Origin of the sequence: Kineococcus rhizosphaerae (assembly GCF_003002055.1) — a bacterium.
In the GTDB taxonomy this organism is placed as follows: domain Bacteria; phylum Actinomycetota; class Actinomycetes; order Actinomycetales; family Kineococcaceae; genus Kineococcus; species Kineococcus rhizosphaerae.
The window spans coordinates 170,684-284,312 of the sequence record NZ_PVZF01000006.1 but is presented as its reverse complement, the minus strand read 5'-3'; the positions used below and the strand labels follow the sequence as shown (position 1 = coordinate 284,312).

At 74.5% G+C, this 113,629-nt stretch carries 114 protein-coding genes and 2 tRNA genes (2 of these 116 cut by a window edge); 64 read left to right on the top strand and 52 right to left on the bottom strand.

The genetic code is table 11. The features are described 5' to 3' along the window. The 6 genes from murI to CLV37_RS13850 form a co-directional block, all read left to right on the top strand. Window positions 1-586 carry the 3' portion of a glutamate racemase gene (gene murI, locus CLV37_RS13875; protein WP_106211264.1) on the top strand. It extends 260 nt beyond the left edge of the window, so 586 of the gene's 846 nt are visible here — the last part of the coding sequence; its start codon lies beyond the left edge, outside the window; the stop codon is at window positions 584-586. A gap of 4 nt (window positions 587-590) precedes the next feature. Next, window positions 591-1,319 carry a ribonuclease PH gene (gene rph, locus CLV37_RS13870; protein ID WP_106211262.1) on the top strand — a complete coding sequence of 243 codons (729 nt, stop codon included), beginning with the start codon at window positions 591-593 and terminating at the stop codon, window positions 1,317-1,319. Further along, window positions 1,316-1,933 (top strand): RdgB/HAM1 family non-canonical purine NTP pyrophosphatase, encoded by a 618-nt coding sequence (rdgB, locus tag CLV37_RS13865; protein ID WP_106211260.1) that lies wholly within the window; start codon window positions 1,316-1,318, stop codon window positions 1,931-1,933. The genes rph and rdgB overlap by 4 nt, the downstream gene beginning before the upstream one ends. Before the next feature lie 67 nt (window positions 1,934-2,000). Next, window positions 2,001-3,566, top strand: coding sequence for a molybdopterin-dependent oxidoreductase (locus CLV37_RS13860; protein ID WP_245885402.1), 1,566 nt, complete (start codon window positions 2,001-2,003; stop codon window positions 3,564-3,566). A gap of 225 nt (window positions 3,567-3,791) precedes the next feature. After that, the gene (sigK, locus tag CLV37_RS13855; RefSeq protein WP_106211429.1) at window positions 3,792-4,340 is read left to right on the top strand and encodes an ECF RNA polymerase sigma factor SigK; all 549 of its coding nucleotides are present in this window, start codon (window positions 3,792-3,794) and stop codon (window positions 4,338-4,340) included. Further along, window positions 4,337-5,113, top strand: a complete 777-nt coding sequence (locus CLV37_RS13850) for an anti-sigma factor (protein WP_106211256.1) — start codon at window positions 4,337-4,339, stop codon at window positions 5,111-5,113. Before sigK ends, CLV37_RS13850 begins: the two co-directional genes overlap by 4 nt. Window positions 5,114-5,128: 15 nt before the next feature. On the opposite strand, the gene CLV37_RS13845 is transcribed toward CLV37_RS13850, so the two are convergent. From CLV37_RS13845 to bcp, 3 genes are all read right to left on the bottom strand, one after another. Beyond that, window positions 5,129-5,767, bottom strand: coding sequence for a hypothetical protein (locus CLV37_RS13845; RefSeq protein ID WP_106211255.1), 639 nt, complete (start codon window positions 5,765-5,767; stop codon window positions 5,129-5,131). Window positions 5,768-5,785: 18 nt separating this feature from the next. Next, window positions 5,786-5,867: transfer RNA gene (locus tag CLV37_RS13840), tRNA-Leu, on the bottom strand. 12 nt (window positions 5,868-5,879) lie between these two features. Continuing rightward, on the bottom strand, window positions 5,880-6,359 hold the full coding sequence (gene bcp, locus CLV37_RS13835; protein ID WP_106211253.1) for a thioredoxin-dependent thiol peroxidase: 480 nt from the start codon (window positions 6,357-6,359) through the stop codon (window positions 5,880-5,882). Between the two features lie 151 nt (window positions 6,360-6,510). On the opposite strand from bcp, the gene CLV37_RS13830 reads away from it, so the two are divergent. The 5 genes from CLV37_RS13830 to CLV37_RS13810 all read left to right on the top strand — a co-directional run bounded on the left by CLV37_RS13830 (window position 6,511) and on the right by CLV37_RS13810 (window position 10,391). Next, a complete protein-coding gene (locus tag CLV37_RS13830) occupies window positions 6,511-6,801 on the top strand; it encodes a DUF3618 domain-containing protein (protein ID WP_170127256.1) in 291 nt (96 codons plus the stop codon). A gap of 32 nt (window positions 6,802-6,833) precedes the next feature. Continuing rightward, the gene (locus CLV37_RS13825; RefSeq protein ID WP_106211427.1) at window positions 6,834-7,127 is read left to right on the top strand and encodes a co-chaperone GroES; all 294 of its coding nucleotides are present in this window, start codon (window positions 6,834-6,836) and stop codon (window positions 7,125-7,127) included. Next, the gene (locus CLV37_RS13820; protein WP_146149404.1) at window positions 7,102-8,466 is read left to right on the top strand and encodes a cytochrome P450; all 1,365 of its coding nucleotides are present in this window, start codon (window positions 7,102-7,104) and stop codon (window positions 8,464-8,466) included. Before CLV37_RS13825 ends, CLV37_RS13820 begins: the two co-directional genes overlap by 26 nt. Before the next feature lie 66 nt (window positions 8,467-8,532). Further along, complete coding sequence (locus CLV37_RS13815) at window positions 8,533-9,942, top strand: GGDEF domain-containing protein (RefSeq protein ID WP_106211247.1); 1,410 nt, start codon at window positions 8,533-8,535, stop codon at window positions 9,940-9,942. Between the two features lie 92 nt (window positions 9,943-10,034). Next, window positions 10,035-10,391 carry a hypothetical protein gene (locus CLV37_RS13810; RefSeq protein WP_106211245.1) on the top strand — a complete coding sequence of 119 codons (357 nt, stop codon included), beginning with the start codon at window positions 10,035-10,037 and terminating at the stop codon, window positions 10,389-10,391. A gap of 17 nt (window positions 10,392-10,408) precedes the next feature. On the opposite strand, the gene CLV37_RS13805 is transcribed toward CLV37_RS13810, so the two are convergent. Then, window positions 10,409-10,867: a hypothetical protein gene (locus CLV37_RS13805; RefSeq protein ID WP_106211243.1), complete on the bottom strand. Its 459-nt coding sequence runs from the start codon at window positions 10,865-10,867 to the stop codon at window positions 10,409-10,411. Between the two features lie 38 nt (window positions 10,868-10,905). Here CLV37_RS13805 and CLV37_RS13800 point away from each other — a divergent pair, with 38 nt between their 5' ends. Next, window positions 10,906-11,829 carry a LysR family transcriptional regulator gene (locus CLV37_RS13800; protein ID WP_106211425.1) on the top strand — a complete coding sequence of 308 codons (924 nt, stop codon included), beginning with the start codon at window positions 10,906-10,908 and terminating at the stop codon, window positions 11,827-11,829. Here CLV37_RS13800 and CLV37_RS13795 read toward each other — a convergent pair. Further along, window positions 11,819-12,667 carry a metal ABC transporter substrate-binding protein gene (locus CLV37_RS13795; protein ID WP_106211241.1) on the bottom strand — a complete coding sequence of 283 codons (849 nt, stop codon included), beginning with the start codon at window positions 12,665-12,667 and terminating at the stop codon, window positions 11,819-11,821. The two genes, CLV37_RS13800 and CLV37_RS13795, sit on opposite strands and share 11 nt — an antisense overlap. Further along, window positions 12,664-13,938, bottom strand: a complete 1,275-nt coding sequence (gene aztD, locus CLV37_RS13790; RefSeq protein ID WP_245885400.1) for a zinc metallochaperone AztD — start codon at window positions 13,936-13,938, stop codon at window positions 12,664-12,666. Before aztD ends, CLV37_RS13795 begins: the two co-directional genes overlap by 4 nt. An 89-nt stretch (window positions 13,939-14,027) precedes the next feature. Here aztD and treS point away from each other — a divergent pair, with 89 nt between their 5' ends. Next, window positions 14,028-16,361 (top strand): maltose alpha-D-glucosyltransferase, encoded by a 2,334-nt coding sequence (treS, locus tag CLV37_RS13785; protein WP_425433619.1) that lies wholly within the window; start codon window positions 14,028-14,030, stop codon window positions 16,359-16,361. Here treS and CLV37_RS13780 read toward each other — a convergent pair. Continuing rightward, window positions 16,339-17,373, bottom strand: coding sequence for a LacI family DNA-binding transcriptional regulator (locus tag CLV37_RS13780; RefSeq protein WP_106211421.1), 1,035 nt, complete (start codon window positions 17,371-17,373; stop codon window positions 16,339-16,341). The genes treS and CLV37_RS13780 overlap by 23 nt on opposite strands. A gap of 203 nt (window positions 17,374-17,576) precedes the next feature. On the opposite strand from CLV37_RS13780, the gene CLV37_RS13775 reads away from it, so the two are divergent. After that, window positions 17,577-18,032 (top strand): MarR family winged helix-turn-helix transcriptional regulator, encoded by a 456-nt coding sequence (locus CLV37_RS13775; protein ID WP_106211237.1) that lies wholly within the window; start codon window positions 17,577-17,579, stop codon window positions 18,030-18,032. On the opposite strand, the gene CLV37_RS13770 is transcribed toward CLV37_RS13775, so the two are convergent. Continuing rightward, window positions 17,998-19,095, bottom strand: a complete 1,098-nt coding sequence (locus CLV37_RS13770; protein ID WP_106211235.1) for a saccharopine dehydrogenase NADP-binding domain-containing protein — start codon at window positions 19,093-19,095, stop codon at window positions 17,998-18,000. The genes CLV37_RS13775 and CLV37_RS13770 overlap by 35 nt on opposite strands. Window positions 19,096-19,158: 63 nt before the next feature. Between CLV37_RS13770 and CLV37_RS13765 the strand changes: the two genes are divergently transcribed. After that, a complete protein-coding gene (locus CLV37_RS13765) occupies window positions 19,159-19,719 on the top strand; it encodes a TetR/AcrR family transcriptional regulator (RefSeq protein ID WP_106211233.1) in 561 nt (186 codons plus the stop codon). Here CLV37_RS13765 and CLV37_RS13760 read toward each other — a convergent pair. Together CLV37_RS13760 and CLV37_RS13755 are read right to left on the bottom strand one after the other, a co-directional pair. Further along, window positions 19,703-21,004, bottom strand: a complete 1,302-nt coding sequence (locus CLV37_RS13760; RefSeq protein ID WP_106211230.1) for a glycoside hydrolase family 125 protein — start codon at window positions 21,002-21,004, stop codon at window positions 19,703-19,705. The genes CLV37_RS13765 and CLV37_RS13760 overlap by 17 nt on opposite strands. Window positions 21,005-21,191: 187 nt before the next feature. Then, window positions 21,192-21,587, bottom strand: a complete 396-nt coding sequence (locus CLV37_RS13755; protein ID WP_106211228.1) for a MerR family transcriptional regulator — start codon at window positions 21,585-21,587, stop codon at window positions 21,192-21,194. A 48-nt stretch (window positions 21,588-21,635) separates the two neighbouring features. Between CLV37_RS13755 and CLV37_RS13750 the strand changes: the two genes are divergently transcribed. The 5 genes from CLV37_RS13750 to CLV37_RS13730 all read left to right on the top strand — a co-directional run bounded on the left by CLV37_RS13750 (window position 21,636) and on the right by CLV37_RS13730 (window position 25,642). Beyond that, on the top strand, window positions 21,636-22,079 hold the full coding sequence (locus tag CLV37_RS13750) for a VOC family protein (protein ID WP_106211226.1): 444 nt from the start codon (window positions 21,636-21,638) through the stop codon (window positions 22,077-22,079). A gap of 10 nt (window positions 22,080-22,089) precedes the next feature. After that, a complete protein-coding gene (locus tag CLV37_RS13745; protein ID WP_106211224.1) occupies window positions 22,090-22,803 on the top strand; it encodes an SDR family oxidoreductase in 714 nt (237 codons plus the stop codon). 84 nt (window positions 22,804-22,887) lie between these two features. After that, entirely contained in the window at window positions 22,888-23,784 is an 897-nt protein-coding gene (locus tag CLV37_RS13740; RefSeq protein WP_211298637.1) for a CPBP family intramembrane glutamic endopeptidase, read from the top strand. Further along, window positions 23,784-24,980 (top strand): sensor histidine kinase, encoded by a 1,197-nt coding sequence (locus CLV37_RS13735; protein WP_106211220.1) that lies wholly within the window; start codon window positions 23,784-23,786, stop codon window positions 24,978-24,980. Before CLV37_RS13740 ends, CLV37_RS13735 begins: the two co-directional genes overlap by 1 nt. Next, window positions 24,977-25,642 carry a response regulator gene (locus CLV37_RS13730; protein ID WP_106211218.1) on the top strand — a complete coding sequence of 222 codons (666 nt, stop codon included), beginning with the start codon at window positions 24,977-24,979 and terminating at the stop codon, window positions 25,640-25,642. Before CLV37_RS13735 ends, CLV37_RS13730 begins: the two co-directional genes overlap by 4 nt. Here the strand turns inward: CLV37_RS13730 and CLV37_RS13725 are convergent. From CLV37_RS13725 to CLV37_RS13705, 5 genes are read right to left on the bottom strand one after another with little or no spacing between them, the layout of a single operon-like run. After that, window positions 25,626-26,582: an ROK family protein gene (locus CLV37_RS13725; RefSeq protein WP_245885398.1), complete on the bottom strand. Its 957-nt coding sequence runs from the start codon at window positions 26,580-26,582 to the stop codon at window positions 25,626-25,628. The two genes, CLV37_RS13730 and CLV37_RS13725, sit on opposite strands and share 17 nt — an antisense overlap. 9 nt (window positions 26,583-26,591) lie before the next feature. Continuing rightward, window positions 26,592-28,385, bottom strand: coding sequence for a family 20 glycosylhydrolase (locus tag CLV37_RS13720; protein ID WP_106211215.1), 1,794 nt, complete (start codon window positions 28,383-28,385; stop codon window positions 26,592-26,594). A 34-nt stretch (window positions 28,386-28,419) separates the two neighbouring features. Then, window positions 28,420-29,328, bottom strand: a complete 909-nt coding sequence (locus CLV37_RS13715; protein WP_106211213.1) for a carbohydrate ABC transporter permease — start codon at window positions 29,326-29,328, stop codon at window positions 28,420-28,422. Next, window positions 29,328-30,311, bottom strand: a complete 984-nt coding sequence (locus CLV37_RS13710) for a carbohydrate ABC transporter permease (protein ID WP_245885397.1) — start codon at window positions 30,309-30,311, stop codon at window positions 29,328-29,330. Before CLV37_RS13710 ends, CLV37_RS13715 begins: the two co-directional genes overlap by 1 nt. Before the next feature lie 47 nt (window positions 30,312-30,358). Next, window positions 30,359-31,657, bottom strand: a complete 1,299-nt coding sequence (locus tag CLV37_RS13705) for an extracellular solute-binding protein (RefSeq protein WP_106211209.1) — start codon at window positions 31,655-31,657, stop codon at window positions 30,359-30,361. 217 nt (window positions 31,658-31,874) lie between these two features. On the opposite strand from CLV37_RS13705, the gene CLV37_RS13700 reads away from it, so the two are divergent. Next, window positions 31,875-33,047 (top strand): ROK family protein, encoded by a 1,173-nt coding sequence (locus tag CLV37_RS13700; RefSeq protein WP_106211207.1) that lies wholly within the window; start codon window positions 31,875-31,877, stop codon window positions 33,045-33,047. Window positions 33,048-33,164: 117 nt separating this feature from the next. On the opposite strand, the gene CLV37_RS13695 is transcribed toward CLV37_RS13700, so the two are convergent. The 3 genes from CLV37_RS13695 to CLV37_RS13685 are packed head-to-tail and all read right to left on the bottom strand — an operon-like array spanning window position 33,165 to window position 35,928. Beyond that, complete coding sequence (locus tag CLV37_RS13695; protein WP_245885396.1) at window positions 33,165-34,169, bottom strand: LLM class flavin-dependent oxidoreductase; 1,005 nt, start codon at window positions 34,167-34,169, stop codon at window positions 33,165-33,167. Between the two features lie 5 nt (window positions 34,170-34,174). After that, complete coding sequence (locus CLV37_RS13690) at window positions 34,175-35,458, bottom strand: MFS transporter (RefSeq protein ID WP_342762275.1); 1,284 nt, start codon at window positions 35,456-35,458, stop codon at window positions 34,175-34,177. Continuing rightward, window positions 35,374-35,928 carry a TetR/AcrR family transcriptional regulator gene (locus CLV37_RS13685; protein WP_106211205.1) on the bottom strand — a complete coding sequence of 185 codons (555 nt, stop codon included), beginning with the start codon at window positions 35,926-35,928 and terminating at the stop codon, window positions 35,374-35,376. Before CLV37_RS13685 ends, CLV37_RS13690 begins: the two co-directional genes overlap by 85 nt. An 80-nt stretch (window positions 35,929-36,008) precedes the next feature. Here CLV37_RS13685 and CLV37_RS13680 point away from each other — a divergent pair, with 80 nt between their 5' ends. Beyond that, complete coding sequence (locus CLV37_RS13680) at window positions 36,009-36,818, top strand: SDR family oxidoreductase (RefSeq protein WP_106211203.1); 810 nt, start codon at window positions 36,009-36,011, stop codon at window positions 36,816-36,818. Between the two features lie 88 nt (window positions 36,819-36,906). Here CLV37_RS13680 and CLV37_RS27060 read toward each other — a convergent pair whose 3' ends face one another. Then, window positions 36,907-37,503: a helix-turn-helix domain-containing protein gene (locus tag CLV37_RS27060; RefSeq protein ID WP_146149403.1), complete on the bottom strand. Its 597-nt coding sequence runs from the start codon at window positions 37,501-37,503 to the stop codon at window positions 36,907-36,909. A gap of 123 nt (window positions 37,504-37,626) precedes the next feature. On the opposite strand from CLV37_RS27060, the gene CLV37_RS13670 reads away from it, so the two are divergent. Further along, complete coding sequence (locus CLV37_RS13670) at window positions 37,627-38,988, top strand: NtaA/DmoA family FMN-dependent monooxygenase (RefSeq protein ID WP_170127255.1); 1,362 nt, start codon at window positions 37,627-37,629, stop codon at window positions 38,986-38,988. 56 nt (window positions 38,989-39,044) lie between these two features. Continuing rightward, window positions 39,045-39,653, top strand: coding sequence for a nucleoside deaminase (locus tag CLV37_RS13665; RefSeq protein ID WP_106211199.1), 609 nt, complete (start codon window positions 39,045-39,047; stop codon window positions 39,651-39,653). A 21-nt stretch (window positions 39,654-39,674) separates the two neighbouring features. Here the strand turns inward: CLV37_RS13665 and CLV37_RS13660 are convergent, their stop codons facing one another. Then, a complete protein-coding gene (locus CLV37_RS13660; protein WP_106211197.1) occupies window positions 39,675-40,715 on the bottom strand; it encodes an alcohol dehydrogenase catalytic domain-containing protein in 1,041 nt (346 codons plus the stop codon). A 112-nt stretch (window positions 40,716-40,827) separates the two neighbouring features. Here CLV37_RS13660 and CLV37_RS13655 point away from each other — a divergent pair, with 112 nt between their 5' ends. From CLV37_RS13655 to CLV37_RS13645, 3 genes are read left to right on the top strand one after another with little or no spacing between them, the layout of a single operon-like run. After that, complete coding sequence (locus CLV37_RS13655; protein ID WP_106211195.1) at window positions 40,828-41,430, top strand: biotin transporter BioY; 603 nt, start codon at window positions 40,828-40,830, stop codon at window positions 41,428-41,430. A 16-nt stretch (window positions 41,431-41,446) separates the two neighbouring features. Then, window positions 41,447-42,121 carry an energy-coupling factor ABC transporter ATP-binding protein gene (locus tag CLV37_RS13650; RefSeq protein WP_106211193.1) on the top strand — a complete coding sequence of 225 codons (675 nt, stop codon included), beginning with the start codon at window positions 41,447-41,449 and terminating at the stop codon, window positions 42,119-42,121. Then, a complete protein-coding gene (locus tag CLV37_RS13645; RefSeq protein ID WP_211298636.1) occupies window positions 42,118-42,762 on the top strand; it encodes an energy-coupling factor transporter transmembrane component T in 645 nt (214 codons plus the stop codon). The genes CLV37_RS13650 and CLV37_RS13645 overlap by 4 nt, the downstream gene beginning before the upstream one ends. 16 nt (window positions 42,763-42,778) lie before the next feature. On the opposite strand, the gene CLV37_RS13640 is transcribed toward CLV37_RS13645, so the two are convergent. After that, window positions 42,779-44,587, bottom strand: a complete 1,809-nt coding sequence (locus tag CLV37_RS13640) for a putative bifunctional diguanylate cyclase/phosphodiesterase (protein WP_146149402.1) — start codon at window positions 44,585-44,587, stop codon at window positions 42,779-42,781. A gap of 211 nt (window positions 44,588-44,798) precedes the next feature. Here CLV37_RS13640 and CLV37_RS13635 point away from each other — a divergent pair, with 211 nt between their 5' ends. From CLV37_RS13635 to CLV37_RS13625, 3 genes are all read left to right on the top strand, one after another. Continuing rightward, window positions 44,799-45,539 carry a sugar phosphate isomerase/epimerase family protein gene (locus CLV37_RS13635; RefSeq protein WP_106211189.1) on the top strand — a complete coding sequence of 247 codons (741 nt, stop codon included), beginning with the start codon at window positions 44,799-44,801 and terminating at the stop codon, window positions 45,537-45,539. Beyond that, window positions 45,536-46,633: a Gfo/Idh/MocA family protein gene (locus CLV37_RS13630; protein WP_106211187.1), complete on the top strand. Its 1,098-nt coding sequence runs from the start codon at window positions 45,536-45,538 to the stop codon at window positions 46,631-46,633. Before CLV37_RS13635 ends, CLV37_RS13630 begins: the two co-directional genes overlap by 4 nt. Before the next feature lie 165 nt (window positions 46,634-46,798). After that, entirely contained in the window at window positions 46,799-47,782 is a 984-nt protein-coding gene (locus tag CLV37_RS13625; RefSeq protein WP_106211185.1) for a LacI family DNA-binding transcriptional regulator, read from the top strand. On the opposite strand, the gene CLV37_RS13620 is transcribed toward CLV37_RS13625, so the two are convergent. Then, window positions 47,771-48,373 carry a TetR/AcrR family transcriptional regulator gene (locus CLV37_RS13620; protein WP_106211183.1) on the bottom strand — a complete coding sequence of 201 codons (603 nt, stop codon included), beginning with the start codon at window positions 48,371-48,373 and terminating at the stop codon, window positions 47,771-47,773. The genes CLV37_RS13625 and CLV37_RS13620 overlap by 12 nt on opposite strands. Before the next feature lie 22 nt (window positions 48,374-48,395). Here CLV37_RS13620 and CLV37_RS13615 point away from each other — a divergent pair, with 22 nt between their 5' ends. Next, window positions 48,396-49,190 (top strand): NAD-dependent epimerase/dehydratase family protein, encoded by a 795-nt coding sequence (locus CLV37_RS13615; protein WP_106211181.1) that lies wholly within the window; start codon window positions 48,396-48,398, stop codon window positions 49,188-49,190. Between the two features lie 8 nt (window positions 49,191-49,198). Here the strand turns inward: CLV37_RS13615 and CLV37_RS13610 are convergent, their stop codons facing one another. The 4 genes from CLV37_RS13610 to CLV37_RS13595 all read right to left on the bottom strand — a co-directional run bounded on the left by CLV37_RS13610 (window position 49,199) and on the right by CLV37_RS13595 (window position 50,903). Continuing rightward, window positions 49,199-49,423 (bottom strand): DUF4287 domain-containing protein, encoded by a 225-nt coding sequence (locus CLV37_RS13610; RefSeq protein ID WP_106211179.1) that lies wholly within the window; start codon window positions 49,421-49,423, stop codon window positions 49,199-49,201. A gap of 64 nt (window positions 49,424-49,487) precedes the next feature. Beyond that, a complete protein-coding gene (locus tag CLV37_RS13605) occupies window positions 49,488-50,030 on the bottom strand; it encodes an SET domain-containing protein (protein ID WP_106211177.1) in 543 nt (180 codons plus the stop codon). Next, window positions 50,027-50,221 carry a hypothetical protein gene (locus CLV37_RS13600; protein WP_106211175.1) on the bottom strand — a complete coding sequence of 65 codons (195 nt, stop codon included), beginning with the start codon at window positions 50,219-50,221 and terminating at the stop codon, window positions 50,027-50,029. Before CLV37_RS13600 ends, CLV37_RS13605 begins: the two co-directional genes overlap by 4 nt. Before the next feature lie 70 nt (window positions 50,222-50,291). Then, complete coding sequence (locus tag CLV37_RS13595) at window positions 50,292-50,903, bottom strand: LysE family translocator (protein WP_106211173.1); 612 nt, start codon at window positions 50,901-50,903, stop codon at window positions 50,292-50,294. Between the two features lie 172 nt (window positions 50,904-51,075). Here CLV37_RS13595 and CLV37_RS13590 point away from each other — a divergent pair, with 172 nt between their 5' ends. Further along, window positions 51,076-52,446: an NtaA/DmoA family FMN-dependent monooxygenase gene (locus tag CLV37_RS13590; protein WP_281260539.1), complete on the top strand. Its 1,371-nt coding sequence runs from the start codon at window positions 51,076-51,078 to the stop codon at window positions 52,444-52,446. Between the two features lie 17 nt (window positions 52,447-52,463). On the opposite strand, the gene CLV37_RS13585 is transcribed toward CLV37_RS13590, so the two are convergent. After that, window positions 52,464-53,129, bottom strand: a complete 666-nt coding sequence (locus CLV37_RS13585) for an HNH endonuclease family protein (RefSeq protein WP_211298634.1) — start codon at window positions 53,127-53,129, stop codon at window positions 52,464-52,466. 149 nt (window positions 53,130-53,278) lie between these two features. Here CLV37_RS13585 and CLV37_RS13580 point away from each other — a divergent pair, with 149 nt between their 5' ends. Beyond that, window positions 53,279-55,876: a SpoIIE family protein phosphatase gene (locus tag CLV37_RS13580; RefSeq protein ID WP_106211166.1), complete on the top strand. Its 2,598-nt coding sequence runs from the start codon at window positions 53,279-53,281 to the stop codon at window positions 55,874-55,876. 17 nt (window positions 55,877-55,893) lie between these two features. Here CLV37_RS13580 and CLV37_RS13575 read toward each other — a convergent pair whose 3' ends face one another. From CLV37_RS13575 to CLV37_RS13560, 4 genes are read right to left on the bottom strand one after another with little or no spacing between them, the layout of a single operon-like run. Continuing rightward, window positions 55,894-56,514: a TetR/AcrR family transcriptional regulator C-terminal domain-containing protein gene (locus CLV37_RS13575; RefSeq protein ID WP_106211164.1), complete on the bottom strand. Its 621-nt coding sequence runs from the start codon at window positions 56,512-56,514 to the stop codon at window positions 55,894-55,896. A 16-nt stretch (window positions 56,515-56,530) separates the two neighbouring features. Beyond that, a complete protein-coding gene (locus CLV37_RS13570; RefSeq protein ID WP_106211410.1) occupies window positions 56,531-57,535 on the bottom strand; it encodes an agmatine deiminase family protein in 1,005 nt (334 codons plus the stop codon). Window positions 57,536-57,563: 28 nt separating this feature from the next. Next, window positions 57,564-59,156 carry an amidohydrolase gene (locus tag CLV37_RS13565; protein ID WP_106211162.1) on the bottom strand — a complete coding sequence of 531 codons (1,593 nt, stop codon included), beginning with the start codon at window positions 59,154-59,156 and terminating at the stop codon, window positions 57,564-57,566. Then, entirely contained in the window at window positions 59,153-60,625 is a 1,473-nt protein-coding gene (locus CLV37_RS13560) for an APC family permease (RefSeq protein ID WP_211298632.1), read from the bottom strand. Before CLV37_RS13560 ends, CLV37_RS13565 begins: the two co-directional genes overlap by 4 nt. 129 nt (window positions 60,626-60,754) lie before the next feature. Between CLV37_RS13560 and ureA the strand changes: the two genes are divergently transcribed. The 3 genes from ureA (at window position 60,755) to CLV37_RS13545 (ending at window position 63,547) form a co-directional block, all read left to right on the top strand. Further along, a complete protein-coding gene (gene ureA / locus CLV37_RS13555; protein WP_106211160.1) occupies window positions 60,755-61,471 on the top strand; it encodes an urease subunit gamma in 717 nt (238 codons plus the stop codon). Then, a complete protein-coding gene (locus tag CLV37_RS13550; protein ID WP_106211158.1) occupies window positions 61,468-63,144 on the top strand; it encodes an urease subunit alpha in 1,677 nt (558 codons plus the stop codon). Before ureA ends, CLV37_RS13550 begins: the two co-directional genes overlap by 4 nt. 76 nt (window positions 63,145-63,220) lie before the next feature. Further along, window positions 63,221-63,547: a putative quinol monooxygenase gene (locus CLV37_RS13545; RefSeq protein ID WP_106211156.1), complete on the top strand. Its 327-nt coding sequence runs from the start codon at window positions 63,221-63,223 to the stop codon at window positions 63,545-63,547. Between the two features lie 21 nt (window positions 63,548-63,568). Here CLV37_RS13545 and CLV37_RS13540 read toward each other — a convergent pair whose 3' ends face one another. The 3 genes from CLV37_RS13540 to CLV37_RS13530 form a co-directional block, all read right to left on the bottom strand. Beyond that, the gene (locus CLV37_RS13540) at window positions 63,569-63,958 is read right to left on the bottom strand and encodes a phage holin family protein (protein WP_106211154.1); all 390 of its coding nucleotides are present in this window, start codon (window positions 63,956-63,958) and stop codon (window positions 63,569-63,571) included. Window positions 63,959-64,063: 105 nt separating this feature from the next. Next, a complete protein-coding gene (locus tag CLV37_RS13535) occupies window positions 64,064-65,230 on the bottom strand; it encodes a fumarylacetoacetate hydrolase family protein (RefSeq protein WP_106211152.1) in 1,167 nt (388 codons plus the stop codon). Between the two features lie 64 nt (window positions 65,231-65,294). Continuing rightward, the gene (locus tag CLV37_RS13530) at window positions 65,295-66,257 is read right to left on the bottom strand and encodes an alpha/beta hydrolase (protein ID WP_106211150.1); all 963 of its coding nucleotides are present in this window, start codon (window positions 66,255-66,257) and stop codon (window positions 65,295-65,297) included. Between the two features lie 127 nt (window positions 66,258-66,384). Between CLV37_RS13530 and CLV37_RS13525 the strand changes: the two genes are divergently transcribed. From CLV37_RS13525 to CLV37_RS13495, 7 genes are all read left to right on the top strand, one after another. Further along, window positions 66,385-66,894: an MmyB family transcriptional regulator gene (locus tag CLV37_RS13525; protein WP_106211148.1), complete on the top strand. Its 510-nt coding sequence runs from the start codon at window positions 66,385-66,387 to the stop codon at window positions 66,892-66,894. A 10-nt stretch (window positions 66,895-66,904) separates the two neighbouring features. Further along, on the top strand, window positions 66,905-67,654 hold the full coding sequence (locus CLV37_RS13520; protein ID WP_106211146.1) for an alpha/beta fold hydrolase: 750 nt from the start codon (window positions 66,905-66,907) through the stop codon (window positions 67,652-67,654). Then, window positions 67,654-68,493, top strand: a complete 840-nt coding sequence (locus tag CLV37_RS13515) for an NmrA/HSCARG family protein (protein ID WP_106211144.1) — start codon at window positions 67,654-67,656, stop codon at window positions 68,491-68,493. Before CLV37_RS13520 ends, CLV37_RS13515 begins: the two co-directional genes overlap by 1 nt. Window positions 68,494-68,554: 61 nt before the next feature. Continuing rightward, the gene (locus CLV37_RS13510; RefSeq protein WP_170127253.1) at window positions 68,555-69,433 is read left to right on the top strand and encodes a helix-turn-helix transcriptional regulator; all 879 of its coding nucleotides are present in this window, start codon (window positions 68,555-68,557) and stop codon (window positions 69,431-69,433) included. A gap of 80 nt (window positions 69,434-69,513) precedes the next feature. Then, window positions 69,514-72,222, top strand: a complete 2,709-nt coding sequence (locus CLV37_RS28860) for a helix-turn-helix transcriptional regulator (protein WP_106211140.1) — start codon at window positions 69,514-69,516, stop codon at window positions 72,220-72,222. Next, window positions 72,219-74,606 (top strand): helix-turn-helix transcriptional regulator, encoded by a 2,388-nt coding sequence (locus CLV37_RS13500; RefSeq protein ID WP_106211138.1) that lies wholly within the window; start codon window positions 72,219-72,221, stop codon window positions 74,604-74,606. Before CLV37_RS28860 ends, CLV37_RS13500 begins: the two co-directional genes overlap by 4 nt. Before the next feature lie 200 nt (window positions 74,607-74,806). Beyond that, a complete protein-coding gene (locus CLV37_RS13495) occupies window positions 74,807-76,312 on the top strand; it encodes a glyceraldehyde-3-phosphate dehydrogenase (protein WP_245885394.1) in 1,506 nt (501 codons plus the stop codon). Window positions 76,313-76,376: 64 nt separating this feature from the next. On the opposite strand, the gene CLV37_RS13490 is transcribed toward CLV37_RS13495, so the two are convergent. Further along, window positions 76,377-76,964, bottom strand: a complete 588-nt coding sequence (locus CLV37_RS13490) for a DJ-1/PfpI family protein (protein ID WP_425433621.1) — start codon at window positions 76,962-76,964, stop codon at window positions 76,377-76,379. Between the two features lie 97 nt (window positions 76,965-77,061). On the opposite strand from CLV37_RS13490, the gene CLV37_RS13485 reads away from it, so the two are divergent. From CLV37_RS13485 to CLV37_RS13460, 7 genes are all read left to right on the top strand, one after another. Then, on the top strand, window positions 77,062-77,976 hold the full coding sequence (locus tag CLV37_RS13485) for a pirin family protein (protein ID WP_211298630.1): 915 nt from the start codon (window positions 77,062-77,064) through the stop codon (window positions 77,974-77,976). A gap of 136 nt (window positions 77,977-78,112) precedes the next feature. Next, on the top strand, window positions 78,113-78,778 hold the full coding sequence (locus CLV37_RS28125) for a GntR family transcriptional regulator (protein WP_211298629.1): 666 nt from the start codon (window positions 78,113-78,115) through the stop codon (window positions 78,776-78,778). 46 nt (window positions 78,779-78,824) lie between these two features. Continuing rightward, on the top strand, window positions 78,825-80,375 hold the full coding sequence (locus CLV37_RS13480; protein WP_211298628.1) for an amidase: 1,551 nt from the start codon (window positions 78,825-78,827) through the stop codon (window positions 80,373-80,375). Beyond that, window positions 80,372-81,199 carry a 5-oxoprolinase subunit PxpA gene (locus CLV37_RS13475; RefSeq protein ID WP_106211133.1) on the top strand — a complete coding sequence of 276 codons (828 nt, stop codon included), beginning with the start codon at window positions 80,372-80,374 and terminating at the stop codon, window positions 81,197-81,199. The genes CLV37_RS13480 and CLV37_RS13475 overlap by 4 nt, the downstream gene beginning before the upstream one ends. A 32-nt stretch (window positions 81,200-81,231) precedes the next feature. After that, window positions 81,232-82,614 (top strand): cytosine permease, encoded by a 1,383-nt coding sequence (locus CLV37_RS13470; RefSeq protein ID WP_106211131.1) that lies wholly within the window; start codon window positions 81,232-81,234, stop codon window positions 82,612-82,614. Next, entirely contained in the window at window positions 82,611-84,089 is a 1,479-nt protein-coding gene (locus tag CLV37_RS13465; RefSeq protein ID WP_211298627.1) for an amidase, read from the top strand. Before CLV37_RS13470 ends, CLV37_RS13465 begins: the two co-directional genes overlap by 4 nt. After that, a complete protein-coding gene (locus CLV37_RS13460) occupies window positions 84,086-85,138 on the top strand; it encodes a formamidase (RefSeq protein WP_106211129.1) in 1,053 nt (350 codons plus the stop codon). Before CLV37_RS13465 ends, CLV37_RS13460 begins: the two co-directional genes overlap by 4 nt. 31 nt (window positions 85,139-85,169) lie before the next feature. On the opposite strand, the gene pcaC is transcribed toward CLV37_RS13460, so the two are convergent. The 6 genes from pcaC to CLV37_RS13430 form a co-directional block, all read right to left on the bottom strand. Continuing rightward, on the bottom strand, window positions 85,170-85,526 hold the full coding sequence (gene pcaC, locus CLV37_RS13455; RefSeq protein ID WP_106211397.1) for a 4-carboxymuconolactone decarboxylase: 357 nt from the start codon (window positions 85,524-85,526) through the stop codon (window positions 85,170-85,172). Between the two features lie 41 nt (window positions 85,527-85,567). After that, on the bottom strand, window positions 85,568-86,290 hold the full coding sequence (locus CLV37_RS13450; protein WP_170127252.1) for an alpha/beta fold hydrolase: 723 nt from the start codon (window positions 86,288-86,290) through the stop codon (window positions 85,568-85,570). Beyond that, a complete protein-coding gene (locus CLV37_RS13445; RefSeq protein ID WP_106211127.1) occupies window positions 86,287-87,270 on the bottom strand; it encodes a lyase family protein in 984 nt (327 codons plus the stop codon). Before CLV37_RS13445 ends, CLV37_RS13450 begins: the two co-directional genes overlap by 4 nt. Before the next feature lie 115 nt (window positions 87,271-87,385). Continuing rightward, window positions 87,386-87,937: a protocatechuate 3,4-dioxygenase subunit alpha gene (gene pcaG / locus CLV37_RS13440; RefSeq protein ID WP_106211125.1), complete on the bottom strand. Its 552-nt coding sequence runs from the start codon at window positions 87,935-87,937 to the stop codon at window positions 87,386-87,388. Next, entirely contained in the window at window positions 87,934-88,734 is an 801-nt protein-coding gene (gene pcaH, locus CLV37_RS13435; RefSeq protein ID WP_211298625.1) for a protocatechuate 3,4-dioxygenase subunit beta, read from the bottom strand. Before pcaH ends, pcaG begins: the two co-directional genes overlap by 4 nt. After that, on the bottom strand, window positions 88,719-89,909 hold the full coding sequence (locus tag CLV37_RS13430; RefSeq protein WP_211298624.1) for a 4-hydroxybenzoate 3-monooxygenase: 1,191 nt from the start codon (window positions 89,907-89,909) through the stop codon (window positions 88,719-88,721). Before CLV37_RS13430 ends, pcaH begins: the two co-directional genes overlap by 16 nt. A gap of 71 nt (window positions 89,910-89,980) precedes the next feature. Here CLV37_RS13430 and CLV37_RS13425 point away from each other — a divergent pair, with 71 nt between their 5' ends. After that, window positions 89,981-90,730: an IclR family transcriptional regulator gene (locus CLV37_RS13425; RefSeq protein ID WP_106211121.1), complete on the top strand. Its 750-nt coding sequence runs from the start codon at window positions 89,981-89,983 to the stop codon at window positions 90,728-90,730. 25 nt (window positions 90,731-90,755) lie between these two features. Here the strand turns inward: CLV37_RS13425 and CLV37_RS13420 are convergent, their stop codons facing one another. Both CLV37_RS13420 and CLV37_RS13415 read right to left on the bottom strand, forming a co-directional pair. Further along, the gene (locus CLV37_RS13420) at window positions 90,756-91,301 is read right to left on the bottom strand and encodes a cysteine hydrolase family protein (protein ID WP_106211119.1); all 546 of its coding nucleotides are present in this window, start codon (window positions 91,299-91,301) and stop codon (window positions 90,756-90,758) included. Between the two features lie 71 nt (window positions 91,302-91,372). Next, window positions 91,373-92,218, bottom strand: coding sequence for a shikimate dehydrogenase (locus tag CLV37_RS13415; protein WP_106211117.1), 846 nt, complete (start codon window positions 92,216-92,218; stop codon window positions 91,373-91,375). Between the two features lie 117 nt (window positions 92,219-92,335). On the opposite strand from CLV37_RS13415, the gene CLV37_RS13410 reads away from it, so the two are divergent. The 3 genes from CLV37_RS13410 to CLV37_RS13400 all read left to right on the top strand — a co-directional run bounded on the left by CLV37_RS13410 (window position 92,336) and on the right by CLV37_RS13400 (window position 95,236). Next, window positions 92,336-92,962, top strand: coding sequence for a TetR/AcrR family transcriptional regulator (locus CLV37_RS13410; RefSeq protein WP_106211115.1), 627 nt, complete (start codon window positions 92,336-92,338; stop codon window positions 92,960-92,962). Window positions 92,963-93,107: 145 nt separating this feature from the next. Further along, window positions 93,108-94,427 (top strand): MFS transporter, encoded by a 1,320-nt coding sequence (locus CLV37_RS13405; protein WP_106211113.1) that lies wholly within the window; start codon window positions 93,108-93,110, stop codon window positions 94,425-94,427. Then, entirely contained in the window at window positions 94,424-95,236 is an 813-nt protein-coding gene (locus tag CLV37_RS13400; protein WP_211298623.1) for an N-acyl homoserine lactonase family protein, read from the top strand. Before CLV37_RS13405 ends, CLV37_RS13400 begins: the two co-directional genes overlap by 4 nt. A 9-nt stretch (window positions 95,237-95,245) precedes the next feature. On the opposite strand, the gene CLV37_RS13395 is transcribed toward CLV37_RS13400, so the two are convergent. Both CLV37_RS13395 and CLV37_RS13390 read right to left on the bottom strand, forming a co-directional pair. Next, window positions 95,246-95,878: a helix-turn-helix domain-containing protein gene (locus tag CLV37_RS13395; protein WP_245885393.1), complete on the bottom strand. Its 633-nt coding sequence runs from the start codon at window positions 95,876-95,878 to the stop codon at window positions 95,246-95,248. Next, on the bottom strand, window positions 95,875-96,285 hold the full coding sequence (locus CLV37_RS13390; RefSeq protein ID WP_106211111.1) for a nuclear transport factor 2 family protein: 411 nt from the start codon (window positions 96,283-96,285) through the stop codon (window positions 95,875-95,877). The genes CLV37_RS13395 and CLV37_RS13390 overlap by 4 nt, the downstream gene beginning before the upstream one ends. Window positions 96,286-96,452: 167 nt before the next feature. Here CLV37_RS13390 and CLV37_RS13385 point away from each other — a divergent pair, with 167 nt between their 5' ends. Both CLV37_RS13385 and CLV37_RS13380 read left to right on the top strand, forming a co-directional pair. Then, window positions 96,453-97,883, top strand: coding sequence for a purine-cytosine permease family protein (locus CLV37_RS13385; RefSeq protein ID WP_106211109.1), 1,431 nt, complete (start codon window positions 96,453-96,455; stop codon window positions 97,881-97,883). Beyond that, on the top strand, window positions 97,880-98,986 hold the full coding sequence (locus tag CLV37_RS13380) for a zinc-binding dehydrogenase (RefSeq protein WP_106211107.1): 1,107 nt from the start codon (window positions 97,880-97,882) through the stop codon (window positions 98,984-98,986). Before CLV37_RS13385 ends, CLV37_RS13380 begins: the two co-directional genes overlap by 4 nt. Window positions 98,987-99,010: 24 nt before the next feature. Here CLV37_RS13380 and CLV37_RS13375 read toward each other — a convergent pair. Both CLV37_RS13375 and CLV37_RS13370 read right to left on the bottom strand, forming a co-directional pair. Next, window positions 99,011-99,083, bottom strand: a tRNA-Thr gene (locus CLV37_RS13375). 119 nt (window positions 99,084-99,202) lie between these two features. Further along, window positions 99,203-100,450 (bottom strand): ATP-binding protein, encoded by a 1,248-nt coding sequence (locus tag CLV37_RS13370; RefSeq protein ID WP_106211105.1) that lies wholly within the window; start codon window positions 100,448-100,450, stop codon window positions 99,203-99,205. A 185-nt stretch (window positions 100,451-100,635) separates the two neighbouring features. Between CLV37_RS13370 and CLV37_RS13365 the strand changes: the two genes are divergently transcribed. Both CLV37_RS13365 and CLV37_RS13360 read left to right on the top strand, forming a co-directional pair. Further along, entirely contained in the window at window positions 100,636-102,336 is a 1,701-nt protein-coding gene (locus tag CLV37_RS13365) for an alpha-keto acid decarboxylase family protein (RefSeq protein WP_170127251.1), read from the top strand. Window positions 102,337-102,582: 246 nt separating this feature from the next. Then, window positions 102,583-103,242: a hypothetical protein gene (locus CLV37_RS13360; RefSeq protein ID WP_146149399.1), complete on the top strand. Its 660-nt coding sequence runs from the start codon at window positions 102,583-102,585 to the stop codon at window positions 103,240-103,242. A gap of 227 nt (window positions 103,243-103,469) precedes the next feature. On the opposite strand, the gene CLV37_RS13355 is transcribed toward CLV37_RS13360, so the two are convergent. Beyond that, window positions 103,470-105,065 carry a GMC family oxidoreductase gene (locus CLV37_RS13355; protein ID WP_106211099.1) on the bottom strand — a complete coding sequence of 532 codons (1,596 nt, stop codon included), beginning with the start codon at window positions 105,063-105,065 and terminating at the stop codon, window positions 103,470-103,472. Then, window positions 105,062-106,510, bottom strand: coding sequence for an alpha/beta fold hydrolase (locus CLV37_RS13350; protein ID WP_170127250.1), 1,449 nt, complete (start codon window positions 106,508-106,510; stop codon window positions 105,062-105,064). The genes CLV37_RS13355 and CLV37_RS13350 overlap by 4 nt, the downstream gene beginning before the upstream one ends. Window positions 106,511-107,141: 631 nt before the next feature. On the opposite strand from CLV37_RS13350, the gene CLV37_RS27635 reads away from it, so the two are divergent. From CLV37_RS27635 to CLV37_RS28115, 3 genes are all read left to right on the top strand, one after another. Then, the gene (locus CLV37_RS27635; protein WP_170127249.1) at window positions 107,142-107,372 is read left to right on the top strand and encodes a hypothetical protein; all 231 of its coding nucleotides are present in this window, start codon (window positions 107,142-107,144) and stop codon (window positions 107,370-107,372) included. A 1-nt stretch (window position 107,373) separates the two neighbouring features. Further along, a complete protein-coding gene (locus CLV37_RS28120) occupies window positions 107,374-108,606 on the top strand; it encodes a cupin domain-containing protein (RefSeq protein ID WP_211298622.1) in 1,233 nt (410 codons plus the stop codon). Between the two features lie 212 nt (window positions 108,607-108,818). Continuing rightward, entirely contained in the window at window positions 108,819-109,493 is a 675-nt protein-coding gene (locus CLV37_RS28115; protein WP_211298621.1) for a sucrase ferredoxin, read from the top strand. Window positions 109,494-109,656: 163 nt separating this feature from the next. Here CLV37_RS28115 and CLV37_RS27630 read toward each other — a convergent pair whose 3' ends face one another. From CLV37_RS27630 to CLV37_RS13325, 3 genes are all read right to left on the bottom strand, one after another. Then, the gene (locus tag CLV37_RS27630; RefSeq protein WP_170127248.1) at window positions 109,657-109,821 is read right to left on the bottom strand and encodes a hypothetical protein; all 165 of its coding nucleotides are present in this window, start codon (window positions 109,819-109,821) and stop codon (window positions 109,657-109,659) included. Window positions 109,822-110,011: 190 nt separating this feature from the next. Next, window positions 110,012-110,260, bottom strand: a complete 249-nt coding sequence (locus tag CLV37_RS13330; RefSeq protein ID WP_106211089.1) for a hypothetical protein — start codon at window positions 110,258-110,260, stop codon at window positions 110,012-110,014. Window positions 110,261-110,402: 142 nt separating this feature from the next. After that, the gene (locus tag CLV37_RS13325; RefSeq protein WP_106211087.1) at window positions 110,403-110,714 is read right to left on the bottom strand and encodes a DUF4193 domain-containing protein; all 312 of its coding nucleotides are present in this window, start codon (window positions 110,712-110,714) and stop codon (window positions 110,403-110,405) included. Between the two features lie 456 nt (window positions 110,715-111,170). On the opposite strand from CLV37_RS13325, the gene CLV37_RS13320 reads away from it, so the two are divergent. The 3 genes in view from CLV37_RS13320 to CLV37_RS13310 are tightly spaced (at most 14 nt apart) and all read left to right on the top strand, a layout consistent with a single transcriptional unit that may run on beyond the window. Continuing rightward, complete coding sequence (locus CLV37_RS13320; protein ID WP_342762272.1) at window positions 111,171-112,376, top strand: sarcosine oxidase subunit beta family protein; 1,206 nt, start codon at window positions 111,171-111,173, stop codon at window positions 112,374-112,376. Between the two features lie 14 nt (window positions 112,377-112,390). Continuing rightward, complete coding sequence (locus CLV37_RS13315) at window positions 112,391-112,681, top strand: sarcosine oxidase subunit delta (RefSeq protein WP_106211083.1); 291 nt, start codon at window positions 112,391-112,393, stop codon at window positions 112,679-112,681. Further along, on the top strand, window positions 112,678-113,629 hold the start of the coding sequence (locus CLV37_RS13310) for a 2Fe-2S iron-sulfur cluster-binding protein (RefSeq protein ID WP_106211081.1). It continues 1,910 nt past the right edge of the window; 952 of the gene's 2,862 nt are visible here — the first part of the coding sequence; it begins with the start codon at window positions 112,678-112,680; the stop codon falls past the right edge of the window. The genes CLV37_RS13315 and CLV37_RS13310 overlap by 4 nt, the downstream gene beginning before the upstream one ends.

Sequence of the window (113,629 nt, the reverse complement as noted above, 5' to 3'; positions counted from 1 at the left end):
CGACGCCCGCGAGCGCTACGACGTGCCCGTCGTCGAGGTCATCCAGCCCGCCGTGCGCCGCGCCGTGCGGGCCACCCGCAACGGCCGGGTCGGGGTCATCGGGACGCGCGCCACGATCTCCTCGCGCGCCTACGAGGACGCCTTCGCCGCCGCCCCCCACCTGGCCCTGACGACGGCCGCGTGCCCGGCGTTCGTCGAGTTCGTCGAGCGCGGGGTGACCAGCGGGCCGGAGCTGCTGACCGCGGCCCGGGAGTACCTGGCCCCCGCGATCGCCGCGGACGTGGACACCCTCGTGCTCGGCTGCACCCACTACCCCCTGCTGATGGCCGTGCTGCGCAGCGTCGTGGGCGACGACGTCACGCTCGTCTCCAGCGCCGAGGAGACCGCCTTCGACGTCTACCGCGAGCTCGCCGCGCGCGAGCTGCTGCGCCCCGACGACCTGCCGCAGCCGCGCCACCGCTTCACCTCGACCGGCGACGAGCGGACCTTCCGCGCCCTGGCCCAACGGTTCCTGGGGCCGCAGTTCGGGCCGCAGCTGGTCGACGTCGACGAGACCGGGCCGTTGTACCTGGGCGCCCTAGGGTGAGGCCGTGACTGAACGAGCTGACGGCCGCGCCGCCGACGAGCTGCGCCCCGTGACCATCACCCGCAACTGGCTCGACCACGCCGAGGGCAGCGTCCTGGTGGAGTTCGGCCGCACCCGCGTCCTGTGCGCCGCCTCCTTCACCGAGGGCGTGCCGCGCTGGCGCAAGGGCTCGGGTCAGGGCTGGGTCACCGCCGAGTACGCCATGCTGCCGCGCTCGACGAACACCCGCAGCGACCGCGAGTCGGTCAAGGGCAAGATCGGCGGGCGCACCCACGAGATCTCCCGCCTCATCGGCCGCAGCCTGCGCGCCGTCGTGGACACCGCCCAGCTCGGCGAGAACACGATCGTGCTCGACTGCGACGTCCTGCAGGCCGACGGCGGCACCCGCACCGCCGCGATCACCGGCGCCTACGTGGCGCTCGCCGACGCGATCTCCTGGGCGCGCGGCAAGGGCATCGTCAAGGCGTCGAAGCAGCCGCTGACCGGCAGCGTCAGCGCCATCAGCGTCGGGGTCGTCGGGGGTGTGCCGGTGCTGGACCTGCCCTACGTCGAGGACGTCGCCGCCGAGACGGACATGAACGTCGTCGTCACCGGCGACGGGAGGTTCGTGGAGGTCCAGGGCACCGCCGAGGGCGCGCCGTTCGACCGCGCCGAGCTCGACGCCCTGCTCGACCTGGCCCTGGGCGGCACGGCGACGCTCGCCGCCCTGCAGGCGGAGGCGCTGGCCCGGTGAGGATCGTCCTGGCCACCCGCAACGCGCACAAGGTCGGTGAGCTGCAGGCCGTCCTGGAGCCCCTGCTGCCCGGCGTGGAGGTGCTGACCGTCGACGCGTTCGAGGGGGTCCCCGAGGTCGCCGAGACCGAGGTGACGTTCGCGGGCAACGCGCTGCTGAAGGCGCACGCCGTCGCCCGCGCCACGGGCGTGCCGGCCGTCGCCGACGACTCCGGCATCGCCGTCGACGTCCTCGGCGGCTCGCCCGGTGTCTTCTCGGCCCGCTGGGCCGGCCGGCACGGTGACGACGTCGCCAACCTGGAGCTGCTGCTGGCCCAGATCGCCGACGTCCCCGCCGAGCACCGCGGGGGCGCCTTCGTGTGCGCCGCCGCGATCGCGCTGCCCGACGGCACGAGCGCGGTGCGCCTGGGTGAGCTGCGCGGGACGGTCACGACGGCGCCCACCGGCGGTGGCGGGTTCGGCTACGACCCGGTCTTCGTGCCCGTCGGGGCCGACCGGACCCTGGCCGAGCACACGGCGCAGGAGAAGAACGCGATCAGCCACCGCGGGGCGGCGTTCCGGGCCCTGGCGCCCGTCGTCGTCGACGCGCTCGCCGGCCGACCCATCCACGACTGACCCGGCTCCGAACCCGGGGGATGTGAGGACGACCACGGACACGAGGACGAGCGGGGGTGCCGGCGCTGTGGAGGGGAACCGCCGGTGGCACGCGCTCGCGGGTCTGCTGGCCGCGGCGCTGACGCTGGGCGTGGGGCAACTGGTCGCGGGGATCGTCTCCCCGTCGAGCGCGCCCCTCGTCGTCGTCGGTGACGCGGTGGTGGACCGGGTCCCCGCGTGGTTGAAGGACACCGCGATCCGTGCCTTCGGGTCGCACGACAAGACCGTGCTGCTCACGACGATCGCGGTCGTCGTCGCGCTCCTCGCCGTCCTGGCGGGGGTCCTGGCGCGCCGGCGTCTCGCGCTCGGCGTCGGGGTGGTCGGTGTCCTCGGCGCGGTGGGTGTCGCGGCTGCAGCCAGCCGGCCCGACGCCACCACGTTCTCGCCCCTGCCGTCGGCCCTCGGGGCGGCGGCGGGGACGTACGCGCTGGTGGTGCTCACCCGCCGCCTCACCCGCCGGCCGTCGCGAGGACCGGGGGATCCTTCCCCGGGTCGAGGCGCGGCCGGCGGCCCACCCACCGGCCCGCCCCGGCGCGGGGTGCTGCTCGGGAGCACCGCGGCGGCGGCCCTGGTCAGCGGGGGAGCGGGCCAGTTCCTCGTCAGCACCCGCAGCGCGGAGGAGTCGCGCGCCCGCGTGGTGCTGCCCGAGCCCGCCGACCCGGCGCCCGCGCTGCCGGCCGGGCTGGACCCCGCCGACGCCGTCGCGAGCGGGCTCACCACCTACGCGACGGGGAGCGCGGACTTCTACCGCGTCGACACCGCCCTCGTCGTGCCCGACGTCACGGCCGAGCGGTGGTCGCTGCGGATCCACGGCCGCGTCGAGCGCGAGCTCACGCTCGACTTCGCCACCCTGCTGGCCAAACCCCTGCGCGAGCGCTGGATCACCCTGACGTGCGTGAGCAACGAGGTCGGCGGGTCTTACGTCGGCAACGCCCGCTGGCTCGGGTACCCGTTGCAGGACCTGCTCGCCGAGGTCGGGGTCACCGACGGCGCGGACATGCTGTTCGCCACCAGCACCGACGGGTTCACCCTGTCCGCCCCGCTGGCCGAGGCCACCGACGGCCGCGACGCGATGCTGGTCGTCGGGATGGACGGCCGGCCCCTGCCCCGCGAGCACGGGTTCCCCGTCCGCATGGTGATCCCCGGCCTGTACGGGTACGTCTCGGCGTGCAAGTGGGTCACCGACCTCGAGGTCACGACGTTCGCGGAGAAGACCGCGTACTGGACCGACCGCGGGTGGGCGGCGAAGGGCCCGGTCAAGACCGCGTCCCGCGTCGACGTCCCGAGGTCGTTCGCGAAGGTCCGCGCCGGGCGGGTCCCCGTCGCGGGGGTCGCGTGGGCCCAGCACCGGGGGGTTTCCCGGGTCGAGGTCCGGGTCGACGAAGGGGAGTGGGACGAGGCGCTGGTCCTGCCGTCGGTCTCGGCCGACACGTGGTGCCAGTGGGTCTACGACTGGGACGCGAGCGAACCCGGGACCCACTCGATCCAGGTCCGTGCCACCGACGGCACGGGGACCCCGCAGACCGACGTGGTCGTCGGGCCCGTCCCCGACGGGGCCACCGGCTACGACTCGATCACGGTCACGGTCGTCTGAAGAAGCCTGCCCCGCAGACCAATCCGAGCGGGTCGCGGTGCCGAACCCCTGACGTGAGACGCACCGGGACCCTCGTCGCCGTCACCGCCACCGGGTCCGGTGCGGCCCGGTCCGCACAGTTGGCGCCACGGCCGGCGCCACGGCCCGCCCCGCGGGTCCCGTCCCGGTGTCCGCGAGGTGGTGCCGGGTGTGCCGGGTGTGTCGTGGGGTGACACAGTGACCGTGATGACGTTCACCGCCGAGGAGTCCCTGGTCGCCGCCGCGCGCGGTGACCAGAGCGCCTTCGCGGGCTTCTACGACGCGACCGCGGCGGCCGTGCACGGCACCGTCCTGCGCGTGCTGCGCGACCCGGCGCAGTCCGAGGAGGTCGTCCAGGAGGTCTTCCTGGAGGCGTGGCGGACCGCGGCGCGCTTCGACCCCGAGCGGGGCAGCGCGAAGGGCTGGGTCGTCACCATGGCCCACCGGCGCGCCGTGGACCGCGTGCGCGCGGCGCAGGCCAGCAGCCTGCGCGAGGAGAAGGTGGGGTACCAGGAGGTGCCCCCGTACGACACCGTCAGCGAGGAGGTGCAGGTGATGCTCGAGACCGACGAGGTGCGCCGGGCGTTGTCCGCGCTGACCCCGCTGCAGCGCGAGGCCATCGACCTCGCCTACTTCGGCGGCCGCACCCACCGCCAGATCTCCGACGACCTCCAGGTGCCGCTGGGCACCGTCAAGACGCGTCTGCGCGACGGCCTGATCCGGCTGCGCGACGTCATGGGGGTGATGGCCCCGTGACCGCACCGCAGGAGGACCCCTTGCTCGCCGCTGCCTGGGCGCTGGACGCGCTCGACGACGACGAACGCGCCGCGTACGAGGAGCGTCTGGCCGCCCACCCGGAAGAACGCGCGGACGCTGAGGCGTTGCGCGAGACCGCGTCCCGGCTCGCCGTCGGCGTCGAACCGCCCGCGCGGCTGCGTGCCTCGATCCTCGACGCGATCGCGGCGACCCCCCAGGACCAGCCGCAGGACCAGCCGCAGGGGCACCGCGCGCCGGGACCGCCCGTCGTCGACCTCACCGCCGCGCGCGAGCGCCGCGCGCCGCGCCGCGGGCCCTCCCGCTGGAGCGTGCTGGTCGCCGCGGCCGGGATCCTGGTCGCCGCTGCGGGGGTGGGGTTCGGGCTGGCCGCCCAGCCGGACGAGGCGCCGGCCCCGAGCGCGCAGCAGCTCGCGCGCCAGCAGGTCGGCGACCTCCTCACCGCGCCGGGGGCGACGGTCTCGACGGTCGCGGTGACCGGCGGGGGCACCGCCACGCTCGTGCGGGCCGAGGGCCGGATCGGTGTCCTCACGTCGGACCTGCCCGTGGCCGGGACCGGTCGCGGCTACCAGCTGTGGCTGGCGACGGGGGACACGCTGACCTCGGCGGGCATGCTGACCGTCTCCGCCGCAGGCGGTTCCGCCACGGTCGTCGACGCGGGACGGGCGACGGGCGTGGGGATCTCGGTGGAACCGGCGGGGGGTTCCCAGCAGCCCACGACGACCCCGGTGGTGTTCACGCCGCTCGCGGTGTGAGGCTCGCCGGGCCGGCTACGGCCGGTCGACGTTCGGGTTGATCCACTTCCGTTCCCCGCGCAGGTCCCCGACGGGGTTGGTCCGCGGGACGGTCCGCGCGCGCCGGCGGGTGCGTAGCTCCTCGCGCAGCGCGCGCACCTCCTCCGGCACCGGGACGGCGTCGCGGCGTTCGATCTCGTCCATGGTCCGGCGCAGCGCCCGGCGCTCGGCGGACTCCTCCTTCTCCCGCAGCACGCGGGCGACGTACTCGCCGTGCGGGCCGTCCAGCCCCTTCCACGGGGCCAGCCGGCGGGTCAGGCGCAGTTCGGCGCTGCTGGAACCGGCCAGCCACGTCTGCTCGGAGCCGTCCGGCAGCCGTTCCAGGGCCCACATCACGTCCCGGACCGTCCAGCCCTCGAAGGGCAGCAGCGCCTCGGCGACGGTGACGGTCGCGATGTCGCGCAGCCCCAGCGTCCGCTGCTGGACGTCGTAGGCGATCTCCCAGACGTCGCCGTGGCGGGGGCCGTCCGAACGCCAGGTCCGGTCGCGCTGGCGGGCCGCGGCGCGGTCGCGCTCGGCGGCCTCGGCCAGCCGGGCGGCGTGCGCGGCGCGGACGCGTTCGCGCGACTCCAACCACCGGCGCCGGATCTCGATCAGTTCGTTGAGCGAGGCCACGCCCCGATTGAAGCAGAGTGCGGGAGAAGGGACTCGAACCCTCACGCCCGGAGGCACAGGAACCTAAATCCTGCGTGGCTGCCAGTTACACCACTCCCGCTCAGGCGCCAGCCTACTGGTCCAGGCCGAGATCCTTGCGGAGCTTGGCGACGTGCCCCTTGGCCCGCACGTTGTACTGCGCGAGCTCCACGACGCCCTGGGGGTCGACGACGACGGTGGAGCGGACGACCCCCACGGACGTGCGGCCGTAGTTGGTCTTCTCGCCCCACGCCCCGTACGCCTCCAGGACGGCGTGGTCGGGGTCGGACAGCAGGGGGAAGGTGAGGCCGTCGCGCTCGGCGAACGCCGCGAGCTTGTCGACGGGGTCCTTGGAGATCCCGACGACCGTGTAGCCGGAGGCGTTCAGGGCGTCGAGGGAGTCGCGGAAGTCGCAGGCCTGGGTCGTGCAGCCGGGGGTCATGGCCGCGGGGTAGAAGTACACGACGACGTGCTCGCCGGAGTCGGCCAGCAATTCCTTCAGCGTGACCGTGGAGCCGTCGTGGGCGGTCAGCGTGAAGTCGGGGGCGAGGTCGCCGGGCACCAGTCGCGTCATGGGCGCCGACGATAGACCTCGCCGGGACACCGCGAGACCCCGCCGGGACACCGCGAAGACCCGGTGAGGACCCGGCGAAGACCCCGCCAGGAGACGGGGCCTCCTCTCCGGTACGGTTCCGGGGACGTCGAGCAGAACACAGGAGGTGGCCGTGGCGGCCAGCGACGGCAAGGCCGAGATCACGATCAGCGACCCCCGTGCCCTCGAGCGCGAGGTGGAGGCGCGCCGCGCCCAGCTCGCGGGCACCATCGACGAGCTGACGTCCCGGCTGGCCCCGGCCTCGATCGCCCAGCGGTCCCTCGCGGACGCGCGCGGCAAGGTGAACGACTTCGCCTTCGACCACCGCGGCGGCCTGCGGGTCGAACGCGTCGCCGCCGTCGGTGTCGCCGTCCTGGGGATCACCGCGTTCCTCGTGGTCCGCGCCGTCCGCAAGCGCCGCTGACCGTGGCCGACCCCGAGCAGCTGCCCGTGCGGATGCTGCACGACCGCGTCCTGGTCCTCCCGGACGACGCGGCCGAGCGCAAGTCCTCGGCGGGCATCCTCATCCCGGCCACCGCGGCCGTCGGCAAGCGGCTCAGCTGGGCCGCCGTCGTGGCCGTCGGGCCGCACGTCCGGCAGGTCGCCACGGGCGACAAGGTCCTGTTCGACCCCGAGGACAAGGCCGAGGTCGAGCTGCACGGCAAGGGGTACACGCTGCTGCGCGAACGCGACCTGCACGCCGTGGCCGCCCCGGGCGACTCCGGTGGCGGCACCGGGCTCTACCTCTGAGCACGCTCTGAGGAACAAGTACTCCCCGCTGCAGGTCGCGGGCCCGCTGCCCGGGGACATGGTCCGCTCGATCCCGGCGATCGTGCGGGCTCCGCACCTGTTCCTCACCGACGTCACCACCCGGCACGGGCCGGCGGCGGCGATCCCGATGCCCCGCACCCCCGTCCTGGTCCTCGCCGACCCCGACGGGGTCCGGCGGGTGCTCGTCGACAACGCCCGCGACTACGGCAAGGCGACGATCCAGTACTCCGCGCTGGCCACCGTGACCGGACCGGGGCTGCTCGCCGGGGACGGGACGCGGTGGCGGACCCACCGCCGCGTCGTCCAGCCCGCCTTCCACCACTCCGGCCTGCGCGACGTCGCCGTCCACGCCGTCCACGCCGGGCAGCGGCTGGCCGTCGAGGCCGACGCGGCCGGCGGTGCCCCGATCGACGTCCTGGACGCCACCTCCCGCGCCGGGCTGGAGGTCGTGGGCCACACCCTGGCCGCCGCGGACCTCAGCGGCGACGCTCCCGCCCTGGTCGGTGCCGTCGGCCGCGCCCTCGAACTCGTCGTGCGGCGCGCCGCGAGCCCGGTCCCGGCCTCCTGGCCCACCCCCTCCCGGCGCCGTCTCGCCCGCGAGGTCGCCACCGTCGACGACCTGTGCGCGCGCATCCTCGCCGACCGCGCGGCCCGGCCCCTGGACGACCCGCACGACCTGGTCGGGCTCATGCTCGCCGCCGGCATGGACGACCGGCAGATCCGCGACGAGCTCGTCACCTTCGTCGTCGCCGGCCACGAGACCGTGGCCAGCTCCCTGACGTGGACGCTGGACCTGCTGTCGCGCAACCCGTCCGCGCTCGCGGCCGTCCACGCCGAGCTCGACGGCCTGCCCGCCGACCCCACCTGGGACGACGTCCCGCAGCTGCCGTACCTGCGGGCCTGCGTCGACGAGGCGCTGCGGTTGTACCCGCCCGCGTGGGTGATCACCCGCAAGGCCCTGGCCCCCGACCGCCTCGACGTCGCCGGGACCGTCGTCGACGTGCCCGCCGGGACGCTCGTCATCGTCTGCACCTGGGCCCTGCACCGCGACCCCGGCCGCTGGGAGGAGCCCGGGCTCTTCCGGCCGGAGCGCTTCCTGGACGCCGCCGAGCGCCGGCGCGACGACTACGTCCCCTTCGGGGCCGGTCCCCGCCTGTGCATCGGGCGCGACCTCGCCCTCGTCGAGGAGGTCCTCGTCCTGGCCACCCTGCTGCGCACCCGCACCCTGCGGCCCGTGCCCGGCCCGCCGCCGCGCGTGGACGCCCTCGTGACCCTGCGCCCCCGCGGCGGTCTGCGTCTGCACGTCGAGCGCCGGTAGCGGCCGGTCCCGTCCGGGACCCGGGCAGGGATCAAGGACCCTCGCGCCCGTGCCGATGGGCAGCGGGTGAGGTCACGTCGAGCACCGGCGGCCGGCGGGCTCGCCGCCGTCGCGGCCCTCGCCGTCCTCGTCCTCGTCGACGGCGTCGGCGGGCCCGTCCTGCAGGCCGCCGCCGCCACCGTCCCCGGGATCGTCGCCACCCTCGTCGCCGTCGTCCGGTTGCGCACCCGGCCTGCCGCGCGTCGCCGGGCCTGGGCCGTGCAGGCCGCGGGGCTCCTGGTGACCACCGCCGGCTACCCCCTGTTCCACCTCGGGCTGCTGGCCGGTCTGCCTCCCGGCTACCCCCTCCCGGCCGACGTCTTCTTCCTCACCGGCGGGGCCCTCGTCGTGGCCGCCGGTGTCCTGCTCAACCGCGGGGTGCGGGACCGCGGCGCCACGGCCGACGCCGCGATCGCCGTCACCGGCCTCTGGGTCGCCGTCACCGCCCTGCTCGTGCGGCCGGCGCTCGCGGACCAGCCGGGCGTGCTCGCGGTCGTGCTCACGGCGGCCTACCCGGCGCTGGACCTGGCGAACCTGGCCCTGGTCCTGCGGTTGTGGCTGGCCCGCCGGGTGCCGTCCGGACCGGCGGCCCTCTTCGCCGGCGCGTTCGGGTGCGTGCTCTTCGGGGACTCCGCCGTCGGCGCCCTCGTCGAGGTGGCGCCGGTGGACCTGCGGCCCTGGTTCGGGCTGCCCTTCCAAGTCGCGCTGCTCCTGGTGGCCGCGGCCGTCGCCCACCCGCGGTCCGGCGAGGTCGGCCTGGGCCCGGGGCGCACGCGCGCCTGGTCGACCGCGCACTGGGTCGTCGTCGGGGGCGCCTCGTGCGTGCCCTCGGTCGTGCTGCTCGTCCAGGGCGCCGCCGGCGGGGCCGTCGACTGGCTCGTCACCGGGGCCGGGGCCCTGGTCATGTCGCTGCTGGGCGTCGGCCGGGTCCACCACGCCCTCGTCCGCGTCCAGCGCACCGCCGACGACCTCGCCGGTCAGGCCCGCACCGACGAGCTGACCCGGCTGCCCAACCGGCGCAGCTGGGACGCCGAACTGCACCGGGCGCTCGCCAGCGACCAGGACGTCGCCGTCGCCCTGCTCGACCTCGACCACTTCAAGCGCCTCAACGACACCCACGGCCACGCCGAGGGCGACCGCGTCCTGCGGACCGCCGCCGCGAACTGGCGCGCTGCGCTGCCCGAGGGGGCGTTCCTGGCCCGGCACGGCGGCGAGGAGTTCGCCCTGCTCCTGGGCGGCGACCTCGTCGCCCGCGCCGGTGTCGTCGCCGAACGGCTCCTGCGGGCCTGCCCCGCACCGCAGACCGTCTCGATCGGCCTGGCCCGCCGCCTGCCCGGGGAGGACACCGCGCAGCTGCTGGCGCGCGCCGACGCCGAGCTCTACCGGGCCAAGGCGGCCGGGCGCGACCGCGTGTGCGTCGCTGCTCCGACCGGGTGAACCGCGCCGCGAGGGCTCAGGTCCCGGCCCGCGGGTGCCGACGGACCACCAGGGTCCACCGGGACCCGCGTCCGGTCTTCGAGGAGGAAGCCGTGAAGCCGCTGCACCAGGTCCTGCGCGACCTCGAGCTCGCCGCCCACCGGGGGACGCTCACCCCGTCGTTCCTGGACTCCTACGCCCGCCGAAACGGCGAGGGGGTCCTGTCGCTCTACGGCCTGGCCGCGCGCCACGGGCTGCCCGTCGCCGCCGAGGAGGGGCGCAACGACCAGCTCGGCGAGCACCGCGAGTGGCACGCGCACGTCGACGCGAGCGCCGTCGAACGCGACCTCGACGCCCGCAGCGCCGCGGTCGTGCGCGCGGCCCACGCCGCCGTGGAGGACGACGGGCGTCCGGCCGTGCTGCGCAAACCGACCCGCAACTCCTTCTACCCGGTCAAGCGCGCCGGCTGAACCGGCGGCGCTGCGGCTCAGGGCATCTCCATCGTCTCGGCCCGGCGCACCTCGCCCAGCGCGGCCTCCAGCGCCCGGCGCAGGGGGCGCCCCGGCCCGGTCGCCACGTCGTGCACCAGCAGCAGGGAGTGCTGCAGCACGAGCTCGTGACCGAGCCGGGGGATCTCCTCGGGGTCGGGGTGCTCACCCAGGGCCGCCACGAGCACCACCACGAGGATCCGCGGGTCCAGGGCCTCGAACCAGGCCGCCGCCCGCGCCGTCGCCGCGACCGCGTCCCGCACGTCGTCGGCGTCCAGGCCGTCCGGGTGGCGTTCCTCCAGCGCCTGCCGCAGCACCCAGCCCAGCACCACCCGCGCCTGTTCGGCGTCGAACCGGGCCAGGTCGGCGCTCGCCGCCGCGAAGGCCGGCGCGTCGCCCACCGCCTCCACGGCGCGCGTGACGAGACGGACCAGCGTCGTGGGGTCGGCGGAGCTCACCGGCCCATCATCGCCCGTGCGTGGCTAGCCTCCTGCGGGTGTCCCTCGAGCGCGTCCCCGACCTCACCTCGCTGCGCCTGCTCGTCGCGGTCGTCGAGGCCGGGTCCATCGGCCGCGCCGCCCGGACCGTCGGTCTGACCCAGCAGGCCGCCTCGGACCGCCTGCGCGCCATGGAGTCCCAGGTCGGCGTCACCCTCCTGCACCGCACCCGGCAGGGCTCGACCCCGACCGAGGCCGGCACCGTCCTGGCCGGCTGGGCCACCCGCCTGCTCGAGGTCGCCGCCGAGGTCGCCGAGGGCATCGCCACCCTGCGCGCCGACCGCACCGCCCGTCTGCGCGTCGCGTCGAGCATGACCATCGCCGAGCACCTCGTTCCGCGGTGGCTGCTCGTCCTGCGCCAGCGCGCCGAGGCCTCCGGGACACCACCACCGGCCGTCGAGCTCCTGGCCACCAACAGCGTCCGCGTCCTGGCCGCGGTCGAGGACGGGGACGTCGACCTCGGGTTCGTCGAGGGCACCGACGTCCCGGGGACCGTCCGCAGCCGCGAACTGCTGGCCGACCACCTCGTGGTCGTCGTGGCCCCCGGCCACCCCTGGACCCGGCGGCGCCGGCCCGTCGACGCCGCCGAGCTCGCCGCCACCCCCCTGGTGGCCCGCGAGGTCGGCTCCGGCACCCGCGACGTCCTCGAACGGGCGCTCGCCGTCCTGGGTCTGCGCCCCGTCGCGCCCGCCGTCGAGCTCAGCACCGCCACGAGCGTGCGCGAGGCCGTGCGCGCCGGGACCGGGGTCGCCGTCCTGTCCCGCCTCGCGGTGGCCGACGACGTCGACGCGGGACGGCTGCGGGTCGTCGCGGTGCGGGGTCTGGACCTGAGCCGGACCCTGCGAGCGGTGTGGACCGGTGCGGCGCGGATGCCCCCGGGTCCGGCGCGCGAACTGCTGGAGGTCGCCTCCGTCAGCAGGTGAGCCCGTCCCGCAGGGCCGCCAGGTTCTGCCGCATGAGGCCCAGGTAGTCCTCGCCCTCGTCCACCCGCTCGACGGGGTGCAGCACGGCGGTCCGCACGCCCAGCTCGGTGGCCAGTTTCTCGGCCACGGCCGGGTTGGCGCTCGCCTCGAAGTAGATGGTCTGCACGGAGTTCTCCCGGGCCACGGCCAGGACGTCGCGGACGCGGGCCGGGGAGGGTTCGACGGAAGGGTCGATCCCGGCGATCCCGACCTGGCGCAGGCCGTAGCGGTCCGCGAGGTACCCGAACGCCTCGTGCGAGGTGACCAGGGCGGCCCCGCGGCACGGGGCCAGGGCGTCGGCGTAGTCGGCGTCGAGGTCCGTCATCCGCTGCCGCAGGGCCGCCGCGCCGGCCCGGTAGTCCTGCTCGCCGGCGGGGTCGACCTCGGTGACCTCGTCGGCGACGTCGTCGCCGAGGTCGGCCATCAGCGTCGGGTCGAGCCAGAAGTGCGGGTCCCGGTCGAGGTCGGCGTAGGCCGCGGCGTCGACGAGGTGCTCGGGGGGCCGGGAGGACAGGGCGGCGTCGACGGCGGGCTGCATCGAGGACAGGTGCACCACCACGTCGGCGTCCACGAGGTCGGCCAGCTGCCGGGTCGAGAGGTCGGCGTCGTGGCTGTCGGCGCCGGGGGTGACGGTGTTGGCGACGTCCGCGCGCCCGCCCGCCACGGCGGCCGCGACGAACTCCAGCGGGTGCGAGGTCGTCACGACCGACAGCCGCCCGTCCTGCTCGCCGGTCGCGGGGGCACCGCAGCCGGCGAGCAGGACGAGGGCGGCGCCGGCCACCGGGAGGGCGAACCTCACTCGGTGACCTCACCGGGGACGGCGGTGAGCTCGTTCGGGGTCACCGTCAGCGTGCCGCTGGCGTAGACCTCGCCGGTCTCGATGTCGACCGCGTGGATCTCCTTCGTGGCGGGTTCGGTGACGTACGCGGTGCCGTCCAGGGTGAACACCTGCGGCTGCGGGGCCTGCCAGTCCTCCTGGACCTCCCACGGGTCGACGACCGGGGTGGACCGGGTGACGGTGCCGGCGGCGGTGTCGACGAGGTGCAGCTGCCCGTCGGTACCGAGCACGACGCCCTCGCCGTTCTCGCCGCGCCCGAGGGAGCGGTACCAGTAGGAGGTCCCGCCGGGCAGTTCCACGAGGCGCAGGGTCGCGGTGGTGGTGTCGATGAGCGAGACGCGCGTGGTGAGGTCGATCTCGGCGTCGGGGTTCGACTTGTAGTCGCCGAGCACGATCGGGGACTCGTCGGTGCCCCACTGGTTGCCGATGCGGCCGTAGGCGTCGGGGCTCTGGACCTTGGTGATCTGGTCGCCCTCGACGACGAGGACGCCGTCGCTGCAGCCGATGACGACGGTCTCGTCCGCGGCGACGGTCTCGCCGTGGGTGTTCGGGCACTGGTCGTTCGCGGCGATCTCGGCGTTGTCCGCGTCGAGGACGCGGATGCCCGTCCGGGCCTCCTCGGTGCCCTCGGTGACGACCAGCGTCCCGTCGCTGCGTTCGACGGCGACCCCGTGGTGGGCCGAGGGGGTCGTGTACTCGCGGACCTCGCCCTCCTGCACGGCGTCGTGGCCGACGTGCTCGGATCCGAAGGACACGATGTGGCCGGTGCCGTCGTCGAAGAGGGTCGTCCTCCCGGCGTGGCGCACGACGTGACCGGGTTTGTCGGCCTCGTGCACGACGCCGGTGTCGTGCGGCTCACCCGTGTAGTAGTGCGAGTGGTCGCCGTGCGGTTCGCTCCACGCGCCGGCGTCGACGACGTGGAAGCCGCCGGCCGCGGAGACCATCACGTGCCGGCCGTCGCCGGCGGGGTTGAGACGGGTGAAGCCGTCGAACGGCAGGTCGGCCAGCACCTCGAAGGTGGCGGCGTCGAGGACCTGGACGCCGCCGTCGTAGGTCACGGCGACGCGGGCCTTGGCGGCGCCGACCTCGGTGGCCGCGGTCCTGGCGCTGTGGCCGTCCCCGGAGGTGGCGGTCGGGGCAGCAGGGGTCTCGGCGGAGCTGCCGCCGCAGGCGGCGAGCAGGGTCAGGGAGAGGGGCAGGGCGGTCAGGACGAGCAGGGGGCTGCGGCGCACGGGGAGGTCCAACCTGGTCGGGAGCTGTGAACGGCAGGACCGTAGCACGAGTGAGAATCGTTATCGGAAAACCTGTGCGCGATCTCCGGATGAGAAGCGGGCCGGACTGTGGTGGGGTGAGGTCCGTGGACGAGACCGACGTGACCGACGTGACCGCCGAGCTGGTCGAGCTGGTCGAGCACGAGCCGAGTGAGATCACCTACGACGAGCAGCGCTACCCGGCCAGGCCTCGATCCCTGCGCCGCCCCCGCCCGCAGGCGCGACTGCGCGGCACCGACGCGCCCCCGCGCCCGGCGGCCGGGGAGGGGGCCGCGGACGGGTCCAACCCCGAGTACGTCCGGTGGCTGCTGGCGCAGTCCATGCTCGCCGACGCCCAGAAGATCAGCCGGCAGTTCTCCGGCAAGTCGAGCATGTGGCAGAACCCCTACGCCAAGCCCGACCCCCGGCGCGCCGTCGACACCGCCGCCGTCTGGTTCACCGCGTACCCCATCTCGCTCGTCACCCGGCAGGGCCGCTCGTTCCTCGGCTCGCTCGGCGACCCCGAGCTGTGGCAGGCGTTCCAGCGCATCGGCATCGACGCCGTCCACACCGGCCCGGTCAAGTCCGCCGGCGGGCTCGACGGCTGGCGGCAGACCCCGAGCGTCGACGGCCACTTCGACCGCATCTCCACCGAGATCGACCCCATGTTCGGCACCGAGGGCGAGTTCCGGCACCTGTGCGAGGTCGCGGCCGAGCACGACGGCAGCGTCATCGACGACATCGTCCCCGGGCACACCGGCAAGGGGGCGGACTTCCGCCTCGCCGAGATGGCCTTCCAGGACTACCCCGGCATCTACCACATGGTCGAGATCCCCCCGGAGTGCTGGGAACTGCTGCCCGACGTCCCGCCCGGGCACGACGCGGCGAACCTCGACGCCGCGGCCGAGGCCGCCCTGTCCGAACGCGGTTTCATCATCGGCCAGCTCCAGCGCGTCATCTTCTACGCCCCCGGCATCAAGGAGACGAACTGGTCGGCCACCCGCGAGGTCGAGGGCGTCGACGGCGTCGTCCGGCGCTGGGTGTACCTGCACTACTTCAAGCAGGGGCAGCCGTCGGTGAACTGGCTCGACCCGTCCTTCGCCGGGATGAAACTCGTCATCGGCGACGCCCTGCACTCCCTCGGCGACCTGGGGACGAGCGCACTGCGCCTGGACGCCAACGGGTTCCTCGGCGTCGAGAAGACCGTCGAGGGTCCCGCGTGGTCCGAGGGGCACCCGCTGTCGGAGGCGGCGAACCACCTCATCGCAGGCATGGTGCGCAAGGTCGGCGGGTTCACCTTCCAGGAGCTGAACCTCACCATCGAGGACATCCGCGACACCTCCGAGGTCGGCGCGGACCTTTCCTACGACTTCATCACCCGGCCCGGGGTCCAGCACGCCGTCGCCACCGGGGACACCGAGTTCCTGCGGTTGTGCCTGCGGCAGGCGCTGGCGCTCGGCGTCGACCCGGCCTCGCTGGTCCATGCCCTGCAGAACCACGACGAGCTCACCTACGAACTCGTCCACTGGGCCACCCGGCACGCCGAGGACGAGTACGAGTTCCGCGGCTCGACCACCACCGGCGCAGCTCTCGCCGAGACCATCCGGGCCGACCTCGTCGAGCGCCTCACGGGGGACAACGGCCCCTACAACCTCGTCTTCACGACGAACGGGATCGCCTGCACGAGCGCGAGCGTCATTGCCGCCAGCCGCGGGCACCGCGTCCTGGACGACCTGACCCAGGAGGACGTCGAGCAGATCAAGCGCGCCCACCTGCTGATGGCGATGTTCAACGCCTGGCAGCCCGGCGTCTTCGCGCTCTCCGGCTGGGACCTGCTGGGGATGCTGCCGCTGCCGGTGGAGGCCGTGAAACCCCTGCTCAGCTCCGGCGACACCCGCTGGATCGAACGCGCCGCGCACGACCTCATGGGCGTCGCACCCGAGGCCACGATGTCGGCGTCCGGGATCCCGGTGGGACGGTCCCTGTACGGCAACGTGCCGCAGCAGCTCGAGGACGAGAACTCGTTCGCGAACAAGCTGCGGGAGGTCCTGCAGGTGCGCCGGGACAACCGCATCGCCACGGCCCGACAGATCGACATCCCGGCCGTCGCGCACCCGAGCATGCTGGTGATGGTGCACGAGCTCGACCCCGCCGCCCACGACGGCCGCGCCACCCTGCAGGTCACGGTGCTGAACTTCGGCGCCGAGACGATCGAGGGGTCGGTGCGCTCGGAGTTCTTCACCCCCCGGGTCCCCGTCGTCGACCTGTCGAACGGCGGGGAGATCGGCTGGGTCGACGACCTCAAGAGCTTCGGCGTGTGGCTCGCGCCCTACGCCGGGATGTCGTTGCTGCTGAAGGCGAACGAGCCCGAGGACGAGGACGTCAGGCGCCCGGAGGCACGTTGAACGGCGTGAGGATCTGGATCGGGGAGGCCGTGCCGGGCAGCTCGGAACGGGTGTAGGGGGCCTGCAGCAGCATCCGGCACGCCTGCCGGCAGTCGCTGCGCAGGTCGTGGTGCAGCACGACGGACAGGTCGCCGTGCCGCAGCAGGTCGGCGTTCTCCCCGTCCAGGTCGTGCGCGACGAACGCGACGGGGCGGGTGCCGGCCCGTTCGAAGGCCCGGACCACGGCCGCGTTGCCGCCGGCCCCCGCGCACATCGAGTACACCGCCCGCAGCGTCGGCCGCCCGGCGAGGGCGGCCACGACGGCCTCCTCCAGGACCGCGGGGTCCTGGTCGTCGTCGACGACGCCGAGCACCGGGCGCACCGACCCTTCCAACTGGGCCAGCGCCGCCTCGAAACCCTTGCGGCGGCTGCGTTCGGAGTCCTGCGGCTGACGGCTGCCCACGACCAGGACGGTCTCGGCGGGGTCGGGGACCCACTGCGTCAGCAGGTACGCCGCGGTGGCGCCGGCCCCGCGGTTGTCGGCGCCCACGTACCCGCGCCGGCGGCTGCCCGGCAGGTCGCTGGCCAGGGTGACGACGGGGACCTGCGCGTCGGCCAGCCGCTGGACCGCGGCCCGCACCTCGGGCAGGTCGGGGGACTGCAGCACCACGCCGTTGGACCCGGTGCGCAGCACCCGGTCCAGCTCGGCGGCCACCCAGGCGCCGCCGGCGCCGGAGGACGTGTGGAACCGGGCGCGGACCGTCGCGGGGTGCAGCGCCGGCAGCTCGACCTCCAGCGCCGCGCGGACGGCGTCGGCGAACCGGCGGGGCGCGGCCATCACCACGTCGAACATCACCGTCCGGCCGCTGAGCCGCACCTGCGACTGCTGGCGTTCGAGGTCCTCGACGGCCCGGCGCACCTGTTCCACGGTGGCGGCCCGGACCCCGGGCCGTTCGTGCAGCACCCGGTCGACCGTCGCCTCCGACAACCCCGCCTGCACCGCGATGTCGCGGACGCTGAACTTGCGGCGCACGCTCACCCCGCCACCACCGGCAGCGGGTCGGCCGGGTCCCACCGGTCCAGGTCGTCGATCTCCACCACGCCCCGAATCTAAGCGGTGCCCGGGGCGGCCCCGGGCCCGGCGCGGTGGACGGCGCGGTGGACGGCGCGGTGGACGGCGCGCTCGCCGACGATGGCGCGCTAACGGTTAATGCGTTAACCGGTAACCTGGCGTCCATGACGACCACGGAGACGACCGACCCGCTCGCCCTGGAGCGTCAGGTCTGCTTCGCGCTCGTCGTGGCCGCCCGCACGGTCCTGTCGGTCTACCGGCCCGTCCTGGAGCCCCTCGGCCTCACCCACCCGCAGTACCTCGTGATGCTCGCGCTGTGGGGGCGCGAGCCGATGTCCGTCAAGGAGCTCAGCGAGGCGCTGCAGCTCGACCCGCCCACCCTGTCCCCGCTGCTCAAGCGCCTCGAGGCGAACGGCCTGCTCGAGCGCAAGCGCCTGCCCGAGGACCAGCGCAGCCTCGCCGTCACGCTCACCGACGCGGGGTGGGCGTTGCGCGAGCGGGCGCTGGAGGTCCCCGGGCAGATCGTGACCCGGCTCGGCATGGACCTCGCCGAGCTCGAACGGCTGCGGGACGGGCTGTCCCACGTCATCGACGCGGCGGTGCGGGCTCAGCAGGACTGAGCCTCGCCCCCGCCTCCTCGGCCACGTCCGGGCCGCAGGCGCCCGCCGGGGTGTGGACCCCGGGGTCCGTGCGACCGTCGGCGACCCGGCGGGTGACGGCGAGCAGGACCTCGCCGGTGAACTCCATCGCGTCGCCGGCCCGCAGCCAGCCCTCGCGCCGGGACCCGTCGGGCCAGACGACCACGGCGCGACCCCACGAGTGCGGGCGGGGCCGGGCCGCGGCCTGCGTCCTGGTCCGCGCGAGCCGGGAGACCGCCGCCCGGCGCAGGGCGGGGATCGACAGCGCGCGACCGGCGAGCGGCAGCAGGGCCCGCACGACCCGTTGCGCCGGAACGAGTCCGGAGGTGGCTACGACGTCCGGTGCCCCGCTGGCCAGGTGCGCCGCGAGCAGTTCGGCCGACGGCGCCGAGGCGGACGCGACGGTCGTGCCGTCGGGCAGGGTGAACCGTTCGGCGCGGGCCGCCAGCCGGGTGCGGACGAGCTCGCCGCCGCGGAACTCCCGTCCGCCCGTCGTGAGGACGTCGACGACGCTGGCGGCGAAGGCCTCACCGGTCTCGCCGTCCTGCGTGGCGGAGGACCCCAGGGCGTCGACCTGGACGGACGCGGGCGTGGGCAGTCCCCGGGTCAGCCGCACGACGAGCGCCTCGGTGGCGAGCACGCCGAAACCCGCGCCCGTCACGAGGGTGCTGCCCGCCGCCCGGGCGTCGGCGTCGAGGGTGCGCAGCTCCTCCAGCACCCGGAGGTCGTTGGCGAGGTCCACGTAGTGCCCGCCGGGCAGCGTCGCCCGGGCCAGCGGGACCGTCGAGCCCCGGTAGTCGCCGGCCAGGTTCACGAGGACGAGCGGCCGCCCGTGGCGCACGGCCTCGGCCGCGGCGGCCAGGTCGGGGTGCACCGCGGTCCGCACGGGGCGGGGCAGGTCCGCGCTCGCGCGCTCCAGGCGGCCGGCGTCGCGGCCGAGCAGGGTGATCTCGTGGTCGGTGGTCTCCAGCAGGCGGCGGGTGAGGGCCCGGCCGGTGCGGCCGGTGGCGCCGGCGATCCAGATGCCCGTGCGGGGGAGGGGCACGACGTTCTCCGTCCAGGTGGCAGCACCTTGATGGCACTGAGTGTCGTCACGGTACCCTGGGCCGTGCCACGTTGGGAACCGGGCAGCGCGGACCGCCTGCGGGTCGCGGCCCTGGAGCTGTTCGCCGAGCACGGCTACGACGCCGTGACGGTGAACGCCATCACCGACCGCGCCGGCCTGGGGCGGCGCACGTTCTTCCGCCACTTCAAGGACAAGCGCGAGGTCCTGTTCGCCGGTTCCGAACGCCTGCCCGTCGCGCTCGAGGAACGCGTCGCGGCCGCCGACGCTGCGGTCCCGGCGCCCGAGGCCGTCCTCGCGGCGCTGGCCGAGGTGGGCGAGGAACTGCTGCGCGTCACGACGCACCAGGCCGTCCGCGCCGCGGTCATCGCCGGCAGCGAGGAACTGCGCGAACGCGAGCGCACCAAGGCCGCGGAGATCACCGACGCCCTCGCCCGCGCCCTGGGCGGGCGGGGGGTCCCGCCCGCCGACGCCCGCCTGCTGGCCGGTGTGTCGGCCGCGGTGTTCGACTCCGCCCTGCAGCGCGCGGTGAGCGGCGGGACGGGGTTCACCGCGGCCCTGCGGGAGGCGGCCGCGGTGCTGGCCGGGTTCAGTCGAGGTCGGTGACCCGCTCGCCGAGCAGCGACAGCGCGAGTTCGCAGAACGTGGAGTCCGCCCACGAGAACCACTCCCGCGTCCAGCACGACGGGTCGTCGACGTCGAAGCCCTCGTGGACGTGCAGCGTGCCGTCGTCGGTGTCGGCGACGAGCCGCAGCGTCCGGACGGCCTCGTCCTCGTCGCCCGACGTCAGGGCCTGCACGCACAGGGCGATGGGCCACACGTAGCGGTCGGGGGTGTGCGGGCTGCCGATGCCGGTCGCCGCCTTCCCGCGGTGGAACCACGGGTTGGTCTCCGACAGCACCAGCCGGCGGGTCGCGACGTACAGCGGGTCGTCCGCGGCGCAGGCCCCCAGCAGCGGCAGGGACAGCAGGCTCGGCACGTTCGCGTCGTCGGCCAGCAGGACGCCGCCGAGGCCGTCGACCTCGTAGGCCCAGACCCGGCCGTGCTCGGGGTGGTCCACGACGCCGTGGGCGGCGACGGCCGCGCGCAGTTCCGCGGCCAGCGACCCGGCGTCGGCGGCCAGTCCCGCGTCGTCGAACAGGTCGCGGGCGAAGGTGGCGACGTGGTCCAGGGCGCGGGCGGCGAACAGGTTCGCCGGGACGTTGTAGCCGTACTCGCACGCGTCGTCGCTGGGCCGGAAACCCGACCACGTCATGCCGGTGCGGGCCACGGGCGTGCCGAGGCCGTCGCGGTCGAGGGTCTCGCTGCGCAGGTCGGTGGGCCGCACGAAGCGGTAGGGGGAGCGTTCCTCGTGGTCCTGCTCCAGGCGCCACAGGTCCACGACCCGGCGCATCGCCGGGTGCGCGTCGGGACCGAGCAGCCCGGGCAGCTCCGCGTCGCGGTCGATCGCGCGCCGCAGCCGGTGGGCCAGCAGCACCGGGAACGCCAGGGAGTCGACCTCGTACTTGCGCTCCCACAGCCACGGGTCGTCGCTGTTGTCGCCCGGTTCGTGGCAGCGGCCCGTGGGGCCGTCGTTGAACGCGTTCGCGTAGGCGTCGTGCCGGATCGAGGCGAACTGGGTGCGCAGGACGCCCGCGACGACGCCCGTGAGCGCGGGGGCGCGCTCGAGCAGCAGCAGGTACGTCTGCCACTGCGCCGTGGAGTCGCGCAGCCACATCGCGGGGATGTCGCCCGTGACGACGAACACCGACCCGTCGGGGCGGACCGTGGGGGTGCGTTCGACCGTCTCCCGCAGGGCGCGCGCGAAGATCGCCCCCACCCGGTCACCGGCCCGCCGGGTCACCTGTTCCGTGAGGTCGTCCACCAGCGTCGTCGGCAGCAGCTCGTCCATCCGGCACACTGTAGGGGCATCCTGGGAACGATCTCAGGACAATCGCGGAACGCGGCGGACCGGAGCGCTCGCGCGTCGTCCAGCCGACTCCCGCGCCGCCGTGGCCTCCCGCGGTCGGGGTCCGCCCGGCACCGCCGACCCGGGCGTGGACGGGAGTTCCGCCGCGCCGGGGAACCCGGTCGGCCCCTCACCCGGCGGCGACCCGCGCCTCCAGCGCGCACTGCTCCGGTGCCCGGCCCGCCGCCGCCTGCGCGGCGATCTCCCGCAGGTCCGCCAACCGGTCCCGGGCGGCGGTGAGCTCGTCGATCCGGGCCTGCAGTCGGGCGTGCTCGTCGTCGAGGTGCCCGCGCATCCGTGGGGTCGCGACGCCCGTGTCGAGGAACGGCAGGATCTGCACGACGGTCCGGCTGGGCAACCCCGCGGAGAACAGCAGCTGGACGAACCTGACCCGCGGGACGTCGGACTCGGCGTACTCGCGGTGCCCACCGCTCGTCCGGTCCGCCGGGACGAGCCCCTGCTGCTCGTAGTACCGCAGCGACCGGACGCTGACCCCGGCCCGCCGTGCGAGCTCACCGATGCGCACCTGCGCAGCCTAACGATGAGTTCTCGCCCGCGGTCGGGTCCACCGGGCATGACTGCGACCAGCACGCCCCAGCGCCCGTTCTTCGTGACCGTCCCCGTCGTGGACGTCCAGAGGAGCAAGGCCTTCTTCACCCGTCTCGGCTTCCCCTTCGACCCGGCGATGGACGGCGACGGTTCCGCCTGCCTGAGCGTCGGGGACGGCACCCACGTCATGATCCTCAGCCGGGAGCGCTTCGCCGAGTTCTCCCACGTGCCGGTGGGTGATCCCCGGACCCACGCCCTGGCCCTGTTCTCCTTCAGCGTCGCCACCCGCGAGGAGGTCGACTCCGTCGCCGCGCAGGCCGTGGCCGCGGGTGGTCGCGAGGCGGACGGGCTCGAGGACCTCGGGTTCATGGTGACGCGCAGCTTCTTCGACCTCGACGGCCACGGCTGGCAGGTCGTGTGGATGAACCCGTCGTCCCGACTTGAACCTGACACGAGTGTCAGGTCCTAGCGTCCCCGGCATGCAGATCAACGGAGCCACCGCCCTCGTCACCGGCACCAACCGCGGCATCGGCCGTCACCTCGCCGCCCAGCTCGTCGAGCGCGGCGCGACGGTGTGGGCCACCGCCCGCCGTCCCGAGCTCATCGACCTCGACGGCGTGCGGACCCTCGCGCTCGACATCACCGACCCCGCGTCCGTCGCGCACGCCGCCGCGGTGGCGACCGACGTGGACCTCCTCGTCAACAACGCCGGCATCGCCACGGGCGCCACGCTGCTGGGCGAGGACCTGGGCGCGGCCCACGCCGAGATGGACACCAACCTCTGGGGGACGCTGGCCGTCGTGCGCGCGTTCGCCCCCGTGCTGGCCCGCAACGGCGGCGGGACGGTCGTGAACGTCGCCTCCAGCGCCTCGTGGCTGGCCGTTCCCGGGGCGACCGCCTACGCCGTGACCAAGGCCGCGGTGTGGAACCTGAGCAACGCGCTGCGGCACGAGCTCGCCGCCCAGGGAACCTCGGTCGTCTCGGTCCACCTCGGTGTCGCCGACACCGACATGGGCGCGGGTTTCGCGTTCGACAAGACCGACCCGGCCGACGTGGCCCGCGCGACCCTCGACGGGGTCGAGCGCGACGCCTACGAGGTCATCGCCGACGAGCAGACCGTCCTGGTGAAGAAGATGCTCGCCGGGGACCCGGAGGAGTTGTACGCCCTCATCGCCCAGCTGCTCGCCGCCTGACGGCTTGCACCCTTCGATGCAAGCGGAGGAGTTCCTCCGCCCGCACGGCGCGACGGGAGGGGCCTGCTCCCTAGCGTCGTGGACGTGACTCAACTCATCGAGAAGGAAGCACCGCGAGGCGCCGCCCGGGCCCTCGTGATCCGCCACCCGCTCGTCGCGTTCTTCGTGTTCGCCCTCGGGGCGAGCTGGCTGGCCTGGACGCCGTACGTGCTGTCCGACAACGGCCTGGGGCTGTGGCACGTCCGCTTCCCCGAGCTGCTCGGCACGGCGCAGTTCTCCGGGATCCTGCCCGGTGCCCTCCTGGGACCGCTCGGGGGTGGTTTCCTCGTCACCGCCCTCGCCGACGGGCGGCCGGGGTTGCGCCGGTGGGTGGGACGGCTGTGGCGCTGGCGCGTCCCGGGCCGGTGGTACGCCCTGGCCCTGCTGGGGGTCCCGGCGTTCGTCGTGGCCTCCGGTCTGCCGTTCTCCGGCGGCCTCGTCCACGCCCCCTCGGCGCTGGTCCTGGCCGCCCTCGTGCCGGGTCTGGTCGTGCAGGTGTTCACGACGGGCCTGGCCGAGGAACCCGGCTGGCGCGACTTCGCCCTGCCCCGCCTGCAGGCGCGCTTCGGTCCCGCCGGTGCCGTCGCGGTCCTCGGGCCGCTGTGGGCCCTGTGGCACCTGCCGCTGTTCCTCACCGACTGGGGCGGCTGGCCCGACGTGACGTGGACGCAGGTGGCGTGGTTCGCCGGTTTCGCCGCGACGTTCAACGTCGTCATCGCCTGGGTCTTCAACCGGACGGGCGAGAGCCTGCCCGTGGCGACCCTCGTGCACGTCGGCGTGAACAACACCGTGTCGGTGCTGTGGACCGACATGTACCCGCAGATCCCCGCCGACCGCCTGATGGTGGGGCTGTGCGTCGTGTCGGCCGTCGCCGCCACCGCGCTGCTCGTCGTGACCCGCGGCCGCCTGGGGTACCGCGGCCCGGACCGTACACTGCGCTGATGGTCGCCCGCGGGGTTCGTCCCGCCCGCCGTGACGTCCTCGTCGCGGCGGGCACCGCGGCCGTGACCCTCTCCCTCCTGCTGCTCGTGCCGTTCCTCCTGGCGGGCGAGGAACCCGCTGCGGCCCGGACGGTGCCGCCGGTCCTGTCCGGGCGGTGGTCGCTCCTGGCGGTCCTGTTCCTCGTGCAGGCCGCGGCCCTGCTGGCGGTGCGCCCCGCGCCCCGCGCCACGGTCCTCGCCGTGGCGGTGCTGGCTGCCGCCACGACCGCCCTGGGCCCGCAGAGCCTGCACGGCCTGGGCGGCCCGGCCGTCGTCGTCGCCGTGGCGGTCGCGGTCACCCGCTCCTCGTCCTCCTCCTCGTCCCGCGCGGTGTGGCGGGACTGGCCGGTGCTCGTCCTGGCCGTCCTCGCGATCGCCGGCGGCGAACTCGCCGCCGGCACGCCCGCGCCCGCGGCGCTCGTGCAGGGCGTGGCGCTCGTGGGCCTGCCGGCGCTCGGCGGGCTCGTCGTCCGTTCCCGCCGCGACGTCCACCGGGCCGTGCTGGGCGAACGGGACGCGCTCGTGGCCGCGGCCGTGTCCCGGGAGCGCACGGCGATGGCCCGCGAACTGCACGACATCGCCGCGCACCACCTGTCCGGCATCGCCCTCATGGCCGCCGTGGTGGACCGGCAGATCGACACCGACCCCGCCCGCGCGCACGAGGGGGCCCGGCAGATCCGGGCCCAGAGCACGAGCGTCCTCGACGACCTGCGGCGCCTCGTGGGGTTGCTGCGCGAGGACGTGGAGGCCGAGCGGTCCGTGGAATCCGTCGCGACCATCGCCGACCTCGTCGCCCGCAGCCCCCGCCCGGTGGCCCTGCGCACGCAGCGGCGGGAGGGTTTCGACCTCGCGCACGGGGTCGGTCCGCTCGCGCAGCTCGCCGTGCACCGGGCCGTGCAGGAGGCGTTGTCGAACGCCGCGCTGCACGCCCCCGGGGCCGACTGCTGCGTGGAGGTCGACGACCGCGACCCGGCCCGGCTCGTCGTGCGGGTCCGCAACGGCGCCCCGGCGGTCCGCCCCGAGCGGTCCTCGGGGGGTTTCGGGTTGCGCGGCATGCAGGAACGCGCCGACCTCGTCGGCGCCTCGTTGCGGTACGGGCCCACGCCGGACGGTGGGTGGCAGGTCGAACTCGGCCTCGAACGGCAGGAGCTCACGTGATCAGGGTCCTCGTCGCGGACGACCAGCCCCTCGTGCGGGCCGGCATCTCCGCGCTGCTGGAGGCCGAACCGGACATCACCGTCGTCGGGGTCGCCGTCGACGGCGGGCAGGCGCTGGACCTGGCGCGCCAGACCGCGCCCGACGTCGCGTGCCTCGACATCCGGATGCCCGTGCGCGACGGGATCGACGTCGCCCGGCAGTTGTGCGGACCCGACGCCGACCCCGCGGTCCCCGTCCTGGTGCTGACGACGTTCGACCTCGACGACTACGTGTTCGGCGCCCTGGAGGCCGGGGCGTCGGGTTTCCTGCTCAAGGACGCCGACCCGGACACCATCGTGGAAGCGGTCCGGCAGGTCGCGGCCGGCGGCGGGACCATCGACCAGGCCCTGACCCGGCGCGTGCTGCGCGAGTTCGTCTCCCGCCGCCGCCTGCAGCCGGTCCGGGTCACCGACGGCGGCGATCTCCTGACCGCCCGCGAGCGCGACGTCCTCGCGCTGCTCGCCCAGGGGATGTCGAACGAGGAGATCGCCGCCGAACTCGTCGTCGAGGTCTCGACCGTGAAGTCGCACCTGGCCCGGATGCTGCCCAAGCTCGGGGTGCGGTCGCGGTTGCAGGCCGTGGTGTGGGCCTACCAGAACCGCATCGTCACCGTCCCGGAGTGAACGCCCCGGGGTGGGTTCGGGCCGCCGTCGCGGCGGCCCCGATCGCCGCCACGGGCCGGTCGGTCGGCAGCAGGGCCAACCGCTCGTCGAGGGCCAGGCCCGTCAGGAACGCCGATCCCCGCGCCTGCCGGCGCAGTGCCTGGGACACGCTGCGGTGCAGCGGTTCGCCGACACCGGCGACGCCGCCGGCCAGGACGATCACCGACGGGTCGCACGTCAGGCCGAGGGTGCGGACGGCGAGGGCGACCCCCGCCAACCACCGCTCGAGCACCGCCCCGGCGCGGGGGTCGCCCGCGTCCGCGGCGGCGAAGAGGTGGTCGGCCGAGCGTCCCTCGTCCCCGTGCGGCCAGTCGCGCTGCAGGGCCGACCCCGCCGCGAGGGTCTCCAGGCAGCCGCGCTGCCCGCAGTTGCAGACGTGCCCGCGCGGGTCGAGGGCCAGGTGGCCGATCTCGCCGGCCGCCGACCCCGCCCCCCGCAGGAGCTCGCCGTTCACGACGAGCCCGGCGGCCAGGCCCGTCCCGAGGGAGAGCAGGGCGAGGTCGCCGGGGGGCGCCAGCAGCGTGTACGCCCCCCAGGTCGTGGCCTTGACGTCGTTCTCGACCACGACGGGGACCCCGCCGACCGCCGTGCTCAGCAGGTCGGCCAGGTCCACCGGGTCCGGGCCCAGACCCAGGTTCACGGCGTTGCGGACGGTCCCGTCGACGGGGTCCACCAGGCCCGGGATCCCGATGCCGATCCCGTCGAGGTGGACCGGGCCGCCCAGCCCGCCGACGAGACCGGTGACGACCGCGGAGGCGGTGGAGACCACGTCGAGGACCCCGGTGGGGGTGGGGCGCCGGTCGGTGGCCAGCACCTCGCCCCCCGCGCCCAGGGCCACGGCGTCGATCTTCGTGCCGCCGATGTCCAGACCGATGCGCACGGTCCGGGTGGACGTCAGCACGGCCACTGCTCAGCTCGCGGCGCGCACGAGCGCGTGCCGCAACCGGCCGAACTCCGCGACGCTGTCGGCCAGACCGCCCGGGCGCGACCGCAGCAGCCAGCAGGCCCGCTGCTCCTCCAGCAGGTCGTCGAGCTCGGCGAGCAGGCGCGGGGCCGCGTCGGCGGCGAAGGAACCGTCCTGCGCCCGCGCCTGCAGGGCGCGCACGGCGAGGTCGCTCAACCGCAGCGCCTGCGTGAGCTCGCGGACGACGGCGTCGCCGTCGGCCGCGGCCGGGTCGGCGCCGCGCAGGTCGGCGAGGCAGGAGAGGAGTTCGTCGTGCACCGCGGCCAGGGCCTCAGGCGCCGGGACGGCCCAGGGCTTGAGCTGGTCGGGTTCGCGCAGCACCAGGCACAGCGGCGAGGCGTTCAGCAGCGGTGCCCCGAGGCGCTGGCACACCTTCCCGGCCCGGACCAGGACGTCGCCGACGACCCCGGTCGGGTCCAGCAGCAGCGCGTCGTTCAGGACGGCCGCGACGTCGACGTCGCGGTTGTCCTCCAGCGACCACGAGACCGCCCCGCCGAACAGGACGGGCCCGAAGGCGACCGACGGGGGGTCCCAGTGGCCGTGGTCGCCCCAGGAGGTGTTCAGGTAGCCCTGGGCGGAGTTCTCCAGGCCCACCTCGGCGGCGTCGACCATGTTCGCGACGGCGTTGTCCCAACGGCCCAGCAGCGAGTTCCAGTTGCTGGCCCCCGGCGCCACCCAGAACGGGATGCCCGCGTCCAGCAGCAGCTTCGCCCGGTCGCGGAAGCCGTCGCGCAGCGCCGTGACGTCGACGCCGAGGGAACGCCACTCCTGCACCTGACCGGGGGAGGCGGAGTCGACGACCTCGGCCAGCAGGGCGGGGGAGTCGTACTGCCAGACCACCGGGACCGCCCCGGCCGGCACCTTGTCCATGAGCTCGGGGTGGTCGCCGAAGACGTCGGCCCAGAACTCCACGGTGTACCCGCGGTCCAGCCACGGCTGCATGACCTGCGTGACGTACTCGAAGTAGACCGTGCCCAGGCCCACCTCCTCGGCGCGCTGGGCGCTCTTGCCGGTGCCGAGCTCCCAGGGTTCGTCGGCGCCGATGTTGAGGCGCTTGGTCCGGAAGTTCGGGACGACGTCCTCGAGCAGACCCTGCACGAACTCGGCGTTCTCCCGGCTCGGCTCGACCGTGCTGGGCGGGCGGTGCTGCCCGCGAATGGTGAACCCGTCCTCGTTCTCGGCGCGCTTGGCGTGGTCGGGGTGCTTGAGGAAGCGTTCCATGTGACCGAGGGTGTTCTGGTTGCAGACCAGGTCGATGCCCCGCGAGGCGCACAGCGCGTCGAGCCACTGCAGGTCGGCGGGGGTCAGCGGCGAGGCGTCCTGCCAGACGGCCTGCTCGCCGCGGAAGGCGAAGGTGTGCTCGGTGTAGAGCTCGAGGGAGTTGATGCGGGCCAGCTCCAGGACCTCGACCCAGCGGGCCAGGGTGCGCCGGGTGGGGACGCGGTCGCGGCTGATGTCGAGCATGAACCCGCGGACGCCGAAGTCGGGGTGGTCGCTGACGTCGTAGCTGGTGGTGGCGAAGTCCCGGTCGGCGCGCAGCTGGTCGAGCGTGGCCAGGGCGTAGCGCAGCCCGGCGGCGTCGGCGTGGGTGACGGTGATGCCCTCCGGCGACGTCTGCAGGCGGAAACCCTGGGCCGGGGTGGCCGGGTCCAACACGACGCGCACGGGCGCGTCGGGGGCGGGGCCGCTGCCGGTCGTGCTGGCGATCGACTTCGGGCGGGGGAACGGCGTGACAGGCACGGGGGTGACTCCAGGTTCGGTGCGGGGGGAGGTCTCAGCCCTTGACGGCGCCGGCGACCATGCCCTTGGCCATGGTGTTCTGGACGAGGATGAAGACGACGAGGACGGGGACGGCGACGAGGGTGGACCCGGCCATGACGCCGGCCCAGTCGGTCTCCTGCAGGTTGGAGGAGAACGTCCGCAGCCACACGGGCAGGGTGAGGCGGTCACCGGAGGCGAGGACGACGAAGGCGAGGGTGAACTCGTTCCACGCCACGAGGAAGCCGAAGACGCCGGTGGCGACGAGCCCGGGGCCCAGCAGGGGCACGGTGACGCGGAAGAACGCCCCGAACCGCGAGCAGCCGTCCATCATGGCGGCCTCCTCAAGCTCGACGGGCACGCCGTCGACGAACCCCTTCAGCATCCACACGGTGAAGGGGACGATGAGCCCGACGTACAGCAGCGACAGCCCGGGGACGGTGCCCAGCAGGCCCCACCCGTCGAGCATGCGGTACTGGGAGATGAACAGCGCCTCGGCGGGGATCATCTGGACGACGAGCACGGCCACGAGGACGGCGCGCCGGCCGAGGAAGGCGAAGCGGCTGAGGGCGACCGCGCCCAGCACGGCGGACAGCAGGGAGACCGCGACGGCCAGGGACGTGACGGCCGCGCTGAACCCGAGCGAGCGCCAGAACAGCGCGTCGTGGAAGATCTGGCCGAACGCGTGCGTGCTCGGGTGGATCGGTGCCAGCAGGGGAGGGGTCGAGCGCAGCCGGTCGGCCGGCATGAGGGACGAGTTGATCATCCAGTAGATGGGGAACGCCCACAGCGCGGCGAGGACGATCGCCACGACGTTCCACACCTTGCGGTGCCGGTTGCGCGGGGAGCGGGTCGTGTCGAACAGCCCACCGGTGCCCTTCGTGGTTCCCCCGGCGGTCCCCGACGTCGCGGTGGTGGTGGCCATCAGAGGTCTCCCTGCTTCATGAGGGTCCGCATGTACCGGAAGGTCAGGACGAGGACGAGCAGCAGCATGACGGTGGCCAGCGCCGAGGCGACGCCGTAGTTCCCGCCGCCGATGCCCGTCTCGTAGACGTACGTCCCCAGCAGGTTCGTGGCCTCGTTGTTCCCGGCGCTGGACTGCAGCACCTTGATCTGGGTGAAGACCTTCAGGTCCCAGATGATCTCGAGCATGAACAGCAGCAGGATCACGGGCTGGATGATCGGCAGGACGACGGTCCGCAGTCGCGTCCAGCCGCCGGCGCCGTCGAGCTGGGCCGCCTCCAGGATCGCGTCGTCGACCTGGTTCAGCGCGGCGTACGACGACAGGGTGACCAGCGGGACCGACGTCCAGATGACGGTGAGGGCGGCGATCGCGAAGAACGTCCACTGGCTGCCGGCCAGCCAGGAGTAGGCCCGGAACTGCTCGAAGCCCACGCTCGTGAGGATCCAGTTCACCAGCCCGTAGCGGGGTTCGACGAGCCAGGTGTAGACCGTGAGGGCCGCCAGCGGCGGCATCGCCCACGCCAGCACGAGCGCGACCTGCAGCAGGACGCGCGGGACGACCGACAGCTGCTGCAGCAGGACGGCCAGGGCGACGCCGACGACCATGGTCAGCACGGCGCTGACGGCGCAGAACGCCACCGACCGGGCGACGACGACCCAGAAGTAGGAGTCGGTGAGGACCGTGGTGTAGTTCTTCAGGCCGATCCACTCCGGGGGGCGCCCGAACTGCTGGGCGAGCCCGAACTCCTGGAACGACATGATGAACTGCTTGACCATCGGGTAGCCCAGCGACACGCACACCAGGCCCACCGGCAGCACCAGCAGGAGGTAGGGGACGAGGAGCGATCGCCGGCTGCGGCGGTTCCCGGTGCGCGTCCGCGGTGGGGCCGCCCCCGCGGTGAGTGCGGGAGCGCCGCCCACTCCGGCGCTGAGCTGGTCGGACACCACGTTCTCCTCCTGCTGGGTCGTCGTGCTGACGGGGCGGATCCGGGTCAGCCCTTGTTGAGGGCGTCGGCGATGGTCTTGTCCACGTCGGCGGCGACGGTCTTCACGTCCTCGCCCTTGGCGATGCGGACCCAGAAGTCGCGGGGGACGTTGTTCCCGTCGAGGACGCCCCACTGCGGGGAGTTCGGGGTGAGGACCGAGTTCTCGATGACCTTCTGCGCGATGGACCCGGCGGGGCCGGTGAGGGCCGACGCGAAGGACGTCCGGCCGGGGATCCAGCCGCCGACCTTGGCCATGTCGGTCATGAAGTCGTCGCCGTAGAGGAGTTCCATGAGCTTCTTCGACAGGTCGAGGTTGTGGTTGTTCGCGGAGATGCCCAGGCTCGAACCGCCCGAGAACGTGTGCCCGACGCTGCCCGGCGTCAGGCCCGGCAGGGCCAGGACGCCGACCTTGCCGGCGTCCCACATGGCCTGGTCGATCTTGCCGGAGGCGACGTTGAGGGCGCTGTACATCCCGATCTTGCCGTCGTTGAAGAGCTGGTAGGCGGCCTGGACGTTCTCGTTGGAGTCCAGCGCGTACTTGGTGGCGTGCAGCATGAGGTCCTGCACCTGGGCGAGGGCGGCCTGCGACTCGGTGCTGGACAGCTTGCCCGCCCAGGTCTTGCCGGACTGCTCGGCGTACTGCCCGCCGTGGGTGAACAGCCACCCCTCGTTGGTGTGCGGGTCGGCGCCCGGGAAGTAGATGCCGGAGAAGTTCGGGTTCTTCTCGGGGTTGGCCGCGTCGAGCTTCTTGGCCGCGGCCACGAGCTCGTCGAGGCTGGTGGGCTCGGCGATGCCGGCCGCGGCGAACAGGTCCTTGCGGTAGTAGTACACGCGGGCCCCGGCGTACATCGGGGTGGCGTAGAGCTTGCTCTCCCAGGTTCCCGCGTCGATGAAGCTCTGGATGAGGTCACTGCCGCCGAGCGCGTCCTCCATGTCGGAGATGTCCAGGAGGGCGCCGACGGAGGAGAACAGGGCGACCTGGGTGTTGCCGAACTCGACCACGTCGGGGCTCTGGTCCTTGCTGGCCAGGCTGGTCTGCAGCTTGGAGACGATGCCGTCCCACTGCTGGACCTGGATGTCGAGGGTGGCACCGGCGTTCTGCTCCTCGAAGGTCTTCTTGAGGTTCGCCTGGGTCGAGTCCGGCACCGAGTCCTGCATGAACCAGACGGTGATCTTCTTCGAGCCACCACCGCCGCTGCCTCCGCTGCCCGAGGAGGAGGACGTGTCGTTCCCGCAGGCGCCCAGGCCGCCGAGGACGGCGGCACCGGAGGCGCTGGCGAGGAGGGATCGGCGGGTGAGGTTCATGACTGACAGCCTTTCGGTCCGGTGCGACGGTGCTGGGGGACGAGCTGTGGTGCGGTGCCCTGCGGGTGCTGGAGCGGGGGGACTCGGCGATGAGTCTTCGCACTGCCAGCGACGTGTGACAAGGGTCAGGACGTCTGCTTAACAGGAATGTAACCCTTCCTTCCCATCTCCGGAAGGGGTCTTGCCGACGATTCGTAGGTGAGGGAAACTAATCCGTGTGACCAGCCCGACCGCCCCCGCCGCCCGGCCCCACCCCACGCCGTGGCGCACCTCCACGCGGGGACTGCGGCCCAGCGCCAAGGTGCTGCCGACGCAGGCCCGGGCCCACAACCGGGCCGTCGTCCTCGGGCTGCTCTTCCACTCCGGCCCCGTCTCGCGCGCCGACCTGGCGCGGGCGACGGGCCTGACCCGGGTGACCGTCTCGGAGATCGTGGGGGAGCTGCTCGCCGACGGCCTCGTCGCCGAGCTCGGGCTGCGCCCGGAGGGGCGCGTCGGCAAGCCCGCGATGATGGTCGGTCTGCGTTCGACCGAGCACCACATCGTCGCCGTCGACCTGCAGCGGCTGCCCGTGGCGCGCGTCGCCGTCCTCGACCTCGCGGGCGCCGTCGTCAGCGAGCGCACCGAGGACTTCTCCGGGGTGCGGGGTCAGGAGGCGGTCGACGCGGTCGAGCGCGTCTGCCGCGAGGCGATCGGGGCAGCGGTGCAACGGGTCGTCGGGGTCGGCGTCGGGACGCCGGGCATCGTGGACGCCGCGGGCGGGATCGTGGAGTCCGTGCGGCTCGGCTGGAAGGACCTGCCGCTGGCCGAGACCCTGACCACCCGGCTGGGGGTCGGGGTCCACGTCGCCAACGACGCCGACGCGGCGGCGCTGGCCGAGTTCACGTACGCCGGGGCGTCCGCGTCGGGGTTCATGGCCGTCGTCGTCGGCCAGGGCGTCGGGGCCGGGATCGTGCTCGACGGCCACCTCGTGCGCGGGCACCGGCTCGCGGCGGGCGAGATCGGACACCTGACGGTGGATCCGCGGGGTGAGCCCTGCGAGTGCGGCCGGCGCGGGTGCCTGGAGACGATCGTCGCCCCCACGTACCTGGCGCGGACGCTCGAGGGGCGCACCCCGGCGCGGCGCCGCGTCGCCCTGCGCGACGCCGGCCGGCGGCTGGGGGCCGTGCTGGCCCCCGTCGTCGCCGCCCTCGACCTCGAGGAGGTGCTCCTCGTGGGCCCCGGCGACCTCCTCGACGGCCCGCTGCTCGACGCCGCCACCTCCACGGTCGAGGGGACGCTCCTGCCGACGACCGGCCCGTCCGTGCGCCTGCGCCTGGGCCGCCTGGGGGAGAACGGCGTCCTGCAGGGGGCCGCCGCCCTCGTCCTGGCCGGCGAGTTCGGCTTCAGCTGACCCCCGCGATCAAGGACCGCGCCCCCGCGATCAAGGACTGCATCCCCGCGATCAAGGAACTCGAGCCTTCGCGGTCCTTGATCGCGGCCGGGTGGTCCTCGGTCGCGGTGGGTGAGGTCAGGCGGGCAGCACGCGGGCCAGCGACTCCAGCGCGCCGAGCCGGTCGTCACCGACGGGGAACAGGACGACCTCGTCCAGCCCCGCCGCGCGCAGCTCGGCGATCCGGGCGCGCACCGCGTCGGGCGTCCCCGTCAGGGTCAGGTCGTCGACCCACGCGTCCGGCATCCGCCGGGTGAACTCCAGGGCGTCGGGGACCTGCTCGCGCAGTTCCTGCAGCTCGCGCGCGTAGGGGGAGCTCGCCGTGTGCGCGGCGGCGTCCGGCGTGCCGACCCACACCAGGCCCTCGCGCACCTGCTCGCGGGCCTGCGCGGGGTCGTCGGAGACGACCGCGAGCTCGTAGCCGATGAGCGCGTGCCCGGCGCCGGTCTGCTCGCGCGCGGTGCGCGCGTAGTCGGCTGGGACGGGTTCGGCGAGCAGGGTCCCGTCGACGAGCCGTCCGGACAGGGCCAGGGACTTCGGCCCGCGCACGCCGGCCACGACGCGCGGCGGCTGCGCGGGCGGGTTCTCGAGGCGGATGCCGTCGAGGTGGACGTACTGGCCCTGCAGCGTCACGGTCTCGCCGTGCAGCAGGCGGCGCACCGCCTCGAGGTGCTCGGACAGCGAGGTCAGCGGGCTGCGGCCCCAGGACCCGACCTGCCGCATCCAGCCGGGGACCCCGTGGCCGAGGCCGAGGGTGAACCGGCCCGGGAACTGCTCGGCCAGCGTCGCGGCCTCCATCGCGGTGAAGGCGGGGTTGCGACCGGCGGCCGGGGCGATCCCCAGGCCGACGTGGACCTGTCCGGTCACGGCCAGGGCGGCGGCGGCCTGGGCGAACCCGCCGCGGAACCCGAGGTCCTCGATGACCCACAGGCTCGCGAACCCGAGCTCGTCGGCCCGGCGGGCGAAGGGGAGGACGTCGGCGGCGGGCAGGTCGCGGGGCAGGACCACCCCGACGCCGCTGCCGCCGCTGCTGGTGGGGTGGTCCACGGGTTCGGTCTCGGGTCCGGTCTCGGGTTCGGTCACGGGTCTCACACTGCCTCTCGGGTCGGTTGCGGGGAGGGTTTGGCGACGGCCCGGGAGAAGGAGCCCGAGACGGTCACGACGACGAGGACGAGCAGGATGGCGCCGCGCAGGCCGACGTGCTCGCCGACGAACCCCAGGACGGGCGGGCCGACGAGGAACGCGAGGTAGCCCATCGTCGCGACGGCGCTGACCCGCCGCGCGGCGCCGACGGGGTCGTCGCCCGCGGCGGACAGCGCGACGGGGAACCCGAGCGCGGCGCCCAGACCCCACAGCAGGACGCCGACGACGGCGAGCGCGATGCCGGGGGCGAAGGAGACGAGGGCGATGCCGACGACCGCCGCCCCGGCCGACGTCAGCAGCACCGGTGCGCGGCCGTACCGGTCGAGGAGGGGCCCGCCCGCGAAGCGCCCCGTCGCCATGGCGGCGCCGAAGAACGCGTAGACGAGGGAACCCGTCGTGGCGGTCAGGCCGAACCCGTCGACGACGATGAGCGGCAGCCAGTCGCCCGCCGAACCCTCGGCCAGCGCCATGCCCAGGACGACGACGCCGATCGCCAGGGTCCGCCTCTCGCGCCACACCGACAGGAAACCCGTGACGGTCTCGCGCAGCGGTACGCGCGTGCGGCGCTGCTGCTCCCGGCCGGTGCCGGTGGCGAGGTTGCGGACCAGCCAGCCCGTGGCGCCCGCGGTGAGGCCCGCGACGGCGAGCAGGTGGACCGGGACGGGCAGGTGCGTCGCGTTCGCGGCCAGACCCAGCAGCGCCCCGGCGCACAACCCCGCGCTGTAGGCACCGTGCAGGCTCGGGACCACGGTGCGTCCCACGACCGACTCCAGCGCAACGCCTTCGACGTTCAGGGCGATCTCCCCCGAACCCATCCCGAACCCCAGGAACGCCAGGCCCAGGGCCACCAGCGGGGCGTGCCCCAGGCCGGCGCCGGCCGCGACGACGACCGACCCGAGGGCGATGGCGAGCATCCCGGTGCGCACGACCGAGCGCGCGCCGGTGCGGGCGACGTACGTCCCGCCGACCGCGATGCCGACCATGGAACCGGCCGACAGCCCGGCGATCACCAGCCCCATCTGCGCGGTGCTGGAGTGGGTGAGGTCGCGGATGGCGGGGGTCCGCGAGACCCACGTCGCCATCGTCAGTCCGGTGCAGGCGAACGCCGTCGTCAGCGCGGCGCGCACGCGGAACGGGGTGGGGGTCACGCGAAACCTTCCAGGGGGCCGGTGAGCCGCCGGACGGCGGCGCGGACGCGGTCGAGGTCGAAACCCTCGACGGAGATCCAGCTGTGCAGGATCAACCCTTCGAGCAGGGCGTCGATCATGGGGGCGAGGTCGGGGGGGAAGTACCGCGACAGGGAGGTCCGCGAGCGGTGCATCCACTGCTGGACGAGTTCGCGGTAGCGCTCGTCGCGGACGGCCAGGGCCCACAGCTCCGTCTGCAGCACCATGTCCCGCCGGTGCTCGATGCCTTCCCCCGCGATGATCTGCACGACGCCCTCGCGGGGGTCGGAGCCGGGGGGCAGTTCGGCCAGGACGCGCTCGAACCGCGCGTGCATGGTGTCGGCCAGCCGGGTGAACGCCGCGAGCAGCATGCCGTCGCGGGTGGGGAAGTGGTAGGTCATCGACCCCAGGGGGACGTCGGCGGCCTCGGCGACGGTGCGGTACGTCGCCCCCGCGGTGCCCTTCTCGGCGATGACGTCCAGGACGGTCTCGACGATGCGGTCCCGGCGGTCGGGGTCGGTGCGGCGGGCCACGACCGGAAGCTATCAGAACGTCCGTACGAGAGGGAAGGGCCGAGTGTGCGCCCGCTCCCGGCCGTCACCAGGATGGGGACATGACCACCGCCCCCCAGGAGTCCCGTCCGCCCGCCCCGGACCCCGCGCGGCTGTTCGACGTCACCGGGCGCGTCGCCCTCGTCACCGGCTCCACCCGCGGGATCGGTCACGCGCTGGCCTCCGGGCTGGTGCGGGCCGGGGCGACCGTGGTCGTCAACGGCCGCGACCCGCAGGTCGCCGAGCAGGTCGCGGCCGGGCTCGCCGCGCTCGGGCCGGGCCGCACCGTCGCCCGCGCGTTCGACGTCACCGACCCCGCCGCGGTCGAGCAGGCCGTCGCGGGCCTGGAGGCGGACGGGTACCCCGTGGAGATCCTCGTCAACAACACCGGGATGCAGCAGCGGGCCCCGTTCACCGAGTTCTCCGACGCGGACTGGGCGCGCATGCTCGACGTGAACCTGTCCAGCGCGTTCTACGTCGCCCGGTCCGTCGCGCGCCGGATGCGGGACCGCGGCCACGGCAAGATCGTCAACGTCCTGTCCGTGCAGAGCGAGGTGGTGCGCCCGGGGATCGCCCCGTACTCGGCGACCAAGGGCGGGCTGAAGATGCTCACGAAGGGGATGTGCGCCGACCTCGCCGGCTCGGGGATCCAGGTCAACGCCCTCGGGCCGGGGTACTTCGCCACCGAGCTCACCGCGGCCCTCGTCGCCGACGCCGAGTTCAGCCGCTGGGTCGAGGGCCGCACGCCCGCCGGGCGGTGGGGTCAGGTCGAGGACCTCGTCGGCGCGCTGCTCTTCTTCGCCTCCGACGCCTCGGCGTTCGTCAACGGCCAGGTGCTCCACGTCGACGGCGGGATGCTCTCGGTCCTCTGACCCCCGTTCCCCGCGCGAGGCACACTTCGAGCCCTGAAGGATCGATCCTGCAGGGCTCGAAGTGTGCCTCGCGCGGGGAACGGGGTCCTCAGGTGGTGGCCGAGTGGGCCGGGGTGCGGTCGTCGCAGACCAGCAGGAGCCGGGCGGGGACCTCGCCGCGGTTGCGCCAGCGGTGGGGGAGGGCCGGGTCGATCTCCAGGCAGTCCCCGGGGCCGGCCGCGGCGGCGTCCCGGACCCGCCCGGTGCCGCGGCGGCGCTCGCAGTGCACCGTCCCCTCCAGGACGACCGCCACCTCCTCGCCGGGGTGGGTGAACCAGTGCTCGTCACCGCCCGCGGGGGGCAGGGTCAGTTCGTAGACGTGCAGCGACCGGTCGGGTCCGCCGGCCAGCAACCTGGTCGCGGGGCCGGTGGGGGGTGAGGGCATCGACACGCCCGGGGTGGCCCCGGCGCCCCGGTGGGTGGTGGGCAGCAGCGCGGACGGCGGCACGTCGAGGGCGGTCGCGAGGGCGTACAGGGTGGGGATGCTCGGCAGCTGGTCGCCGCGTTCGAGCTTGGTGATGAAGGGCTGCGAGACACCGGCCCGCCGGGCCAGTTCCCGCATGGACCAGCCGCGCGCGGCGCGGTGCGCGCGCACGCGGGCCCCGACCTGGTGCGACGGGGGGTCCCGCGGGTCTGCCGTTCCCATCACCCCTCCACGCAACACGTTCGTAATAACCAGCAGTTATCTTCTTGCCGGTCGCCCACGGTACCCCGGCGGGCGCCACCTCGTGCCCGACCTCGTGCCCGACCTCGACCGGTGAAGGTGACCGTGCCCCAGCAGATCGTCCTCGGCGCGTTCGAGGAGTTCACCCCCAACTTCATCAGCAACGCCTGGAGCCACCCCCTCAGCGACACCGCGGGGTTCGCGACGCTGCCGTACTGGCAGGACATGGCCCGCCAGCTCGAGGCCGGCGGTTTCGACTTCCTGTTCCTGGCCGAGGCGATCGGCTACCCCATGAAGGACGACGGCTCGGTGCCCGACGCCGTCCTGCGCGAAGCCGTGCAGGTACCCGTCCACGACCCGATGACGCTCGTCAGCGGACTGGCCGCCACCGTCGAACGGCTCGGCTTCGCCGTCACCGCCTCCACCACGGCGCAGCACCCCAACCTCAACGCCCGGGCGTTCACGAGCCTGGACCACCTCACCGACGGCCGCATCGCGTGGAACGTCGTCACCTCGGACAACCAGCAGGCCCTCACGCGCCTGCTGGGCCACACGAGCATCACCCCCCACGAGCAGCGCTACCAGCGGGCCACCGAGTTCCTCGAACTCTCCTTCAAGCTCTGGGAGGGGTGCTGGGAGGACGGAGCCGTCCTGCACGACAAGGCGACCCGGACCTTCGCCGACCCCGCCCGCGTCCACCGCGTCACCCACCACGGCGAGCACTTCGACCTCGACGGCTACTTCACCGCGATCCCCTCCCCCCAGCGCACGCCCTTCCTCCTGCAGGCCGGCACCTCACCCGCCGGCCGGGCCTTCGCCGGCCGGTTCGCCGAGTGCGTCTTCATCCAGGACCGCGACCCCGCCGTCCAGGCCGCCAACGTCGCCGACCTGCGGGCCCGCGCCGCCCGGCACGGACGGGACCCGCACGACCTCAAGGTCGTCGTGTCCGCCTCCGTCGTCGTCGGTTCCACCGAGGAGGAGGCCACCCGGCTGCGGGCCGACCTCGACGCGACCCCCAGCCGGGAGTCCGCCGCCGCCCTGTTCCTCGGCTGGAGCGGGGTGGACCTCGCCGGTTTCGGGATGGACACGACCCTGGCGGACGTGCAGACCGAGGTCGGCAAGTCGATGCTCGCCCGCTTCCAGGACGGGAACCCGACCGTCGGGCAGATCCTCGACCGGATCGCGACTTCGATCACAGGCATGCGCATCACGGGAACCCCCGAATCCTGCGCGGACCAGATCGAGCGCACCGTCACCACGACCGGCCTGGACGGGTTCCTCGTCGAGTACACCTACGGCGGGATGGCCAGCTACCGCGGTTTCATCGACCACGTCGTGCCGATCCTGCGCCGGCGCGGCCTGCTGCCGGCCGAACCCCGCACCGGATCCATGCGCCGGCGGATGCTGGGCCACGACAGCGACCGCCTCCCCGAGAACCACCCCGGCGTCGCGTTCCGGCAGTGGTGAACCACGCACCCGACCCGACCGACGTCCCCGACCCGTGCACTAGGAGAGACCAGACGATGCCCGCACCCCGAGACCTCGCGCACTCCTTCACGATCGCCCTCCCCTCCTGGGTGGACGAGGAACTGTCCGACGCACCCGCCGTCCTGGCGACCCGTGAGGACCGCATGGCCCTGGTCCACCGCCTCGCCGGGCGGAACTTCCTGGAGGGCAACGGCGGGCCGTTCGCCGCCGTGGTCGTCGACACCGACAGCGGGGAGCTGCTGTCCGTGGGGGTCAACGTCGTCCTGTCCACGGGGATCTCCTCGGGCCACGCCGAGGTCACCGCCCTGGGGCTGGCCCAGGTCGGCACCGGGTCCTGGGACCTCGGCGCCGGCGGGGCCCGCCGCGAACTCGTCGTGAACTGGCGCCCGTGCGCCCAGTGCTACGGCGCGACGCTGTGGTCCGGGGTGCGCACCCTCGTGGTGGCCGGCTCCGGACCGGAACTCGAGGAGATCACCGGGTTCGACGAGGGCCCGGTCCGCGACGACTGGGCCGAGCAGTTCGAGGCCCGCGGGATCTCGGTCGTCACCGACGTCCTGCGCGAGCAGGCGCTGGACGTCTACCGCGCCTACGCGGCGCACGTCGCCGCCACCGGTGCGGTCGTCTACAACGCCCGCACCGACTGACGGTCCGGCCCGTCGCCCGCGTCAGGAGGCGTCGGGGTCGGGGGAGACCCGGACCACGGTCTTGGACGACCTCGCCGAGTCCGCCGCGCGCGCGAACGCGGCGGCGGCGTCCTCGATCCCGAACACGTCGGTGACGACGGCGGCCAGCGTCTCGTCGGCGGCCAGGACCTCCACCGCCCGGTCCAGTTCGGTGTCGAAGCGCTGGGTCCCGAACAGCGCCACCTCCCGGGAGACGACGTCGGCGATCGGGATCGGCAGGTCCCCCGCGGGCAGGATCCCCAGCTGCAGGATCGCCCCACCCGGGCGGACGGCGCGGATCGCGGTCCGCAGCGAGGCGAGCACCCCGGCGGCCTCGACGACGACGTCGAACGCCTCGTCGGGCACCCGCCCGCCCTCGGAGAGGTTCACGAGGGCGTCGGCGCCCACCCGGCCCGCGACCTGCAGCGGCAGGGCCTGCAGGTCGGCGGCGGTGACGTGCGCGGCCCCGGCGTGCTGGAGGGCGGCCACCGCCAGCGCCCCGATCGGCCCGGACCCGCTGACCAGCACCCGGGCCCCCGCCACCCGGTCACCGAGCCGCCCGACGCCGTGCAGCGCGACGGCCAGCGGTTCGGCCAGCACGGCCCGGCGCAGCGGCAGCCCGTCCGGCAGCGGGCGCAGCTGCCCGGCGGCGACCGCGAGCAGTTCCGTGAGCCCGCCCTGGGTGTGCGGCTGCGTCGACGCGCTGCCCAGGTAGGCCCCGCCCCTGCGCAGGTGCAGCCCCGTGGGCTCGGTGCGGCCCGCCGCGGCGGCCGGGGTGGCGGGGTGGATCGCGACCCGGGTGCCGACGCCGGGCCCGGTGACCCCCGCCCCGAGGCGTTCGACGACGCCGACGACCTCGTGGCCCAGGGTCAGCGGCTCGGTCACGGCGTAGGGACCGTTGCGGGCGTCCTTCGCGTAGTGCAGGTCCGACCCGCAGATCCCCCCGTAGACGACGCGGACCAGCACCCCGCCGGCGGGTGCGGACGGTTCGGGGACCTCCTCGACCCGCAGGTCACCGGGGGCGTGGACGACGACGGCCTTCACGGCGGGACTCCTTCGACGGGGGCACCCAGGCTCGCAGGTCCCGGGGCCGGGGCCCGTCCCGGCCCACCTCAACGGCACCGGGACCCGCCCGGGGGTCGGCTAGATTCCCCGGGTGACCCCCTCCACGCGCCCGGCGGCCCGTCCCGCGCCCGGTGTCCGCCGGCCCGCCGACCGCTCCCGCGACCTGGCGCTCGTCGCGGTGTTCGCCGCCCTGGTCTGCGCCCTCGCGCTGACCCCGGGCATCCCCGTGGGCGTCCTGGCCATCCCGATCACGCTGCAGACGCTCGGGATCATGCTGTGCGGAGCCGTCCTCGGACCGTGGCGGGGCGCGGCGGCCGCGGCGCTGTACCTGCTCGTCGGGGCCGTCGGGGTCCCCGTGTTCGCGGGCGGCGCCGCCGGGGTCGGGGTCTTCGCCTCCACCGGCGCCGGGTTCCTGCTGTCCTACCCGTTCGCCGCGCTCGTCGTCGGCCTGCTGACGCGCGCCGGGATCCGCCGGGGCCGGACCGTGCCGGGCATCGCCGTCGGTGCGGTCCTCGGCGGGATCGGCGTCGTCTACCTCGGGGGCGTCCCCGGGATGGCGCTCGCGGGCCACCTCACGCTCGCGAAGGCGGCCGCCCTGTGCGTGCTCTACCTCCCCGGTGACGCGGTCAAGGTCGTCCTGACCGTCCTGGTCGCCGCCCCGGTCCACCGCGCGTTCCCCCGCCTCACCCGCTGACCCCGGACCACCCCCGGTGATCCGCCTCGACGGCGTGCGGGTCGACGCCGAGGACCGCGTCGTCCTGCACCCGCTGGACCTCGAGCTCACCGACCCCTTCACCGTCCTGGTCGGCCCCAACGGCTCCGGCAAGTCCACGCTGCTGCGCCTGCTCGACGGGCTCGTGCTGCCCTCGGCCGGTCGCGTGCTGGTCGACGGGATCGACCCCGAGCAGCGGCTGAAGGACCTGCGCCGTCACGTCGGGTTCGTCTTCACCGACCCCGACGCCCAGCTCGTCATGCCGACGGCCGTGGAGGACGTCGCGCTGTCGTTGCGCCGCACCGGGGTCCGTGACCGGCAGGCCGCCGCCCGCGCCCTGCTGGCCGCCGCCGGGCTCGGGGAGCTGGCCGAGCGCTCCGTGCGCGACATCTCCTCCGGGCAGCGCCAGCTGCTCGCGCTGACCACCGTGCTCGCCACCGAGCCGGCCGTCCTTCTCGCCGACGAGCCCACGACCCTGCTGGACCTGCGCACGGCCCGCCGGGTCGCCGACGTCCTGCGGGACCCGCCCGCGCACGTGCGGCAGGTCGTCGTCGCCACCCACGACCTCGACCTCGCCGCCCGCGCCGACCGCGCGCTGTGGATCGAGGACGGCCGCGTCCACGCCGACGGCACCGCCGCCGAGGTGCTGACGGCCTACCGGGGGTCGGCGTGAGGAAGGGCCTCGGCGGCCCGCCCCCGCTGCTCGGGCTGGCCGAACCGGGCGACTCGGTGCTGCACCGCGCCCGCGCCGGGGCCAAGCTCCTCGGGCTCGTCGGCGTCGGGACGGCCGTCGGCGTCGTGCGCGGTGTCTGGCCCGGACCCGTCGCGGCCGTGGGCCTGGCGCTGCTCCTGCTCGCCCTCGCCGGCCTCGCGCGCGGTTGCCGGCTGCGGCGCGGGCTGCTGCGCGCGCAGGTCCGCCGGACCTGGTGGGTCCTGCTCGCCCTCGCCGCCGTGCAGTGGTGGTCCGCAGGCCCCTGGCTGGCCGCGACCGTCGTCGCCGGGCTCCTGGGCTGCCTGTGGGCCGCGACCCTCGTCACGGCCACGACCCCGGTGCCCGCACTGCTCGACACGGTCGTGCGGGCCCTGCGACCCCTGCGGCGGTTCGGGGTCGATCCCGAGCGGGTGGGTTTCGCGTTCACCCTCACGCTGACGAGCATCCCCGTCGTCAGCCGGCTGCTCGCCGAGTCGCGCGAGGCCGCGGCCGCGCGCGGGCTGTCCGGCGACCCCCGGGCCCTGCTCGTGCCCACCGTCGTGCGGGCCGTCGCCCACGCCGAGCAGCTCGGCGAGGCGCTCGCCGCCCGCGGCCTGGACTGAGGCCTGGACTGACGGCTCACCCGGCCCAGTGCCGGACGACGGTCTCGGCCGGTTCGGGTGCACCGCAGTGGAAGCCCTGCAGGTAGTGGCACCCGGCCGCGAGCACGGCCTTGGCCTGGTCCGCCGTCTCGATGCCCTCGGCGATGACCTGGACGTCGAGGCCGGCGGCCACCGTCACCACCGCGTCGAGCAAGGCCCGCCGGCGCAGGTCGTGGGCGACGCCGGCGACGAGCGACTTGTCGACCTTGACCATCGCGACGGGCAGCTCGACCAGACGGGACAGCGAGGAGTACCCCGTGCCGAAGTCGTCGACGGACAGCGGGTGCCCGTCGAGGTGCCGGGCGTGCAGGCCCGGCAGGACGCGGGAGTCGGCGAAGCCGCTCTCGAGGATCTCCAGCCCGACGTCGGCCGGCTCCAGGCCGTTCTCCTCCAGGGCCGCGCCCAGGACGGTGCCGAGGTCGGGGTCGACCAGTTCTGCTGGGCTGAGGTTGATCCAGACCGTCCGCGGTGCCGCCGCGCCGTGCGCGCGCCGCCAGCGCCCCAGGTGCGCGCAGGCCTGGTCGACCACCCAGTGCCCGAGGTCCACGATCAGGCCGGTGCTCTCGGCCAGGTCGACGAACTCCGCGGCGGGCAGCAGCCCCCGGGTGGGGTGCTCCCACCGCAGCAGGGCCTCCACCGTCCGCACGGTGCCCTCCTCGTCGGTGATCGGCTGGTAGTGCAGCCGCAGCCGCCGTTCCGGCAGGGCGCGGGCCAGCTGCGCCTCGAGGGTCGGCAGGACGGTGCCGGGGCGCGCCGCGGTGGGCGGGCGGTGCTTCTCCAGGTACATCGCGTGGTCGGCCTCGGCGACGAGCGCGTCGGCGTCGCAGGTGCCGTCGTCGTGGGCCACCCCGATGCTCGCCGTCACGACGAGGTCCACGTCGCCGATCCGCAGCGGGCGGGCCAGCGCCCGGCGCAGGCGCTCGCGCAGGGTGTCGGCGTGGGTGCGGACCCCGGTGCCGTCCGGCGGGTCGGGCAGGTCGTCGCAGACGACGACGAACTCGTCGCCCGCCAGCCGGGCCAGGGTGTCCTCGTCCCGCAGCTCCGCGCTCATGCGCGAGGCGACCGCCACCAGCACCTCGTCGCCCGCGGCGTGCCCCAGCGTGTCGTTGACGGCCTTGAAGCGGTCGAGGTCGATGAACAGGACCGCGACGGCACGGCCGTGGCGGCGGGCCGCGCTCAGGGAGTGCTCGAGCCGGTCGAAGAGCAGCACCCGGTTGGGCAGCCCCGTCAGGGCGTCGTGGGTGCTGGCGTGCTCGAGCGCCTGCTGGGCCCGCTGCGCGCGGTCGCGGTCGGTCGCGATGCTCAGGTAGGACGCGGCCAGGTGCGCCACGACCCGGGCCCAGTGCAGCTCCTGCTCGCGCCACGTCCCGGGCTGCCGGCGGTAGAGGTCGAGCACGCCCCAGACGCGGCCGTGGTTGGCCAGGGGGACCGCGACGACGGACCGGAGCCCGACGCCGAGCGCGAGGTCCACGAACTCGGGCCACGCCGTCTGCGCGGGATCGGTGAGGTCGTCCACGACCACCTCGGCGCCGGAGAGCGCCGCGTCCTGGCACGGGCCGGATTGCAGGACGTCCTGCACCGTCTCGGGCTCATCGACCCCGGCCCCGCTGACGTGCACGAGCCGCAGGGCGGCCCCGTCGGCGACCACGACGCCCACGCCGTCGACCCCGTCGAGGTGCTCGGCGACGACGTCCACCAGCCGGCGCAGGAGGTCGTCGGGACCGACGCCCCGGGCGGCCTCCTCGGCGAGGGCCGCCACGGCGGCCAGCAGCGACGCGTCGCTCACGTCGTCGTCCTCGGGTCCACGCGGGCTCCAGGGGGAGGCATCCGGCCGCCCGGCTTGGACGCGGGGGCAACCATACGCGGAACGGCCGGTCCCGTGGCCGGATCGGATCCCCCCGGGCCGGCGGCGACGGGCCCCGCGCAATACTTTCCATTGGAAGGTTCCGGTAGGCTGGGTGGCAGCACCACCCGTCCCGGAACGAAGGAGTCTCGAGGTGTCCCGGAAACCCTCCGTGCAGCTGTACTCGGTGCGCGACGCGGTCCAGCAGGACCTGTCCGCCGCCGTCGCCCGCCTGGCCGAGATCGGCCTGACCCAGGTGGAGCCCTACGCCTTCCACACCCGCACGGCCGAGTTCAAGGCCGCGTTCGCCGCCGCCGGGGTCAGCGCCCCGTCCGGGCACGCCGCCGTCATCGACGCCGAGAACCCGCGGGAGGTCTTCGAGGCCGCCAACGAGCTCGGGATCACCACGGTCATCGACCCGTTCGTCCCCGCCGACCGCTGGCGGACCGCCGACGACGCGGCGAAGATCGCCGACCGCGTCAACGAGCTCAGCGTCCTGGCGCACGAGTACGTCCTCGACTTCGGCTACCACAACCACCACTGGGAGCTGGAGAACACCGTCGACGGCCGTCCCGTCCTGGAGCTGTTCGTCGAGCGCCTGGCCCCCGGGGTCGTCCTGGAGATCGACACGTTCTGGGCCACCGTCGGCGGCGCCGACACCCCGGCGCTGCTGGAGAGCCTGGGGGAGCGCGTGAAGTTCCTCCACGTCAAGGACGGGGCCAAGAGCACCGACACCTCGCTGCAGCAGCCCGCCGGGCAGGGCCAGATCGACGTCCCCGCCATCCTCGCCGCCGCCCCGCAGGCGCTGCGCGTCATCGAGTTCGACGCGTACTCCGGCGACGTCTTCGACGGCATCGCCGCCTCCCTGGCGTGGCTGCAGGAGAACGACGCGTGAGCCGCGTCGGAGTGGGGATCATCGGGGCCGGGAACATCTCGACCCAGTACCTCGAGAACCTGACCAAGTTCCCCGACGTCGAGGTCCGGTTCATCGCCGACATCGCCCTGGACCGCGCGCAGGCGCAGGCCGAGGCGTTCGGCGTGCAGGCGTCCGGGACCGTCGAGGAACTGCTCGCCCGCGACGACGTCGAGATCGTCGTCAACCTGACGATCCCCGCCGCGCACGCCGAGGTCGGCCGTCAGGTCCTGGCCGCCGGCAAGCACGTGTGGAGCGAGAAACCCCTCGCGCTGGACGCCGAGTCCGGCCTGGCGCTGCTGGCCGACGCCGAGCGGCTGGGGCTGCGCGTGGCGTGCGCCCCCGACACCGTCCTCGGGGCCGGCATCCAGACCGCGCTGCGCGCCATCGCCCGCGGCGACATCGGCCAGCCCCTGTCGGCCACGACGATGTTCCACGTCCCCGGCCCGGAGGCCTGGCACCCCAACCCGGACTTCCTGTTCGCCCACGGCGCGGGCCCGCTGTTCGACATGGGGCCGTACTACGTGACGACCCTGGTCCACGCCTTCGGGTCGGCCGGCCGCGTGCAGGCGGTGTCGTCGAAGTCCGTCGAGCGCCGCACGATCGCGTCGGGCCCGCGGGCGGGGCAGACCTTCCCGGTCGAGGTCCCGACCCACCACGCCGCCCTCATCGAGTTCGACGGCGGGCAGTCGGCGCAGTCGACGTTCTCGTTCCAGCACGCCCTGCCGCGCAACGGGTTCGTCGAGATCAACGGCACCGAGGGCACCATCGTCCTGCCGGACCCGAACACCTTCGAGGGTGACTCGACGCTGTGGCGGTTCGGCCAGGAGGAGCCGACGACGATCGCGGCCGTCGGGTCCACCTTCGGCCGCGGGTCCGGGGTCCTGGACCTGGCCCGCGCGATCCGCACCGGCGGCACCGAACGCGCCTCGGGCGTCGTGGCCGCGCACGTCCTCGACGTGCTGCTCGCCGTCCGCGACGCCGCCGCCACCCGCACGGCCGTGGACGTCACCTCGACCGTCGCCCCGGTCGCGCCGCTGCCGGAGGACTGGGACCCGTCGGCCGCCACCCTCTGACCCGCGCGGAGCGACCCCCTCGTCACGCCGCTGTGCGACGAGGGGGTCGACCCCGGGGAAGGCTCCGGCGCTCCTGCCGTCGTCGGCGGCGTCGCCCGGTCCGTGGTCGACGCGACCCCGGCGCCGGCGACCCCGCCTCGCGGTCCGAGCTCCTAGGATCGGGGCGTGAGCGTCACCAGGGCCGACGTCGCCCGGTACGCGGGCGTGAGCTCCGCGGTCGTCAGCTACGTCGTCAACGACGGCCCGCGCCCGGTCGCCGCGGCGACCGCGGCGCGGGTCCGCGAGGCCATCGAGGTGCTGGGGTACCGACCGAACCCGAGCGCGCAGGCGTTGCGGCGCGGGTCGTCCCGGTTGCTGGGGCACGTGGTGCCCGACCTGGGGAACCCGTTGTGGGCGCAGTTCGCCCTGGCCGTCGAGGAGGTCGCCGCCGGGCGCGGGTACGACGTGCTCCTGGCCAGCACCGAGGGGGGTGCCGAGGCCGAGCACCGGCGCATCGAGACCCTCGTGGCCCGCGGCGTCGACGCGCTCATCGTGACCAGCGTCATGGCCCGCCCGGACCTCGTGACCCGCGCCGGGCTCGGGGTCCCGCTGGTCCTGCTGAACACCTTCTTCGAGGTCCCCGGGTTCCCCAGCCTCGGGTTCGACGCCCTCGGCGGCGCGCGGACGGGGACGGCGCACCTGCTCGGGCACGGGCGCGGTCCGGTGGGGCTGGTCATCGGCGGGGAGACCGGGGAGCTGCGCGAACAGGGCTGGCGGGCCGCCGCCCGCGAGGCCGGGACCCCCGAGGGGCCCATCGCACGCGGTGAGTTCTCCCGCCACGGCGGCTACGGGGCGGGGTTGCGCCTGTTCGGGTCGCCGGACCGGCCCCGGTCGGTGTTCGTCTCCTCCGACCTGCAGGCCGTCGGGGTCCTGCGGGCGCTGTTCGAACTCGGGCTGCGGGTACCCGAGGACGTGGCGGTCGTGAGCTTCGACGGGACCGTCGAGACGGAGTTCACCAACCCCCAGCTGACGACGGTGCGCCAGCCCGTCGAGGCCATGGCCCGGGCCGCGGTCGCCCGCGCGCTCGACGGGGACACGAGCACCGACCGGCAGGTGCTGCCCGCCGAACTGGTCGTCCGTGGTTCGTGCGGGTGCGGCTCAGCCGGCTGACCCGCTGGGCAGGAAGCGTTCCAGGAGTTCCAGGGACCGCCGCACGTCGACGGTCCCCGGGTCCAGCAACCACTGGACCTGCAGGCCGTCGGAGGCGGCGGCGACCAGGGCGGCTGCGTCCCGCGGGTCGATGTCGGCGGCGATCCGCCCCGCGCGCTGACCCTCGGCGATCTTCTCGGCGAGCTCGTCGCGCACGCGGGAGAACCGTGCGCGGATGAACTCCCGGGTCAGGGGGTGCTGCTCCTGCAGGGCGTCGGAGGTCAGCGTCGAGTACAGCTGCACCAGGCCCGGGATGCCGCGGTTGCGGTCCGCGGACTGCGCCATCGACTCCACCGCCCCCTCGGTGGCGGGCAGGGTCTCGGGTTGCACGCGCCGTTCGTGCTCGCGGTAGGCCTCGACGAGGAGTTCGTCGCGGGAGCTGAAGTAGTGCCGCAGCGCGGCGTGCGAAACCCCGATGGCGTCCCCGACCGACCGCAGCGACGCACCGTCGACCCCGCGCTCGGCGAACTGGTCGATCGCGTGGTCGAGGATCTGCTGACGACGCTCGATCCCCTTGCGGTAGGAGCGGCGCTGCTCGGTTCCCTCTGGCACGTGGTCATGCTATGACCTCAGGGTGAGCGAACTCCCGCACCTCCTCGTCACCGGATCCGCCGGCGGTCTCGGCCGCGAACTGGTCCCGCGCCTTCGCGCCGCCGGGTACCGCGTGCGGTCCCTGGACCTGGCCCACCCCGACGGGGCCGAGGGGGACCTCGTCACGGGCTCGGTCACCGACGCCGCGGTGGTCGAGGGTGCGCTGGAGGGCGTCGACGCCGTCGTGCACCTGGCCGGGCAGAGCCGGGAGGCTCCGTGGGCGCAGGTGCTGGAGGCCAACGTCCAGGGCCTGTGGACGCTGTTCGACGCGTGCGTGCGGCGGGGGGTCGCCAAGGTCGTGTACGCCTCCAGCAACCACGCCACGGGGATGACGGCGCGCGCCGAGGGCGCGGAACTGCCCGCCGACGCGGAACTGCGCCCCGACACCTACTACGGCTGGAGCAAGGCGGCCGGGGAGTCGCTGGCCCGGTTGTTCGTCGAGCGCGCCGGCCTCGACGTCGTCTCGGTCCGCATCGGCACCTGCTTCGCCCGTCCCGCGAACGTGCGGGGGCTGTCCACGTGGATGTCCTACGACGACTGCACCCGGCTGCTGGCGGCCGCCCTCGACCCGCGGGTCCGCGGCTGGCACAGCGTGTGGGGCATCTCCCGGAACACCCGGCGCTGGTGGTCGCTGGCCGAGGGCGAGGCCATCGGCTACCACCCGCAGGACGACGCCGAGGAGTTCGCCGCGGAGGTGCTCGCCGGGGCCGACCCCGACGAGGTCGTGGACCTCGTCGGGGGCGGTTTCACCACGACGCCCCTGGGGCAGCCCAACTGACGGACGGGTCAGTCGTGGTCGTCCTCGGCCCGGGTCGCGGCCACCAGGGCGTTGGCGTGCCCGTGGCCCAGGCCGTGCTCTTCCTTCAGCCACGTCACCTGCTGCAGGTGCTTCACGCCGGGGTTCGCGGCGCGGTGCTCGCGCAGCAGCTGCTGCCAGTGCGCGACGGGCTGGCCGTACTTCGCCTCGATGGCGGGGAAGTACGACGCGGGTCCCTTGGTGGTCTCGGACATGGAGCCCTCCTACCGCCGTTCGTGAGTGGTCGTCAACGGTGCAGACCGCTGCGGGGCACCGGGCTCAGCGCTGCAACCCGGTACGGGAACCGGTGATCCGCTGCCGCAGGACCGGCACCCAGTGGTCCCCGTACGCCGCCTGCAGCCCGGGCAGCCGCCAGTCCGCCCCCGTGACCCGGCCGCGGCAGGACGCCGCGCGGCACGCGCACGGCATCGTGAAACCGGGGTCGTCCGTGATCGTCGCGTAGTCCAGGGTGAGCTCCTCACCGCGCTCGACGTCGCGCCGCGCGACGACGGTGAAGGGGTCGGCCCACCAGGTGTTCGGGTCGCAGCCGTGGTTGCCCGTGTGGTTCGGCACGTCCGGGGGCAGGACCAGGTTCACGTCCCGTCCGACGGACATCGTGTCCACGTAGGTGCCGGTGCGCGCGGCCTCGGCGAACAGCCGGCCCAGCTCGGCGTCGCTCACGAGCCGACCCCCGAAGCGGGCGACCGCGGTGCCCCGGGGGAGGGGAGCGGCGGCGAACAGGCCCTCGCCCTCGATCGGGGACCGGCCGACGCGGACGAGGGGGTTGAGCCAGCAGTCGGGTCCGGGCGAGCCCGGCGTCACCGGTGAACGACCGGTGCTGGGGGGCGGACGGCTCCGGCGAGGTCGGCGACCGGGACGCCCTCCCGCGGGCCGGTCACGCCGAGGTCGACCTCGGGGGTGGTGGCGACCGGAGTGCCCTGGTCGGTGGTCTCGCCGCCGGCGGCGTCCCGCAGGACGCGGCCGTGCTCGTCACGCACGGGGATCGCTTCCACACCTCGACGCTACGCGCTCGCACGCGGGGGGCGGCGGGCGCTCGTCGGCGCCCGGTTCCACCTCCCGACCTCACCGGGCGCTGACGAGCGTCCCCACCCCGAACGCCGTCAGCACCGCGGCGCTCGCGCGCTCCAGGGTCCGCGTCACCCGGGGCCGCCGCAGCCACTCCACGGCCCGGGCGGCGACCTGGGACAGCACGCTCAGGTAGGTCAGCGCCACCCCCGCCTCCAGCACCCCCAGCAGCAACGTCGTCCCCACCCCGGCCCCGGCCGGCACGAACTGCGGGACGACCGCCACGAAGAACAGCCCCACCTTCGGGTTCAGGACGCACGAGACGAGCCCGGCGCGGAACGCCGCCGGCAGCGAGGAGGCGGACCCCGCCGGCGTGGACGCCGGGCCCCGGTGGGCCAGCAACGTGCGGACCCCGAGGTGGACGAGGTACAGCCCGCCGGCGACCTTCAGCACCTGGTACGCCTGCGCCGAGCGTTCCAGCAGCGCCGCCAGCCCCACGGCCACGGCCGCGGCCCACACCACCGCCCCCACGGCCGACCCCAGCGCCGTGACCACCCCCGTCCGGGCCCCCTGCAGGCTGTGGCGCAGCACGAGGAACGTGTTCGGGCCGGGGGTGAGCTCCAGCAGCAGGCACAGCGCGCAGAACGCGAGGACGGCGTCGAGGGTCACCCGTCGAGGCTAGACCCGGGCACCTCGCCCGGACGGGGATCCTCGACCGGCCTCGGCCGGGTGTGGTTCACTCGCAGCGCTCCACCTCACGACCCGCCGACCGGCGGGTGCACGGCCTGCGCGACGCAGGTGAGACGCCCGTCCCGGAAAGCGCAGCCGTGCCGTGAAGCAGATGCACCTCGGAGTCTTCGAAGTCCTCGGTCCCCAGGTCGGCGGGACGCTCAGCTGGCCCCACCACCGTTCCGCGAGCGTGGACTTCACCTCGCTCGAGCACTGGGTGCACCTCGCCCGGGTCATCGACGAGGCCGGTTTCACGTTCCTGTTCCTGGCCGACACCTTCGGCTACCCCACCGTCGACGGGGAACTGTCCGGGACGGCCGCGGCCCGGGGCATCAACTTCCCGACGCTGGACCCCTCCGTGGTCGTCACGGCGCTGGCCCGCGAGACCGCGCGCCTCGGTTTCGTCGTCACCTCGCCGACCGGTCTGGACCACCCCGTGCAGAGCGCGCGGCGCTTCGCCACGCTCGACCACTTCACCGGCGGCCGCATCGGGTGGAACATCGTCACGGGTTCAGCGCAGGACGTCGTCGCCGAACTGTTCGGGCACCGGGAGATGGTCCTGCACGACGAGCGGTACGCGATGGCCGACGAGTACGTCGACGCCGCCGTGAACCTCTGGGAGCGCAGCTGGGAGGACGACGCCCTCGTCGTGGACCGCGAGGCGGGCCTGTACGCCGACCCCGCCAAGATCCACCGGGTGTCGTTCGAGGGGCGCTACGTCCGGTCCTCCGGGTACTTCGCCTCCCCGCCCTCGCCCCAGCGGACCCCCGTGCTGTTCCAGGCGGGGACCTCCGCGCGCGGGCGGGCGTTCGCGGCCCGCAACGCCGAAGCGGTCTTCGTGCAGGCCACCACGCTGGAGCAGACCGCGGCGGCCGTCGCGGACATCCGGGCCGGGGCCGCCGCCCACGGCCGGGACCCGCGCTCGGTCACGACGATCGTCGGGGTGACCGTCGTGGTCGCGCCCACCCACGACGAGGCCGTCGCCCGCCGCGAGGAGTTCGACCGGCTGCAGTCGGACGAGGTCGTCGCGGCCCTGTACTCGCACAACACCGGCATCGACCTGCTGGCGCTCGACCCGGACGGCACGCTCGAGCAGGTGCTCGGCCGGGGAGCGGCGGGCCAGACGGGGCAGACCAACGTCACCCGGTTCCTGGGCGGTGACGGCAGACCGGCGCTGAGCGTGCGCGAGGTGCTCGACGAGCTGCGCGGTCGCGGGACGCGCGGGTTCGCGATCACGGGCGACCCCGTCGAGGTCGCCGACGAGCTCGAACGCGTCCTGGACGCCACCGACCTGGACGGGTTCATGCTCGAACCGGTCTTCGCGCCGGCCGACGTCGAGGACTTCGCCGACCTCGTGGTCCCGGTCCTGCGCGCACGCGGCCGGCTGCCCGAGGTCCCCGCGACGGGCACCCTGCGCGAGCAGCTGAACGGCCCGGGTTCGTCCCGGCTCGCCGCCGACCACCCGGGACGGTCGTCGAGCTGACGAGCGGCGGGACCGGGTCAGTCCGCCGCGGGCTGACCCGGGCACGTCGCGAGCACGCGCTCGATCGCGTCCCGCTCCGCGGGCGTCACCCACAACCCGTACTCCGCCTTCACCGCCACCTGCCGTGCGACGTACGTGCAGCGGAACGCGGTGTTCGGCGGCAGCCACGTCGCCGCGTCCCCGTCACCCTTGGAGGAGTTCAGCGGTCCGTCGACCGCGAGCAGTTCGAGCCGGTCGTTCGCGAACTCGGTGCGCTCGGCCGCGTCCCACCGCTGCGCACCCGTCTGCCAGGCGTTCGACAGCGCGACCACGTGGTCGATCTGGACGTCGTCGCTCGTGCCCTGACCCCGGCGGAACCTGATCGTGCCCCCGCCGTACGGGTCGGTGAGCGAACCGCTCGCCACGACGCAGTCCCCGCCGCCCTTGAACCTCACGTCCCGCAGGTCGCGCCCCAGGACGTCGTTGCGGGTGTCGCAGCCGTTGTGGTCGGTGTCGACCCACCCGTCCCCGAACTGCGCGCGCGAGTACCCCGTCTTCGGGGCGCGGCCCTTCACCGGCAGGGTCTGCAGCTGGGCCAGCGCCGTCCCCGCACCGGCCGACCCGTCGGCGTCCCCCGCCGGGGTCGTGCACCCGCCCAGCAGCAGGCCCGCCACGACCAGCGCCAGCGCCCTCCCAGCCCGCAACCGCCCACCCTCCCCGCTCAGGCCGCCATCCTGCCCCACCCGCGTCCCCCCGCGCTCCCGGCGCGCGCCGGTCCGGCGTGCGACACTCGGACGTCGCTGAGGAAGCCCGGCGTTGCTCGCTCGCCCCACCCGCCAGGAGATCCGTACCCATGGACAGCGAACGCCCCGGTGCACCGCCCGCGTTCGCCGACGACGCCGGCCGCGTCCGGTCGGCCCGCCGACTCACCTCCTCGGCACCCCACCCCGCCCTCGACCGGCTCGCCGAGCTCGCCGCCCGGCTCCTGGGCACCGACGCCGCCCAGGTCTCGCTTCTGTCCAACGTCCTGACCATCTCCGCCGCCACCGGAGCGGCCGCCGCACCCGCCCCCGGCGAGCGCGTCACCGCCCACCCGCTCGCCGAGGCCCTGTGCACCGTCACCGCGACCTCCGGTGCGCCCCTCGTGGTCCCCGACGCCGCCACCGACGACCGCGTCCGCGACCTGCCCGCCGTCGCCTCCGGGGCCGTCGGCAGCTACCTCGGCGTCCCCCTGCGCGACCAGGACGGCCACGTCATCGGGGCCCTGTGCGTCTTCGGGCCCGGCACCCGCGCCTGGACCGGGGCCGACGTCTCCCTCCTGACCGACCTCGCCGGTTCCGCCGTCACCGAACTGGAACTGTCGGCGCTCGCCGTCGACCTCGAAGCCACCCGCGTCCGCTGGCAGCTCGCCGTCGGCGCCGGTGGCGTCGGCACCTTCGACTGGGACCTGCTCACCGGCGTCCTGGAGTGGGACGAGAACCTCCTGCGGATGTTCGGCTACGCCGCCGACGACTTCAGCCGCAGCATCGAGGCGTTCGACGCCCGCCTGCACCCCGACGACCGCCCCCGGGTCGGCCGCGCCCTGCAGGACTCGATCGACACCGTCGGCCCGTTCGAGGCCGAGTACCGCGTCGTGCGCCCCGACGGCACCACCCGCTGGGTGCGGGCGCGCGGTCAGGCGCTCGCCGACGAGACGGGACGCAGCGTGCGGCTGCTCGGGGCGGCCTTCGACACGACCGCCACCCGCGCCGAGGACGCGCGCGTTGCCCGGATCCTGGAGTCGATGTCCTCCGCGTTCTTCTCGCTGGGCCGGGACTGGCGGTTCAGCTACGTGAACTCCGAGGCCGAACGGGTCCTGGGCCGCCCCCGCGCCGAACTGCTCGGCGGCGACGTCTGGGAGCTGTTCCCCGACGCGGTGGCCTCCGACTTCGAGACGCACTACCGCGAGGTGGCCGCGACGGGCCTCCCGGCGACCTTCGAGGCGTACTACCCGGCGCCCCTGGACGCGTGGTTCGAGGTGCGGGCCTGGCCCGACCCCGACGGGGTGTCGGTGTACTTCCTGGACATCACCGAACGCCGCCGCGCCCAGCACGCCCTGGAGGCGGCGCACGCCGCGGCCGCGGCCGCCGCCGAGCGGCTGCGGCTGATCGTCCGGGTCAGCGAGGACCTGTCGTCCACCCTGGACGTCGAGGAGGCGTACGCCCGGCTGGCCCAGCACCTCGTCCCGGCGCTGGGCGACTGGTGCCTGGTGACGCTGGTCGACGAGGAGGGGCAGTTGCGCGACCTCGGCTGCCAGCACGCCGACCCCGCCGCGCAGGACCTCGTGCGGGCCTACCGGGAGGCCCGGATGACGGCGCTGACCCCGGACTCCTACCTGTTCCGGGTCTGGCGCACCGGCCGGCCGGTGACCGTTCCCGAGGACGCCACCGCGGCCCTCGTGGCGCAGCTGGCCGCCGGCAGCACCGCGCGCGAGCTCATCACCCGCCTCGCGCCGGGGGCGCTGGAGTGCCTGCCGGTCCGCGCGCGGGGCCGCACCGTCGGGCTCATCACCCTCTTCCACGACGACGCCGCGGACCGCCTGTCGCCCGAGGACCTGCTGCTGGCCACGGAGGTCGGGGACCGCGCGGGCCTGGCCCTGGACAACGCACGGCTGTACTCCGCGCAGCACCGGGTCGCGGAGGGGTTGCAGCGCAGCCTGCTCACCGCGCCCGTCCAGCCGGACCACGTCCAGGTGGCCGTCCGCTACCGTCCCGCGGCCCGCGCCGCGCGCGTCGGCGGCGACTGGTACGACGCGTTCCTCACCCCCGACGGGGCCACGGTCCTCGTCATCGGCGACGTCATGGGGCACGACATCGACGCCGCCGCCGCGATGAGCCAGATCCGGTCGTTGCTGCGGGGGATCGCCTACACCACCGGCCACAGCCCCGCGAAGGTTCTCCTGGGGTTGGACGCCGCGATGCAGGGCCTGGACGTCGCCACGACCGCGACGGCCGTCGTGGCCCGGCTGGAGGACACCGGGGACCGGACCCGCCTGCGCTGGTCGAACGCGGGTCACCTGAACCCCGTCGTCATCGGGCCGGACGGGACCGTGCGGACGCTGGGCACCGGGTCGGCCGAGCTGCTGCTGGGCATCGACCCGGGCGCGCGCCGGTCCGACGCGGTGGTGGACCTGGAACGCGGCTCGACGGTGCTGGCGTTCACCGACGGGCTCATCGAGCGGCGCGACGTCTCCCTCGAGGAGCGGTTGCAGCTGCTGGGTTCCGTCGTCACCGAGCTCGCCGCCCAGCCCCTGGAGGACCTCGTCGACGGCGTCCTGCGGCTCATGGTGCCGGGCGAGCACGAGGACGACGTGGCGCTGCTGGCGTTCCGGCTGCACCCGCGGGAGGGGGAGCGGCCCGCCGAGGCCGGGCCGGAGCGGGTTCCGCACGTCGTGGCGCCGCCGGCGCCCTGACCCGGGGGGCTGTTCCCTCAGGCCCGGTCCCGCAACCGTTCCAGCCCCACGAGCAGGCTGTCCAGCCCCAGCAGGAACGCCCGTTCGGACCGGTCGCCCGGCTGGGCCCTGGTCGCGCGGATCGCCTGCGACAACCGCGACCCCTCCCGGCCGGAGTCGGCCCAGACCTCCACGGGCGCCCCGGCGTCGAGGGCGGAACCGAGGACGAAGCAGTCGAGCACGGTGACGGCGTGCAGGAGTTCCTCGTCGTCGAACCCGGCGTCGTGCAGGACGTCGGCGAGGGCCTCGTAGGAGGCCATGGTCGCGGGGTGGCTGACGGTCTGCGCCGTCAGCAGGGGCACCGCGGCCGGGTGGGCGGCGAACGCCGCCCGGTACTGCCGGGCCCAGCGCCGGGTGAACTCCCGCCAGTCCTCACCCGGCACCACCTCGGTGGGCATCCCGTCGGCCGACAGCACCCCCCGGATGCCCTCGATCACCTCCTCGCGACCCCCCTTGACGTGGTGGTACAGCGAGGAGGTGCTGACCCCCAGGTCCCGGGCCAGGGCCGGCAGGCCGAGTTCCCCGGTGCGGTCGAGCAGGTCCAGCGCGGCGCGCAGGATCTGCTCGCGGGACAGCAGCGGGGTGGTGGGGCGGGCCATGCGGGGTTCTCCAGGGTCAGTCCGGTTGCTGCTGGGTGATGCAGTGGATCCCGCCGCCGAACGCGAACACGTCGCGCGCGTCGACGGTGACCACCGTACGCCCGGGGTAGGCGGCCTCGAGGACGGCCTTCGCCTCGCCGTCGCGGGGGTCGTCGAACGCGCACGCGACGACGACGGAGTTCGCGACGTAGTGGTTGACGTAGGAGAAGTCCACGAGTTCGCCGTCGACCTCCGACGTCCGCGGAGCAGGGATCTCGGCGACCCGCAGGCGCTCGCCCCGCGCGTCGGTGGCCGAGCGCAGCAGGTCCAGGACCTCGGTGCTGACGGCGTGGTCCGGGTGGCCGGGGTCCGGCTGGGTGTGCACGAGGACCTGCCCGGAGGAGGTGAACGCCGCGACGATGTCGACGTGGCCGCGGGTGCCGAACTCGCCGTAGTCGGCGGTCAGCCCGCGCGGCAACCAGATCGCCGTCGAGGTGCCGAGCTGGCCGTGGACCTCGGCCTCGACGCGTTCGCGCGTCCAGCCGGGGTTGCGGTGCGGGTCGAGCTGGACGGTCTCGGTGAGCAGGACCGTCCCGCGACCGTCCACGTGGAACCCGCCGCCCTCCTGGGTGAGTTCGGAACCGCTCACGGGAGTTCCGGTGAGCCCGGCGACCGCGCGGGCCGCGAGGGCGTCGTGGTCCCAGCGCGCCCACGACTGGGCGCCCCAGCCGTTGAAGACCCAGTCGACCGCGACGGGGGAGTTCCCCCGCCGGGCGAACGTCGGGCCGGAGTCGCGCAACCAGGCGTCGTCGACGGCGACGTCGGCGATCTCGACGCGCGGGTCGAGCAGTTCGCGGGCCTGCGCGCGGTCGCCGGGGTTCACCAGGACCGTGACGGGTTCGTACCCGACGATCGTGGTGGCGACGGCGCTCCACGCGCGGCGGGCCCGGGCGAGGTCGGGCCCGCCGTCCTCGCCGAACGTCGGGTTCGGGGTGGGGAAGGCCATCCAGGTGCGCTGGTGGGGTTCCCACTCGGCGGGCATGCGCTGTTCGGACACGGTTCCTCCGGGTCTAGTCGCGGTGGACGACGGAACCGTCGACGACGGTCAGCCGGACGGGGGACTGGGCGAACTCGTCGGGGTCGACGGTGAGGGGGTCGAGGGTGAACGCCGACAGGTCGGCGCGGTTCCCGGGCCGCAGGCCACCGGCGACGGCGGCGAGCCCGGCTGCGCGGGCGGCCTCGATCGTGTACCCCTCCAGCGCCATCCGCGCGGTCAGCGCCTGGCCGGGTAGCACGGGTTCTTCGGCGTGGTTCCCCGCGGTGCGCCGCAGCTGCGCGTCGGCGATGATCGCCCGCGGGTCGTAGGGGGCGATGGGCCAGTCCGACCCCAGGGCGAGCCGGGCCCCGGCGTCGCGAAGGTCGCGCGTGCGGAAACCCCGGTCGGCGCGGACCTTGCCGAGGCGCTGCGACCAGTTGTCGCTGTGGTCGGCCTTCGTGTAGTGCGTGCAGTGGGTGGGCTGCATGCTCGCGGTGACGTCGAGCCGGGCGAACTCCCCCACGAGGTCGTCGGGGAGGGTCTCGACGTGCTCGACGCGGTGCGGGACCCGGGGGTTTCCCGGCAGTCCGGCGACGGTGCGCAGGACGTGCCGGATCCCGGCGTCACCGATGGCGTGCGTCACGGTGGGGACGTCGTGCGCGGCCAGGAACGCGAGCGCCTCGTCGTACTCGGCGGGGTCGGGCCAGAACGGGGCGGTGGACTCGCCGTGGGTGTCGGCCTCCTCCAGCCACGCGGTGCCGCCGTCGATCGTCCCGTCGATCATGAACTTGGCGCCGTCGACGGACCACCGGGCCCCCTGCGCGCGCTGCAGGTCGACGACGTGGTCGAGGTAGGTGCGGCCGTGGACGGGCATGACGAAGGGGGCGAACCGCAGCCGGATCGGCAGGTCGTGCTCCACGGCCCGCACGAGGTCGTGGGAGTCGCCCTCGAAGTCCATGGCGTTGGCGGCGGTCAGACCGCAGGCGGCCATGTCGCGCAGGAGCGCGAGGAACCGGGCGCGCCGGTCGGCGGGGTCCTCGGCGGGCAGGTGCGCGGTGACGAGGTCCATCGCCTCCATCTCCAGCAGGTGCCCGGTGGGGGTGCCGTCGGCCACGACCACCTGGGCGCCGGAGCGGAACTCCCGGGCTCCGTCGACGCCGGCCAGTTCCAGGGCGCGCGGGGAGGCGATGGCCGAGTGCGCGTCGAACAGCACGACGTAGGCGGGGACGTCCGGGCCGAGGGCCTCGACGAGCGGGGCGGAGGTGACGGGCCGGCCCTCGAAGGCGTTCGGGTCCAGCCCCCAGCCGCGGACCCACTCGCCGCGGGCGACGTCGAGGGTGCGCAGGGCCGCCACCAGGTCGGCCACGGAGCGCACCCCGGTGAGGTCCAGGCCGTTCGTGAGGTTCAGGCCCATGACGGGGTGGACGTGCCCGTCGACGAGACCGGGGACGAGGGTCGCCGCCCCGAGGTCGACGACCTCGGTGCCCTGCCCCTGCCAGCCGGCGACGTCGGCGCGGTCGCCGACGGCGGTGATCGTCCCGCCGGTGACGGCGACGGCCTGCGCGTGCGGGCGGTCCGGGTCGAGGGTGTGGATCGTGTCGGCGAGGACGATCAGGGACGGGTTCACGGGTTCCCTCCGATGCGGGCGTAGAGGTCGGGACGGCGGCGGCGCAGCACGCGGGCGAGCAGGACGCCCACGGCGAACACCGCCGGGACGACGGCGACGAGCACGACGTTCGTCGACGTGGGGGCGGCCGTGAGCAGGGCGACGTGCCGGACCAGGACCCCGAGGGCGACGGTGAGCAGGACCGTCGCGCCGACCGAGGCCCACAGCACCCCGGGGCGGACGGTCCCGTGGCGGTGCAGGTAGACGACGACGGCCACGGCGGTGATCGCCTGCAGCAGCAGGACCCCGATCGCGCCGGGGGTGTTCACGAGCAGCACGAGCTGGCGGTAGGGGTCGGCCCCGGCGAGGGCGAACCCCGCGACGACCACGAGGGCGAGGACGCTCTGCGCGGCCCCGGCCCGGGCGGGGGAGGCGAACCTCGGGTGCGCGTGGGCCATCGCGGCGGGCAGCAGCCCGTCCTGGGCGAGGGTGAAGGAGTAGCGGTTGATCGCGTTGTGGAAGGCGATCTGGGACGCGAGGACGCTGGTGAGGACGAGCACGTCCATGACGTGGCTGGCCCACGCGCCGACGTAGGTGTCCATGACGGTGAAGAACAACCCGACGGGGTCGGCGCCGGCGGCCGCGACGACGCCGGCGTCGCCGACGGCCTGGACGACGGCCCACACCACCAGGGCGTAGAACAGGCCGAGGAAGGCGACCGCGGCGTAGGTGGCGCGGGGGATCGAGCGGTCGGGCTCGCGCGCCTCGCGCCGGTACAGGGCCGTCGACTCGAACCCGGCGAACGCGGCGAAGCAGAACCCGAGGATGCCCAGCAGACCGGGGTTCGCCAGGGCGGAGGGGGAGAACGTGCTCAGGTGCAGCCCGTCGTGACCGCCGTGCGCGACGACGCCGACGACGAGGACGGCGAGGATCGCGGTCTCGGCGGCCAGCAGCACGCCCAGGACCTTCGCGCCGACGTCGATGCCGCGCCGCCCCAGCGCCCAGACGACGGCGATCGCGGCGACCGCGTAGAGCCACCACGGCAGGTCGACGCCGGCGAGGCGGACGAAGGCGGCCTGGAACTGGGTGCCGAGCAGGCCGTAGACGCCGATCTGCAGCGTGTTGTACGAGACGACGGCGAGCAGGCCGGCGCCCGCGCCGGCGCTGCGGCCCAGGCCGAGGGTGATGTAGGAGTAGAACGCGCCCGCGCCGCCGGTCAGGCGGGTCATGGTCGTGAACCCCACCGCGAACAGGGCCAGCACGACGGCGGCGGCCAGGTAGCCGGCGGGGGCGCCGATGCCGCCGATGGAGATCGCCAGGGGGGCGATGCCGGCCATGACGGTGAGCGGGGCGGCCGCCGCGACGACCATGGCGGTGATGCCGGTGGCGCCGAGCGCTCCGGCCTTGAGGTGGTCCTCGGGTGCCTGCGCGGGGCGGGGTGGGGCGGGGTCGAGCACGGGGGCCTCCTGGGGGTGGGTGCGCCGTTGCACGAACGACAGCGTAACCGAAACCGTGTCGGTTATGGTGGCCGTCGTGTGTTTCGACGACGTTTCCACCGCGTCACGGCTGGGGTCCGGCCCTCGTGACGCCCTCCGCCGCGCCGGACTAGGGTCCGTGCCGTGCGCCTGACGCCCAGCGAACGCGACCGGTTGCTGATCTTCACGGTGGCCGAGCTCGCCCGCGCCCGCCGCGCGCGCGGGCTGCGCCTCAACGTCCCCGAGGCCACCGCGCTGATCGCCGACACCGTCTGCGAGGCGGCCCGCGACGGCTCCCGCCTGGCCGAGGCCAAGGAGGCCGGCCGGTCCGTCCTGGGCCCCGACGACGTCCTGCCCGGGGTCCCCGACGTGGTGCCGCAGGTGGAGGTCGAAGCCGTGTTCGACGACGGCACCCGCCTCGTCGTCGTCACCGACCCCTTCGGCGGCGGCTCCCTCGGCGACGACGCGCCCGGCGCCGTCCTGCCCGGACCGGACACCCCGCTGGAGTTCGCCGACACCGTCACGCTCACGGTGACGAACACCGCCACCGTGCCCGTCAGCGTCACGTCGCACTTCCACTTCTTCGAGGTGAACCCGCGGCTGAGCTTCGACCGGGTCGCCGCCTACGGCCGGCGCGCCGCGATCGACGCCGGGGCCACGATCCGCTGGGACCCCGGCCAGACGCAGGACGTGCGCCTCACTCCGATCGGCGGGGGCCGCGTCGCGATCGGTTTCGCCGGGCTGGTCGACGGCCCCCTCGACGCGCCCGGCGCCTTCGAGCAGGCCCTGGAACGGGCCCGCGCGTGCGGGTACCTCGACCGCGCCGAACACCACTCCGACGACGCAGGGGGTTCTCGATGAGCCTGTCGAGCAGGGACTACGCGGCCACCTACGGACCGCGGGCCGGTGACCGCGTCCGCCTCGGCGACACCGGACTCGTCGTCCAGGTCGAGCACGACGCGCAGGCGCCGGGGGAGGAGTTCCTCGCCGGTTTCGCCAAGACCGCGCGCGACGGGCTGCACCTGAAGGCCGCGCGCGTGCGCGAGACGTGCGACGTCGTCATCTCCAACGTCGTCGTGATCGACGCCGTCCAGGGGGTCCGGAAGCTGTCCATCGGCATCCGCGAGGGACGGATCTCCGGCGTCGGTCGCGCGGGGAACCCCGACACCCTCGACGACGTGGACGTCGTCGTCGGGACCGGGACGACGATCGTCTCCGGCGAGGGGCTCATCGCCACCGCCGGGGCCATCGACACCCACGTGCACCTGCTGTCCCCCCGGGTCATGGAGGCCTCCCTCGCCTCCGGGGTCACCACGATCATCGGCCAGGAGTTCGGGCCCGTCTGGGGGGTCGGCGTGAACTCCCCCTGGGCGCTGCGGCACGCGTTCAACGCCTTCGACGCCTGGCCCGTGAACATCGGGTTCCTCGGCCGGGGCTCGGCCTCCGAGCCGGGGTCGTCCGTGGAGGCGCTCGTCGAGGGCGGCGCCTGCGGTTTCAAGGTGCACGAGGACATGGGCGCGCACGCCCGCGCCCTGGACACCGCCCTGACCGTCGCCGAGGAGCACGACGTCCAGGTCGCCCTGCACACCGACGGCATCAACGAGGCCCTCTCGGTCGAGGACACCCTCGCCGTGCTCGACGGCCGCACCATCCACGCCTTCCACATCGAGGGCTGCGGCGGCGGGCACGTCCCGAACGTCCTGCGCATGGCCGGCGAACCCAACGTCATCGGCTCGTCCACGAACCCGACGCTGCCGTTCGGCCGCGACGCCGTCGCCGAGCACTACCACATGATCATCTCGGCCCACGGGCTCAAGGAGGACCTGCCCGGCGACGCCGCCCTGGCCCGCGACCGGATCCGCGCGGGCACCATGGGCGCCGAGGACGTCCTGCACGACCTCGGCGTCATCCCCATCACCTCCTCCGACGCGCAGGGCATGGGCCGGGCGGGGGAGACCGTCCGGCGCACGTTCGCGATGGCCGGGAAGATGAAGCTCGAACTCGGGGCCGAGAACCCGCTGCACGACAACGAGCGCGCGCTGCGCTACGTCGCCAAGCTCACGGTGAACCCCGCCATCGCGCACGGGCTGTCCCACGAGGTCGGGACCCTGGAGGTCGGCAAGCTCGCCGACGTCGTCCTGTGGCGCCCGGAGTTCTTCGGCGCCAAACCCGAACTCGTCCTCAAGGCCGGTTTCCCCGCCTACGGCGTCACGGGCGACCCGAACGCCGCGATCGACCGCGCCCAGCCGCTCGTCCTGGGCCCGCAGTTCGGCGCGCACGGGGCGACGGCCGCGGACCTGTCCGTGGCGTTCACGTCGCAGGCCGCCGCCGAGGACGGCAACGACGCCATGACGACCCGCCGCCGGCGCGTCGGGGTGCGCGGGACCCGCGGGATCGGGCTGGCGTCCATGGTGCGCAACTCCCGGCTCGCGCAGGTCCGCGTCGCCCCCTCGGGCCTGGTGACCGTCGACGGCGAACCGGTGAGCTCCGAACCGGCGGAGGCGACGAGCCTGACCCGGCTGTACCACCTCTGAGGACGGGGCCGTGCCCCCTTCTCGCGGGGTGAGAGCACGGGGTGCCGGGGGCCGGTGGCGTCACTAGGCTCCCGGCATGATCCTCATCGTCGTGAAGTGGCCCGTGAAGCCCGAGCTGTCCGACCGCTGGCCCGAGCTCGTGCGCGAGTTCACCGACGCCGTCCGCGCCGAACCGGGCAACCTGTTCTTCGACTGGTCGCGCGGTGTCGAGGACCCGAACCTGTGGACCCTCGTCGAGGGGTTCGCCGACGACGAGGCCGGCAAGGTGCACGTCGCCTCCGAGCACTTCCAGAAGGCGATCGGCCAGATGCCCGACTACGTCGCCGCCCAGCCGCAGATCATCTACGTCGAGGCGCCCGACACCCCGGGGTTCGGCCCGATGGGCGAGGTCCAGCCGCGCTGAGCGGCCGGCTCGTCGCCGGGGTCAGCCGGCGTGGCGGGCCGCCCGCACGTCCTCACGGACGCTGGCCAGGGTCTCCTCCGGCCACAGCGGGCCGACCCGTCTGACCTCCTGCAGGCCCGCGGCCGTCAGCGCGGCCGCCCCTGCGCCGTACAGGGCCGTCGTCAGGAACGCCGCGGTCGGCGGCGGGACGACCTTGCCGACGGCCCGCACCACGAACGCCACCGAGGTCCCGGCCGCCAGGGCGCCCAGCACGGCCGCTCCACCCAGCAGGGCGGCGCCCCTGGACGCCTCCCTGGCCTTGCCGAGGAGCTCCTGCTGCCCCTTGCGGATCTCCGCGCGCACCAGCTGGGTGGTGTCGGAGGTCAGTTCGTCGACGAGTTGGCCCGCCGTGCGGTTCGGCTGTTCGCTCATGGTCGTCCCTACTCGGTGTTCCTCCCTCTCCTGCCCGCCCGCGCGCTCGCGAAACGTCCTCGTGGCCGTCGCGGGGCGGTCCGGCTCCCGGTGCGGGCGTCCGCCTCAGCGCCGGCTGGACAGGTGGGCCAGGAGAGCGCGCAGCCCGAACTCCCAGCGGGGCAGCTCCTCGGCGATCCCGACGGTGTTCACGAGGGTCCCCAGGTGCGCGCTGGCGATGACGACCTCGTCACCGACCGCGTGGGTGAAACCCTGCCCGGCGCCGTACCGGTCCTGGGTGGGGGCGAACAGCGTCCCGGTGTACAGCACCAGGCCGTCGGGGTACTGGTGGTGCTCGCCCAGGGCCGCCGCCACGAGTTCCTCGAAGGGGCGGCTGATGCGCGACAGCGAGTTCCTCCCGTGCAGGGTGAACCCGTCGCTCCCCGTGACGACCAGGGCGATCTCCTCGCTGCGCAGGTCGTCGAGGGTGAACCGCTCGTCGAACAACCGGACGAACGGGCCGATCGCCGAGGAGGCGTTGTTGTCCTTGGCCTCCCCGAGCAGCAGCGCCGACCGGCCCTCCACGTCGCGCAGGTTGACGTCGTTGCCCAGGGTCGCGCCCACGACGGCACCGGTCGACGACACGACGAGCACGAGTTCGGGTTCGGGGTTGTTCCAGGTCGAGGAGCGCTTCACGCCCACCTGCGCCCCGAGGCCGACCGAGGCCAGCACGGGGGCCTTGGTGAACACCTCCGGGTCGGGGCCGATGCCGACCTCGAGGTAGGCCGACCACAGGCCCTGCTCCTGCAGCACCGCCTTGGCCCGCGCCGCGGCCTGCGACCCCGGACGCAGCTCGGCCAGGCTGCCGCCGATGGCGTCGGTGATCGACTCGCGCACCTGCGCCGCCCGGGACGGGTCCCCGCCGACCCGCTCCTCGATGACCCGTTCGAGCATGCTGTCGACGAACGTGACCCCGCACGCCTTGACGACCTGCAGGTCGACGGGAGCCAGGAACCGGGGCCGGGTCGTGTCGCGGGCCAGGGAGGCCGCCACGACGTCGGCCGTGCGCCAGGCCGGGGCGCGCGAGACCGCGCCCCGCACCACGTCGAGGCGGTCCGCCCGTTCCAGCAGGTCCGCGGTCGTGCCGACCTCGTCCCACAGGTCGTGCACGCCCGCGCGCGTCACGGCCACCGGCACGGGCCCACCGCGGGCCGGGTCCCACACCCGGCCCACGAGCAGGGCGTCGTCGGCGTCGACCGGCAGGACGTTCGTGTCGGGATCCACGGGGACCATTCAGCCACACCGGCGGGCGCGGTGGACCGCCGCCTGCCGGCGGGGCCGCCGGTCCAGTCCTGCCTCAGTCCTGCAGCGCCGCGCGCAGCACCGCGACCGCCTGCGCCACCGCCGCCTTCGCGGCCTCGGTGGCGTGCAGGGAGTTCACCATGACGAAGTCGTGCACGATGCCCTGGTAGCGCACCGCCGTCACCGGCACGCCCGCGGCGCGCAGCTTCGCCGCGTACGCCTCGCCCTCGTCGCGCAGGACGTCGGCCTCGGCCGTGATCACCAGCGCCGGCGGCAGGCCGGTGAGCTGCTCGGTCGTGGCGCGCAGCGGGGAGACCGTGATCTGCGAGCGGTCCGTCTCGGGCGTCGTGTACTGGTCCCAGAACCACTTCATGCCCTCACGGGCCAGGAAGTACCCCTCGGCGAACTCGTGGTACGACGCCGTGTCGAAGTTCGCGTCCGTCACCGGGTAGAACAGCACCTGCCGGCGGAACGAGAACTCCCCGCGCTCCTTGGCCATGAGCGTCAGCGCGATCGCCATGTTCCCGCCGACCGAGTCGCCGGCCACCGCGAGGCGGGTCCCGTCCAGGTCGTGCCCGGCGCCCTCCTCGACGACCCACTTCACCGCCGCGTAGGCCTGCTCGTTCGCGACGGGGTACTTCGCCTCCGGCGAGCGGTCGTACTCGGGGAAGACCACGGCCGCGCCGGTCCCCACCGCCAGGTCGCGCACGAGGCGGTCGTGGGTGTGGGCGTCGCCGAACACCCACCCGGCGCCGTGGGTGTAGACGACGACGGGCAGGGCCCCGCTGGCCCCGGCCGGGCGGACGAGGCGGACCCGCACGCTGCCGGTCGGGCCGCCGGGGACGGTCACCCACTCCTCGTCGACGGCGGGTTTCTCGATGGGCTCGTCCTGCACGCCGTCGACGGCCTTGCGGCCGTCCTCGGGAGCGAGCTGGTACAGGAACGGCGGTTCGCTGGTGGCGTCGACGAACGCCTGCGCGGCGGGTTCGAGGCTGACGTTCTTCGGGTTTCCGGGCACGGGGGGCTCCTCGGGTGGCGACGGGCTGAGGCACCCATCGTCACCGGCCACCACGGCTGCCGGTGGCCGTGGGCCTGACCCTGTCAGGACCTGTCTGGCCCCGGCCCGGACCCCTAGCGTCGGCGGGGTGAGCGACCCCCTCGAGGACCTGGCCCGGGCGCTCCACGAGGTGCCCGCCGTCGTCCACGACGCCTACCTCGACGTGCTCGCCTCCAACGACCTCGCCCGCCGGCTCACCGCCGCCTTCGAGCCGGGGACGAACATCGCCCGGTTCACCTTCCTCAACCCCGTCGTGCCGCGCTCGACCACGACGTGGGACCAGGTCGCGCGGACGATCGCGGGTGCGCTGCGGGCGGCCTCGCCGGCCCGGCTGGACGACCCGGCGTTCCGCGCCCTCGTGGGGGAGCTCGCCGCGCACTCCGACGACTTCAACCGCGCCTGGGCGGCCGCGGAGTCCCAGCCCCCCACCGCGGGGTTCCAGATGGACCACCCCGTGGTCGGGCCGTTGCACCTGACCTGGGTCGAACTCGTCGTGCCGGACTCCCGCTCCGGCCGCGTCCTCACCGTGTGGCGTCCCGACGACGCCACGACGGCGCAGCGGCTCCACGCCCTGCGCACCGCCCGTCCCTTCCCCTGAGAGGTGCCCCGTGTCCCAGCAGCAGCCCGTCGTCGTCCTCGTCCACGGCGCGTTCGCCGAGTCCGCGTCCTGGGCGGAGGTGGCCGAGACCCTGCACGACCGTGGGGTCGAGACCGTCGCCGTCGCCAACCCCCTGCGCTCGGTGGCCTCCGACGCGGCCTACCTCGCCGACGTCGTCCGCGGTCTGGTCGCCGGTTCCGCCCGCCCCGTCGTCCTCGTCGGGCACTCCTACGGCGGCATGGTCGTCACCGAGGCCGCCGCCGCGCTGCGCGACGTCGTCGTCGGCCTCGTCTACGTCGCCGCCTTCGTCCCCGCCCGGGGCGAGGACGCGCTGGAACTGTCCGGGCGGTTCCCCGGCAGCACGCTCGGCGACACCCTGCTGAGCTACCCGCTCACCGGCGGGGGCCAGGAGTTCCGCATCGACCCGGCCCGCTTCGCCGCGCAGTTCGCCGCCGACGTGCCCGCCGAGACCGCGCGGACCATGGCCGTCACCCAGCGTCCCGTCACCGAAGCCGCTCTCGCGCAGGACCTGTCGGTCGACCCGGCGTGGGCGGACGTCCCGTCGTGGTCGGTCTACGGCGACGCCGACCTGAACATCCCGGCCGCCGCGCAGGCCTTCATGGCCGAACGCGCGGGCGTGCGGGGGGTGACCGTGGTGGCCGGGGCCTCGCACGCCGTGGCCGTCTCCCACCCCGACGCCGTCGCCTCGGCCGTGCTCGAAGCCGTCGGCGAGCACGTCGCCTTCGAGCCCTCGCTCTGATGCGCCTGACGGTCCTCGGCGCCACCGGCGGTCAGGGTGGCGCCGTCGTCCGGGCGCTGCGCGGACGGGGGCACGCGCTGCGCGCCCTCGTGCGCGACCCGGGCTCGGACCGCTCCCGACGGCTCGCCGCCGGCGGCGTCGACCTCGTCCCCGGTGACCTCGACGACGTCGCCTCGCTGAGGGCCGCGATGACGGGCGCGGACGCGGTGTTCGCCGTGACCACCCCGTTCGAGGACGGCCCCGAGGCCGAGATCGCGCAGGGCCGCACCGTGATCGCCGCCGCGACCGCCGCCGCCGTGCCGCACCTCGTGCTCTCCTCCGTCGCCTCGGCGACGGCCGGCACCGGCGTCCCGCACTTCGAGACGAAGGCGGTGATCGAGGCCGAGCTCGCCGCGAGCGCGGTGCCGCACACGGTCCTCGCCCCCGCGTACTTCATGGAGAACCTGCTCGGCGGGCTCGAGGACGTGCGGCGCGGGCTGCTGCTGCTGCCGCTGCCCGTCGACCGGCCCCTGCAGCAGCTGGCCCGCGACGACTTCGGCCGCTACGCGGCGCACGTCCTGACCGGACCGGCCGGCACCGGCCGCCGCGTCGAACTGGCCTCCGACGCACCGACCCCGCGGCGGATGGCGCAGGCCCTCGGCGCGAGCCTCGGCGTGGAGGTGCGGGCCGAGGAGCTGCCGCTGCCCGACGACCTCGACGGCGACATGCCCGCCATGTGGCGGTTCCTGCGCGGGCACGGGTACGCCGTCGACCTCGGCGCCCTGCACGCCGACGGCGTCCTGGACCGGTGGACCAGCTTCGCCGACTGGGCGCGCACCCTGCCAGGTGCAGTCATCTGACGGAGGCCGGACGTCCTCCTCCTCGGGCACGATCACGGTCCACGAGGGGAGGAGGACGCCCGTGCCCGCACGAACCGTGGCCCGCACGACGCAGGTCGGTGACTTCCTGCGCGCCCGCCGGGACGCGCTGCAGCCCGAGGACGTCGGGCTGACCCGCGAACCCGGCCGACGCGTACCCGGCCTGCGCCGCGAGGAGGTCGCCCAGCTCGCCGACATCAGCCCCGAGTACTACCTGCGCCTGGAGCAGGGCCGCGACCACCAGCCCTCCGAGCAGGTCCTCGCCGCCCTGTGCCGGGCGCTGCGGCTCGACCCCGCCGCCGCCGACTACCTCTACCGCCTCGTCCACCCGTTCCGGCGCCGCCTCGTCCCCGCCCCCCGCCCCGAGCCCACCGATGACAGCGACCTCGTCGCCGTGGTCGGTGCCTTCCAGAACCCCGCCATCGTGGTCGACCGCACCAAGGACGTCGTCGCCGTCAACGGCCTCGCGGCGGCCATGGCGGCCCACTGGTGCCGCCCCGGGCACAACGTCGTCCTCGCCAGCTTCACCCCGCAGGTCAGGCAGCAGATGCCCGACTGGGCCCGGCACGCGCGGCGCATGGTCGCCTCGCTGCGCCTGAGCGCCGACCCCGACGACCCGCGCCTGCAGGAGATCGTCGGCCGGTTGTCGTTGCAGGACCGGGACTTCCAGCGCTGGTGGGCGAGCCACGAGGTCTCCGCCGTCACCCACGGGACCGTCCCGATGACGATCGACCACCACGGCGACGTCGTCCTGCAGTGGCACGAGCTGGACCTGCCCGACCACCCCGGTCACGTCGTCACGATGTTCAGCGCGATCGACGACGCCGGCCGGCGGGGGCTGGACCTCGTCCGGTCCCGCGCGGGCGCCTCCCGGGGCCGGACGAGGTCCGAGCGGTCGGACGTGCTGGTGGCGGCCGGCTGAGCGCCACGCCCACGTGACCTCCGACGGGACCGCGCACCGGAGGGGGTGGGCTACCTTCCCGCACGAGGGAAGGAGCACTCGTGGGGGCAGCAGGTCCGGCAGGACTCGTCGGACGCGACCGCACGTGGCAGCAGGCCGTCGCCGCGGTCACCGCCACCGGCGCGGCCCGGCGCGCGACCCTGCTCACCGGCGACGCCGGTGTCGGCAAGAGCGCCCTGCTGGCGGCCCTGGCCGACCACTTCGCCGCGCAGGGCCACCGCGTCCAGCGCGCCACGGGCACCCGCTCGGGGACGCTGGCGACCTTCAGCTCCCTGCGGGACCTCCTCGACGGCCTGCCGCCCGCCCCGGACCTGCCCGCCGAGCAGCGCGACGCCCTCCGGGCCGCCCTCGCCGCGACCGGGACCCCCGTCCAGACCGGCCTCCTGCGCCTCGCGGTGCGCTCGACCCTCGAGGCCGCCGCCGAGGACACGCCCCTGCTGCTCGCCCTCGACGACGTCGACCGCCTCGACGAGGACAGCTACGACGTCCTCCTGCCGCTCCTGAGCCGCCTCCCGGACGGCCCGGTCGGCCTCCTCGCCACCTGCCGGCGCGACAGCGTCCCCCGTGAGCTGGGACCGGTGACCGACCAGCTGGACGTGCCCGCGCTCGACGACACCGCCGCCCGCCACCTGCTGGAGGCCACCGGCGCCGACCTGCCCGGCCGGGTCCGCGAAGCCGTCCTGCACGCTGCGGCGGGCAACCCCCTCGTGCTCGTCGAACTCGCCCGCTCCGGAGCCCGGGACGTCCCCGTCGCCGGCGTCCTGCCCGTGCCCGAGACCCTCGACGGCGTCTTCGCCCGCGACCTGGCCGGCCTGCCCCCCAGCACCTGCCGGTTGCTGCTGCTCGCCGCCTGCGGTGAACGTGACGTCCTCCTCCTGCAACGTCTCACCGGCACCGACGACCGGGACTTCGAACCCGCCGAACGGCGCCGCCTCGTCCGCCTCGACGGCGGGGTCGTCCAGTTCCGCCACCCCCTCGTCGAGTCGCACGTCTACTACGCCGCCACCGCGGCCGAACGCACCCGCGCCCACCACGACCTCGCCGCCGCCCTCGCCGAGCACCCCGACCGGGCCGCCCTCCAGCTCGCCGCCGCGGCCACCGGCCCCGACGCCGGGCTGGCCGACCACGTGGCGCGGGTGGCCGACGGGCAGCGGCGCAGCGGCCGGCCCCTGGCGGGCGCGGTCCTGTTCGAGCGGGCGGCCGACCTGTCCACCACCCCCGCGGACCGGGCGCGCCGCCGGCTGGACGCCGCCGAGACCGCGGCGGCGACCGGGCGATCGGCCTGGGTCGGCGAACTGCTCGAGCGGGTGGGACCCGACAGCGGCGACGACCGGGCGGCCATGCTGTCCGCCTGGCTCGACACCGTGCAGGGGGACCCGCGGCGCTCGGCCCGGACCCTCCTGGACCTCCTGCGCCGGCGCACCGGGCCGGTGCGCGCCGGCGCCGCCCGGTCCCTCGGCCTGCCTGCGTTCATGCTCGCCGACCCGTTGCTGCAGCAGGAGATCGCCGCCGCGCTGCCGGAGGGCGACGAGCTGCGCGGCGACCCGGGTCTCCTGTTCGCCGCCGCCGTCTGCGCCCCCGACGCGGCCGTCCACGCCGCCGTCGTGGCGGCCGGGACCGACCCGGGCGCCCTGCGGCACCCGGTGACCGCGGCGGTGCTCGGGGCCGCCGCCTCGGTCCTGGACGAACCGTCCCTGGCCGCCGAGCTCCTGCGCGAGCCCGTCGACGCGGTCCTGGCCGGACGTGCTCCCGCGGTCCTGCTGAGCGCACCGGGAGCACTGGTGTGGCCGCTGTTCGACCTGGGCCGGTGGCAGGAGGCGGTGCGGACCGCCGTCGCCAACCTCGAGGCCACCACGCTGAACGACGCCCCCAACCTGCGGGCCCACGCCCAGGCCCACCTCGTCATCGCCGAACTGCTGCGCGGGCACCGCGACCGCGCCGAGGCCGCGCGCGCCGACCTCGCCCACCACGTCCCGCTGTCGCCGATGGGACGACTGCGCGTCGCCTGGGCCGACGCCGTGGCCGCGGCCGCCGACGGCGAGCACGAGCGCGCCTTCGACGTGCTGGCCGCGGTGCTGGACGGTGGGCTGGACGCTGGGCCCGACGGCGCGACGCCGGGGTCCTCCCACGCCGCCCAGCCGCAGAGCCTGCTGACCCTGCCCGACCTGGCCGCCGCGGCCCGCCGCACCGGCCGCCTCGAGCGGGCCCGCGACCTCGTCGCCCGCACCCGCGCACCGCGCGCCGGGCGGTGGCTGACCCGGCGCCAGGAACTGCGGGTCCGCGCCGCCGACGCGCTGCTGCTGGACGACCCGGCGGACGCCGTGAGCGCCCTGACGCCCGTCGTCGACGCCGAGGGGGCCGGGGTGTGGCCCCTGGAGCAGGCCGTGCTGCAGGTGGAGCTCGCCGACCTCCTGCTCGGGGTGCGCCGTCCCGGGCCCGCCGGCGCCCACGCCGCGGCCGCGGCCGAGACGTTCGAACGGCTCGGGGCGTTCGGCTGGCAGCGTCGGGTCCGGACCACGTTGCGCGCCAGCGGGACCCAGGTCAGCGCCGACGTCCACGACGTCCTGGCCGGACTCACCACCCAGCAGGAGCAGGTCGTCAGGATGGCCGCGGCGGGTCTGTCCAACCGGGACATCGGCGAGCAGCTGCACCTGTCGCCCCGGACCGTCGCCTCGCACCTGTACCGGGCCTTCCCGAGGCTCGGCGTCGCCACCCGGGCGCAGCTCGTCCACCTGCTCACCGGTCCGTGAACCTCCCGCTGCGCGGCCGCGACGCCGAACTCGCCGCCGTGGCGCGCCGGTTGTCCTCCGGGCGCGGGGTGCACGTCGCCGGCGCCCGCGGGACCGGCAGGTCCGCCATGCTCGCGGCCTCGGTCTCCGCCCCGGGCAGCCCGGCGGGGACGGTGCTGCACCTCGTCGCCACCGGGCGCGACAGCGCGACCCCGCTCGGGATCGCGCAGCACCTGCACGGCCTGCTCGGCGGCCCGGTCCTGCGGCCGGACTCGGCGCTCGCGGACCTGTCGGCGGCGCTGCGCGACGTCCGGCCGGCCCTCGTGACCGTCGACGACCTCGACCGGGCGGACCCGGGGTCGCGCGTCCTCCTGACCCGGCTGCGCGCGTGGTTCCCGGTCCTCACCACCGCGACGGGCACCCAGGACGCCGACGTGGTGCTGCACCCGTTGACCCCCGAGGACGCGCACCGGGTCCTGGACGACCTGGGCGTGGCCCGCGGCGCCGGGCGGGTCCCGCTGCTGCGCCGGGCGGCCGGGAACCCGCTGGCCCTCGTCGACCTCACCGGACCGGAGGCCGGTCTGGGCCGGCGAGCGCGGGAGGCCTTCGCGGACGGCCTGGACGACCTGCCCGCCGCCACCCGCCGGGCCCTGCTGGAACTCGCGCTGGCCGACCGGACCCGGCGACCCGCCGGCCGCGCGGCGGTGTGGCGCTGCCGGGCGGGCGACCTCGGACCCGCTCTGGCCGCGGGCCTGCTCGTCCCCGCCCCGACGAGTGCCCGGTCACCGGTCCCGCGGTTCGCCCACCCGCTGACCGCCGAGATCGTCCTCGACGACGCCACGACCCACCAGCGGCGCGCGGCGCACCGTCGGCTCGCCGCGGACCTGCCCGGCACTGAACCCGCCCGGGACTGGCACCTCGCCCTGGCCGGGCCCGACGAGGCGGCCGCCGCCCGGCTCGACGCCCTCGCCGGCCGGCTCGCGGCGCGGGGGGCCCCGCGGGCCGCAGCTCACGTCCTGGCCGCGGCCGCCGCGTCCGGGGTGGGGACCGCTGCGCCGCAACGCCTCCTGGCCGCCGCGCGGCAGGCCCGGGCGGCGGGGGACCTCGCCTGGGCCGGGCGGCTGACCGCGGGGACCCCGTACGACGACGCCGTGTTCCGCGCGGTGGGAGAGGCCTGGTGGGACCCGTCGCCGCTGGCCCGACGACGGGCCGAGGAACTCCTCGACGCCGCGACCGGACCGGAGGGGGAGACGGTCCGCGCCTGGGGGCGCGGTCTGCTGGACCCGGTGGGCCACCACGACCGGATCCGCGCCGAGATCGCCGAGCACGGGCCCCGCCTGAGCGCGATGGGGGCCAGCGAACCGACCCGGTGGGGTGCGCTGGGCGGGCTCGCGCTCGCCGTCGACGAGACCGGGCGGGCGGTGGAGTTCCTCACCCGCTCGGTCGCGGTCGCCCCGCAGGTCGTCAACGCCGGGGGACGGACCGTCGACGGGCTGCTGACGATCGCCCTGCTCGACGCCGGGCGCTGGGACGACGCCCTCGCACGCCTGGCCGCGGCGTCGCGGGCGGGTGACGGCACGGACGTCAGCGCGCTCGTGTCCCGGGCCGTCCTGGCGGTCCTGCGGGACGAGCCCGACCACCACGACCACGTCCTGCGCGCCCTGCGGGCCATGCCGCCGGCGACGTCGGCGCTGCACGACGCCCGCCTGGCGCGGGCCCGGGGGCTCGCGGCGGCCGGGCTCGGTGACCACCCGGCCGCGCTGCGGCACCTGCGCCGGCTCCGCGGTCCGCGCGGCGAGGCGCTGCACCCGCTGGTCTCCGACGTGGCGCTGGCCGACGCGGTCGCCGCCCACGGGGCCGTGGGGGAGCGGGAGGCGGCACGACGGCTGGTCGAGACCGCGCTGCGGCGTGGCTCCCTGTCCTCGGTGCGCCGTGAGCTCGTCCTGCACCGGGCCCGCGCCCTGCTCGACGACGAGCCCGAGGAGCACTTCCGGCGCGCCCTGGCCCCCGAGGCCGGGCGCTGGCCCCTGGAGGCGGCGATCACGCGCCTGGAGTTCGCGCAGTGGCTGCGCCGGCGCGGGCGTCCGGCCGACTCCCGGCCGCTGCTGCGCGCGGCGGGGGAGACGTTCGCGCGGCTCGGCGCCCCCGGCTGGGCGGCCCGGGCCCGCTCGGAGCTCGCGGCGGCGGGCGCCGGGGACCCCTCGCCCACCGCCGGGCTGAGCGCCCGGCAGCGCGAGGTCGCCGTGCTCGCCGCGCAGGGCTGGACGACCCCGCAGATCGCCCAGCGCCTGGGGATCTCCGCCCGGACCGTCCACTCGCACCTCGCCGGGGCCTTCCGCGTCCTCGGTGTCAGCCGGCGCGTGCAGCTGTCGACCGCGTTGGGTGAGGAATTGCACGGTCGGTGAACTTCGGCCGATCTTTCCAGGCCACGGAGCTCCCGTGAGGTCACCGATTCCCCCATGGTGGTCCCACGACAGCCACGACTGGAGACGAACGTTGACGACCGACGCACGGACCGTGCCCCGCGCCGCGGCGTCGTCTCCCGGCTCGGTCGGTCGAGAACCGACCTGACCTCCGCCCCCGCGGTCGACTGAGGAGTCCTCCCGTGCCCGAACCCGTCCCCACGTCCCCGTCCGACGACCTCGGCTGGTCCCTGAAGCTCGGACTGGCCGAGGCCGTGGTGCCGCTCGTCGGCCGCCTGCACCGCGACCACGGCGTCACCGTGACCGTCCACGGCCGCAGCCTCGTCGGCGAGTCCGTCGTCGGGCTCATCAAGGCCCATCGGTTCGCCCGCCACGTCGACGACGTCGAACTGCCCCTCGAGGTCAGCCTCGACCTGCTGCAGGTGCTCGTCCGGTTGCCGTTGTCCCCGGCGATCGTCGACATCGCCCGGTTGTCGACCCGGCTCAGCGCGGACGGGACGACCGGCGAAGCCGCCGTCCGGGACCTGCTCGCCCCCCTGGCGTACGACCCGGCCGGCCCGGACCGGCCCGCAGGACCCGCTCGGGCCAGCCGCGACGTCGTCCTCTACGGGTTCGGGCGCATCGGGCGCCTGCTCGCCCGCGTGCTCGTCGAGCAGGGTCAGGACCCGTGGGGTCTGCGCCTGCGTGCCGTCGTCGTGCGCCGCGGCGGCGCCAACGACCTCGTCAAGCGCGCGAGCCTGCTGCGCCGCGACTCCGTGCACGGCGCGTTCGCCGGGACGATCACGGTGGACGAGGAGAACGAGCGGATCCACGCCAACGGCACGACGATCCAGGTGATCTACTCCGACGACCCGGCCACCGTCGACTACGCGCGGTACGGCATCGAGGACGCCCTGGTCATCGACAACACCGGGAAGTGGCGCGACGCCGACGGTCTGGCGCAGCACCTGCGCAGCCCGGGCGCCGGGCGCGTCCTGCTGACCGCCCCCGGCAAGGGATCGGTCAAGAACGTCGTCCACGGCCTGAACCAGGACACCCTGACGGCCGACGACCGGATCGCCTCGGCCGCGTCCTGTACGACGAACGCCATCGCCCCGGTCCTGAAGGCCGTCCACGAGGAGTTCGGGATCGTGCGCGGTCACGTCGAGACGGTGCACTCGTTCACCAACGACCAGAACCTCATCGACAACTACCACAAGGGCGACCGGCGGGGACGGTCGGCGGTGCTGAACATGGTCCTCACCGAGACGGGTGCCGCCAAGGCCGTCGCCAAGGCGCTGCCGGAACTCGAGGGCAAGCTGACCGGGAACTCCATCCGGGTCCCCACCCCCGACGTGTCCCTCGCCGTGCTGCACCTGACCCTGGAACGGGCGACGGACAAGGCGGCGCTCAACGAGTACCTGCGGCAGGTCTCGCTGGACTCCCCGCTGCAGGACCAGGTCGACTACACCGATTCCCCCGAGGTCGTCTCCACCGACTTCATCGGCACCCGCAAGACGGGCGTGGTGGACGCGCTGGCCACGATCGTCACCGGCGACGCCGCGATCCTCTACGTCTGGTACGACAACGAACGCGGTTACTGCGAGCAGGTGCTGCGGGTCGCGCAGACGTTCCAGGGTCTGGACCGCCCGGTGTTCCCGGCGGTCCACACGAGGGCCGGGGCCGGCGTTGGGGCCGGCGTCGGCTGACGCCCGCCCCGGTGCGTGACCCGTCCGGGCCGGTGGTGCGGGCCCGGACGGGGTCCTGAGGCCCTCAGACCGGGGGCTGGGGGTCGTACTGGATCGCCCGGCGCACCTGCCGCGCCCGGTCGGGGGAGCTGAGCCGGGCCACGAGGTGCAGGGCCATGTCGATGCCGGCGGAGACGCCCGCGGAGGTGACGACGTCGCCGTCGTCGACGAAGCGGTCGTCGGGGCGCACGTCGATGCTGGCGTCGAGTTCGCGCAGCAGGTCCAGCGAGCCCCAGTGCGTCGTCGCTGGGCGGTTTGCCAGCAGCCCGGCGGCGGCGTAGACGAGCGAACCGGTGCACACGCTCGTCATGAGCGGCGCGCTGCGGCGTTGCGCGCGCACCCACTCCAGGTGGTCCTCGTCGCGCAGCTGCGGGCGCGTCCCGCGGCCGCCGGGGTGCAGCACGGCCTGCAGCGGGGGCGCGTCGGCGAACGAGTGCGCGGCGACGAACCGCATCCCCTTGGCCGCCGTCACCTCACCGCCGTCGCGGGACAGGGTGGTCACGACCCAGCCGTCCTCGGGGTGCTGCTGGGTCCAGGCGGCCAGGACGTCCCAGGGCCCGACGGCGTCGAGTTCTTCCACGCCGTCGAACAGGACGATGCCGAGGTGCTTCACGGTGTCGTTCACGGGCCCATCGTGCTCGACGGGCCCGCTCCGGGCCAGGGTCGTGGAGCCTCGTACCGCCCGGCGGGCGTGGGGTAGCGTCCCGGAGGTGCAGGTCCACGCCCCCCGCGACGTCCCCCTCGGTGGTCCGCGGGCCATGACGGTGCGGCGCACCCTCCCGCAGCGGGCCCTCACCCTCGTCGGGTCGTGGTGCTTCCTCGACCACTTCGGGCCCGACCGCGTCGCGGACAGCGGGGGCATGCGGGTGCCGCGGCACCCGCACACCGGCCTGGCCACCGTGACGTGGTTGTTCACCGGTGCCGTCGCCCACCTCGACTCCGCCGGCTACCGGGCCGTCGTGCGCCCGGGGCAGGTCAACCTCATGGTCGCCGGTCGCGGCATCTCCCACCAGGAGTTCTCCACCCCGGACACCGAGGTCCTGCACGGCACCCAGTTGTGGTTCGCGCTGCCCGAGGCGACGCGCGCGATGGAGCCGACGTTCCAGCACCACGAACCCGTTCCGGTCCGGCATGACGACGCGGAACTGCGCGTCTTCATCGGCTCGCTGGCCGGGGTGGGTTCGCCCGTGCGGACGTTCACCGCGCCGCTGCTGGGGGCGGAGGTCCTGCTGCCGGCCGGCGGGCAGGTCACCGTCGACCTCGAGCCGGGTTTCGAGCACGGTGTCCTGCTGGACTCCGGCGCGCTCACCGTCGACGGCGAGCCCCTGCCGCCCGCGCACCTGGCCCACCTGCCCACCGGGCGCACGTCGGCGACGCTGCGCGCCGGGGACGGACCCGTCCGGGCGCTGCTCATCGGCGGGGTCCCGCTGGGGGAGCGGATCGTCATGTGGTGGAACTTCGTCGGCCGCGACCACGACGAGGTCGCCGCGTACCGCGAACGGTGGCAGGCCGAGATCACCGGGCCCGTCGAGGGGGAGCCGCAGTTCGGCGTCTTCCCCGACGGGGAGCCCGAGCCGTTGCCCGCGCCGGAATTGCCGAACGCCCGGCTGCAGCCGCGCGGGTAGGCGCCCGGTCGCGGTGGTGCGTCGAGGGCTCCCCGGGATCCGCGCCACGGACGAGAATTGACGTCGTCGTAACCGCGGGAAACGTGCGCGTAACCTCCGACTGCAAGTGTGATCACACATCACGGAGGTCAGCATCGTGGACGTCAGCGCCATCACCGTTCCCACGCTCGCGGAGGAGGTGTACGACCGTGTCCGGTCCGGCATCACCAGCGGAACCCTCGCCCCGGGCAGCCGGGTCTCGATCCGGGCCCTGGCCGACCAGCTCTCGGTGAGCACCATGCCGGTCCGCGAAGCGCTCAAGCGGTTGCAGGCCGAGGGTTTCGTCGTCTTCGGGCGCCGCAGCGTCAGCGTGGTCTCGCTGACCGCCGAGGAACTGCACCAGGTCTTCGCCGTCCGCCTGCACCTGGAGCAGCTGGCCACCGAGTGGGCCCTGCCCCGGCTGACGCCCACGGACGTCGACGACCTGCGCGCCGTCCTGGCCGAGATGGCCGACGATCACCTCGAGACGGGTCGTTGGCGGGCCCTGAACCGCCGTTTCCACCAGCGCTTCTACGAGTGCGCGGCCAGTCCCTACCTGCTGGACCTCATCCGGGGGGTCTGGGACCGGGTCGAGCCGTACATGGCCATCTACGCCTCGACCGTGGAGGACTTCAGCGAAGCGCACCGGCAGCACGTGCGGATGCTGGGGCTCATCGAGACCGGGGACCTGCCGGGGTTGCTGGCCGAGAACGACTGGCACCTGGAGCACACCCGCCGCACGGTCGCCGAGGCGCTGTCCGAGGCGCGCCGACCACCCACCTGACACCGCTACCGCGTCCCCGCGCCCGGGGACGACCGGAGGACACCGCATGGACGACCTGCGCGAAACCCACCCCTTCGCCGAACTCACCATCACCCGCTTCCACCGGATGCTGCGGGCGGGGGAGGCGACCAGCGCGGAACTGACCGCCTGGTACCTGCAGCGCGTCGAGGACCTGGACCGGGACGGCCCGCGACTGGGGTCCCTGGTCACCCTCAACCCCGCCGCGCTCGACCAGGCCCGGGCGGCCGACGACCACTTCTCCCGCACCGGGCGGTTCCTGGGCCCGCTGCACGGGGTTCCGATCGTCGTCAAGGACCAGGCCGAGACGGCCGGCATCCCCACCGCCTTCGGCTGCTCCCTGTTCGCCGACCACGTGCCCGAGCAGGACGCCACCGTCGTCGCCCGGTTGCGGGCGGCGGGTGCGGTCGTGCTGGGCAAGACCGCGATGTGCGACTTCGCCGCCGGGTGGTTCTCCTTCTCCTCGCGCACCGGGTTCACGCGAAACCCCTACGACCTGGAGCGGGAGACCGGCGGGTCCAGCGCCGGCACCGCCGCCGCGGTCGCGGCCGACCTCGCGCTGGTCGGGCTGGGGGAGGACACCGGGGGGTCGATCCGCCTGCCGGCGTCGTTCACCAACCTGTTCGGCCTGCGGCCCACCACCGGCCTGGTCAGCCGCACCGGTTTCTCCCCCCTCGTGCACTTCCAGGACACCCCCGGCCCGATGGCGCGCACGGTGACCGACGCGGCCGTCGTGCTCGACGTCATCGCCGGCTGGGACCCGCAGGACGAGTACACCGCGCTGGCCGCCGGCCACGAGCACCTCGGCGCCTTCGCCGAGGACCTGGACTCCACCGACCTGGCCTCCTTCCGCGTGGGCGTCCTGGAGGACGCGTTCGGCACCGGTCCGGAGTCCGCAGGCACGAACTCCGTCGTCCGCGCCGCCCTCGACCGCCTGCGCGCCGAAGGGACCGGCGTCGTCGAGGGCCTCGAACTGGGCGACCTGCACGAGTGGGTCACCGGGACCTCGCTGTACACGACGCAGTCCAAGCAGGACCTCGCCGCCTTCCTGGCCGCCCGTCCCGGCGTCCCGGCCACGAGCTGGGACGAGATCGTCGCCGCGGGGGCCTTCCACCCCCTGACCGACCTCGTCGTCGACATCGCCGCCGGGCCCGAGGACCCCCGCCACGACCCGGAGTACCTGCCGCGGCGCCTGCGCCAGGAGGACCTGCGCCGCCGGCTGACCGCGCTGATGGCCGGGGCGGGTGTCGACGTCCTGGTCTACCCGACCGTCCAGGTGCCCGCCCCCACCCGGGAGGAACTGGCGGCGAAGCGGTGGACGGCGCTGACGTTCCCCACCAACACCGTGCTGGCCTCGCAGTCCTCCCTGCCCGCGGCCAGCGTCCCGGTCGGGTTCACCGACGACGGGCTGCCGGTCGGCCTGGAGGTCGTCGGACCGGTGATGAGCGAGCGGCGGCTGCTGCGCTTCGCCCGGGCCTGGGAGCGCGCGGTGTCCCCGCGGCGGGCCCCGCACCTGAGCAGCGCCGGAACCTCCGAAACCCCCGGAGCCGCCGAACCCCTCGCCTCGGCCGCCCGGTGAGCGGGCCGGGCGCCCGCACCCTGGACCTGAACTGCGACCTGGGCGAGAGCTTCGGCGTCTACCGCTACGGCGCCGACGCCGAGGTGATGCCCCTCATCACCTCGGCCAACATCGCCTGCGGCGCGCACGCGGGGGACCCGCGGACCATGCGCGAGAGCGTCGACCTGGCCGTCCGCCACGGGGTGGCCATCGGCGCCCACGTGGGTCTGGCCGACCGGGAGGGTTTCGGCCGCCGTGCCATCGCGGTCGGCGCCCAGGACGTCCACGACCTCTGCCTGGCCCAGATCGGGTCCCTGGACGCCTTCGTGCGTGCGGCCGGGCAGCGGATGGCGCACGTGAAACCCCACGGCGCCCTGTACGTGATGGTCAACGACCAGCCCGACCTGGCGCGGGCGGTCTGCGCGGCGGTGCGGTCCTTCGACCCGGGCCTGGCGCTGTACGCGCTGCCCGGGTCGGCGCTGGCGGTCGCCGCCCGCGACGCGGGGCTGGGGGTGGTCGAGGAGTTCTTCGCCGACCGCCCCTACCGCGCGGGCCGGGTGCGCATGTTCGGCTGGACCGCCGAGGAACTCGGAACCCCGGACGCCGCGGCCGGACGTGCCGTGCAGCAGTTGCGCACCCCCGCCCTGGCGGGGGTCGGCACCGTCTGCGTGCACAGCGACAGCCCCGCCGCGGCCGAACGTCTGCGCGCCCTGCGGGTCCACCTCGACCGGGAGGGCTGGGCCGTGGCAGCACCGCGCCCGTCCGGGAACCCCACCGGCCCGGCCCCCACCCCGCTGTCCTCCCCGCACGTCGACGAGGCGTTCCAGCCCGTCCCTTCTCCCTGACCCCCGCTCCTGCACCCCGAGAGGAACCGACCGTGAGCACCAGCACCCACGACGGCGTCGCCGTCGAGCACCACGGCCTCGAGTCCGAGTTCGAGCACGAACCCGTCCCCGCGTCCCGCCGCCGATCCCTGGGGTCGGTCTCGGCCGTCTGGTTCGGCTTCCCCATGATCATCACCAACGCCATCTTCGGCGGCACCATCGTCTACGGCCTGGGTTTCTGGCGCGGGATGGCCGCCATCGTCGCCGGGAACGTGGTCCTGTTCGCGTACGTCGGGGCGCTCAGCCTCGTCGCCGGGCGCACGGGCAAGAACTTCGCCCTCACCGCCGCGGAGACCTTCGGGCGCAAGGGGGCTCCGATCGCCGCCGGGTTCCTGTCCACGGTGGTCATCGGCTGGTTCGCCTTCCAGACCGGCCTGACCGGCGCCACGCTCAACGGTTCCCTGGGCTGGAACGAACCCTTGATGATCGCGATCGCCGGGGTGCTCTACATCGGCATCACGTTCATCGGCATCCGGGCCCTGACGGTCATCGGCCTGGTGGCCGCGCCGCTGTTCGTCGTCCTGGCCGTCGTCGCGCTCGTCTTCGCCGCCCGCGGCGGCGGGATGTCCGGCATCACCTCCTACCAGGGCGGCGCCCCCGACGCGGGCGTGCTCAGCGTGGGGGCGGCGATCACGATCGTCGTGGCCGGTTTCGCCGACTCGGGGACCATGACCGCCGACTTCACCCGCTGGTCGCGCACCGGCCGTGAAGCCGTCCTGGCCACCTTCACCGCCTTCCCGCTGGCGAACGTCATCTCCCTGCTGGTCGGGGGCCTGATCGTGGCGGCCGGCGCGGCCGCCGCCCCGGCGGCCAACGGCGGCGACTTCCTGCCGATCCTCACCTCCCACGGCTGGGTCCTGTCCGCGCTGGCCGTGGTGTTCGTCTTCATCAACCTCGGCTCGGTGTGCACCCACTGCCTCTACAACGGGGCCGTGGGCTGGAGCCAGCTCACCGGTGGTCGCATGCGGGTCCTCACCCTCGTCCTGGGCGGAGTCGGCCTCGTGGCGGCCCTGGCGGGGGTGTGGAGCCACTTCGCGGCGTGGCTGAACCTGCTGGGCATCTTCGTGCCCCCCATCGGGGCGGTGCTGATCCTCGACCAGCTCGTCCTGCGCCGCTCGGCACGCCGTCCGCTGACCACGTTCCGCGTCCGGCCCTTCGTCGCCTGGGCGATCGGTGCCCTGGGCGCGGCCCTGGTCCACTTCCAGGCCCCGCAGCTGTCCGAGGCGCTGGCCGGCATCGTCGTCGGCGCCCTGGCGTACCTGCTGCTGGACCTGCTCACCGGACAGCGGGAACTGCGGGGTGCTCCGGAGGTCTCGCTCGTCGGCCCCCGCACGCCGGACCGGGCCCCCGGCGCGGCGGCGAAGGACCCCTCGTGAGCGAGCCCACCACCCTCGACGAGCTCACCCGGCTGCCCGCCACCGACCTGGCCCGCCTGGTCCGCGAGCGCACCGTCTCGGCGGCCGAGGTCACCGACGCCGCGCTGTCCCGAATCGAGGAACTGGACGCGACCCTGCACGCTTTCGTGGAGCTGACGGCCGACGCCGCGCGGGAGCAGGCGGCGGCCGTGGACGCCGCCCTGGCCCGCGGCGAGCGGGTCGGCCCGCTGGCCGGGGTGCCGCTGGCGGTGAAGGACCTCATCGCCACCCGGGGGGTCCGCAACCGCAACGGTTCACCGGCCTACCTCGACTTCGTCCCCGACGAGGACGACATCGTCGTGGAGCGCGCCCGGGCGGCCGGAGCGGTCCTGCTGGGGCAGACGACCGTCCCGGAGTTCGGGTACAGCGCCGTCGCGGACAACCCCGTCAGCCCGACCACGCGCAACCCGTGGAACCCCGACCTCACCCCCGGGGGTTCCAGCGCGGGGTCGGCCGTCGCGGTGGCGACCGGGATGGCGCCGCTGGCGTTCGGCAGCGACGGTGGGGGTTCCATCCGCATCCCCGCCGCGCACTGCGGCCTCTACGGGATCAAGGCGTCCATGGGCCGGGTCCCGCTGTACCCCGGCACCCGCGACGAGCGCTACCCGGGCATCTCCAGCTGGGAGAGCCTCGAGCACGTCGGGCCCCTGACCCGCACCGTCGCCGACGCCGCCCTGCTGCTGTCGGTCGTCGCGGGCCCCGACCCGCGCGACCGGCACTCCATCCCGTGCCTCGACGTGGACTGGACGGCGGCCGCCGCCGGGGGACCGGTGGCCGGTCTGCGGGTGGCCTACAGCCCCGACCTGGGGCACCTGCCCGTCGACCCCCGGGTGCGGGAGGTCGTCGAGCGCGCCGTGGGCGTCTTCGCCGACCTGGGCGCCCACGTCGAGGAGGCCGGCCCCGACCTCGGCGATGCCGGTGACGCGTTCTGGGCGATGGTCGCCGCCGAGACGGACCTGCGCGGGATGCGCGCCCTGGCGCGCGAGCACCCCGACACGTCCCCGCACCTGCGAGCCCTGCTGGACCACCCGTGGACGGCCGAGGACTTCACCGACGCCCTGGTCACGCGCAAACGGGTCGTCAACCGGATGTGGCGGTTCATGGCCGGGTACGACCTGCTGCTGACCCCCACCCTGGCGGTGCCGCCCTTCGGGCTCGGCGTGCAGGGCCCCACGGAGATCGACGGGCGCACCGTCGCCGACAACGCCTGGCTGGGTTTCGTGAACCCGATGAACATGACCGGTCAGCCCGCCGCGAGCGTCCCGGCGGGGTTCACCGCCGACGGCCTGCCCGTGGGCCTGCAGATCGTCGGCCCGCACCTGGGCGACGCCGCCGTGCTGCGCGCCTCGGCGGCCTTCGAGGCCGCCGCCCCGTGGGCGCAGCACTGGCCCGCGCTGCTCGGGCGGGCCGCCGAACCCGCCGGGGTCACGGCGTGACCGGCCTGGACGGGCTGAACCCCTCGCCCGGTGCCCTGGTGGTGGGGATGGTCCAGGCCCGCGTCCCCGTCGTCACCCGCCCCGCCGACCTGCAGGCCCAGGCCGGGCGCCTGGCCGACCTGCTGCGCCGGGCCAAGCGGGGCATGCCCACCCTCGACCTGGTCGTCTTCCCCGAGTACAGCCTCAACGGCCTGGACCCGCAGACGTTCCTCGACGACACCCTCCTCGTCGACCGGGACGGCCCCGAGGTGACGACGTTGACGGAGGCCTGTGCCGAGGCGGGGGTGTGGGGGTGCTTCTCACTGATGGAGCGCAACCCCGGCGGCGCCCCCTGGAACTCCGGGATCGTCGTCGACGACACCGGCACCGTGCAGCTGTATTACCGCAAGCTGCACCCCTGGGTCCCGATGGAACCCTGGCAGCCGGGCGACCTCGGGATCCCCGTGTGCGACGGTCCCGCGGGATCGAGGCTGGCCCTGGTCATCTGCCACGACGGGATGCTGCCCGAAGTGGCCCGCGAGGCCGCCTACCGCGGGGCGAACGTCATCCTGCGCACCGCCGGGTACACCCACCCCATCGCGCAGTCGTGGCGGATCACCAACCAGGCCAACGCCTTCCACAACCTCGCCTACACCGTCTCGGTCTGCATGGCCGGCCCGGACCCGAACGGGATCTGGTCCCAGGGGGCGGCGATGGTCTGCGACGTCGACGGCACCGTGCTGGTCGAGGGGGACGCGACCCCCGACCGCCTGGTGACCGCCGAGGTGGTGCCCTCGCGCGCCGACGACGCCCGTCGCCGGTGGGGGGTGGAGAACAACGTCTACCAGCTCGGCCACCGCGGGTACGTCGCCGTCGAGGGCGGGGCCCGCGACAACCCCTACACGTGGGTCGCCGACCTGGCCGCCGGGCGGTACCGGGTGCCGTGGGAGGACGAGGTCGAGCACGTCGACGGAACCCGTGCCGGCTGGCCGGTGCCCGCACAGGTCCGCGCCCGAGCCCAGCCCGGTGGGGGCGAGGGGCCGGCCCCCACGGGTCCCAGCGGGGGCTGAGCAGGGGCACCCGGTCGCGCCGACCCGGCGGCTAGAGCTCCTCGCCGAGCTCGGCCAGCACCTGCGCCGCGATCCGGAACGCGGTGTTGGCGTCGGGGACCCCGCAGTAGACGGCGGACTGCAGGATGACCTCCCCGATCTCGTCCACGGTGACGCCGTTGGTGCGCGCCGCCCGGACGTGCATCGCGAACTCCTCGTGGTGACCGCGCGCGATGAGCGCCGTCAGCGTGATGAGGGAACGGCTGCGCCGGTCCAGGCCGGGCCGGGTCCACACCGCGCCCCACGCGTTCTCCGTGATGTAGCGCTGGAAGTCGGCGGTGAAACCCGTCGTGGCGGCCACGGCGCGGTCGACGTGGGCGTTGCCCAGCACCTCCCGGCGCACGCGCATGCCCGCCACGTGCTCGGGGGTGGGCTCGGGGGTGGGTTCGCTCACGAGACCTCCTCGGCCAGTTCCCGGACGATCCGGGCGATCTCCTGCGGGTCCTCCGCGGGGGCCTGGTGGGCGACGTCGTCGAGGACCACCAGACGTCCGTCCTGCACACCGTCCGCGATCTCGCGCAACGACTCCGGGGGGCAGACCGCGTCGTGGGCGCCCGCGACGGCGACGACCGGGCGGCCGATCTCCCCCAGCCGGTCCCGCACGTCGAACCGGGCCAGCGCGCCGCAGACCGCGACGTACCCGGCGGGGTCGGTGTCGCGCAGCGCGTGCAGCAGCGCCGCGCCGCGGTCGGGCTGCCGTTCGAGGAACCCCGGGGCGAACCAGCGCGCAGCCGTCGCGGCGACCAGCGACGCCGTGCCCGAACCCCGCACCTGCGCGGTCCGCTCGGCCCACGACTCCGGCGTCCCGATCCGCGCCCCCGTGCAGCACAGGACGGCGCCGAGGACGCGGTCGGGGTGGTCGAGGAGCAGCTGCAACCCGACCTGGCCACCGACGGAGTCCCCGGCGTACAGGAACGGCCCGGGGACGGCGTCCACCACGCGCTGCGCGAGGTCGGCGATCGTCAGCTCGTCGGGGACCGCCGACCGGTCGGCGCCGTGACCGGGCAGTTCCCAGGCCACGACGTCGAACTCGGCGCGCAGCAGGTCCGTGACGGGTCCCCAGCAGGTGGCGGCGGTGGTGCCCAGCGACGGGCCCAGGACGAGGGTGGTCACGCGGTTCCTCCTCGGATCTGTTCGGCGGCCGCCAGGTTCGCGGCGATCCGCTCGGGGTGCACGCGGAGCCCGGCCAGCAGGTCCGCCGTCTGCGCGGTCGCGACGACCGTCCGGCGCGCCAGCAGCCGCAGGGTGTCCCACTCGGCGTGCCAGGCGCCGTCGGCCCGTTCGTCGACCTGGTCGGCCGCCGCGGAGTGCAGCGCGGCCCCCAGGTGCGGGGCGACGAGCGCGGTGGAGCGGACCAGCGTCGACAGCGCCGGGTTCGCCTTGTGCGGCATGGACGACGACCCGCCGCCCGACCCCTCGGAGACCTCGCCGAGTTCCGGGCGCGACAGCGTCAGGACGTCCCGGGCGACGTGCCCGCACGCGTCGCATGCGGCCACGAGCGCGTCGCCCGCGCGGGTGACGGGCCGGCGGTTCGTGTGCCACGAGGCGACGTCGGCCAGGCCCAGCCGGGCGGCCAGTCCACGCCGGTCGGCCAGCGTCCCGACCGGGCCGCCGGCCTGGACGGGGAACACCAGCGCCGCGAGGTCGTGCGCGGCCTCCGCCAGCCCCGTGCCCCAGGCGGTGAACCGCTCGGACAGGGTGATCGGCAACGCCCACTGCGTCAGGGTGCGGGCGATCGCCGGGGTCCGCCCGTGAGCGTCGTCGAGGGACCCCAGTGCGGCACCGGCGCGGTCGAGGTTCTCCCGCACCACCGTGACCGCCTCGCGCAGCAGCAGCACGAGCGCGGTGTCGAGGACGTCCTGGCTCGTCAGGCCCGTGTGGACGTCGACCCCCGGGTTGGCCTCCTTCAACGCCCGCACCAGCGGGATCACCGGGTTCGCCCCCGACTCGGTGGCGGAGGCGAGGTCGAGGTCGGGGACGTGCAGGTCGACCCCCGCCCACGCGGACTCGACGGCCACCATCGCCGCGGTGAACGCGGCGTCGGTGAACAGCTCGCCCGCGCGGTGGTCGCCGGGGCGGAACAGGTCGCTCACCGCCCTCTCCCCGTTCGCTCCGCGTCGGCGCTGGGGACACCGCCTCCCCTCGGGGCCGCGCAGCGACTCCGTCGGCGCGTCCCCTCGGTCCGGACGGTGTTGCGCCTCCTGTCGCTCACGGGACGCGTTCGCCGGGCGTGGTGAGGAACACGGTCTCGTCGGGGCCCTGGAAGTGCACGTCGAAACGGTAGCCGTCGGCGTCGGCGGTGGTGAGCAGGGTCCGGCGCCGCTGCCCGGCCGCGCGCAGCAGCGCGTCGTCCGCGCCGTCGGGCACGGGCAGGTACGCACGGGTGTTCAGGCGGTGGGTCAGCCCCCGCGCGAACACCGTGAGGGCGAAGAACGGCAGACCGCCGTCCACGCCGCCGGGGGTCAGGGTGGTGAAGGAGTAGTGACCCGCGCGGTCCGTCGCCGCGCGGCCGAAACCCGTGAACGTGTACCCGTCGCGGTGCAGGGACCCTGCGGCCCGGACGACCCGGCCGTCGGGGCCGGCCTGCCAGACCTCGATGATCGCGTCGATGACGGGGGCCCCCGCCCCGTCGGCCACGGTGCCGTGCAACCGGATCGCGCCGGGTGCGCCGATCGGCACGAGGTCGCTGTCGCCCTCGTAGGGCAGGGCGTAGTGGAAGAACGGGCCGACGGTCTGGCCCGGGGTGGGGGCGAGGGTCACAGCGCACCTTCCGTGTCGTCCTCGGTGGGCGTGCGGTGCGAACCGGTCAGGACGATGTCCCAGCGGTACCCGGTGGCCCACTCGTGGGTGGTGACGTCGTGGTCGTAGGCCGCGACGAGGCGTTCGCGCGCGGCCGGGTCGACGACGGACTGGTAGATCGGGTCCAGCGCGAACAGCGGGTCCCCGGGGAAGTACATCTGCGTGACGAGGCGCTGGGTGAAGTCGGTGCCGAACAGCGAGAAGTGGATGTGCGCCGGCCGCCAGGCCGTGTGGTGGTTCCGCCACGGGTAGGGCCCGGGTTTGATCGTCGTGAACCGGTACGTGCCGTCGGCGTCGGTGAGGGTCCGGCCCATGCCCGTGAAGTTCGGGTCCAGCGGCGCGGGGTGCTGGTCGCGCTGGTGGACGTAGCGGCCGCCGGCGTTGGCCTGCCAGATCTCCACCAGCTGGTGGCGCACGGGGCGCCCCTCGCCGTCGAGCACCCGGCCGGTGACGACCATCCGCTCGCCGAGGGGTTCACCGCCGCGCTGGATCGTCAGGTCCGACTCCAGGGGGTCGACGTCGCGCTGCCCGAACGCGGGGGCCCACAGCTCGACGCCCTCGGGGTCGACCTGCTGCAGGTCCTTGGTGGGGTGGCGCAGGAGCGTCGAGCGGTACGGCGGGTAGTCCCGGCGGGGCTGGTGCTCGGGCTCGGACGTCACCGCCCACTTCTGGGAGATCTCGTGCATCTCCGCGGACAGGACGGCCTGCCGTTCCAGTCCCGTGCTCTCGTCGTGGGTGCTCGTCATCGTGTCGGCCATCCCGTGTACCCCTCCGCGAGGTAGGTGGACCCGGCCTCGGAGGAGACCAGGGAGTTCAGTTCCCCGAGCTGGCGCAGCTCGTCGAAGTCCGACGCGCCGGGGGCCCGGTGCAGCATCGTCGTCATCCAGTACGAGAAGTGCTGGGCCTTCCAGACCCGCGCCAGCGCCCGGTCGGTGTACTCGTCGAGGACGTCGAGGTCCTTCTTCTCCAGCGCCCGTTCCACGACCTCGGCCAGGACCCGCACGTCGGCCAGGGCGAGGTTGAGCCCCTTGGCCCCGGTCGGGGGGACCGTGTGCGCGGCGTCGCCGGCCAGGACGAGGCGGCCGTGGCGCATCGGGGTCTGGACGAAGCTGCGGAACGGCAGGACGGACCGGTCGATGACGGGGCCCTCCTGCAGGGAGAAACCGTCCTCGCCGGCGAGCCGGGTCTGCAGCTCGTCCCAGATGCGGTCCTCGGACCAGGAGCCCGGGTCCTCGGTCGGGTCGCACTGGAAGTACATGCGCTGCACCGACTCGGTGCGCTGGCTGATGAGGGCGAACCCGCGCTCGGACCGGGCGTAGATCAGTTCGGGGGCGCTCTTGGGCGCCTCGCACAGGATGCCGAACCACGCGAAGGGGTACTCGCGGGTGAACCTGCGGTGGTCGGCGACGAGGTTGCGGCAAGCGCTGCGCGACCCGTCGGCGCCCACGACGATCTCCGCGCTGACCTCGTGCGCGCCGCCGTCGGCGCCGGTGTACGTGACGCGGGGCGAGCCCTCCACGTCGTGCACCTGCACGTCGGAGACCTCGTAGCGCAGGTCGCCGCCGTCGCGGGTGCGGGCCCGGTGCAGGTCGGAGAACACCTCGGTCTGCGGGTACAGCCACACCGACGCCCCGACGAGCCGTTCGAAGTCGACGTGGTGCGAACGCCCGCCGAACCGCAGGAAGATCCCGCCGTGGCGGTCGCCCTCGGTCAGGACGCGTTCGGTGCCCTCGCCGGAGTAGACGCCCGTCTCGGTCAGCAGGCGGACGCTGTCGCGTTCGAGGATGCCGGCGCGGTGGGTGGTCTCGATCTCGTGGACCGAGCGGCGGTCGAGCACCACCGTGTCGATCCCGGCGCGGTGCAGCAGGTGGGAGGCCATGAGCCCCGCGGGGCCCCCGCCGACCACGACAACGCGTGTGGACGTCCTCGTCATGGACCCGACGGTAGGCAGCCGTCCGGTCCGCCGCCAGCCGTCCTTTCCACTGAGTGGAATAAGGTGGGGACATGGCCGGTCGTTGCGCCCCGGGCGCCTCGCTCGTGGACCGCACGGTCGACGTGCTCGCCGCCTTCGACCCCGAGCACCGGGTGCTGCGGCTGGCCGACCTGGCCGCCCGCACCGGCCTGACGCCGCCCACGACGCTGCGCATCGTGCGCCGCCTCGTCGAGCGCGGGTTCCTGCAGCGCAGGGCCGACGGGTCCTACGTCGTGGGGCGCGGCGCCTGGGACCTCGGGCTGCTGGCGCCCGTGCAGACGGACCTGCGCGACGTCGCGGCCCCCTTCCTGCAGGACCTGCAGGCGGCGACCCGGGCGACGGTCCACCTCGCCCAGCGCGACGGGGACCGCGTCCTCTACGTGGACCGGCTGCAGGGCTCGGCGTCGGTGCCGGTGGTGAGCCGGGTCGGGGGCCGGCTCCCGCTGCACACCACGGGGGTCGGCAAGGTGCTGCTCGCCCACGCCCCCGTCGAGGTGCAGCGGCAGGTCATGCGCGAACTGCGCCGGGTGACCCCGTACAGCATCACGTCCCCGGCCGTCCTGGGCCGTCAGCTCGCCCAGGTCCGCCGCGAGGGGTACGCCAGCACGAACGGCGAGATGGACGTGGGCAACGCCTCCGTCGCGGTGCCCGTGCCGGGCCCGGGCGGGGAGGTCGTGGCGGCGCTCGGGCTGGTCGTGGTGTCCCTGCGCCGCGACCGTCCGCGGCTCGTGGCGGCGCTGACCGTCGCGGCGGCCGGGATAGCGCGGGAGCTGCGCGGCTGAACCGCCCTGCCGGACGCGCAGCCGGTCAGCGCGCGGCGAGCAGCGCCTCGGAGTCGGTGACGGTGGCGAAACCGCCGCCCAGGGCCGCGAGGAACGCCGCGTGCACCTGGGGCCCGGGGACGGTGCTCGCCCCGAGCGTCAGGTCCGGTGCGGCGCACGCGTCCGCCACGACCGTGACGGTGAACCCGCGCTCGGCGGCGCTGCGGACCGTGGAGTCGACGCACATGCTCGTCATCATCCCGGCCACGACCAGGTCGTCGACCCCCGCGCCGCTCAGCGTCTCCTGCAACCCCGTCTCCAGGAAGGAGTTCGGGGCGTGCTTCGTGACCACGAGCTCGTCGTCGGCCGGCGCCACGGCCGGGTGGATCTGCGCGCCCTCGGTGCCCGGGACGAGGAACGGGGTCCCGTCGACGCTGTGGTGCTGCACGTGCACGACGAGCCAGCCCTCGGACCGGGCGGCCTCCAGGACCCGGCCGGCCGCCGTCGCGGCGGCCTCGGGGGCCACCAGCGGGTACGCCCCGCCGGGGAAGTAGTCGAGCTGGATGTCGATGACGAGCAGGGCGCGGGCCACGGGGAGCTCCTCGGTGGACGTCGGCGTGACGGGTGCGCGCAGGCTACCCCGGCGAGGCTCCCGGGTCGGGCTCAGACGAGCTCGGCGAAGTGCGCGAGCACGCGGTCGGCGTCGGGACTCGCACCGGTGAACAACCGGAACGACTCCACGGCCTGGAACACCGCCATGCCGCCGCCGTCGAGCACCCGGTGCCCCGCGGCGCGCGCCCGGTGCACCAGTTCGGTCTCCAGGGGGCGGTAGACGACGTCGGCGACCCACGCCCGGCGGGGCAGGAGCCGCACGTCGAACGACGCGCCGGGGTGGGCGGCCATGCCGACGGGGGTGCTGTTCACGACGCCGTCGGCGCGGGCGAGCAGGTCGGGCAGGTCCGCGAGCGTCGCGGCGCGGGTGCCGCCGCCGCGGGCCGCGGCCAGGTCCCGCGCCCGGCCGGCGTCGGCGTCGACGACGACGAGGTCGCGCACGCCGAGGGTCAGCAGGGCGTGGGCGACGGCCGACCCGGCGCCGCCGGCCCCCACGAGCACGACGAGCCCACGCTCGGCGTCCGGCAGGCCGCGCTCGAAGGACCGGGCGAAGCCGGACCAGTCGGTGTTGTGCCCGACGGCACGGCCCGCGCGCAGCACGACGGTGTTCACGGCCCCCAGGGCCCGGGCGTCGGCGCTGAGGTCGTCGAGGTGGGCCACGACGAGCTGCTTGGCCGGGTGGGTGACGTTGAGCCCGTCGTAGCCGGCGAGCCGGGCGGCGCGCAGCACGTCCCCGACCCGCTCGGCGGGCAGCCCGAGGTCGTCGAGGTCGAGCCGGCGGTAGAGGTAGCGCAGGCCCAGGGCGTCGGCCTCGTGCTCGTGCAGCGCGGGGCTCAGGGAGGGGCCGATGCCCGTGCCGACGAGACCCACCAGCCAGGACCGGGGCGAGGGGACCACGGGGCCCTCCAGTTCTCAGCTTTGTACCAACTGGTTACCTGGACAGGAGAACACACCGGCGGGCCGCGCGCCAGAGCCCGGTCCGCGTGCGCGGGGGCGGTCGTTAGGGTTCCGGGCATGACGGTCGTCCGCACGCGCGACCCGGGCCGCACCCGGGCCGAGATCCTCGACGTGGCGACCCGGGAGTTCTCCGAGCAGGGTTTCGCCGGGGCCCGGGTCGACGAGATCGCGGCGAGCACGCGCACCACGAAGCGGATGATCTACTACTACTTCGGCAGCAAGGAAGGGCTGTACGTGGCGGTCCTCGAGAACGCGTACAGCCGCATCCGCGACCTGGAGCAGGAACTCGACGTCGACCACCTGGAGCCCGTGGACGCGCTGCGCCGCCTGGCGGAGCTGACGTTCGACCACCACGAGGCGCACCCGGAGTTCATCCGGCTGGTGAGCATCGAGAACATCCACCGGGCGCAGTTCCTGCGCCGGACGAACGTGGCGGGGCTGACCAGCAACCGGCTGCAGGTCCTGGAGACCATCCTGGCCCGGGGGCGGGCGCAGGGGTTGTTCCGGGCGGACGTCTCGGCCCTCGACGTCCACCAGGCCATCAGCGCGCAGTGCGTGTTCCGCACCGCGAACCGGCACACGTTCGACGCGCTGTTCGGCCGCGACACCCTGGACCCCTCCCGGCGCGAGCACGACCGCCGGCTGCTGGGCGACATGGTGGTCGCCCTCCTCACTGTCCGCTGAGCACCCCGCTGACCCCGGGCCCGCCCGGGACCGGCCTTGACACGGCTGGCGCCACGGCCCACCCTCAGAACGTACTGGTTCGTACATTGCGATCACCCCGGTGCGTCCGGCCCCTGCCTGCGACGGTGCACGCGAAGGAGCACACGTGAGTCATCGACCCAACCCCCGCAAGGCGGCGCTGGCCGGCTGGATCGGCTCCGCGCTGGAGTACTACGACTTCTTCATCTACGGCACGGCCGCGGCGCTCGTGTTCGGCAAGGTGTTCTTCCCCGACTCCAACCCTGCCGCGGGCACGCTGCTGGCCCTGACGACGTTCGGCGTGGGGTACCTTGCCCGGCCCGTCGGGGCCCTCGTGCTGGGTCACGTCGGGGACCGCCTCGGGCGCAAGAAGGTGCTCGTCGCGACCGTCCTGCTCATGGGGCTGTCCACGTTCCTCGTGGGCTGCCTGCCGTCCTACGCGACGGCGGGGGTCGTCGCCCCCGTGCTGCTCGTCGTGCTGCGGCTGGCGCAGGGTTTCTCGGCCGGCGGTGAGCAGGCCGGGGCGAACGCCATGACCCTCGAGCACGCCCCGGACGGCCGGCGCGCGTTCTTCACCAGCTTCACCCTCGGCGGCACGCAGGCCGGGCAGATCCTCGCCACGGCCGTCTTCCTGCCCGTCGCGGCCATGCCCGAGGAGCGGCTGCTGAGCTGGGGCTGGCGGCTGCCGTTCTGGCTGAGCTCCGTCGTGGTCGTCGCAGCGTTCCTCATCCGCCGCACGCTGGAGGAGACCCCCGTCTTCGAGCGCGAGGTCGCGCGCGCCGAGGTGGTCCGGCTGCCGCTCGTCGAACTCCTCAGCGGGCACTGGCGCTCCGTCCTGCGGGTCGTGCTCGCGGCCGTCATCGCCTCCGTGAGCACCATCTTCACCGTCTACGCGCTCTCCTACGCCGTGAACACCGTCGGGCTCGAACGGGCGCCGATGCTGTGGGTGGGGGTGCTGGCCAACGTCCTGGCCGTGGTGTCGATCCCGTTGTGGGGCAGACTGTCCGACCGCGTCGGTCGCAAACCCGTGTTCATCGCCGGCAGCCTCGGCTGCGCCGTGCTCATGCCGCTGTACCTGTGGTCGATCTCGACGGGGCAGTGGCCGCTGATCTTCCTCGTGGGCCTGGTCGTGTTCGGCGTCGTGCACAGCGCCACGAGCGGGACCTGGCCGGCGTTCTACGGTGAGATGTTCCCCGCCCGGGTCCGCCTGTCGGGCACCGCGGTCGGCACGCAGATCGGGTTCGCCATCGCGGGGTTCGCCCCGAGCATCGCCGGTGCGGTGGCCGGTGGCGGCGTCGACGCCTGGCGCGGGACCGCCCTCGTCGTCGCCGGGTTCTGCCTCGTGAACGTCGTCGCGGTGCTCACGGGCCGCGAGACGTTCCGGGTGCCGACCGCCGAGCTCGGCGCGCCCCGTGCGGTGGAGCACGAGCACGGGAGCCGGGTGTGACGCTCGCCGGCCTGCGCCCGGCGGTGCCGGGGCGGTGGACGGTGAGCCTCGTGCACTACGCCGACCGGGACGGTGTGCGCGGTCAGCACTTCGGCGACCACGACGAGCACGCCGGGGAACCGCACCCGACGGCGTACTTCGCCTGGTTGCTCGTCGGGACCGACGAGGTCGTCCTGGTGGACACCGGGATCGGCCCGGAGCGGGCCGCGGGGGTGGCCGGGCTGCGCTACCGGGGTTCGCCCGTCGCGCTCCTGGGCGACGTGGGGCTGTCGGCCGGGGACGTCGACCGGTGCGTCCTGACGCACCTGCACTACGACCACGCCGGGTGCGTGCGGGACCTGCCCCGCGCGGGCTTCGTCGTCCAGCGCGCCGAGCTCGACTACTGGACCGGGCCGATCGCCCGGCGGATCCGGCGTGAGCACTGGCTGCACGAGGCGGCGGACACCGCGCACGTCGTCGCGGCGACGGCCGCCGGCCGGGGCGCCGTCCTGGACGGCGACGCCGAGCTGGCCGACGGGCTCAGCGTCCACCTCGTCGGCGGCCACACGGCCGGTACGCAGGTCGTGCGGGTGGTGACGGCCGCCGGTCCCGTCGTCGTCGCCTCCGACGCCAGCCACTTCTACGAGAACCTCGAGACCGACCGCCCCGGGCCGCTGCGGCACACCACCGGGCTCGTCCACACGGCCTACGACCGCGTGCGCGAGCTGGGCGAGGGCGGGCCCGGGTTCCTGCCGGGCCACGACCCCGAGGTGCTGGAACGGTTCCCGGCCCTGCCGGGGTCGGCCGGTGCCGTCGTGCGGGTCGCCTGAGGGTCCCGCTCAGGCGTCCTCGTCGCGCACGAGCACGACCTGGGCGTCGGAGGAGCGGGCGGCGAGCAGGCCCGGGGCGATGACCCACAGGACACGGGCCCCGTCGGGCCCGGCGGTGAAGGTGTGCGGTTCGCCCGGGTCGAAGGTCAGGGCGTCCCCGGCCTCGAGGACCACGGGAGCGGGCCCGCCGGGGAACGTGAGTTCGACGCCGCCGGCCAGGACGAGGCAGAACTCGACGTCGGCGGGCAGGGCGTAGGCCTCGGCCCCACCGCCGCCGCCGGGTTCGATCTCGCTGAGGATCGTGGCCAGCCGCTGCTCCCCGCGCGGGGTGAGCAGGAACTCCCGCAGACCGTGACCGCCGAACGAGATCGGGGGGTAGTCGGCGGCCCGCAGCACCTCACCCGCCGGAGCGGGTTCGAACAGGCTGCCGACGGCCAGGTCGAGCACGCCGCAGATCCGGACGAGGGCCGCGACCGAGACGCCCGCCCGGTCGCGTTCGAGGCGGGACAGGAAACCCTTGGTGACCCCGGCGGCGGTGGCGACCTCCTCGATGCTCATCCGCCGCGCGGTGCGGGCCGCGCGCAGGCGCCCGCCGATCGCGGGGGACCCCTCCGGGCCGGCGGCCGGGACGGGGTGGGTCACGGGGTCACCGTCGAGAGGTGCTCGTGGACGGCGAGCCACGCGCCGTCGCGGCGGGCGAAGACGATCGTCTCCCGCTCGTCGCTGTCGCGGACCCGCCCGCCCGCGCGGGAGCGGGTCGCGACGCGGTGGACCATGACGGCGCTGTCCCCGAGCAGCTGCCACGACCGGTCCGTGCCGACGCAGGACACGACCTCGAACCCGCCGTCGGCGACCCACGCGGCCCACAGGTCGCGGTACTCCTGCGTGGACGCCAGGACGTGGCCGGTGTCGGGGAAGACGAACGTGGCGTCGGGGGCGAAGGAGGCGAAGTACGCGTCGAGGTCGCCCGTCGCGAACGCCCGCACGAGCGCGTCGGCGGCGGCGTCGAGGGCGTCCGTGGGCTCCGGTGCCCCGTCGGTGGCGGTCATCGGTGGTTCCTCCCGTCGGCGGTGACTGTCCCGGGAGGCTACCGCTGGCGCGTCCCGGTCAACACGGGAACTTTTCGGTAAACACCCGTTGACCGGAGTGGGACGGCTCGGGCACCGTGGTCGCCACGTCGCAGGAACGCACCGGGTCACCCACACAGGAGTGCAGCATGCCCCCCACCAGCAGCACCCTCGTCGAGGCACGGTCCCTCGACTGGGTCCCCACGTCCGAACGGCACGGCCGGGTCGGGATGCAGGGCCCCTTCTGGTTCATGGGGAACTTCCAGCCGTTCACCCTCGCGATCGGCCTCATCGGGCCCACCGTCGGTCTCTCGCTGCTGTGGACGTCGATCGCCGGCATCGCCGGGATCCTCTTCGGCACCCTCTTCATGGCCTTCCACGCCACCCAGGGGGCCCGGCTCGGGTTGCCGCAGATGATCCAGTCCCGCGCCCAGTTCGGCTACCGCGGGGTCCTCGTGCCCCTCGTGGGGTCCCTCGTCACCTTCGTCGCGTTCAACATCGTCGACACCGTCATCATCGGGTCCGGCCTGCAGGGCATCTTCGGGTGGAACGCCGTCGTCGTCGGCATCGCGGTGAGCGTCGTCGCCACCGTCCTGGCGATCTTCGGCCACGACTGGCTGCACCTGGCCTTCAAGGTCCTCATCTGGATCTCGCTGCCGTTCTGGGTGGTCCTGACCGTCGGCGTGCTGGCCGGCGCCGTCCACCCCACCGTCACGGCGACGGGTTCCGGCGGTTTCTCCGGGACCGGTTTCCTCGTGATGTTCACGGTGGCCGCCAGCTACAACATCACCTACGCGCCCTACGTGTCCGACTACTCCCGCTACCTGCCCGAGGACACCTCCCCGGTGAGGATCGTCCTGTCGGTGTTCGTCGGCGCGGCCGCGTCCCCGGCCTGGCTCATCCCGCTCGGCGCCTGGTTCGCGACCCGCCTCGGCGCCGAGGACGCCCTCGCCGGCATCCACGCCGCGGGCGACCAGGTGTTCGGCGGTCTCGGCGCCCTGCTGACCGTGCTCGGGGTCCTCGTCCTCGTCGCCACCATGGGCCTGAACGCCTACAGCGGGATGCTGTCCCTCGTCACCGGCATCGACTCCGTCCGCACGCTGCCCCGCACCCGCAGCGTGCGGGTCGTCGCGATCCTGGCGCTGGCCGTCGTGTGGACGGTCGTCGGGGTCGGGTTGTCCGACGCCAGCGAGGCCGTGAACAACGCCCTGCTCATCATGCTCTACCTGCTCGCGCCCTGGACCGCGGTCAACCTCGTCGACTACTTCTTCGTGCGGCGCAGCCACTACGCGATCGCCGACCTGCTCGACCCCGACGGGGTGTACGGCCGCTGGGGCCGACGCGGCCTGATCGCCTACGGGGTCGGGATCCTCGCCGAACTGCCCTTCGCCCACGTCGAGGGGGTGATCTCCGGTCCCGTCGCCGGTGCCCTCGGCGGCGTCGACCTCGCACCCTTCGTCGGCCTGGCCGTCCCGGCCGTGCTGTACCTCGTGCTCAGCCGGAGCATCGACGACCGCCGCGAACGCGCCGCGATCACCCGCAGCGAGCAGACCCTCGACGAGCTCGACGGTGCCCGGTGAGCCTGGTCCCCGCCGCCGTCCTCGACCCGGCCGCCGGACTGCGCGTCGAGGAGATCGCCACCCCGGACGACCTCGGACCGGGACTGGTCCGGGTGGCCGTGAAGGCCGCCGGGGTCTGCCACTCCGACCTGCACGTCCTGGACGGGGACTGGCCCGCCACCGAACCCCTCGTGCTCGGGCACGAGGGCGCCGGGGTCGTCACCGGGACCGGCGCCGGCGTGCGGGACGTCGCCGTGGGCGACCACGTCGTGCTGTCGTGGTTCGCCCCCTGCCGCCGCTGCGCCGACTGCGCGCGAGGGCGCCCGTGGACGTGCTCGGGCACCCGGTCCCTGGACAACCGGCTGCCGGACGGGACCGTGCCGTCGGTGCGGGCCGCGGACGGGACCCCCGTCGCGCCGTTCCTCGGGCTCGGGGCCTTCGCGGCCGAGGTCGTCGTCGCCGAGTCCGCGGTCGTGCCCCTGCCGCCGGAGGTGCCGTTCGAGGTCGCCGCGCTCATCGGCTGCTCGGTGGCCACCGGCGTCGGGGCGGTGACGAACACCGCCGCCGTGCGCCCGGGCGACTCGGCCGTCGTCGTCGGCTGCGGCGGAGTCGGTCTGGCGGTCGTCATGGGGCTGCGCCTCGTGGGCGCGAACCCCGTCGTCGCCGTCGACCTGTCGGACGAACGGCTCGAGGCGGCCCGCGGTTTCGGGGCGAGCCACGTGCTGCGGGGCGACGACCCCGACCTGGTGGCGAGGGTCCACGCACTGACCGGGCGCGGTGCGGACTTCGCCTTCGAGGCCATCGGCCGGCCGCGCACCATCGAACTGCTGCCCGAGCTCGTCGCCCCCGGCGGGGCGGGCGTGCTCGTCGGGATGACCTCCTACGACGCGACCGTGACCATCCGGCCCTTCGACCTGGCCGACGCCGGCAAGCGCCTGCTCGGCTGCAACTACGGGTCCTCGATCGCGCAGGTCGACTTCCCCCGGCTGGCCCGCGCGCACCTGGCGGGGAACCTGCCGCTGGGCGACCTCGTGGGCCGCACCGTCCCGCTGGACGACCTCGGCAGCGCCCTGGACGACCTGCGGGCCGCACGCGGCCTGCGGACCGTCGTCACGTTCGGCTGAGGGCACCGCTGCGGGGTGCGGGGGAGCCCCAGGCCGGAGTCGAACCGGCGACCATCCGCTTACAAGGCGGGCGCTCTGGCCTCTGAGCTACTGGGGCGGGACCTGCTCGCTGAGTCTGCCACAGGGCTCTTCGCCGTCCGGGGAGGACGCAGAGGGGTGGGACGTGCGTGCAAGGGAGTTCGCGGCCCGGGCGCCCGGTCCCCGTCCCGGGGCCGGTCAGGTCGGACGCGACTGCTCCTGGCCGGTCGCGCTCGCGGCGTCTTGCACGGCCTGCCGTTCGGCGGGGGGCAGGTCCAGCAGTTCGGACACCACCCGGGCCGCACCGGACGGGTCGCGCGCCAGGGCGTCCGCCAGCAGCCCCAGCACGAGTCGCTGCTGCTTGAGCGCGCGGGGGACGTGCTGGCGGACCGTCGCGGCGACCGCGTCGAACCTCGCCCGGGCGCGCTCCTCCTCGGCGGTGCGCGCGGGCCCGGGGTAGGGGTGGGTGCCCCGCTGGTGCCACTCCTGCACGGCCTCCTCGCGGCCCTGGGCGCGCCGGCCCTCGAAGTGCCGTTCGAGCTCGGCCTCGACGCGGGCCAGCAGCGGGGTCAGCGGCGTGTCCTGGCCGCCGAGGGCCGCCAGGACGGACTCGCCCGCGTGCTCGGGCATGTGCTCCCACTGCACGTACGCGGAGTACGAGAAGTCCCGGCCGACCGGGGTCTCGACCTCCTCGACCACGACGCCCTCGTCGTCGCACAGCTGCAGGGAGCGGTGCCTGCCCTTCCACTCGATGACCTGCAGGACGGCCTCGTGCGGCTGCCCGCCGAACTCCCAGCGCAGGGCGATCGTCTCGTCCCGGGCCACGGTGTCGGCCACGACGAGGCGCGTCCCGTCGTAGACGACGTCGACGTGCCCCTGCGACATCAGGTACGGCGCCAGGGCGGCCGTCACGGCGGCACGGGCGGTGTCCGTCTCCAGGCGGTTCAGGCCCTGCCGCCCACGGGCCTCCACGCGGGTGCCGGGCGCACCCCGCTCGACCTGCCGGGAGGTGACGCTGAAGTCGCTGCGCCGGGCGCTGGAGGCGGTGACGGTCGACTCGGTGAGCCGGCCCGCCGCGTCGGCGGCCGTCGTCGTCCAGCGCACCTCGTGCCCGAGGGCGAAGACCCGCAGCCGGCCCTGACCGGAGCGGCCGTGCAGGGGGCGGCCCTCGCCGCGGCTGCGGACGCTGCGGCGCTTCCAGGACCCCCCGATCCAGCGGAAGTCGTCCTCGACGTCCTGCGGGCCCATGCCGTGCCCGTCGTCGGTGACGACGACCCCGTCGACGCCGCCGGCCTCGTTGCGCAGCAGTTCCACCTCGACCCGGTGGGCGTCGGCGTCCAGGCCGTTCCAGACGAGCTCCAGGACCGCGCGCACGGGGTCCTGCTCGTGGGCGAGACGTTCGACGTGGTCGTCGGCGGCCTCGAGGTGGATGAGCGCGCTGGTCACCCCGGGAGGGTACGGGCTCGGCGCAGGGCCGATCCCGCGAGACGGCCGGGGGAGCGGAGCGCCACCACCCCCTCGTCAGCTCGCCCGATGGGCATTGTGTCCAGTTCTGGCTCTTGAAACAGGCAGTGTGACCACTCGTGGACGGCTCTCTGGACAGGATGCCGAGCCTCGGGCGTCATGGACCCATGACCGTCCCCGCCACCACCGTCACCGTCGGCCAGTACCTGGCCCGCCGACTCGTCGAGCTCGGGGGGACCCACCTCTTCGGCCTGCCCGGCGACTTCAACCTCTCCCTGCTCGACGAGATGCTCGAGGTCCCGGGGATCGAGTGGGTCGGGAACACCAACGAGCTCAACGCCGCCTACGCCGCCGACGCCTACGCGCGCACCACCCGCGGCGTCGCGGCCCTGGTCACCACCTACGGCGTCGGTGAGCTGTCCGCCGTCAACGGCATCGCCGGCAGCTGCGCCGAGGACGTCCCCGTCGTGCAGATCACCGGGATGCCCGACAGCGCCGCCCGCGCCCGCGGCGCCCTGCTGCACCACTCCCTCGCCGACGGCGACCACGACCACTTCGCCCGCGCCTACCGCGAGGTCACCGCCACCGGCGCCGTTCTGCGCGCCGCCGACGCCGCCCTGGAGATCGACCGCGTCCTGCGCGTCGCCCTGGAGACCTCCAAACCCGTCTACCTCGCCGTGCCCGCCGACGTCGCCGTCGCCCGCGTCAACTCCGCCCCCCTGCGCCGCCCGCTGCACCCCGCACCCAGCGACCCCGTCGCCCTCGACGACCTGCGCGCCGCCCTCGCCGAGACCGTCGCCGACGCCGCCCACCTCACCGTGCTGGCCGGGACCCAGGTCCACCGCCGCCGCGCCGAGGGTGAGCTCGCGGCGCTCGCGGACCGGCCGGGGGTCCGGGTCGCCTCCCTGGTGGGGGCCAAGGCGATGCTCGCCGAGGAGCACCCCGCCAGCCTGGGCACCTACCAGGGCGCCATGACCATCGCCGACGACACCCGTCACGCCGTCGACGAGGCCGAGCTGCTCGTCCTGGCCGGGACCGTCCTCAGCGACGTCATGACGGGGTTGTTCAGCCACGGCTTCGACCCGTCCGGCGCCGTGCAGCTCGGGATCCGGCACGCCGTGGTCGACGGCGTGACGTTCCACGACGTGCGGCTGGAGGACTCGCTGCGCGTCCTGGGCGACGTCGTCCTCGCCCGGGGGTTCGACCCGCTGCCGCCCGTCGCGGGGTCGTGGCCGCACGTCGCCGCCCCGGCGTGCAGCCCCGACGAACCGTTGACGCAGAACGCCTTGTGGAGCACCGTCCAGAGCCGGGTGCCCGAGCACGCCGTGGTCGTGGCCGATGCAGGGACGTCGCTGTACGGCAGCCTCGAACTCCGGCTGCCCGCCGGGGCCGAACTCCTCGTGCAACCCATCTGGTCCTCGATCGGGTACACGCTGCCGGCCGTGCTGGGGACCTGCCTGGCCGCCCCCGAGCGCCGCTCGATCCTGTTCATCGGCGACGGCGCGGCCCAGCTCACGGCCCAGGAGATCGCCACCGTCCTGCACCGGGGCCTGCGCCCCGTCGTGGTCGTCGTCGACAACTCCGGCTACACCATCGAGCGCGTCCTGCAGAGCCCGAAGGCCGTCTACCAGGACGTGACCGCGTGGAACTGGCTGGCGGCACCCGCGATGTTCGCCCCCGGCGTCGACGTGTTCACCGCCGACGTGCGCACGCCCGCCGAGCTCGCCCGGGCGCTCGACACCGCGCTGGGCGACCCGGACCGGGCCGCGATCGTGCAGGTCCACGTCGACGCCGACGACGTGCCGCCGCTGCTGGCCCGGCTCGGTGAGGCCGTGGCGCGGCTGCAGTCGGCGGCGCGCGCGGGGTGACGGACGGGCTCGCGCCGTGGTGCACCAGGACACGGGTGACGGTTCTGCACCAGGACGCCGGTGACAGCCGCGGAGCTGAGCCGGTGTCAGAGCTGAGGAGACCCGCCCCGCCAGTGGGCCGGACCAGTGCCGCGAGGTCAGCGGGTACCGGTCGGGTGCAGGCGGGATGCTCCACGCAGGTGCAGTACCCACGTGGGTGTGGTGCCCCGCGGGGTGTCCCGGTGGGTGGTGAGTCATCCTGGAGTGGTGCGGCGTTGGGACCCGACCCAGGAGCAGGGAACGCGCCAGCAGCGCCGGATCACCGCCGCAGGCCCTCCGGCTCCTTCCACGGCCGACGTCGAGGGCTTCGAGGACTACCCGTGCTTCTACGCCAAGGTTCGTCACGGTCAGCTGCTGGACACCGCGGCCACCTTCGAGGAGCTGGTGCGTTCGGCCCGCGGTGGTTGGGCCACGGGGACGACGGTGATCGCAACTCACCTGGCCCCCGACCGTCACCCGGTTCTGCACACCCCCACCTGGACGGTCGCCGGTCCTGGAACGGGTTCTGGATCGGGCCGTGGAACAGGCGCGGGCGTGGCGGGTTCGCCCGAGGGGGCGGTGTGCACGGCCACCCGCTGGGTCGCCGACAGACCCGGCAGCGCGACGGGCGAGCTGGTGGCCGCTCTGCGCGTGCTGCACGCCTTGGACGCCCTGCCCCAGCTGAGCATCCAGCGTGAGGTGATCATCGGCTCCCCGGTGGTCGTGACCCAGGCAGCGTGGTTGCGCGGCGAGACCGGGGCTGGGGTGGACGGTTTCCGCGTCCAGTGCGGGCGCCGGTCGGGGCACGAGGGTTCGTGCGTGGTCCGTGCGCTGGTCGGGGATCTGACGTGGGGCTGGGATCGGGTTCGCGAGGTCATCGACAGCTGAGTCCACCGGTGGCGCCGATCCGGCGCAGCGCCCCGCGCACCGTGCTCACTCGATCCAGGGCGTCGAGAGCCGCGGTGTCGGGCAGCGACAGGGACGGGTGGCCGGGACCGACGTCGACGACCTCCTGTGCGGCTCTCGGTCCAGGACCGACGGCCAGGGTGTGGAACGCAGGAGACTACGTCGGGAACGCGTTCCTCGTCGTCGTCCCCCGCGTCCGCGCCTCGTGGTCAGTCCTCCACGTGCGTTCGCCTTCCTGCGGGTCGGTGCTGCGGGTCGGTGCTGCGGGCCACGGCTTCGGCGGTGCGCAGCGACAGAGCCATGATCGTCAGGGCCGGGTTGGCGATGAGGGAACTGGGGAAGATCGAGTTGTCGCAGATCCAGAGGTTCGGCACCTGCCAGGACCGCCCGTCCGGGTCGACCACGGAGGACGCCGGGTCGGTCCCCATCCGGGCCGTGCCGACGGTGTGGGCGGTGCGTTCCAGGACCCGCAGATCGCGACCACCCGCCGCTTCGACGATCGCGGTCATGGTCTGGACCGCGTGCTGTCGCAGTGCGGTCTCGTTGGCGCCGGGGGAGAAGCTGACCCGGGTCAGGGGGATTCCGAGGTCGTCGGTCTCGTCGGCCAGTTCAAGGCGGTTGGCCTCGGACGGCAGGCACTCGGCGTTGATCCCGACCCCGGCCACGTGCGGGTAGTCCTGCAGCGCAGCCACGAGTTCGGCGCCGCGCAGCCCACCGCCACGCACCAGGGACGTCGCGTACGTCGAGGGTTGGACGCCCAGGCTCTGGATCAGGTAGCCACCGGCGAAGTCGGCGTCGGCGGGCCGTGCGGTGTCCTCGGTGATGATTGAGGAGGGGTAGCCGCGGTAGGAACGCACGGGGTCCTCGAACCGGCCCCACACCTGCGTCGCGCCGTGGGCGGTGAAGTTGCGGCCCACCTGACCGCTGGCGTTGGCCAACCCGGTGTTCAGGAGCAGACGCGGTGTCTCCACGCCTCCGGCGGCGAGCACCAGGGCCCGGCAGCGCTGGCGGTGATCGCGCCCGTCCTGGTGGTAGACGACCGAGGAGACGGCACCGCTGCTGTCGACGTCGATGGTGTGCACGAAGGAGTCGGGCCGGATCTCGGCTCCTGCGGCGACCGCCGCCGGCAGGTACGTGGTGTCCATCGACACCTTCGACCCGTTGCGGCACCCCTGGTGGCACCCCCCGCACGAGACGCAGGCCCGGCGCAGGCCGAACCCGGGCTGCTGGCGGTCACGCGTCGTCAGCGCGGCGGGTGCGTCGACGGCCGTGATCCCCACCTCGGCGCACCCGCGCAGCATGGCGCTGGCCGAGGCGTTGCGAGGGGGCGGGGGCAGCAGGTAGCGGCGCGAGGGGTCCCACGGGTAGTGCTCAGGACCGGCGACCCCGACCTCGCGTTCGACGCGCTCGATCCAGCCGACCAGGTCGTCGTACCCGATGGGCCAGTCCTGTCCGAGGCCGGTCTCGGTGCGCAACCGCAGGTCGTGGACGCTGGGACGAGGGGTGAACGCCCCCCAGTGCAGGGTCGAACCCCCCACGCCGGTACCGCTGTTGTTGGGGCCGAAGGCCGTGGGCGCGCTCCCGCCGCTGAGACGTTCGCGCATCCAGTTGATCTGGCCGGCGGCCACGGTCTCGTCGGGGGAGTGGTCCCCGGGTTCGAGGTTCGGGCCGGCTTCGAGGGCCACCACGCGCAGACCCCTGCGCGCCAGTTCGGACAGCAGGGGCGCACCGCCCGCGCCGGTGCCCACCACGACGACGTCGACGACGTCCTCGCCGTCGAAGCGGCGTTGCCCGTCGAGCTTCACCGGGTCCCTCCGCAGGTCGGGCGTACCCGGTCCTCGGCACCACTCACCACGGGGAGCGGACGCCGGGGCGGCGGCGGTTCCCACTCCTCGCGGGCGGCGCCGCCCAGCGCGCCGAACCCGGTCACGAGGGTCCGGTCACCGCCGGTCGCGAACCCGTCGTAGTCGAGAGCGGCCATGGTCGCCGGGTGGCCGATCCACTGCCGCACCAGGTCCACGGTGGCGTCCTCCCACCAGGCGCGCAGCTGCTCGGGGCCCATCGCGCCCACCGTCGGGAAGGTCCCCGCCGCGACCCGGTCCAGCACGGCGGCGACGTCCTCGGGGGCACCGTCCGCTGCGGCGCGCAGCTCGTCGAGGGCGGCCCGGTAGGCGACGACGTCGGCGGGCGATCCGTCGGGTCGCCACCCGTCACCGGAACCACGGGCGAGCTGGTCGTCGACGCGCAGCGCCAGGTCGACCGCGTCCGGACCCGGTTGCGGGACCGCGTGCGCGGCCAGGACGCGCAACGTCTCCAGCTGGGTGTCGTCCAACGCCCGGGGGGACCTCGCGGGGTCGTCCGGCAGGGCCCGCGCGGCCAGTTCCCGGCGCGTGCGGGAACTGACGCGCTCGGAGGCGATGAGCCGCGCCCAGGCGGGCGGCACGCTCGGGCCGGTACGGACCCGGCGGTCCCAGAAGTCCCGGACGAGGCTCGCGACCTCATCGGGACGCTCCCAGGGCAGGAGGTGCGCGGCGCCGGGCACCTCGTGCAGCTCTGCCGCCGTCCAGCGCGGCAGGGTGAGTTCCCGCTGCGCGTCGGCGTCGAGGTCACCGTCCTGCGCACCGGCCAGTACGAGGGCGGGAACGGGGTTGGGGGCGAACTGCCGGGACCAGTCCTCCCTGCTGCCGTGGCGCAGCCACGCGGCCCAGGCCCGCGCGGAGGTGCGCAGGACGTCGTCGACGGCCGTCGCGTCGCGGTCGGGGGACAGCGGTGCGGCGGTGTTGGCCGTGATGAACTCGTGCGCGTGCGCGAGGCCGATGCCCGCAGCACGCGCGTCGTTCGACGCCACCTCCCGGAACGGGGTGACGTCCTGGGCCCAGGCCAGCATCGACTGCCGCCGTTCGTCGGACATGGGTTCGGGGGACAGCGGGGAGGCGGCCAGCAGGACGACCGCCCGCAACCCGAACAGGCCGTTGCTGCCGTCCATGGTCCGCCCCGCCACGACCGAGGCGACCTTGCCGCCCAGGGAATGCCCCAGCAACGCCCACTCGGTGGCTCCGTGCGAGCGGATCGCGTCCTCGACGTGGGCGCTCATCTCCTCGACGGTGAACCCGGGCAGGGCCGCGGAACCGCCGAAACCCGGCAGGTCGAGACCGATGAGTTCCAGGCGGTCGGCGAGCAGGTCGCGCAGGAGGTCGAACTCCCGGGAGCTGGAGCCCAGGGCGTGCAGGCAGAAGATCGGGGTGGGCACGCTGATGTCATACCACCGGGTTCCACGTCCGGCCCGGTGGCGAGCACAGGCTCCACGGCCGGGGAGGCAGGGGTTTCGTGCTGGTCGCCGCGACGGCGCGCACCACGTCTCCACGACCCCGGGTCTGCTGATCGCGCCCTCCGTGCCGTGCCCGTGTCGGAACTCGTCGATCGGGACGCTGGTCCGGGTGGCTCGAGCGGGTGCCGCACCTGCTCGCCCCGCGTCTTCCCGCGGACCTCGACACGGCCCGTGGCCGCCGGGTCGTCCCAGGAGGTCGGGCCCTCCGTCGGCGTCGGGCCCGAGCTGGTCCGGAGGACACGACCTGCTCGCAGTGGCCGCCGCGGGTCCGGGAGGCGCTGAGCGCGGCCGGCCCGCTGGACCTCCGGACCGCGGTGGTCGACGGGTCGCACGTGCGGGTTCTCGAAGGGAGGCGCGCGTCGGAGCTCGACCCGCCTCGTCGAACGACGAGGGGTGTCCTGGCGGGTGTCTCGCCAGTCGTCCGACCTCCTGCGACGAGGTGGGCCGTCCCCCGTGCGGCGTCCTCCTCCGCCGGTCCCGGACGGTCCCCCCGGAGGGCGGGGGCACGTCGCCCCGGGTGGCTGGGCGGGGTGAGCGGTGCAACGCTCCGCGCATGAGCAACCTCAGTGACGACGACATCACCACCACCGCCACGACCCCGACCGAGGGGGATTCCGACTCCGGCGACAGCGACGCCACCCAGGTCGACCCCTCCGGCAGCGACCCGGCAGGTGTCGACCCCGACGGAGGTGAGGGTGGGGACGCCGACTCCGGCGACTCCGACTCCACCCAGGTCGACCCCTCCGGCAGCGACCCGGCGGGCAGTGACCCCGCTGGGGCCTGACGTGGTCGCAGCCGGCCCGGCGCTGCGGCGGTGCTTCGGCGCCGCCGCAGACCGCCTCGCCGAGGAGCACTGGAACGCCCGCCCGCTGCTCGTGCGCGCAGCCGAGCGCGCCGCCGAGGGCGGCCGGGCGTCCGTGCACGACCTGCTCTCACCGGTCGACGTGGACGAGCTGCTGGGCCCACGCGCGCTGCGCACCCCCTTCTTCTCCCTGGTGCAGAACGGCACACCGCTGCCGCGTTCGGGCTACACCCGGCGCGCGGTGGCCGGCAACCAGCAGTTGGCCGACCTGCCCGACTCCGAACGCATCGCGGCGGCCCACGCGGCCGGGGCGACCATCGTCCTGCAGGCGTTGCACCGCACCTGGCCGCCGCTGCAGACGTTCTGCTCCCAGCTCGCCGAGGACCTGGGCCACCAGTGCCAGGTCAACGTCTACATCACCCCGCCGGGTGCGCAGGGTTTCAAACCCCACCACGACACCCACGACGTCGTGGTGCTGCAGGTCGACGGGCGCAAGCACTGGACGATCCACCCGCCCGTGGTCGAGCTGCCGTCGAAGTCGCAGCCCTCCACCCGCCTGGGCCCGGATCCCGTGGGTGGGCGCGCCCCGGTCATCGACACGGTGCTCGAACCCGGTGACGCCCTCTACCTCCCCAGAGGCTGGCTGCACTCGGCCCGCACGACCGAGGACCGCTCCATCCACCTGACGGTCGGTCTCCTGGCGACGACGTGGGCCGACGTCCTCGGTGACGCGGTCGCCTCGGCGGGGGCTGAGGACGTGGCCCTGCGACGGGCTCTCCCGCTGCCCGGCGCGCTGTCCCCGGAGGAGGTCAAGGAGTTCCGCGCCGCCGCCCAGCGCTGGCTGGACACCCTCGACGACGACGCGGTCCACCGCCTCGCCGCCCGTCGCCAGGCCGGTGCCGTGCCGCCGGAACCCGTTCCGGTCCTCGCGCAGGACGAAGCGGTCCGCACCCTCACCGCGCAGCGTCCGTTGAGGCCGCGCCGCGGCACCCGTGCTCGGCTGACGGGGGGCGGGGAGACGGTGGACGTCGTCCTGCCGGACCGCCGGATCACGTTCCCCGGCTGGCTGCGTCCGGCTCTGGAGCACGTCCTGGCCGCGGAACGGACCTCGGCGTCGGAGTTGGCTGCGGTGGGGCTCGACCCCGACGATGCCCTGGTGGTCCTGCGTCGTCTGCTGCGCGAGAGCGTGCTCCTGCCGGCGGGGGAGCAGGTCTGAGCACGCAGGCCATCGCGCGGAGGTTCTCGTGCGCCGCGGCGGCGGACGAGCGGGGCGACGCCTTGCTCGGGACCGCCACCGCGGTGCGCGGCTACCTCCTGATCGAAGAGCCGGGCGCGTGGGGGCCCGGGGCCGTTCCCGCGTCGCGGCTGGGGGCCGAGACGACCGACGCAGTCCGGCGGACGGCTCAGGGACGCGGCCTGAAACTCCTGTTGATCCGCCGCCACGGGACGCGCGACCTCGACCCGCACGGACCCAGACGCCTGTTCCTCGTCGACGTCCGCCGCGGTCACGCCCGAACCCTCACGAGGACGACCCCGGCCACGAGCATCGCCCACGCCGCAGCTGCCGCGGAGGGGTGGTCGCCGCACGGTGACCAGCTGCTGCTGGTCTGCACGCACGGGAAGAAGGACTGGTGCTGCGCCCTGCGGGGACGTCCCGTCGTCGCTGCCTTGGCCGCCCTCGACCCCGACCCCGTCTGGGAGTGCTCCCACCTGGGCGGTGACCGGTTCGCGGCGACCGCGCTGTCCCTGCCGTCGGGGATCACGCACGGTCGGCTGTCACCGGACGACGCACCCGCCCTGCTGGCCGCGCTGCAGGACGACCGCGTCCTGCCGCACCTGCTGCGGGGACGCTCCTGCGATCCCGGGGTGGTCCAAGCCGCCGAGGGCCACGTCCGGCTGCAACGGGGGATCGACGGGATCGAGGCGCTGCGTCCTCGGGCCGTCGTCGACGAGGAAGGGGGACGCTGGCGCGTCGACCTCGAACACGGAGGTCGGGTGTTCGGGGTGCACTTGCGCGTCGGATCGGCGCCCGCCCACCGGCTGACCTGCTCGGCCATCGACGATCGGCACGCCCGGACGTGGGAACTGGAACACATCGACTGAGACCGACCGACGTCGGGTGCAGTGGGCCAGGGAGCGGTCTGCCACCGCAGGCCCGCTCGGGCACCGCGTCAGTCGCGGTCCACGGTGCGGAGGAGGACGACGGGTCCGGTGTCGTCGCCGGTCTGGTCGGTGTGCGATCGGGCAGGTCACGACGAGCCGGTGGTCAGCGGGTCACCGCCTCGATTCCGACGGTGCGCGGGTTCTCCCGGGCTGGAGCTTCCTGCAGGTGGTGCCGCTCGGCCACCGCACCGGCCGGCCCGGCGAACGGGTCATCCCCTTCACCGTGCGAGCGCACCAACGTCGTGGAGACCACGTAGCCGCCCTCCACCGTCGTCTCGTTCTGCGAGGTCACCCGGCAGCGGACGTTCTCGCGCCCCCGGCGCTGGCTGCGCGCGGCGCACCGCCTCCCTGCAGGCCCTGACACGCCTCCTCCCGGCCGTTGCCCTCACCTCGCGGGGCCCCCGCGGGGTCAGCGTTCCGGCGTTGCAGCTGCACGCGTTGACCTGACGCAGCGGTGATCAGCGCGGATCGTTGTGTGCTTGCTCCTCGCCGCGAGGCAGGAGCTCCTCCGTCACCGCGGTCGTGCGACGCACCAGACGCCAGGTGGCCGACGGGCCACCCAGCTGTGCCGCCTCCAGTTCGAGCTGGGCTTCTTCGCGAGTGCACCCGCTGCGGAAGAGGGGCCACCGGCCGTCTCGTCCACCCACGACGTCGTACGCCACTGCGGAGGTGACGACGGGAGTGGAGGTGAGATCGCCGATCGCCACTCCCGCTCCTCGCGCCGCCTCCGCCCTGGAGATCGACTACTGACGACGCCGCCAACCGTCCCGGCACGAGCTCCTGGTCTTCACGTCCGGGAAACTGATCGCGCAACGAAGACCAAGGAGGTCACCCGGCTGGGATGAGACGTCAGTCGGCGCAGTCGTCGCAGATCAGCTGTCCGTCGTTGTTGCTCCGGGCGGTGTGCAGCTGGCTGCGGTGCTTGACCAGGAAGCAGCTCGTGCAGGTGAACTCGTCCTGCTGGCGCGGCAGCACCTGCACCGTCAGCTCTTCACCCGACAGGTCCGCCCCGGGGAGCTCGAAGCCCTCAGCGGCCTCGTTCTCGTCCTCGTCCACGCGCGAGGACGACGTCTTGTCGCTGCGCTGGGTCTTCAGTTCCTCGATCGAGTCGGCCTCGAGGTCCTCATCGGTCTTGCGGGGAGCGTCGTAGTCGGTCGCCATCAGTGCCTCTCCTGGTGTTCTGCGCGGTCTGCCCGGTGCTCAGACGGTCCTGTCTGAGCACGAGAGCGCCGTACTCAACCACGTCAGCACCGCGTCCATGCCCGCACCGCACCAGGCCGCGGTGTGGCCCACGCCACCTGACCTCGGGTCCGGGTGGGGTCAGCTTCCGAGATCACGAGATGACGCCTGCGGTGGCCGTCCGGCGCGCGGCCTGGCGATGCCGCCGCGCCTTGACCCGGCGCGGACCTGAACCTACAGTCACCTTCAACTGACATATCAGTCTGGAGGACACGTGGTCGCCGACCTGGACACCCCCGCCGCGCCCGCCCCCGCCGGGAGGGCCGACCGGTGACCACCGTCGACGCCTTCTCGACGGACCCCGACAACGCCGTCCCGCACACCCCCGCGACCACCCCGACGGCCGGGACCGCCTCGCCCCGCACGCCGGGCGCGGACCTGCCCGAGCACCCCGACTTCCTGTGGCGCAACCCCGACCCGCAGAAGGCCTACGACGTCGTGATCGTCGGCGGCGGTGGGCACGGGCTGGCGACGGCGCACTACCTGGCGAAGAACCACGGCATCACGAACGTCGCGGTCCTGGAGAAGGGCTGGCTGGCCGGCGGGAACATGGCCCGCAACACCACCCTCATCCGGTCGAACTACCTGTGGGACGAGTCGGCCGGGATCTACGAGCACTCCCTGAAGCTGTGGGAGGGGCTGGAGGAGGACCTCGGGTACCCGATCCTGTTCTCCCAGCGCGGCGTGCTGAACCTGGCGCACACGCTGCAGGACGTGCGCGACTCCGTGCGCCGGGTCGAGGCCAACCGCCTCAACGGCATCGACGCCGAGTGGGTCGAACCGGACGAGGTGAAGAAGCTCTGCCCGATCGTCAACACCTCCGACGACATCCGCTACCCCGTGCTGGGCGCCACGTACCAGCCGCGCGCCGGCATCGCCAAGCACGACTACGTCGCGTGGGGTTTCGCCCGCCGCGCCTCCGCGGCCGGGATCGACCTCATCCAGGACTGCGAGGTCGTCGACTTCCTGCGCGAGGGGAACCGGGTCGTCGGGGTCCGGACCACCCGCGGTGACATCGCGTGCGGGAAGGTCGCGCTCGCCTCGGCCGGCAGCACCTCGGTCCTCACCGACAAGCTGGGCCTGCGGGTCCCGATCCAGTCGCACCCGTTGCAGGCGCTGGTCTCCGAACTGCTGGAACCGGTGCACCCCACGATCGTCATGAGCAACGCCGTCCACGTGTACGTCTCGCAGGCGCACAAGGGCGAACTCGTCATGGGTGCGGGGGTCGACTCCTACAACGGGTACGGCCAGCGGGGGGCGTTCCACATCATCGAGCGGCAGATGGCCGCGGCCGTCGAACTGTTCCCCGTCTTCGCCCGGGCGCACCTGCTGCGCACCTGGGGCGGGATCGTGGACGTCACCCCGGACGCCTCGCCGATCGTCGGGAAGACCCCCTACGACAACGTCTACCTGAACTGCGGGTGGGGCACGGGCGGTTTCAAGGCCACGCCAGGGGTGGGGTGGACGTTCGCGCACACCATCGCCCACGACGAACCGCACACGTACAACGCGCCGTTCACGCTGGACCGGTTCGTGACCGGCCGGCTCGTCGACGAGCACGGCGCCGCCGCCGTGGCGCACTGAGGGGGTTCCGGCAGATGCAGCTCATCGAGTGCCCGTGGTGCGGACCGCGCGAGGAGGTGGAGTTCCACTACGGCGGTCAGGCGCACGTCGCCCACCCCGAGAACCCCGCCGACCTCGACGACGAGCAGTGGGCGCACTACCTGTTCTTCCGCGACAACCCCAAGGGGCTGTTCGCCGAACGCTGGTCGCACAGCGCCGGGTGCCGGCGGTGGTTCAACGCCGTCCGCGACACCGTGACCTACCGGTTCCACACCGTCTACCGACCCGGTGAACCCCGCCCCCAGGAAGGACCGGTGCCCTCGTGAGCGACGCGTTCCGCACCCCGGACGGGGGCCGCGTCGACCGCTCGACGACCCTGTCGTTCACGTTCGACGGCGAACCCCTCACCGGCCACCCCGGCGACACCCTCGCCTCGGCGCTGCTCGCCCACGGCCGCCACCGGGTGACGACCAGCATCAAGCTGGGCCGCCCCCGGGGGATCGGCGCCGCGTGGGCCGAGGACCCCAGCAGTCTCGTGCAGATCGAAGAACCCTTCCCCGAGCCGATGCTGCTGGCCACCACCGTCGAACTCTTCGACGGCCTCGTGGCCCACGGGATCCCCGGGCAGGGCCGGCTCGCCGAGATCGGCGACGAAGCGCGCTACGACTCGCGCCACCGGCACGTCGACGTCCTCGTCGTCGGCGCCGGTCCCGCCGGGCTCGCCGCCGCCCTGACCGCCTCCCGGGCCGGGGCCCGCGTCGCGCTCGTCGACGAGCAGTCCGAGGCCGGCGGTGCCCTGCTGGGCTCGGCCGACCTGCTCGACGGCCGCCCGGCGCTGGAGTGGGTCGCCGCCGCCGTCGCCGAGCTGCGGGCGAACCCCGACGTCACGCACCTGCAGCGCACCACCGCCTTCGGCGCCTACGACGACGGTTTCGTCCTCGCCCTGGAACGGCGCACCGACCACCTCGGCGCCGACGCCCCGCAGACCCGGTCCCGCCAGCGCGTGTGGCGGCTGCGGGCCCGCCACGTCGTCGTCGCCACCGGGGCGCACGAACGTCCCGTCGTCTTCGACGACAACGACCGCCCCGGGATCCTGCTCGCCCACGGTGCCCGCACGTTCCTGCACCGCTACGGCGTGCTCGTCGGGCGGGAGGCCGTCGTCTTCACGACCAACGACAGCGCCTACGACGTCGCGACGGACCTGGCCGGCGCCGGGGTCCGCGTGCGGGCCGTCGTCGACGCGCGTCCCCGACCGCCCGCGCACCGGGTCCGGG

Coding starts and splice junctions, on each gene's coding strand:
- sigK (WP_106211429.1), top strand. CDS start 3,792: ATGACGTTCACCGCCGAGGAGTCCCTGGTCGCCGCCGCGCGCGGTGAC.
- bcp (WP_106211253.1), bottom strand. CDS start 6,359: ATGACGCGACTGGTGCCCGGCGACCTCGCCCCCGACTTCACGCTGACC.
- CLV37_RS13825 (WP_106211427.1), top strand. CDS start 6,834: ATGCTGCACGACCGCGTCCTGGTCCTCCCGGACGACGCGGCCGAGCGC.
- treS (WP_425433619.1), top strand. CDS start 14,028: ATGAGAAGCGGGCCGGACTGTGGTGGGGTGAGGTCCGTGGACGAGACC.
- CLV37_RS13775 (WP_106211237.1), top strand. CDS start 17,577: ATGACGACCACGGAGACGACCGACCCGCTCGCCCTGGAGCGTCAGGTC.
- CLV37_RS13760 (WP_106211230.1), bottom strand. CDS start 21,004: ATGGACGAGCTGCTGCCGACGACGCTGGTGGACGACCTCACGGAACAG.
- CLV37_RS13750 (WP_106211226.1), top strand. CDS start 21,636: ATGACTGCGACCAGCACGCCCCAGCGCCCGTTCTTCGTGACCGTCCCC.
- CLV37_RS13745 (WP_106211224.1), top strand. CDS start 22,090: ATGCAGATCAACGGAGCCACCGCCCTCGTCACCGGCACCAACCGCGGC.
- CLV37_RS13735 (WP_106211220.1), top strand. CDS start 23,784: ATGGTCGCCCGCGGGGTTCGTCCCGCCCGCCGTGACGTCCTCGTCGCG.
- CLV37_RS13715 (WP_106211213.1), bottom strand. CDS start 29,328: ATGGCCACCACCACCGCGACGTCGGGGACCGCCGGGGGAACCACGAAG.
- CLV37_RS13705 (WP_106211209.1), bottom strand. CDS start 31,657: ATGAACCTCACCCGCCGATCCCTCCTCGCCAGCGCCTCCGGTGCCGCC.
- CLV37_RS13680 (WP_106211203.1), top strand. CDS start 36,009: ATGACCACCGCCCCCCAGGAGTCCCGTCCGCCCGCCCCGGACCCCGCG.
- CLV37_RS27060 (WP_146149403.1), bottom strand. CDS start 37,503: ATGGGAACGGCAGACCCGCGGGACCCCCCGTCGCACCAGGTCGGGGCC.
- CLV37_RS13665 (WP_106211199.1), top strand. CDS start 39,045: ATGCCCGCACCCCGAGACCTCGCGCACTCCTTCACGATCGCCCTCCCC.
- CLV37_RS13610 (WP_106211179.1), bottom strand. CDS start 49,423: ATGTCCGAGACCACCAAGGGACCCGCGTCGTACTTCCCCGCCATCGAG.
- CLV37_RS13590 (WP_281260539.1), top strand. CDS start 51,076: ATGCACCTCGGAGTCTTCGAAGTCCTCGGTCCCCAGGTCGGCGGGACG.
- CLV37_RS13580 (WP_106211166.1), top strand. CDS start 53,279: ATGGACAGCGAACGCCCCGGTGCACCGCCCGCGTTCGCCGACGACGCC.
- CLV37_RS13575 (WP_106211164.1), bottom strand. CDS start 56,514: ATGGCCCGCCCCACCACCCCGCTGCTGTCCCGCGAGCAGATCCTGCGC.
- CLV37_RS13570 (WP_106211410.1), bottom strand. CDS start 57,535: ATGCCCGCCGAGTGGGAACCCCACCAGCGCACCTGGATGGCCTTCCCC.
- CLV37_RS13550 (WP_106211158.1), top strand. CDS start 61,468: ATGAGCCTGTCGAGCAGGGACTACGCGGCCACCTACGGACCGCGGGCC.
- CLV37_RS13545 (WP_106211156.1), top strand. CDS start 63,221: ATGATCCTCATCGTCGTGAAGTGGCCCGTGAAGCCCGAGCTGTCCGAC.
- CLV37_RS13540 (WP_106211154.1), bottom strand. CDS start 63,958: ATGAGCGAACAGCCGAACCGCACGGCGGGCCAACTCGTCGACGAACTG.
- CLV37_RS13535 (WP_106211152.1), bottom strand. CDS start 65,230: ATGGTCCCCGTGGATCCCGACACGAACGTCCTGCCGGTCGACGCCGAC.
- CLV37_RS13515 (WP_106211144.1), top strand. CDS start 67,654: ATGCGCCTGACGGTCCTCGGCGCCACCGGCGGTCAGGGTGGCGCCGTC.
- CLV37_RS13480 (WP_211298628.1), top strand. CDS start 78,825: ATGGACGACCTGCGCGAAACCCACCCCTTCGCCGAACTCACCATCACC.
- pcaC (WP_106211397.1), bottom strand. CDS start 85,526: ATGCGCGTGCGCCGGGAGGTGCTGGGCAACGCCCACGTCGACCGCGCC.
- pcaH (WP_211298625.1), bottom strand. CDS start 88,734: ATGGCCGACACGATGACGAGCACCCACGACGAGAGCACGGGACTGGAA.
- CLV37_RS13430 (WP_211298624.1), bottom strand. CDS start 89,909: ATGACGAGGACGTCCACACGCGTTGTCGTGGTCGGCGGGGGCCCCGCG.
- CLV37_RS13425 (WP_106211121.1), top strand. CDS start 89,981: ATGGCCGGTCGTTGCGCCCCGGGCGCCTCGCTCGTGGACCGCACGGTC.
- CLV37_RS13410 (WP_106211115.1), top strand. CDS start 92,336: ATGACGGTCGTCCGCACGCGCGACCCGGGCCGCACCCGGGCCGAGATC.
- CLV37_RS13390 (WP_106211111.1), bottom strand. CDS start 96,285: ATGACCGCCACCGACGGGGCACCGGAGCCCACGGACGCCCTCGACGCC.
- CLV37_RS13385 (WP_106211109.1), top strand. CDS start 96,453: ATGCCCCCCACCAGCAGCACCCTCGTCGAGGCACGGTCCCTCGACTGG.
- CLV37_RS13365 (WP_170127251.1), top strand. CDS start 100,636: ATGACCGTCCCCGCCACCACCGTCACCGTCGGCCAGTACCTGGCCCGC.
- CLV37_RS27635 (WP_170127249.1), top strand. CDS start 107,142: ATGAGCAACCTCAGTGACGACGACATCACCACCACCGCCACGACCCCG.
- CLV37_RS13325 (WP_106211087.1), bottom strand. CDS start 110,714: ATGGCGACCGACTACGACGCTCCCCGCAAGACCGATGAGGACCTCGAG.
- CLV37_RS13315 (WP_106211083.1), top strand. CDS start 112,391: ATGCAGCTCATCGAGTGCCCGTGGTGCGGACCGCGCGAGGAGGTGGAG.